Consider the following 114,893-nt stretch of genomic DNA (forward strand, 5'->3'; position numbering starts at 1 on the left):
GCAATGCCGCCGCAACGGCCATGGCCCATGACCACGATGTTTTCGACCTTTAGATGAATGATCGCAAATTCGATGGCCGAGGATGTACCGTGATAGGCGGCGTCCGGGCCGAAGGGCGGCACCAGATTGGCGACATTGCGCAGAACGAAGAGCTGGCCCGGTCCGCAATCGAAAATGGTTTCCGGCGCGGCGCGGGAGTCGCAGCAGGCGATCACCATGGTGGTGGGTTTCTGGCCCTCTTCGGCCAGCTTTCTGTAGCGCTCACTCTCGGTCGCATAGCGCCCCGACATGAAGTTGCGGTAACCCTCGATCAGAAAGGGGGGGAAGTGCTGCGCCATGCTCGCATCCTTTTTTCGCTGTATCCGCCTGTGCCGATTAGCCCCTGACGCGGCCAAGATCAATCGCTATGGTGGTGCGGCTATGTGCAAAAGGTCTTCGCGCGTAGTGCTGTAAGGAGTTTTGACCCCAATGATGATCTACCGCTTTTTGTCCGGTGACGACGATTCGGCCTTCTGCCACAAGGTCACCAAAGCCCTGTCGGAAGGCTGGCTGCTATTCGGCGCCCCGCACTACGTTTTCGATGCCGCCGCGGGCAAGATGCGCTGCGGGCAGGCGGTGACCAAGGAAGTCGAGGACCAGCCCTACGACCCGGACAAGAAACTCGTCGATTACGTCTGAGTCCCCCATTTCATGGCCATATAGACCCCGCCCCTGGCCAGTTCGTCCAGCATCTGGGCGATCCGCTTTTCGCGGGTCCGAGGGCGCCTGGCACGGGCGATCCAGCCCAGATAGTCGTTGCGCTGATAGGGAGGCCGCTCGTCATAGGCAGCGCGCAGTCCGGCCTCTTTGAGCCGATGTGCGATGTCGTCGGGCATCGGCTGGATCGGGCGACTGAGGCGCGAAGTGCCGGTGCTCATGGCGTCACACAGGGGCGGTGATGACCACCGATTCCGTATTGCGGTCATGTGGGCCGTGCCAGACGGCCTCGATGTTGTTGCCGTCGGGATCGAGAACGAAGCAGGCATAATAGCCCGGATGGTAGGACCGTTCGCCCGGCGCCCCATTGTCCTTGCCGCCCGCTTTGAGGCTGGCCGTGTAAAAGGCGTCGACCATCTCGGGGCCGGTGGTCTGGAACGCCAGATGCACCCGGCTCACATAATCGCTTGCGGCATCGACAAACAACTCGTCGGAAACGAAAAACGATTCCGTTTCGAGGGTCAGCTCGCGGCCCAGCGCGCCCAGTGCGGCACGATAGAAGTCCCGGCTCTTTTGAAGGTCGCTTACCCGCAGATGCACATGATCGATAAGCCGTCCCCGGTGCAGTTCCATGATGAATTTCCGATGCGATCGTTGGCAATATATGTTTAGCTATGCTAACAATTAGCTTTACTAATTTAAAGGGAAATCTGTGTCCCAGTCTCACAAGTCGCGCGCCCTGCAATTGCTCCATCGTCTGGTTCTGCCGCTCGACAGGGCGCTGCAGGCGGCAGACCGGCAGACCGGATGCAGCGCGGCGCAGCTTTCGGCGCTTTCGGTGATCCATTTTCTCAAGGCCAATACCATTGGCCGGTTGGCGGCTCAGGAAAAGATCTCGGCGCCCACGGCCTCCCGGCTCGTTGAGGGCCTGGTGCGTCAGGGGCTGGCGCGCCGCGCCGATGGAGATGATCGTCGCTCGGGCCGCATCGAGGTCACAGAAGCCGGATTGGCTGCGGTGGAGGCCGCCTGCGCCGCACGCGAAGCCATCCTCGCCGATCTTCTGGTTGGGTTGAGCGAGACCGAATGGCACCAGCTGCGGGCCGTTGCCGGGGTGCTGGCGCGCCAGTTGAAGGTGGGTCCGGACTCGGTCCATCGCGATTGAAAAAGTCGTTGGGGGCCTGCCTTGGGGAGAGACCCAGCAGGCACACCGACATTAAAAAGCCGTCCTCGGGCGGCGTAATGGGCCCTTGGTTCAGACGTTTGCCAGGAGGCCAGAATTCCGACCGACAGCTTTTCACTTATCGTCATCGGGGTCGTCGCACTGCTGGCTTTCTGGCTGGTCTTTTCACTGGTGCGCAAGATGTTCGGTCTGGTGTTGCTCGTTGCGCTGGCCATCGGCGCGTGGGTCCTCTGGAGCAACCCGCATCTGCTCTCTTCCGTCAGCGGCGGGTTCCTGGGTGCTCCCTAACCCAGAAACCCCTTGAGCGCTGCGTGCTGGATCAGCGCGACGGTCTTGGCGTCGATGATGTGCCCATTGTCAATCATGTCCAGCGCCGCATCAAAGCCGATCTCGACACATTCGATCTCTTCACCCTCCTCGGCCAATCCGCCCCCCGTGCCCATCCGGCAGGTCTCATCGTAAAGACCGATAAAGCAGTGGGCCTTTTCGCTCAGCGATCCGGGGCTGGCGTAAATCTCGAAGGCAAAGTGCAGGCTGGAGGGGACGATCCCGGTTTCCTCGAGCGCCTCCTTTGTTACGCAGGTTTCCGGGTCATCTCCGTCAAGCAGTCCGGCGCACACTTCGATCATATTGCCATCGTCGCCATTGAGGTGGGGCGGCAGGCGGAACTGGCGCACCAGCGTCATCACAGCTCGCTGGGGATCGAGCAGCAGAATCGCCGCCGCGCTGCCGTGGTCATAGACCTCCCGGACCAGATCGAGCCCACGTCCATCGGCGCGTTTGACACCCAAAACATACTCGGTCAGGCTCCCCCAGGCCGAGGCGAGGATTTTTTTGCTCTTGATGAGGATCGGAGTGGGCTCGGACATGGAACTTTACCTGGTAGGTAAACCTGGCTGACATTTCCCCTCACTTGCCTTGACTTAGCGCTCCTTGTCCAGCCCGCGGAGAAAATATGACTTTTAAAGTCAATATTTTAGCGGGTCACTTTCCGACCAAAGACGTAAGCGCGGCCCTTTGACGAATGGGGAAAGCGCGATTAGAAGTTGGCCGCAAGTTTTCTGCCGGGCAACCGGCTCAGTGTCCCCGACCGTTCGGCGCGGGGCCAGATCGAGGCAGGCAATGGCGCATTTTCGACCCACGTCCCCGCATCTCTCCATCTATCGCTTCACGCTCACCATGACACTCTCGATCCTGCATCGCGTGCTCGGCGTGGGACTTTACATCGGGACCGTCCTGTTCGTTCTGTGGCTGGGCGCCGCGGCGCTGGGGCAGGACCAGCTTTCGGCGGTCCAGGGGTTTTTCGGCCATCCGATCATCCAGATCGGGCTGTTTTTGTACACCTGGACGCTGTTCCAGCACATGGCGGGCGGGCTCAAGCATTTCTTCTGGGATACGGGCGCGGGGTTCGACCCGGCCAGCCGCGAGGCCATAAGCCTTGCAACGCTCATCTTTTCGGCCGTGGCGACCATCGTCGTCTGGGCCGTGTTCGTCTGGTTCTGAGGGGGCAATCATGAGCACGCATTCGGGCGAAAAAGGCACGGGCACTTTCATCCGCCAGCGCGTCACCGGGGCGATCAATATCGTTTTCGTGGGCTTTCTGATCTGGCTGGTGGTGTCCCTTTCCGGCGCCGACCGGGCGCAGATGGCGGCGACCTTTTCCAACCCTATCGTTTCCATTCTGGCTCTGGTGCTGATCGGCTCGGCGCTCATTCACATGCGCATCGGCATGTATGAGATCATCGAGGATTATGTCCACGAGCCGCGCAATCATTCGCTGGCCAAGGCGGCCAACACCATTTTCACCGTCATCATCGGCATAATCGCCGCCGTGTCGGTTCTCGTCCTCGCCTTCGGAGGTTAATTTCGCTCATGGCTTCGGCTTATCAGATCATCGACCACGCCTATGACGTCGTGGTGGTCGGCGCCGGCGGCGCGGGCTTGCGCGCCACGCTCGGCATGGCCGAGCAGGGCTTTTCCACCGCCTGCGTCACCAAGGTCTTCCCCACCCGCTCGCACACCGTAGCGGCGCAGGGCGGCATTGCGGCCTCGCTTTCCAATATGGGCCCCGACAGCTGGCAGTGGCACATGTACGACACCGTAAAGGGGTCGGACTGGCTGGGCGACAATGACGCCATGGAATATCTGGCCCGCGAGGCGCCCGCCGCGATCTACGAACTCGAGCATTACGGCGTGCCGTTTTCGCGCACCGAGCAGGGCAAGATCTATCAGCGCCCGTTCGGCGGCCACATGACCGAATATGGGGAAGGCCCCCCGGTGCAGCGCACCTGCGCGGCGGCCGATCGCACCGGCCACGCCATCCTGCACACGCTTTATGGCCAGTCGCTGCGCAACAACGCAGAATTCTTCGTCGAATATTTCGCGCTCGACCTGATCATGGGCGAGAATGGCGAATGCCAGGGCGTCATTGCCTGGAAGCTCGATGATGGCACCATCCACCGCTTCCGCGCCAAACTGGTGGTTCTGGCCACCGGCGGGTACGGACGCGCGTATTTCTCGGCCACCTCGGCCCACACCTGCACCGGCGACGGCAATGGCATGGTGGCCCGCGCCGGGCTGCCGCTTCAGGATATGGAATTCGTCCAGTTCCACCCTACCGGCATTTACGGCTCGGGGTGCCTGATCACCGAGGGCGCGCGCGGCGAGGGCGGGTATCTCGTCAATTCCGAAGGCGAGCGCTTCATGGAGCGCTATGCGCCCAACGCCAAGGACCTGGCGTCCCGCGACGTCGTGAGCCGCTGCATGACCATGGAAATCCGCGAGGGTAGGGGCGTGGGCGCCAAGGGCGATCATATCTTCCTTCACCTCGACCATCTCGATCCCGCCGTGCTCCACGAACGCCTGCCGGGCATTTCGGAATCGGCAAAGATCTTTGCCGGCGTCGATCTCACCCGCGAGCCGATCCCGGTCATTCCCACGGTCCACTACAATATGGGCGGCATCCCGGCCAATTATCACGGCGAGGTGCTCAACCCCACCGAGACCGATCCCGATCGCGTCGTGCCGGGGCTGATGGCGGTGGGCGAAGCGGCGTGTGCTTCGGTGCATGGGGCCAACCGTCTGGGCTCGAACTCGCTGACCGACCTTGTGGTTTTCGGCCGCGCGGCGGCGCTGCGGGCCGGTGAGGTGATGGACAGAACGGCACCGATCCCGGCGATCAACAGCGCCCAGGACGACAAGATCCTCGCCCGGTTCGACCGGCTGCGCAACGCCAATGGCAGTGCGCCCACGGCCACGCTGCGCGACAAGATGCAGCGCGCCATGCAGGAAGACGCCGCCGTGTTCCGCACCCAGGAAACGCTCGAAGCGGGCTGCAAGCGGATTTCCGACATCTGGGCCGAGATGCCCGACGTCAAGGTCACCGACCGCTCGATGATCTGGAATTCGGACCTTGTGGAAACCCTCGAGCTTGAAAACCTCATGGCCAACGCCATCACCACGGTCTATTCGGCCGAGGCGCGCAAGGAAAGCCGCGGCGCCCATGCCCGCGAGGACTTTGCCGACCGCGACGACGTCAACTGGCGCAAGCACACGCTGAGCTGGGTGGATGAGGCCGGTAAGGTGACCTTGGGCTACCGCCCGGTTCACGTCGATCCGCTGTCCGATGGCATCGATCTGAAAAAGATCGCGCCCAAGGCCCGCGTTTACTAAGGAGCGAACGACACATGGCTGAACTCGTCCTCGACAAGCGCTCCCGCCCCAAAAAGGGCAAGACCTGGCCAAAGCCGGACGGCGCAACGAAACTGCGTGAATATCACGTCTATCGCTACGATCCCGACACGGGCGACAATCCGCGCATCGATACTTATTTCGTCGATCTCGACGATTGCGGGCCGATGATCCTCGACGGATTGCTGTGGATCAAGAACAACATCGATCCCACCCTCACCCTGCGCCGCTCGTGCCGCGAGGGGATTTGTGGGTCGTGCGCCATGAATATCGACGGCGCCAATACGCTGGCCTGCACCAAGGGCATGGACGAGGTGTCCTCGGGCCCCATCAAGGTCTATCCGCTGCCCCACATGCCGGTGGTCAAGGATCTGGTGCCCGATCTTTCAACCTTTTACGAGCAGCACAAATCGGTGCAGCCCTGGCTGCAGACCAAATCGCCAACGCCGGACACCGAATGGCTGCAGACCAAGGAAGACCGCGCCAAGCTTGACGGGCTCTATGAGTGCATCTTGTGCGCGTGCTGCTCGACGTCGTGCCCGTCCTATTGGTGGAACGGCGAAAAATATCTCGGCCCGGCCGTGCTGCTTCAAGCCTATCGCTGGCTGATCGACAGCCGCGACGAAGCCACATCGGAACGTCTCGACATTCTCGAAGACCCCTTCAAGCTCTATCGCTGCCACACCATCATGAACTGCGCCAAGGTCTGCCCCAAGGGGCTCAACCCGGCCAAGGCAATCGCCGAAATCAAGAAGATGATGGTCGAACGCAAGGTGGCCTGAACCCGGCCGGTTCTGATATGTTGTGAAGGGTCCGGGGCTTATCCTGGGCCCTTTTTTGTTTTTCAGGATGATGGCCATGAGCGACTACGAAACGATCCTTTATGTCGAACGCGAATCGGTCGCCCGGCTCATGGTCACCGCCCTTCAGGCACACGGCTTTTCCCCGCGCGAGATCACAGATGGCGGCCTGCCGGGCATTGGTGCGGGTCTGACGGGCAAGGGGCTGGCGATCGCCGTCCCGGCTCGCGAGGCGCGCGACGCAAAGCCGCTGGCGGAAGCGCTGCTCAAAGACATGCTGGCGCGATAGCGCGGGCCCTCTTGGCCCCGCGCACAATCGGCCAAAGCCGGCCCACCTCCCCCATGGCGGCCCCGACCAACACGGGGGTCCAGCAGAACGGGTCCAGGCACCGGTGCTTCAGGCCGCGCTCATGGATCCCGGCTTTCGCCGGGAAAGCGCCGAAGGGAACCCCAGCAGCGCCTTTCCAGCCCGGGGTGACCATGAGGGTGGGGCTGGTCCTGCCCCCTCATTCAGCCGCTTTTTCCTTGAGCCAGTCGACCATGGTTTGCGGCAGTTGGTGATTGTCCACGTCGCCCGCCATCACCTTGCGCCATTTGGCGATTGCCTTGCGCTGGTGGTCCTGGCGGCTGACGCGGTCGAACAGGATCAAAAGCTCGATCAGCCGCTCGGTGGCCAGCGTATCGGTGCGCATGGCCGGCAACAGCGCGGGCACGATCAGATCGAGATAATGGCCGAGACCCAGATCGGGGCGCTTGAGCGCGGCGCGCCCGTCCTTGGTAAACAGCACCTGGGGCACGCCGTCCGAGCGGACCAGCGGCAACAGAGAGCCGCTCATATGATCGATGGCGGCAACGGCGGTGTTGGGATCGTTGATGCCGGGGGACAGGGCGCGCAGGGCGATGTCGATCAGCGCACGCGCTTCATAGGTCGCTTCCTGGAGCACGTCGCGGCGTGGCCCGATCGTAAAGCATTTGGCCAGGGATTTGATATCGGGGGCGGGGCCTTCCACATGCGCCATCGGCATGGCTTCGCCCACGTAATCGTCAACCCTGAGGTCAATCACAAGGCGCAGGCTGTTGTCCTTTAGAATATGGAGCAGCTGGTCATAGGCGATGTGGCGGATATAGCCGCTGCCGGGGGCGGGAACGGGCGCGCCGGCAAAGCCGTCGAAATCCGCAAGGTGGCGGTTGGCGCTGGCAATATCGGATGCGTCGGCCCTGGCGGCGACCTTTCCGATGGATTTGGCGAACCGCTTGCCCAGATCGGCGACAATCACATCGGCCTGTATGGACAGCGCCATATGGTGCACGAAATAGATCACCAGCCCGAAGGCGCCCGTGGCGATGATTATGGTGCCGGCCACCGCCAGCTCGGGCACGAAGCCGTCTTCGAGCTCGCTTACTTCGCCCAGCACAACCAGTGCAAACAGGAACACCCCGACAAAGGCGCCCAGAACCGATTGGGTGGTCCGGTCTTCCATGAACATGATCAGCACCCGTGGACCGAGCTGGCCCGAGAGCTGGGTCAGGCCCACAAAGGTCAGCGAAAAGACCAGCGAAGCCATGGTCATCATGCCCCCGGCAATCGTGGTCAGCACGGCCCTTGCGCCTTCGGGGCCGAAGCGGGGGTAAAAGGGCTGGTCGCGCAGGTTCGAGAGCGCCTCGACACTGTCGATGAAAACAAAAAGATTGCCCAGCGCCAGCCCGGCTATGGCCATCAGCAAAGGGACGAACCAGAAGCTGCTGGCGATCGAAGCCATGAACGCCTTGGCGTGGACATAAAATCCCATCCCCGATTTCCCTTTTTGGTGGCGGCAATGTCGGTCGAGGGGATGTTGTCCCATAACCGCCATATTGGCCACAATAGTTAACGCCGAACCCTCTTGGACGGGCCGGAGGGCTTGAGTCTTGAACGCTGCCGCCTTAAAGCGGAGGGGGTTGGAGCGTGGATCGCCTCGATCCTCACGACAAAGCAGGCCGCCGGCAGCGCCGTTGGGAACGGTACGGAACGCGTTGTGTTCCCGCATGTCCCGTCCGGGCCGAAACAATGGAGCTGTTATGGTTGGAACTCTCACAAGATCACTTGCGGTGATGATGGTCATCGGCGGCACAGGTGTGCTTTCCGCGTGCTCGCCGACCTCGTTCGGGCGCGCGACCCCCACGGTCACCGCCACACCGCCACCGCCCACCATTCAGCCGGTACAGACGAGCTCGGTTTCCAGCTCGGACCTGCCGCCCATCGATGGCTCGACCGTCCTGCCGTCCAATACGCCTTCGACCACGGGCACACCCACGGTGCCGGGCAATACCGCATCGGTGGATGGCAGCACGAGCACAAGTTCGCCGGGCTTCCTGCTCGACGATGTCGGCAGCCCCGGCAACACGACCAGCGGGCGCAATCTGACCGGCAGCGTGACCATCGAGCAGCTTCTGGGTGGCTGGACCGTGATGGTGGGGGCCGAACAGTGCCGCCTCAATCTCACCTACACCGCCAAGGGATCGACAGGCCGTTACCGTGCCTCGACGCCGGGGTGCCTTGTGGATGGGTTGGCCGACGTGACCTCGTGGAACCTTCTGGGCAACCAGATCCAGTTCTACAACGAGAGCGACGAACTGGTCGGCACCCTGTTCCAGAGCGGCAACCGGTTCGTGGGCACGCTTGCGGGCGGGCAATCCGTCTCGATGGTTGGCTAGGAGCGCTCCCAGAAAAAGTGGACACCACTTTTTCGGTTCGGGAACGCGACCTACAAAAAGGAAGCGCTCCCAGAAAAAGTGGACACCACTTTTTCGGTTCGGGAACGCGACCAATAAAAAGCTGGGGGCCTATGAGCCGGACTAGAGCGAAAGACTCGAGGGCTTGAGCGGGACCGAAGGGGCCTCGGGCTCCATTGTCGATGCGTATGCCGATATGATCGTGGCGGGGCAGGTCAAGCCCGACGCCGCGCAGAAGCGCGCTGTCGAAAAACTGCAAGCGGTCGCCGAAGGGCTCGGTCAGCTCGAGGCCCATTCGGGTTCGGTGCTGTCCGCCCTGTTCCGGCGCAAGCGCGAGGCACCCAAGGGGCTCTACATCTGGGGCGATGTGGGGCGGGGCAAGACCATGCTCATGGACCTGTTTTACAAGACGGTCCCGGTTGGTGCCAAAAGGCGCGTGCATTTCCACGAATTCATGAACGAGGTGCACGAGGCGATCGCCAAATTCCGCTCGGAAAATCCCGGGACCAAGGGCGCGCGCGATCCCATTCCGGCGGTAGCGCGGCCGATAACCCGGTCGGTACGGCTGTTGTGTTTCGACGAGTTCTTCGTTTCCGACATCACCGATGCCATGCTGCTCAGCCGGCTGTTCGAAATCCTGTTCGCCGACGGGGTCGTGGTGGTCGCCACCTCCAATATCCCGCCCGAAAAGCTCTATTGGAACGGGCTCAACCGCCAGCTCTTTTTGCCCTTCATCGATCTGCTGACCGATCACACCGAAGTTTTCAATCTCGACGCCGACACCGATTACCGCCGCGAAAAACTCGACGCCCAGGACGTGTACAAGATTGGCACCGGGCCCGAAGTCGATGCCCAGATGGACGGGCTTTTCGATCACCTGACCGGCGGGGCCGAGCCAAGGCCCGATGCCATCGAGAGCCTTGGCCGCGTGATCACCGTACCGGCCCAGGCCATGGGCGTGGCGCGGTTTAACTTCGCCGATCTGTGCGAACGCCCGCTCGGGGCGCGCGATTATCTCAAGCTCGCCAATCGCTTCCATACCGTGGTCATCGACCATGTGCCGGTGTTTTCGCGCCTGAAATCGGACGCTTCGAAGCGCTTCATCCTGCTTGTCGACACGCTTTACGATCGCGGGGTCAAACTCGCCGCCAGCTTTGCCGCCCCGCTCGATGATCTCGCCCAGGACGACAAGACACGATTCGAGTTCGCCCGCTGCCTGTCCCGGCTCGAAGAAATGCGCTCGGCCGATTACATCGCCCAGCCCCTGCGCGCCGGTTCGGGTCAGCCCTCCTGACGCAGTTTCCGTTGCAGGGAAAGTGTCAGCCTTGCAGACCTTTTTGCGGACCGCCAGGCTGAACGCCCAAATTTACCGGCCTTAGACGAAGGGTTCACTTGCGTCGCAATGTCACAAGGTCTATGGAGGGCGCGAGGAAAACGTTACTTTACCTATAGGGAAACTTGCTCATGGCGCGTAAGAAAATCGCTCTGATCGGTGCCGGTCAGATCGGGGGGACACTCGCACATCTGGTGGCGCTCAAGGAACTTGGCGACGTCATGCTGTTCGATATCGTTGACGGCGTGCCCCAGGGCAAGGCGCTCGATCTGGCCCAGTCCGGCCCGGTCGAAGGGTACAATTCCACCCTCAAGGGCACGTCCGAATACAAGGACATCGAAGGCGCGGACGTTGTCATCGTCACCGCAGGCGTGCCGCGCAAGCCGGGCATGAGCCGCGACGATCTTCTAGAAATCAATCTCAAGGTCATGGAGCAGGTCGGCGCGGGCATTTCCAAATACGCCCCCGATGCGTTCGTGATCTGCATCACCAACCCGCTCGACGCCATGGTCTGGGCGCTGCAGAAATTCTCCGGCCTGCCGCCCGAGAAGGTCGTCGGCATGGCCGGCGTGCTCGACAGCGCGCGCTTCCGTCACTTCATCGCCGATGAGCTCAACGTTTCCGTGCAGGACGTCACCGCGTTCGTGATGGGCGGCCATGGGGACACCATGGTGCCGCTGGCGCGCTATTCGACGGTTGCCGGCATCCCGCTGCCCGACATGGTCAAGATGGGCTGGATGAGCAAGGACAAGCTCGACGAAATCATCCAGCGCACCCGCGATGGCGGCGCCGAGATCGTCGGGCTGCTGAAAACCGGTTCGGCCTTTTATGCCCCCGCCGCTTCGGCCGTCGAGATGGCCGAATGTTATCTGAAAGACAAAAAGCGCATCCTGCCCTGCGCCGCGCACCTGACCGGCCAGTTCGGCCTGTCCGACACCTATGTCGGGGTTCCGGTGGTGATCGGTGCGGGTGGTGTCGAGCGCATTGTCGAGATCGAGCTCAACGCGTCTGAAAAGAAGATGTTTGACGCCTCTGTCCAATCGGTCGACGGGCTTGTCGAAGCCTGCAAGAAGATCGCGCCCAAGCTGGCGTAACCGTTCCGGCCCGGAGGTACCCCCTCCGGGCTTTCCCATTTCTGCCGAACACGAAAAAGGTTCGTACCTGCGATGAACATTCACGAATACCAGGCCAAGGAACTGCTCAAGGGCTACGGCGCCCCGGTCGCCAAGGGCGTGGCCATCATGAGTGCCGAGGAGGCCGAAGCCGCCGCGCGCTCGCTGCCCGGCCCTCTTTATGTGGTCAAGTCCCAGATCCACGCCGGCGGACGCGGCAAGGGCAAGTTCAAGGAACTCGGACCCGACGCCAAGGGCGGCGTGCGGCTGGCCAAGTCGATCGAAGAGGTCGTGGCCAACGTCAAGGACATGCTCGGCAACACCCTTGTCACCGCCCAGACCGGTGATGCGGGCAAGCAGGTCAACCGTCTCTATATCGAGGACGGCGCCGATATCGATCGTGAGCTCTATTGCTCGCTGCTGGTCGACCGCTCGGTCGGCAAGGTGGCGTTCGTTGTGTCCACCGAGGGCGGCATGGACATCGAGCAGGTCGCCCACGACACGCCCGAAAAGATCATCACCGTCGCCATCGACCCCGAAGCGGGCGTGACCGACGCGGACGTGACCGAGATTTCGAGTGCTCTCAAACTCGACGGCGCCGCCGCCGAGGATGCCAAGTCCCTGTTCCCGGCGCTCTACAAGGCGTTCGTCGAAAAGGACATGGCGCTTTTGGAAATCAACCCGCTGATCGTGATGACCGACGGCCATCTGCGCGTTCTCGACGCCAAGGTGAGCTTTGACGGCAACGCCCTGTTCCGCCACGCCGATATCGTTGCGCTGCGCGACGAGACCGAGGAAGACGCCAAGGAAATCGAGGCGTCCAAATGGGATCTGGCCTATGTGCCCATGGACGGCAATATCGGCTGCATGGTCAATGGCGCCGGGCTTGCCATGGCGACCATGGACATCATCCACCTTTACGGCAAGGAGCCGGCCAATTTCTGTGACGTTGGCGGTGGCGCTTCAAAGGAAAAGGTCGCCGCGGCGTTCAAGATCATTACCGCCGATCCCAAGGTCGAAGGCATTCTGGTCAACATCTTCGGCGGCATCATGAAGTGCGACGTGATCGCCGAAGGCGTTGTCGCGGCCGTCAAGGAAGTGGGCCTGACCATTCCGCTGGTCGTGCGCCTTGAAGGCACCAATGTCGAACTGGGCAAGAAGATCCTCAACGAATCGGGGCTGGCGATCACCGCCGCCGACGATCTCGATGATGCCGCCCAGAAGATCGTCGCCGCCGTGGCCTAACGCGCCGCACCCAGCCACACGGAATTTGAGATCAAGATTACATGTCCATTCTCGTCAATAAAGACACCAAGATCCTCGTGCAGGGCCTGACCGGCAAGACCGGCACGTTCCACACCGAACAGGCACTGGCCTATTACGGCACCAAGATGGTCGGCGGCATCCACCCCAAAAAGGGCGGAGAAACCTGGACCGGCGCGGGCGGGGAGAACCTCCCCATCTTCGCAACCGTCGCCGAGGGCAAGGAAAAGACCGGCGCGGACGCCTCGGTCATCTACGTGCCCCCCGCGGGCGCGGCCGATGCCATCATCGAGGCGATCGAAGCCGAAATTCCGTTCATCACCTGCATCACCGAAGGCATCCCGGTGTCCGACATGGTGCGCGTCAAGGCGCGGCTGGACCGCTCCAATTCGCGCCTGCTCGGCCCCAACTGCCCGGGCATTTTGACCCCGGAAGAATGCAAGATCGGCATCATGCCCGGTTCGATCTTCCGCAAGGGCTCGGTGGGCATTGTGTCGCGTTCGGGCACGCTTACATATGAAGCCGTGTTCCAGACCACAAATGAAGGCCTTGGCCAGACAACGGCCGTCGGCATCGGCGGCGACCCGGTCAAGGGCACCGAATTCATCGACGTGCTCGAGATGTTCCTGGCGGACGACGCCACACAATCGATCATCATGATCGGCGAAATCGGCGGCTCGGCCGAAGAAGACGCCGCCCAGTTCCTGATCGACGAAGCCAAAAAGGGGCGCTCCAAGCCCATGGCTGGCTTTATCGCGGGCCGCACCGCACCCAAGGGCAAGACCATGGGCCATGCGGGCGCCGTGGTCTCGGGTGGCAAGGGCGATGCGGAATCGAAAATCGCTGCCATGGAAGCGGCGGGCATCAGGGTTTCCCCCTCGCCCGCGCGTCTGGGCACCACGCTGGTCGAAGTTCTCAAAGGCTGAGACACGGCAATGTTATCGGTGACCGGGACTTAGGTCCCGGTTAACCAAAACGAGACGGCATCGCCGTCATAGTTCGACCGGAATTGGCGGCCCATAGGTGGGTTTCCAGAAAAAGTGGTTACCACTTTTTCGGTTCGGAAACGCGACAAGGCAAAAACCGGCAACGGGCAGGTTGAACACATCTTTACTGAGGGGGATCGGGACCCCCAATCGAGAGCGAAATGGCACGACAGGATCAGAACGAAGCGTTCCTCCTCACTTCTTTCCTTTATGGCGGCAACGCCGATTACATCGACGCCTTGTACGCGCGCTACAAGTCCGATCCCAAAAGTGTCGATCCGAGCTGGGCGGAGTTTTTCGACAATCTCGCCGACAGTGCCGAGAGCGTCACCAAAAACGCCGAGGGGCCGAGCTGGCAGCGCTCTGATTGGCCGCGCACCACCAATGGCGAGATGATCTCGGCGCTCGATGGCAATTGGGGCGAAGTCGCTCTCAAGGCCCAGAAGGCGGTCACCGAAAAGGCGAAGGCCGGCGGCGAGCCGGTCTCCACCGAAGCGGTGATGCAGGCGACACGGGATTCGATCCACGCCATCATGATGATCCGCGCCTATCGCATGCGCGGCCATCTGCACGCCAATCTCGATCCGCTCGGGCTGGAAAACCGCGAGGAAGCTCCCGAGCTCGATCCGGCGGCCTATGGCTTTTCAGAGGCCGATTACACCCGCGAAATTTTCATCGACAATTATCTCGGGCTCGAATTTGCCACCGTGCCCCAGATGCTCGAGATCCTGCGCCGCACCTATTGCGGCACGCTGGGCATCGAATTCATGCATATCTCCGATCCCGAGGCCAAGGCCTGGATCCAGGAACGCATCGAGGGCCCGGACAAGGAAATCACCTTCACTCCCCAGGGCAAGCGGGCAATCCTCAATAAGCTGGCCGAAGCCGAAGGGTTCGAAAAGTTCCTCGACGTCAAATATACCGGCACCAAGCGGTTCGGTCTCGATGGCGGGGAATCGCTGATCCCGGCGCTCGAACAGATCGTCAAGCGCGGCGGTGCCCTGGGCGTTAGGGATATCGTTCTGGGCATGCCCCATCGCGGGCGGCTGAACGTTCTGACCCAGTTGATGGCCAAACCGCATCGCGCGCTGTTTCACGAGTTCAAGGGTGGTGCGTTCTACCCTGACGATGTTGAAGGTTCGGGCGACGTCAAATATCACCTCGGCGCGTCATCGGACCGCGAGTTCGACGGCAATACGGTGCATCTGTCGCTGACCGCCAATCCCAGCCATCTCGAAATCGTCAACCCGGTTGTTCTGGGCAAGGCCCGCGCCAAGCAGGATCAGCTTTCGGCCAGGGATGGGCGCTTTGTCGCCGATACGCGCGACACCGACCGCACCGCGGTCCTGCCGCTGCTGCTGCATGGCGATGCGGCCTTTGCCGGGCAGGGCGTGGTGGCCGAATGTTTCGCGCTTTCGGGCCTCAAGGGGCACCGCACCGGCGGGTCGATCCATTTCGTGGTCAACAACCAGATCGGGTTCACCACCTCGCCGCACTTCTCGCGCTCGTCGCCCTATCCGACCGACGTGGCCAAGATGATCGAAGCCCCGGTCTTCCATTGCAATGGGGACGATCCTGAAGCGGTGGTCTATGCCGCCAAGATCGCCACCGAATTCCGCCAGAAATTCGGGCGGCCGGTGGTCATCGACATGTTCTGCTACCGCCGGTTCGGCCACAATGAAGGCGATGAACCGAGCTTTACCCAGCCGCTGATGTACAAGGCCATTCGCGGCCACAAGACGACGCTGGAAATTTACGGCAACAAGCTGGTCGACGAGGGCGTTCTGAGCGCCGAGGAATTCGCTCAACTCAAGGCCGACTGGCGCGCCAGGCTCGACAGCGAATTCGAGGCCGGGCAGGACTACCGTCCCAACAAGGCCGATTGGCTCGATGGCGCCTGGAAGAACATCAAGCTCGCCGAAGTCGATGGGCCGCGGCGCGGTGTCACCGGCATCGAGCTCGACAGGCTCAAATCGCTGGGCGAAAAGCTGACAAGCGTGCCGGGCGATTTCCATGCCCACCGCACCGTTCAGCGGTTCATGGACAACCGCAAGAAGATGATCACCGAAGGCGAGGGCATCGACTGGGCCACCGCCGAAGCGCTGGCTTTTGCCTCGCTGCTCGAAGACGGCCACCCGGTCCGCCTTTCGGGGCAGGATGTGGAACGCGGCACGTTCTCCCAGCGCCATTCGGTGCTCTACGATCAGGAAAACGAATCCACGTTCACCCCGCTCAACAATCTTGCGGAAAACCAGGCCCGTTACGAGGTCATCAACTCGCTGCTGTCGGAAGAAGCCGTGCTCGGGTTCGAATATGGCTATTCGCTGGCCGAGCCCAATGCGCTCACGGTCTGGGAAGCCCAGTTCGGCGATTTCGTCAACGGCGCGCAGGTGGTGATCGATCAGTTCATCTCCTCGGGCGAACGCAAATGGTTGCGCATGAGCGGGCTGGTGATGCTGTTGCCGCACGGCTATGAAGGTCAGGGCCCCGAGCATTCCTCGGCGCGTCCCGAGCGCTTCCTGCAGCTTTGCGCCGAAGACAACATGCAGGTGCTCAACTGCACCACCCCGGCCAATTATTTCCATGCGCTGCGCCGGCAACTCAAACGCGATTTCCGCAAGCCGCTGATCATCATGACGCCCAAATCGCTGCTGCGGCACAAGCGGGCGGTTTCGGGTCTGGCCGAAATGGGGTCGGATACGTTCTTCCATCGCCTGCTCTGGGACGATGCCGAAGCACCCGGCCTGCCCAAGACCGAGATCAACCTGGTCGGCGACGACAAGATCCGGCGCGTGGTGATCTGCACGGGCAAGGTCTATTACGATTTGCTCGAGGATCGCGAGAAACGCGGCATCAACGACGTCTATCTGATGCGTCTCGAACAGCTCTACCCGTTCCCCGCCAAGGCGCTGATCGACGAATTGAGCCGGTTTACCAACGCAGAAGTCGTCTGGTGTCAGGAAGAGCCCAAGAACATGGGCGCATGGTCGTTCGTTCAGCCCTATATCGAATGGGTGCTCGAGCAGATGGGCCGTCCGGGCGGACGCCCGCGCTATGTCGGCCGTCCGGCCTCGGCCTCCACGGCCACCGGCCTGATGCGCACCCATGTCGCCCAGCTGCAGGCCTTCCTCGACGAAGCCTTCGAGTAAGCCCGAACCGAGATTGACGAACCCGGCGCTGCCGGGACCCCAAAGCGAATTGGAAGGATACGAGAGATGTCCACTGAAGTCCGCGTCCCGACCCTGGGCGAAAGCGTTACCGAAGCCACGATCGGGCAATGGTTCAAAAAGGTCGGCGACGCCGTTTCGGCCGACGAGCCCATTGTCGAGCTTGAAACCGACAAGGTGACCATCGAGGTTCCGGCGCCGGTGTCTGGCACGCTCGAAGCGATTTCGGTCAATGAGGGCGATACCGTGGAAGTCGGCGCGCTGATCGCCGCGATTGCTGCCGGCGCCGCCCCGGCCAAATCGGCCGAGGCGCCCAAGGAAGAGCCCAAGGCCGAAGCCCCCAAGGCCGAGGCGGCCAAGCCTGCCGAAGCGCCCGCTCCCGCCGCCAAGACCGAAATGCCGCCCGCACCGTCCGCCGCCAAGCTGATGGCAGAGCGTGACGTCGATCCGTCCTCGGTTTCGGGTTCGGGCAAGCGCGGCCAGGTTCTGAAGGAAGATGTGCTCAAGGCGCTCGACAATACCGGCCCGGCCAAGGTCGAGGCGCCGGCTCCTGCCGCACCGCGCGCCGCACGGGCAGAGGATCAGGGCGGCGAAGAGCGGGTCAAGATGACCCGTCTGCGCCAGACCATCGCCAAGCGTCTGAAGGATGCCCAGAACTCGGCCGCCATGCTCACCACCTTCAACGAGGTGGACATGAAGCCGGTCATGGATCTGCGCAATTCCTACAAGGAACTGTTCGAGAAAAAGCACGGCGTCAAACTGGGCTTCATGGGCTTTTTCACCAAGGCCGTTGTCCATGCGCTCAAGGAAATCCCGGCGGTCAATGCAGAGATCGACGGCACCGACATCATCTACAAGAACTTCGCCCATATCGGCGTTGCCGTGGGCACCGAAAAGGGCCTCGTCGTCCCGGTGGTGCGTGACGCCGACCAGATGACCATTGCCGAGATCGAAAAGGAAATCTCCCGGCTCGGACGCGCGGCGCGCGACGGCCAGCTTTCGATGGCCGATATGCAGGGGGGCACCTTCACCATCTCCAATGGCGGCGTTTACGGCTCGCTGATGAGCACCCCGATCCTCAATGCCCCCCAGTCGGGCATTCTGGGCATGCACAAGATCCAGGAACGCCCCGTGGTTGTCGGCGGTCAGGTCGTTATCCGCCCGATGATGTATCTGGCGCTCTCCTACGATCACCGGATTGTCGATGGCAAGGAAGCGGTCACCTTCCTGGTTCGCGTCAAGGAAAGCCTCGAGGATCCGCAGCGGCTGGTGCTGGATCTTTAGAGCACGGGCAGAAAAAGTTGCAGACTTTTCCGGTTCGATCCGCGCGACAAGCAGGAACCTGGAGCGCAGCGCCAGGATTTTGGACAGTCCATTGGGCGTCGGGGCGCAGTGCACCGAGGGTCCAATGGGCGTCAGTCCGGCCCGAACAGGCTCTAAGGGGGGTCATCAATGACCTTTGAGTTATGGATGGTTGTCGCCTCGGTCGTGCTGCTTTTTGCGCAGATCACCATCCAGGCGCTTCTTTTGACCGAGCAGTTGGGCCGCGAATACAATGCCGGTCCGCGCGATGAGGGCACGCCTCTCACCGGCCGTGCCGGGCGGGCCAAGCGCATGGTCGAGAACTATCTCGAGACCTATCCCGCCTTTATCGCCCTGGCGCTGGCGGTGGTGGTCTCGAATGGTTCGGACTGGCTGACCCTGGGTGGTTCCGGGCTCTATATCGTGGGCCGCATCGTCTATATTCCCCTTTATCTTCAAGGGATTGCCTATTTCCGCTCCATGGTCTGGATCCTCGCCTCGCTGGGACTGGTCGCCATGACAATCGGGCTGATCGTCTGAGACAGCCACAAACAACTGACTGAGTTGAGGACATGAACTGATGGCCGACACATTTGATCTCACCATAATCGGCACCGGACCGGGCGGCTATGTCTGCGCCGTTCGCGCCGCACAGCTTGGCATGAAGGTCGCCGTTGTCGAGAAATGGCCGAGTTTCGGGGGCACCTGCCTCAATATCGGCTGCATCCCGTCCAAGGCGCTGCTGCACGCTTCGGAAATGTTTGAGGAAGCCGGCCACACCTTTCCCCAGCTCGGCATCGAGGTCGGCGCGCCCAAACTCAACCTGTCCGCCATGATGGCCCATAAGGACGATACCGTTGCCTCCAACACGGGCGGCATCGAATATCTGTTCAAAAAGAACAAGATAACTGCCTTTAGAGGCACCGGCAGGATTGCCGCGCAGGGCAAGGTGACCGTCACCGCCGAGGATGGTTCGGCAACCGACATCGAAACCAAGAACATCGTCATCGCCACCGGTTCGGTGTCGGCCAATTTGCCGGGCATAGAGATTGACGAAGAGAAAATCGTCACTTCGACCGGAGCCCTCAAACTCGATAAGGTGCCAGATAACCTGCTGGTTATAGGTGCCGGCGTCATCGGCCTCGAACTCGGTTCGGTCTGGGCCCGCCTCGGCGCCAAGGTCACGGTCGTCGAATTCCTCGATCGCATCCTGCCCGGCATGGATCTCGACGTGGCCAAACAGTTCCAGAGAATGCTGTCAAAACAAGGGTTTGACTTCAAACTCGGCACCAAGGTCACCGGCATCGAAAAGACCGAATCGGGTCTGGTTGCCACCCTCGAACCCGCCGCGGGCGGCGAGGCATCGACGCTGCAAACCGACATCGCCCTGGTCTCGATCGGCCGCGTTCCCTTCACCGACGGGCTCGGGCTCGACGATCTGGGCATCGAGCGCGACAATCGCGGCCGGGTCGTAACCGACGGACATTACAAGACAAATCTCGACGGGATCTATGCGATCGGGGATGTGATCGCCGGTCCGATGCTGGCCCACAAGGCCGAGGATGAGGGCATCGCCATCGCCGAAATCCTCGCTGGACAGGCGGGACATGTGAATTATTCCGTTATCCCCGGCGTGGTTTACACCAACCCCGAAGTCGCCTCGGTCGGCAAGACCGAAGAAGACCTCAAGGCCGAGGGCATTGCTTACAAGGCGGCGAAATTTCCCTTTACCGCCAATGGCCGTGCCAAGGCGATGCTGGCCCCGCAGGGGTTCGTCAAGATCCTTGCGGACAAGGAAACCGACCGGGTTCTGGGCTGTCACATCGTGGGTAAGGGCGCTGGCGAAATGATCCACGAAGCCGCTGTGCTGATGGAATTTGGTGGCTCGGCCGAGGATCTTGCCCGCACCTGCCATGCCCATCCCACCATGAGCGAAGCAGTGCGCGAGGCCGCGCTGGGGCTTGGCGACGGGTCGATCCACATCTAGCGCTCAATCTGCGTCACGCATAAAAAAGGCCGCATCCCCAGGGATGCGGCCTTTTCATTTGCAGCGATGACGCTCAGGGATTGTAGGTCACGGTCCCGGCATCATAGGCGGCCCGGCAGTCGCTGGCGTCAGCGAGCATGTTGGATTCGAGCAGCTCAAGCGCGCCGCCACGGCCCTGGAAGCGCGGGTCGTCGCAGACGCCGTCATAGGCCGAGGCGCTTGAATCATCGCCGAAATTGATCCGGAAGTCGCCGTCCGAGCTCTCATCGGCCAGCGTTACGGTGCCCTCAGTGTAGGCGGTCGAGCAGTCAGTGGCATCGGCCATCAGATGATCGTCAAGTGCTACGCCGACCCCCGGGCCGGTAAAGCGCGGATCGTCGCATTCGGCATCGTTGGAATAGGTGCCCGAATCATCGCCGAAATCGATGCCGTCGATCACCGTGGTGCCGGTACCATCGCCCAAATAGGTCACGTCACCGGCCTCGAATGCCTCACGGCAATCGGTGGCGTCGGCCAGAAGATGGCTATCGAGGCTGCCGCCGAAGCGGGGGTCGTCGCATTCGCCGTCATTGGCCCAATTGCCTGAATCGTCACCGAAATCGATATCGTCGATCGCGACGTCGGCGCCGGCTTCATCGGATGGGGTGTAGGTCACTTCGCCCGCTTCATAAGCCGTACGGCAGTCGGTGGCATCGGCCAGAAGATGGCTGTCGAGGCCGCCGCCGAAGCGTGGATCGTCGCATTCGTCATCATTGGCCCAGGTGCCCGAATCATCGCCGAAGTCGATGTCGTCCGCAGAAACGTCGTTTCCGCTGTCATCGGGCGCGTCATAGGTCACTTCACCAGCTTCATAAGCGGTGCGGCAGTCAGTGGCATCGGCGAACTCATGGCTGGTGAGCGAACCGCCAAAGCGCGGGTCATCACATTCGCCGTCATTGGCCCAAGTGCCTGTGTCGTCGCCGAAATCTATGTCGCCCGCGACGATTTCACTGCCAGCATCTTCCGGCGCGTCATAGGTCACTTCGCCGGCTTCATAAGCGGTGCGGCAGTCAGTGGCATCGGCGAATTCATGGCTGGTGAGCGAACCGCCAAAGCGCGGGTCATCGCATTCGCCATCATTGGCCCATGTGCCCGAATCGTCACCGAAATCGATGGCATCGCCCGGCTGCACCGCTCCGCTGACCTCATTGGATGGGGCAAAAGTGACCTCGCCGGCCTCATAGGCCGTGCGGCAGTCTGTGGCGTCGGCCATAAGATGGCTGTCGAGCGTGCCGCCGAAACGGGGGTCGTCGCATTCGTCGTCGTTTGCCCAGGCTCCTGAATCATCGCCGAAATCGATCTCGCTATCGCTTTGGGCGGCCGGGGTGGCGGGATCGTCGGCTGTAACCAGCGTGACTTCGCCCGCTTCGAACGCAGCCTGACAGTCGGCGGCATCGCGCATCTCGTCGACCGGGCTGCGGATCAGCGCCGCTCCAGGACCCTCAAAGCGCGGATCGTCGCACTGGTCGTCATTGGCCCAGGTGCTCGAATTGTCGCCGAAATCGATATCCTGGGCCAGCGCTGGCGCGCCCAGTGCAAGACCGAGGGCGAGCGCGGCGCTGCTCATCATCAACCTTGTTGTCTTCATGAAAGTCTCGTCCCTCTTACTCGCCGGTTTGCACCGCGCTGCTCGGTTGAGTTGTGAGCCGAGTGAACAGCAAAATCCCGCAAATTACCAGTGCCGTTCCAATGCCATGGATCAGAGTAAAGGGTTCGCCGAGGATGAAGATGGCGAGAATAATGGTCAGAATCGGGGAAATGTTGCCAAACACGGCCGTCCGCTCGGCGCCGACCATGCCGATGGCTGCCGCAATGATGGAAACCGGAGCAACGGTGGCGGCGAGCGCTAAAGCCAGCAGGATGGAAAAAGCTTCGGGCGGGATTGCCAGGCCGGCCAGGGGATGGGTGGCCAGAAAATGGATGAATACCGCGAATGCCGCCGCGATCATCGCAATGGCGGTAAACAGTCTTGGACCCAGCGCATCGATCAGCGGTTTTGCAAACAGCTGGTAGAGTGCATAGGCCAAAGCACTGCCCAGCGCGAACAGTGTGCCTGCCAGCACACTCTCACCTTCGATCACCATGTCGTGGCCAAAGATCACCCCGATCCCCAGATAGGCCAATAACGCCGCACCCACGACTGAAGGTTTGAGTGGGCGGCGGAACAGCAGCGCACCCAGAATCAGGACCATGAATGGATATGTCAGAAGCACCAGCCGATTGAGCTGCGCTGTGATGAGATCAAGGCTGAGAAAATCAAGAAAGCTGGCGCCATAATAGCCCAGGATGCCAATTCCCGCCGCGCCGGCGACCGCTGGGAGCGGCACGGGGCGATTTGCCTGACGACCGCGCCCCGCACGGCGGTCGCGATAGGCCATAAGACCCATCAGAGCGAAAAACGGCGTCGCCAACAGCATACGCCAGGTCAGGGTTGTTATGGCATCCAGCCCCTGCGCGTAAGCGAGTTTTACGAAAATGCCCTTGGTGGCGAACAGGGCCGCGCCGAGCGCAGCGAGCGCGAGACCGATAAATTGGTCCCGATCGGATGAAGGGAGTGCGGACATGAAAAATACTGGCCAGGAAGATGGAAGCTGACCCTATACCCCGATTGCGCCGGGCGCTAGCGCCGCGGATGGGCGGCGCGGTATGCCTCGAGCAGCCGTTCGCCATCGATATGGGTGTAGATCTGGGTGGTCGAGAGCGAGGCGTGGCCAAGCAGTTCCTGTATGGCGCGTAAATCACCACCCCTGGCCAGAAGATGAGTGGCAAAGGAATGGCGAAGCGCATGCGGGGTTGCCGAGGCCGGCAGACCCATGGCGCCGCGCAATCGCTCGAGCCGCAGCTGTACAAGGCGCGGGCTGAGCGGGCCGCCGCGCACGCCGCGGAACATGGGTTCGTTGAGGGACGGCGAGAAGGGGCAGAGCCGCAGATAGTCGTCGATGGCTGCCCTGACCGGGGCGATCAGCGGCACGAGCCGGACCTTGTTGCCCTTGCCAACAATGCGCAAGGTCGCGCCGTCGAGATCGGCGCGGGTGAGGGCCAGCGCTTCGGATATACGCAGGCCCGCCCCGTAGCACAGGGCAATGGCGGCAGCATCGCGGGCCGCGACCCATGGACGATCTTCCATTTCATGGATCGCGGGGCCGGCGCCTTTCGCCTCGGATGCGGAAAGGGGCTTGGGCAGGGAGCGCGGCAACTTGGGCGTGCGAACGACCGAAAGCGCTTCGAGCGCCATGATGTCTTGGCGCTCAAGATAGGTGAAAAAGGATTTTATCCCGGAAAGCGATCGGGCAAGGCTGCGCGAGCCCAGATCATTGCGGCGGCGGGCGGCAAGAAAAGCGCGCAGATCGGCTGGCCGGAGCGTCTTGAGATCGGCGACATCGACGGTTCCGCCGAGGTGACTGGACAGAAACGCCATGAACTGATCGACGTCCCGACCGTAGGCTTCCAACGTCTTGGGCGAGAGGCGCCTGATGGTTGCAAGCTCACGCCGCCAGCCGGAAATGTGGTTGCGCAGGGCATCGGAAATGGCAAAGCCGGTATCGGTCATGATGTGATGGTACCGGCCATAGGTTACCAGAGCGCCAATTGGGGCTGGTCGAATCGCATTTGACAATTATGGTGCCCAATGGTTGGTCTCGTTTCGTTCTCCCAGTGCAAAGGCTCTCGATGACACTCGGTCCGGTCGTGGCAGTGATGGTGGCGGTTGCCGTGGACGGCCCTTATTCCTATCGGGTGCCCGAGGGAAAAGAGGTCGAACGCGGATCGATCGTTGTCGTCCCGCTGGGGCCACGACCCACCCTTGGCGTGGTCTGGGGCGAGCCCAAGGACAATTTCGCGCATAATCGCCTCAAGGATATTGAGCACGTCTTTGATGTGCCGGCGTTGTCCGAAGAGCTTTTGAAAACCATCGACTGGGTGGCGCGCTATACGCTGGCTCAGCCGGGCATGGTGTTGCGGGGGGCGTTGCGCAGCCGCGAGGCCCTCGATCCGCCGCGCCCGCTGATTGCCTATAAACGCGCCGGTCCCGAGCCTGAGCGGATGACGGATGCACGGGCGCGGGTGCTTTCGGTGATGGAGGACGGGTTCCCCTGGGCAAAGCCGGCCCTGATCGGTGCCGCGGGGGTTTCGACGGCGGTGGTGGAGGGGCTGGTGAAATCGGGCTGCCTGCAGCAGGTGGAAATTCCGGCTCCGCCGCCTGTCCTGCCGCCCGAACCCGACTTCGCACCGGCGAAACTGTCGGAGGCGCAGCAGGCGGCGCTCGATCAGATTCGGGCCCATGACAAAGGCGGGTTTTCGGTGGCCCTGCTCGACGGAATTACCGGGTCGGGCAAGACCGAAGTGTTTTTCGAGAGCGTGGCCGACATGTTGCGCACCGGAAAGCAGGTGGCCATCATCCTGCCCGAAATCGCACTGACTCATACGTTTCTCGACCGGTTCGAAAAGCGGTTCGGCCAGCGGGCGGCCGAATGGCATTCGGAAATGACGCCGGTTCAAAGGGCGCGGGTCTGGCGCGGCGTTTTGACGGGCGAGGTACGGGCAGTGATCGGCGCACGCTCGGCGCTGTTCTTGCCGTTTCGCGAGCTGGGGCTTCTGGTGCTCGACGAAGAACATGACGGCGCCTTCAAACAGGCCGACCGGGTCAATTACCATGGCCGCGATATGGCGGTGGTGCGCGCTTCGATGGCCGGGGCGCGGGTTATCCTGTCTTCGGCAACACCGGCCGTCGAATCACGCAACAATGGGGAAACCGGCCGTTACGCGCATGTGCGGCTCGAAAGCCGGTTCGCCGATGCGGCGCTGCCCGACATCACGGCGCTCGATATGCGGGCCGAAGGACCTGAAAAGGGCCAGTGGATCGCTCCGAGGCTGGCGCGGGCGGTGTTCGACGCGCTCGATCGTGGCGAGCAGGCGCTGTTGTTTCTCAACCGGCGCGGCTATGCGCCGCTGACCCTTTGCCGGTCATGCGGGCACCAGTATCAGTGCCCCGATTGTTCGACCTGGCTGGTCGAGCATCGGTTTCGCGGCGTTCTGATGTGCCACCATTGCGGCCATGAGGAACGGGCGCCCGAAGTGTGCGGCTCGTGCGGGGCCAGCGATTCGCTGGTGGCGGTGGGGCCGGGGATCGAGCGGCTGGCCGAAGAGGTGGCCGAGAGGTTTCCCGGTGCACGTCCGGTGGTTCTGTCCTCGGACATGGGGTCGATGCGCCAGATCCGCGACCGGTTCGCTGAAATCGCGCGCGGAGAATATGACATCATCATTGGCACGCAATTGGTGGCCAAGGGGCATCATTTCGAAAAGCTCAGCCTTGTGGGTGTGATCGACGCCGATCTGGGGCTGGCGCATGGTGATCCGCGAGCGGCGGAAAAGACGTTCCAGATCCTGACCCAGGTCACGGGCCGGGCCGGACGCGAATCGCGTTCGGGTAAAGCGTTTCTGCAGACCTATCATCCCGATCATCCTGTGATGAAGGCGATGGTGAGCGGTGACCGGGAAGGGTTTTACGCCCATGAACTCGCTGTGCGGCGCCAGGGGGGGCTTCCGCCGTTCGGCCGGTTGGCGGCCTTGATCGTTTCAGGCAATGAACATGCCGAAACGATGGCGCTTGCCAAGGCGCTGATGGCCGCGGCGCCATTGGCCGAAGGGGTCAAGCGCTTCGGGCCGGCCGATGCGCCGGTCGCCATGGTCCGCGGCCGGCACAGGGTGCGTATTCTGGTCCAGAGCCCCAAGGAATTTGATCTGTCGGGCTATGTGCGCTTCTGGCTGGAAACGGGGCCTCCGGCCAAGGGAAATCTGCGCGTTCAGGTCGATATCGATCCCATGAGCTTTTATTGAATGAAGAACTTGTCACGATGCGACATTTGCGACGCCCCAATTTGGCCGTGATGCGCTTGCGTGGCCGGTTTTGGCATGGTAAGGCCACCCCGGAATTCATGGGCATGCCCTTGTTGGCGCTCGCCCTGTCGATCCGAATACATATAGAAAACTATGCCGCCGCCGCCGATTATTGGCGATGACGACGATAAAGGGCGGGGCAAGCAGCGGGGTTACAAGGCTTGAGCGCACCACAATCCGTTCTGTCCAAGATTGCTCGGCCCTATGCGGCAGCGCTCTTTGATCTGGCCAATGAAGGCAAGGTCATCGAGGCGGTCGAAAAGGATCTCGATGCCGTTGCAGGACTAATCGATTCTTCCGATGATTTTTCGCGTTTTCTGGTGAGCCCGACGATCACGACCGACGTCAAGAGCGCAGCACTCAATGCGATCCTTGATAAGGTCAAGCCGGTCGAGCTGGTTGCCAACACGCTGCGGCTGGTGGCCAAAAATGGCCGGCTTTTCGCGCTTGCCGCGATCATCGCCGAATTCAAGATGCTTGCCGCCGAAGCGCGCAACGAAGTGAGCGCGGAAGTTACTTCCGCCGCTCCTTTGACCAAAGAACAGGAAACCGAACTTGCAGGCGTCCTCAAGGACAAGGTCGGCAAGGACGTTTCCCTTATTACACGTGTCGATGAAAGCCTGATCGGCGGCCTTGTGGTCAAGGTCGGGAGCCAGATGATCGATACCTCCCTCAAGACAAAACTTTCGGCCATGAAGATCGCCATGAAAGGGGTCAGCTAATGGACATCAAAGCTGCGGAAATTTCCGCGATCCTCAAAGACCAGATCAAGGATTTCGGCAAGGAAGCCCAGGTTTCCGAAGTCGGTCAGGTGCTTTCGGTCGGTGACGGTATTGCGCGCGTCTTTGGCCTCGACAAGGTGCAGGCCGGCGAGCTCGTCGAATTCCCTGGCGGCATCAAGGGCATGGCCCTTAACCTCGAAACCGACAATGTCGGCGTGGTGATCTTCGGGTCCGACCGCGACATCAAGGAAGGCGACACCGTCAAGCGTACCGGCTCGATCGTCGATACTCCGGTGGGCAAGGGTCTTCTGGGCCGCGTTGTCGACGGTCTGGGCAATCCGATCGACGGCAAGGGCCCGATCGAGTATACCGAGCGCCGCCGCGTGGACGTCAAGGCTCCCGGCATTCTGCCGCGCAAGTCGGTGCATGAGCCGATGTCGACGGGCCTTAAAGCCATCGACGCGCTGATCCCGATCGGCCGTGGCCAGCGCGAGCTGGTGATCGGCGATCGCCAGACCGGCAAGACCGCGATCATTCTCGACACCTTCCTCAATCAGAAGCCCGCCCACCAGGCCGAAGCTTCTGAAGGCGAAAAACTCTATTGCGTTTACGTCGCCGTCGGCCAGAAGCGTTCGACCGTCGCCCAGTTCGTCAAGATGCTTGAAGACAACGGCGCGCTCGAATATTCGATCGTCGTTGCCGCTACCGCATCCGATCCGGCTCCGATGCAGTTCCTGGCGCCGTTTACCGGTTGTGCGATCGGCGAGTTTTTCCGCGACAACGGCATGCATGCCGTTATCGCCTATGACGATCTTTCCAAACAGGCTGTCGCCTATCGTCAGATGTCGCTTCTACTGCGCCGTCCTCCCGGACGTGAGGCTTATCCGGGCGACGTGTTCTACCTTCACAGCCGCCTTCTCGAGCGCGCTGCCAAGCTTAACGAAAACCATGGTTCGGGTTCGCTCACCGCTTTGCCGGTCATCGAAACCCAGGCCAACGACGTGTCGGCCTATATCCCGACCAACGTGATCTCGATCACCGACGGGCAGATCTTCCTTGAGACCAACCTGTTCTTCCAGGGTATCCGTCCGGCCGTGAACGTTGGTCTGTCGGTGTCCCGCGTGGGCGGTTCGGCCCAGATCAAGGCGATGAAGCAGGTTGCCGGTTCATTGAAGGGTGAGTTGTCCCAGTACCGCGAAATGGCGGCTTTCGCCCAGTTCGGCTCGGATCTCGACGCCGCAACCCAGCGTCTGCTCAACCGTGGTGCGCGCCTGACTGAACTTTTGAAGCAGCCCCAGTTTTCGCCGCTCAAGACCGAAGAACAGGTTGCGGTGATCTTTGCCGGTGCCAATGGTTATCTTGACGATCTGCCGGTTCGCGGCGTGCAGCCCTTCGAAAAGGCTCTTCTCTCGCACCTGCGGAGCAAGCACGCCGATGTTCTTGGCGATATCGCCAAGGAAAAGGCCCTGACCGATGGGATCAAAGAGCGCCTGGTTTCGGCTCTCGATGCATTCAAGAAGACTTACACCGCCTAATTCCGGCGACCCGGCTGGCAAGGAGCTTTCGGCGCAATGCCCTCTTTGAAAGACCTAAAAAACCGGATCAACTCGGTCAAATCGACCCAGAAGATCACCAAGGCCATGCAGATGGTCGCGGCGGCCAAACTCCGCCGCGCCCAGGATGCTGCCGAATCCGCACGTCCATACGCCGAGCGTATGGAAAAGGTTCTGGCCGGTCTTGGCGCTGCCTATGAAGGGCGTCCCGACGCGCCTGTCCTGCTTTCGGGTACGGGCAGGGAAGACGTGCATCTTCTGGTGGTCGCAACTGGCGAGCGCGGATTGGCCGGTGGCTTCAACTCCTCGATTGCCCGTATGGCTCGCGAGCATGCCACCAAGCTGATTGCCGAAGGCAAGACGGTCAAGATCCTGACCGTGGGCAAGAAGGGCGCGGATATCTTGAAGCGCGGTCTTGCCAAGCATATGGGCGAGCAGATTTCCCTGCGCGACGTCAAGCAGCTTGGATATGCCACGGCGCAGGAGATCGGCTCGAAGATCCTGGCGATGTATTCTGCCGGCGAATTCGATGTCGCGACGCTGTTCTATTCGCGATTCCAGTCGGTCATCTCGCAGGTGCCGACCGCGCAGCAGATCATCCCGGCCAAGTTCGAAAAGGCCGAGGGCGAAGCGCTCAAATCCGGTTCGGCAATCTACGAGTACGAGCCTGATGAAGAGGCTTTGCTCGAAGACCTTTTGCCGCGCAATGTGAGCGTGCAGATTTTCAGGGCCCTGCTTGAAAACAACGCTTCGTTCTTTGGCGCGCAGATGACCGCGATGGACAATGCAACCCGCAATGCCGGTGAGATGATCACCAAGCTTCAGCTGAGCTATAACCGCCAGCGCCAGGCTCAGATCACCAAGGAACTGATCGAAATCATTTCGGGCGCCGAGGCGCTCTAGGGCAGAGTTAAAGTTATCGCGTTCCGCAGGGAAACAAGTGCAGCCCACTTCCCCGGAGCGCTCTGGAAAGGACCAAGACCCATGGCAGAGAACAAAACCGGCCGCGTCTCCCAGGTTATGGGCGCCGTTGTGGACGTGACCTTCGACGGTCATCTCCCCGCCATTCTGAACGCGCTTGAAACCGACAACAACGGCAACCGCCTCGTGCTTGAAGTTGCACAGCACCTTGGTGAAAACGCGGTCCGTACCATCGCCATGGACACGACCGAAGGTCTGGCCCGCGGCGTTGAAGTGCGCGATACCGGTAATGCCATCGAAGTGCCGGTGGGCGATGAAACGCTCGGCCGCATCATGAACGTCATCGGTGAGCCGATCGACGAAGCCGGGCCGGTCAATACGCCCTCCAAGCGCGCCATTCACCAGCCCGCTCCTGAATTTGTGGATCAGGCGACCCAGGCCGAAATTCTGGTTACCGGCATCAAGGTGATCGACCTGCTGGCGCCTTATGCGCGTGGCGGCAAGATCGGCCTGTTCGGCGGTGCCGGCGTGGGCAAGACGGTTCTGATCCAGGAGCTGATCAACAACGTCGCCAAGGCCCACGGTGGTTACTCGGTGTTCGCAGGGGTCGGCGAGCGGACCCGCGAAGGCAACGATCTCTATTACGAAATGATCGAATCGGGCGTGAACAAGGATCCCAAGGAGAACAATGGTTCGACCGAGGGTTCGAAATGCGCGCTGGTCTTCGGTCAGATGAACGAGCCTCCGGGAGCCCGCGCCCGCGTTGCTCTGACCGGCCTTTCGATCGCTGAAGATTTCCGTGACAAGGGCCAGGACGTGCTGTTCTTTGTCGACAACATCTTCCGCTTCACTCAGGCAGGTTCGGAAGTGTCGGCGCTGTTGGGACGTATTCCTTCTGCTGTGGGCTATCAGCCCACGCTCGGCACCGACATGGGGGCGCTCCAGGAACGCATCACCACGACCAACAAGGGCTCGATCACCTCGGTCCAGGCCGTTTACGTGCCGGCCGACGACTTTACCGATCCGGCCCCGGCTTCGACCTTTGCCCACCTTGACGCGACGACTTCGCTCAACCGCGCCATTTCGGAAAAGGGCATCTACCCGGCCGTTGATCCGCTCGATTCCAACTCGCGTATGCTCGACCCCAATATCGTTGGTGAAGAGCACTACCGCACGGCGCGGGACGTCCAGGAAATCCTGCAGCGTTACAAATCGCTTCAGGACATTATCGCCATTCTGGGCATGGACGAGCTTTCCGAAGAAGACAAGCTCACCGTGGCCCGGGCCCGCAAGGTCGAGCGCTTCATGAGCCAGCCCTTCCATGTGGCCGAGCAGTTCACCGGTTCGCCCGGTATCTATGTGGAACTCGAAGACACCATCAAGGCCTTCAAGGGTCTGGTGGCTGGCGAGTACGACCATCTGCCCGAACAGGCCTTCTACATGGTTGGCACCATCGACGATGCCGTCAAAAAGGCCCAGAAGCTGGCTGCCGAAGCGGCCTGATTGTGAATGTGCTCGTGCGGGCCGACAGCCGGCCCGCGCAATTTCCGAACGCTTGAAGAACGGACGAAGTCATGGCCGAAGGCGTCAAAGTCGAAATCGTATCGCCTGAAGTTCTCGTTTTGAGCGCCGAAGCGCGCTCGGTGATTGTGCCGGGTGCCGAGGGCTATCTGACGGTCATGGGAAGCCATGCGCCGCTGATGGCGGTGCTCAAGCCCGGCTTTGTGACCGTTACCGATACCAGCGGCACCATTTCGAGCTTCTTTGTGGGCGGTGGGTTTGCCGATATCTCAGATGCCGGTGTTACCATTCTCGCCGAAGAAGCCAAGCCGGCCGGCGACTTCGGTCGCACTGAGATCGAAGCCCGTATCGCTACGGCGCAACAGGCACTGGCCGATGCTTCCGAGCTCGAGGACAAGGGCGCGGCCCAGAACACACTCGATACCTGGAAGAATCTGCTGCTTGAAAGTTCTTCGTTGGGTGGCACAGTCCACTAGGATCGGTTCGGTCCGATCTCATGTCTAAAGGCGCCGCTGGGGCGCCTTTTTTCTTTGTTGCGTCATTCAAAGCCGATGATCTCGTGGCCAAGCGTGACAATTTGTTCCGCACCCAAAAAGTTGTTGCAGGCTTAAAGCCGCCCGAGCTCAGCACTATCCTTGAAATATAGTTGTCCTAAGCGCGGCCAACCCTGTCACCGGGTTGTCTCTTGGCACGCGCCGGTGCCTTTTGGGTTGGGAAGTGTTTTCGTTCGTGCAAACTGAAACGATCATTTAATCATATGTCCGTAGCTTTGCGTGGATTTCCCAGGAGGGGGAAGGTATTCGTCCACAAGGAGCAGACGGACATGCGGGGCTTAACCAGCAGAATTCTGGGTCGTATCCCTATGACCACCACGATCGCCGCGATGGTGGTTACCGCAGTGGTGCTTTCGGTCGGGGCCGTCGTTATGGCGGTTTACATCAACCTTTCAGCAAACAGCGATGCGGTCGCTCGATCCAGCCAGCAGGCCAATATACGGACTGCGTCAACCATTCTGGGCGGGATGGGCGGCATCCAAGTCGATTGGACCGAAGAGGGCGATGTGGCCAGCATCGGCACCTGGGTCATGCCGCGCTTCTACAATAACGACATCGCCGATTCGATCGCTCGTGTTACCGGTGAAACTACGGCCATTTTCGCTTGGAACGCCGATACCCAAGCCTTCGAGCAGGTGACGACCTCGATGGTCGACGCCGATGGCAACCGCGTGGTGCAGGATCCCATCCCCGCCAATGGCGAAATTCATACCCAGATTCTTGAGCAGGGTGCGCTGTTTACCGAGACGGATGTCAATGGCGAGCACTACTACTCGGTCTACCAGCCGATTACCTATTTGTCGGGAACCGACGTTCTGGGACTGCTCTATGTGGGCGTGAGCCAGGATGCCATTACTGCGGTCGTAACCGACACTATGAACCTGCTTCTGATCGTGGCTGGTATTGCGCTGGCTGTGATGTGTGTTGTTTCGATTTTCGCGTCCCGTCTGATCGCGCGCCCAATTCCGGTTCTCTCGGGCGTGATGGGCAGCATTGCGCAGAACGAGTTCGATGTTGAGGTGCCTTACACCGACCGCAAGAACGAAGTGGGCGACATGGCGCGCGCTGTGGAAGTGTTCCGCGAGAACGGGCAGAAGGTCGCTGCGATGACCGAAGCCGAGGCGGCGCGGATCATTGCGGACGAGCAAGCGCGCCGCGCGATGATGGGTGACCTGCAAACCGCTTTCGGCAATGTTGTCGATGCAGCAATTGCAGGCGATTTCTCCCAGCGGGTAGAAGCCAATTTTGCCGACGCCGAACTGAACGGGCTGGCCGGCAGCGTCAACGATCTCGTATCGACCGTCGATCGCGGCCTGCGCGAAACGGCGGGCGTGCTCGGAGCCTTGGCCAATACCGATCTTACCTCGCGGGTGATGGGCGAGTACCAGGGTGCCTTCGCCCAGCTCAAGAACGATACCAACGCCGTTGCCGAAAAGCTCTCCGACATCGTCCTGGAGCTGCGTGGCACGTCACGCACGCTCAAGACAGCGACAGGGGAAATCCTTTCGGGCGCCAACGATCTGTCCGAACGCACGACGCGGCAGGCCGCGACCATCGAGGAAACCTCGGCGGCCATGGAGCAGCTGGCGGCAACCGTCATGGACAATGCCCGCCGGGCGCAGGACGCCTCCCAGACCGCAGCTTCGGTCACCAAATCGGCCGAAGAGGGTGGCGAGGTGATGGAAGCGGCGACCAGCGCCATGGAGCGCATCACCACCTCCTCGGCAAAAGTGTCCGACATCATCAAGATGATCGACGACATCGCCTTCCAGACCAACCTTCTGGCACTCAACGCTTCGGTCGAAGCGGCGCGGGCCGGGGATGCGGGCAAGGGCTTTGCCGTGGTGGCGGTCGAAGTGCGGCGCCTTGCCCAGTCCGCGGCATCGGCTTCGTCCGAGGTCAAGGCGCTGATCGAACAATCGGCCAATGAGGTCGATGGCGGGTCCAAGCTCGTGGCGCAGGCTGCCGAAAAGCTCGTGGCCATGCTCGAGGCGGCGCGTACCAACACAAGCCAGATGCAGCAGATCGCCAATGACAGCCGCGAACAGGCATCCTCGATCGAGGAGGTCAATGCCGCGGTGCGCCAGATGGACGAGATGACCCAGCACAATGCCGCGCTGGTGGAAGAAACCAATGCCGCCATCGCCCAGACCGAAGAACAGGCAACGGCCCTCGACCGGATCGTCGATATCTTCAAGATCGACCGTGCCACGGCAATCGCGCAGTCGCCGACCAGCCATGGGTCTGGTAGTGGATCGGGTGATGCCCGTGCGCTTCAAAACAAGGTCAAGCAGGCTGCCGGCGCCTATCTCAGCCATGGCAACGCAGCTGTGGATCAGGAGTGGAGCGAATTCTGATCAAGTGCTTGAACGTCAAATGATCAGGGGCGCCGCGGCGCCCCTTTTTCGTTGCGGTGAGAAAGATTACCGCAGGGCCTGCTCCACGGCGGCTTTGGCATGGAGTGCAGTGGTATCGTACAGCGGGAGGGGACTGTCATCGTCAGAGATGAGCAGCCCCAGTTCCGTGCAACCGAGAACGACTGCCAGCGCTCCGCGCGCGCCGAGCCGTTCGATGGCTGTGCGGTAAATGCTGCGAGAGGTATCGTTGACGATGCCGCGGCACAGCTCATTGTAAATAATGCCGTCGAGATTGGTCCGGTCGACCTCGGGCACTATGGGGTCCAGTCCGCGCAGACGTAGCCGGTCCTTGTAGAAATCCATTTCCATGGTGAATCGCGTTCCCAGCAGTCCAACCCTTTCGGCGCCATCCTCGATCAGCGCATCGGCCGTGGGGTCGGCGATGTGAAGGAAGGGGACGGAAATTGCCGCTTCGATGCTTTGCGCGACAACATGCATGGTGTTGGTGGCCAGAACCAGCATCTGGGCGCCCGCAGCCTCAAGGCGCTCCGCAGAGGCGGCGAGGTGCTCGCCGGCCCGGCCCCAATCGCCTTGGGTCTGAAGCGCTTCGATTTCGGCAAAGTCGAGGGAGTCCAAAAGGATGGGCGCCGAATGCAGCCCGCCGCGCCGCTTTGCGGTTTCCCGATTTATGAGTGCATAATACTGAGCCGTGGATTCCCAGCTCATACCGCCGATCAACCCGATCGTTTTCATGCCATACGCGCCCGGAGTTGGCCCGGAATATGGGCAAATGCCTTGTGCACATCGAGATAAGCGGGGCGCTTGAAGGGCACGATGATATCGGCAACCTTGTCGAAATCTTCCCAGCGCCAAGCGTCAAATTCAGGATCGATACCCGGATTGTCGAGCAAAAGTGTGATCTCGCTTTCATCGCCCTCGAACAGGAAGGCAAACCATTGCTGGCGCTGACCGCGATACTTTCCCTTGAGCGCGACGCCCAGCACCTCGTCCGGGAGGTCGTAATGGATCCAGTCCGGCGCCTGGGCAAGCAGGCGTATGGTGCGAACGCCCGTTTCCTCATAAAGCTCGCGATAGGCAGCGGGCAGCGCGTCCTCGCCCTCATCGATTCCGCCCTGCGGCATCTGCCAGGGTGCATCGACTTCGGACGTGTCAGGGCCCGGCGTCAAAATCCGCCGCGCCAGAAAAACCTGCCCGCGGTCGTTGAAGAGCGCAATGCCCACGCAGTCGCGATAGGGCATGTCGGCGCGGTTGGGAATTGGCTTCACTGTGTGGCCTCCGTGCGCGATAGGGCGCTCACCGGGACGAGAAGATATTGTTCCTGATCGAGCGCGTCGGCCCATTCGGACAAAGTGCGGATCGAGACCGGCAAGGCTGACAAAATACCAATGGCATTCCCCCGCTCATCGGCCGTTCTCTTGAGGGCGTCGAGCGCCGCAAGGATAGAGGTCTGAGAGGGGTTGGTATCGATAGCACTGTCCACACGGGCATAGGGGACGCCATTCTGGCGGGCCAATTGGGGAGCGACCGAGCGATTTGAACTGCCATCGTCGAGATAGGCCAGACCGCGCATGCCGAGCTCTTCCATTATGGGAGAGAAATCAACGGCGGAGGCCGTAAACCGCGCGCCCATATGATTGATGACGCCGGTATAGCCGGTCATTCGCGTCAAAAGCCAATAGAGCTTTTCGAGATTGTCGCGAGTCGGTTGTTCAACCAGCAGCGTATGGGGCCCTGGGTCGTTCTGGGGATAGTCGAAGGGTTCGAGCGGAACCTCGAGCATGATCTCATGGCCGTCGGCGCGTGCCATATCGGTCAGGGCGTCCAGGTTGCTCCCATAGGGTGCAAAGGCCAGCGTCACTGTGCCAGGCAGGGCGCTGATGGCCTCGCGGGTGGTCGGATCGCTCAATCCGAGCCCTGAAATTACCACCGCGATCAGTTTGCGACCTCCAGCGGCCTGGGGCGAGATCGAGGGGCGGGCATAAGCCTCATAGGGCTTGAGACCGGAATTGCTGATGCGCGGGAGAGGGCCGTTCTCGGTCATCTCGAACAGGTCCTGTTCTAGATCGGTTGCCGGTGTTCCGGCGGTATCTTGAGAACTCGTCGTTTCGCCAATCGTGATGATCGAGGGGCCGTCGGCGGCCAAAGGTGTGACGGCTGCTGGCGCCGATGCCACCTCCTCGGCCACAGGGTTTGGATCGGGTTCGAGGCTGACGGGGGCATCAGCCACCGGTCGGCCTCCTTGAGGATCATCGACAAGTACGATCCATGCGCCGATCCCAAGACCGGCGAGCACCACCAGCGCAGCGCAGATGCGGCCCCATGGGAGGGCCATCCATCGACCGGAACGAAGGCCCGTCCGCTTCTTGCGGCGTTTCCGGCCGAGTGGTGTGCTCAACTCGTCGGTCATGGTGCGGCTGGTCCCGAAGCTCGCAGTACGCATTCATCGTTTCAGATTGCCGTCTGCGACGATGGTGTCATTGGGGCTGGCCCGCGAATCGGGCCAGCCATGATTCAGACCGAGCTATAGCATAGGCTATTGGGATTCGGTCACTGCGGCATCGTTGGGCTCCTGCTGGGCGATGACGGCGTCGGGATTGGGCGGGAAGGCCGGATCCTCGGCCTCGCCCAAAATGAGGTCGATCGCATATTGGAGCTGATTGTCCTCGGAGCGCTCCGCGGGAACGTAAACCGAGGATCCAACGGTTGCTTCCTCTTCGGCCTCGCCAGAAATATGTCCGGCCAGACCGGCCTCGCCGATCAAGAGGTCGCGGCCCTGGAATTCTTCGGGCACGTCCTGGAGAACCTCGATGTCGGGTGTGATCCCGAGGGCCTGGATCGAGCGATTGTTGGGCGTGTAGTAGCGGGCTGTCGTCAGCCGCATGGCGCCATCAAAGCCCAGCGGAATAATCGACTGCACCGAGCCCTTGCCGAACGAGCGTGTACCGACCAGCGTTGCGCGTCCCTGATCCTGCAGTGCGCCGGCGACGATCTCGGCGGCCGATGCCGATCCGCCATTGATGAGCACGATGATCGGAACACCGGTCAGCATGGCATCGATCTCGTCGGGGCTGGCATCATAACGTGAATTCTGGTTCGGAATGCGACCGCGGGTCAGCACCACCGATCCCTGGGTGAGAAAGGCATCGGCCACAAACTGTGCCTGGTCGACAAGGCCACCGGGGTTGTTGCGCAGGTCGAGGATGATGCCCTCTGGGGCTTCCCCGTCATTTTCCTCGAAGATCTCCTGGATTGCATCGGTCAGCCCGCTATAGGCTTGGCCCGAGAATCGCGACAGGCGGATCAGCGGTACATCGCGCTCCATGCTCCAGCGGACTGCCGAGACGGAGATGATGTCGCGGGTCAAGGTCAGTTCGATGAGCTGCTCCGCACCATCGCGGGAGATCACCACATCGACGTCGGTGCCTACTTCGCCGCGCATCAGCTCGACGGCATCGTCCAGGGTCATGCCCATGACCTGCTGGCCGTCGATCTCGACAACGTAGTCATTGGCAAGGATGCCGGCGCGCGAGGCGGGGCTGTCGTCATAGGGGGTAACGACCTTGACCAGACCCTCTTCCATGGTGACTTCGATGCCCAGGCCACCGAAGGTGCCCGAAGTGTCTTCGCGCACATCGGCAAAGCTTTCGGGGGATAGGTAGGCCGAGTGGGGGTCGAGCGATGTCAGCATGCCCTGGATGGCGGCGCGGATCAGTTCGGTCTCGTCGGGTGCCTCGATATATTCGTCCCGAATGCGGTCGAGGACCAGACCGAACAATTCGAGCTGGCGATAGAGTTCTTCCTGTTCGAGTTCTGTCTGCTCGGACTGAGCCGCAACCGGCCCCACGCTCGCGGCGATCGCCAACATAACGATCAGAATCCGCTTGAATACCAACGCCATCAGCTCGTTCCACTTTCCTGTTGTTGGGACTCGGCTGTCCACCATCCCTCGGGATCTATGGGAATGCCACCTTCCCTGAGTTCAATATACAGCGCGGGCCCCGAGGCTCCAGCACCCGCTTCAAGGTTTGGCGCGTCGCCCATGGTTCCTATCGGATTGCCCATCTGAACGAATGCGCCGGGCTCTACCGTAACTGAATCGAGCCCTGCCAGAACGATCAGATAATTCTGGCCAGCATTGAGAATGACGATTTGGCCGTAATTGAGGAATGGTCCCGAATGAACCACCCAGCCATCTGCTGGTGCCGAAACGGTTGCGCCCTCGGACGTCGATATCGTTATGCCCTTGGATTGCCCGCCAAATCCGTCCGCTGCGCCATATGTGGTGAGCGTCGCACCTACAACCGGGGCGCGCAGGTAACCCCTTGCAGCCTCTAACGGAACCGCCGGCTCGGTGCGGGCGGTATCGGCAAAGGCAAGACGGAGCGTTTCGGGATCGAGCGTGGGTACGTTCTGGCCGGCGTTTGCGGCACGGGTGGCTTCATCGGCGGCCGTCATGGCGGCAATGCGGCCTTCTAGCCCTGCGATCAATTGTTCGAGAGATGTCGCTCTGTCGGCCAACGCCTGAGCCTCGGCTTCCTCGCGCAGCAGATCGTCGCTCAGCCATTCACGCCCCTGATTGCGGGCTTCGATGATCGTGGCGATGCGCAACCGCTCCTCATTGAGCGTTGTGAGGTTTGCGTTGAGCCGTTCGGCTTCTGCCAGCGCTGTCTGCTTGAGCGCGATCAACTCGTTGAGGCTCTCGGTGACCGTTTCAGCGCGCTCCTGCAACTGGGGCAGTACGGCGCCGAGCAGCATCGCGGCGCGGGCCGACCCCAGGGCATCGGACGGATCGACGATGATGGCCGGTGGTGGCTGGGCCGAAATGCGTTGCAGGGAGGCCAAAAGGTTCGAGATCGAGCGGTCGTGGCCGTCAAGGCGGGCGCGAACTGACCGTTCTGAGGCAAACAGCGCTTCGAGCCGTTCTTCGATCAGCCTGATGTCCTTGTCGGCCAGATCGACCCGTTGTCCTGCTGCGACCAGCTCGGCGCCCAATTGGGTGGCGTCGCCATCGAGCGCCTCGATTTCAGCGCGGATTGCTTCGATACGCTCCTCGCTGAGGTCGATTTCGCCGCGGACGCTTTCCAGATCGCCCTGGACGGATTGGGTGGTTTGCTCAAGCTCCTGGGCGGGAATTTCCTCGACAGAGGGAACATCGCCGTCCTGAGCCAATGATGATGCCGCACCAAATCCGATGCCCGCAATGGCGGCCAGCAAAACGGGCAAAGAGGGTCTAAGGAAAGGTCCCACAGGCAGGCTCAAACCGGCAAACTCCGAATCAGCCCGGACCATAGCAGAGACGACGTCATCAATCGCCCCGATGGTAGGGATGGCCGGACAAAATTGTCGTTACCCGATAGAGCTGTTCGGCCGCCATTATGCGTACCAGTTGATGTGGCCAGGTCATGGCCGAAAAGGACAACACAAGGTCGGCCCTGTCACGTAACTCGGCCGCCAGCCCGTCCGCACCACCAATCAGGACGACGAGTGCCTGTTTGCCAACGTCGCGCCAATCGGACATCCGTCGGGCAAAATCATCGCTTGGTATGGACTTTCCGCGCTCATCAAGAGCGACAACCACGCTTTTTTCAGGAATGGCGGAGCGAATGGCTCGCGCTTCCTCGCCTTTGCGCGCATCGGCGCTCGAAGCGCGGGATTCGACGAGCTCGACGACGGAAAAATCGGCAAGCCCGAGTGGCCTGCCGCTGGCTATGGCGCGGTCGATATAGCGCGTCACAAGGTCCCGTTCGGGTCCGGCTTTCATTCGCCCGACCGCGACGATCAAAACACGCATGCGAACCGTTAGGCTCTGCTAGTGCGTATCAGTCCCGAAATCCGCGGCCCACATCTTTTCGATGTTGTAGAACTCACGAACCTCAGGGCGGAAAATGTGTACGATCACATCGGATGCATCGACCAGAACCCAGTCGGCCGAGGGAAGTCCTTCGATCCGGGGCTTGTCGTAGCCATGCTCCTTGAGCGACTGGACCAATTGATCGGCCACGGCTGCAACATGACGATTGGAGCGTCCCGACGTAACGACCATATGGTCGGCGAGCGAGGATTTTCCGGTGATGTCGATGGAGATCGTTTCTTCGGCCTTTGCATCGTCAAGCGATGCGAGGATCAGGTCGAGAACGGGGACCTGAGGAACGGCCTTGGTTGCGGTATCGCCCGATACCGACTTATTGGGCGTTGGAGCCATCAAGCGTGGTCCTCCGCCCTTTGGGGCATTTGTTGGGTCATCAAGCCTTTTCGGTTTCCTTGTATCAGCTTGTCGATAAACGCATGCAGCGCCTCATGCGATGCATGGGACCAATATGCGTGCGCCACGGCACTTTGCCAAGGGCCAGCATGGGCCAATATCGATCATGGATTAATGTCGTTAATGAGACGGTAACCAAATGTCAGGGCCGCGGATCTTTCGGAGAGCCGTTGCGCAGTTGGGTCGATGACAATGTGCTCATCAGGCCATGGAGGAACACCCAGGACGGCGGCTGCGCTGTCGCGAGAAGCGGTGCGTCGCCCTCGTCGAGGCGCGACTGGGCAAAGCGCAGCGCCGCTTTTGAAAAGGGCGCGCGGCGCGTCGAGCCCGGCCTGACATAGACTGCTATGGGGACGAGAGCAAAAATATCTTCCCAGCGCTCCCAACGATGAAAGCTCGACAGGGAGTCCGCCCCCATTATCCAGACAAAGCGCCGATCGGGCAGGGTACGCGTGAGATAATCGAGGGTCTGATAGGTATAAGTGAACCCGTGCGCCGCCTCGAAACCTGTGACGCGGATAGCCGGATGGTCAACGAGCGCCCGCGCCGCTTTCACGCGGGTCTCAAGAGGGGCGAGCTCGGAGCGGTTCTTTAACGGATTGCCCGGAGTCACCAGCCACCAGACGGCATCGAGGCCCAGCCGCTTGAGGCTTTCGCGCGACACGAGACCATGGCCCTCATGGGGTGGGTTGAAGCTGCCGCCGAACAACCCGATGCGCATGCCGGGCGCCGAGGGCGGCAGATCGGTGATACCGGGGACAATGAGACGATTGGTCAAGGGCGGGTCTGCCCGGTGCCGCGCACGAGGTATTTAAAACTCGTCAGTTGTTCGACGCCGACCGGACCGCGGGCGTGCATCTTGCCGGTGGCGATGCCGATCTCGCCCCCGAAGCCAAATTCTCCGCCATCGGCAAACTGGGTCGAGGCATTGTGCATGAGGATCGCGGAATCGATTTCGTTGAAGAATTTTTCGACCGCCTGTGCATCCTCGGCGATGATCGCCTCAGTATGGTGCGACGAATAATGCTCGATATGGGCGATGGCTTCGTCCACATCGGCGACGATTTTCACCGAGATGATCGCGTCCTCATATTCGGTGCGCCAATCCTCTTCGGTGGCAGGGCGGGCGGTGGCGACCAGGTTGCGAACGGTCTCGTCGCCGCGGATTTCGCAGCCCTTTTCAACCAGCGCATCAATGATGGGTTTGAGATGGGTAGCGAGGACATCCTTGTGGATCAGCAAAGTTTCGGCTGCTCCGCATATGCCGGTGCGGCGCATCTTGGCGTTGGCGATAACGCTGACGGCAATGTCGAGGGCGGCGCTTTTATCGACATAGACATGCACCAGGCCCTCGAGGTGAGCAAAGACCGGCACGCGGGCTTCGGACTGAACACGGCTGACGAGGCCCTTGCCGCCCCTGGGCACAATCACGTCGATGGCGCCGCCAAGCCCCTTGAGCATTTCGCCCACGGCTGCCCGGTCCGTCGTCGGGACGATCTGGATGGCGTCCTGGGGCAGACCGGCAGCGTTCAGACCCTCGACAAGGCAGGCATGGATGGCGCGGGATGAATGAAAGCTGTCGGACCCGCCGCGCAGGATGACGGCGTTGCCAGCCTTGAGGCATAGCGCACCGGCGTCTGCGGTCACATTGGGCCGGGACTCAAAAATCACGCCGATGACGCCGAGCGGGGTGCGCACGCGGGAAATATCGAGGCCATTGGGGCGCTGCCAATTGGCGATAACAGTTCCGACAGGGTCGGGCAGGTCGGCAACCGTTTCCAGCGCCGAGATGATACCATCAAGACGGGTATCATCGAGCAGCAGGCGATCGAGAAAGGCCGCGCTCATGCCGCCGGACTTGGCCGCTTCAAGGTCGGTCTGGTTGGCGGCCAGGATCCTTGCGCGATTGATGTCTGCCGTTTTTGCGGCGGCGCGCAATGCTGCGGTTTTTTTATCGCTCGATGTGTGGGCGAGAATGGATGCGGCCTTGCGTGCCCGGCGCCCGAGGTCATCCATTGTTGCCACAAGGGCGTCGGTTTGCTGTGCGGCTGCGCTCATGACGGCCTCCCGGTTTTTTACTTATTGGCCCAAAAGCACCAGATTGTCGCGATGCACAAGTTCGGTGCGCGTCGAAGGGCCGAGCATGTCCTTGATCGTCTCGCTTTTCTTGCCGATCACCAGATCGGCCGAGTCGCGGTCGAGGCCGACAAGGCCACGGGCAATTTCGCGATTCTCAAGATCGCGGATCGCCACGACGTCGCCGCGCACGAAGTCGCCGCGCAGTTTCACCACACCGATGGGCAAGAGCGAGCGCCCGCCCTTGAGCGCGCGTACGGCGCCATCGTCGATGGTGATCTGACCGGTAACCTCGAGCGTTCCCATGATCCAGCGTTTGCGCGCCGCGGTGGTGTTTGTCGCGGGAGCAAAAAGCGTGTGGCGGCCGCCTTCGATCAGATTGCGCAGCGGGTGCAATCCGGTCCCCAGCGCAATGATCATTGCCGTTCCCGCGCTTGCTGCGATCTTGCCGGCGCCCAGCTTGGTGGTCATGCCGCCGCGGGACAGATGGCTCGCGGCCCCGCCGGCCATGGCTTCGATCTCGGGGGTAATCTCGGCGACGTGGGGAATGTGGCGCGCATCGGGGTTTTGCGCCGGGGGGGCGGTGTAGAGCCCGTCGATATCGGAAAGCAGAACGAGCATATCCGCTTCGATCATCGTGGCGACGCGGGCCGAAAGGCGGTCATTGTCGCCATAGCGAATCTCGAAGGTCGCGACCGAGTCGTTCTCGTTGATGATCGGAACGGCCCCCAGGCCGAGCAACGTGTTGACCGTGGTGCGGGCATTGAGAAAATAGCGCCGCTCTTCGGTGATATTGGGGGTCAACAGGATCTGACCGGTGGTGATGCCGTGCTCGCTCAAATGGCTGGCCCAGGCCTGAGAGAGGGCAATCTGTCCGGCGCTGGCTGCCGCCTGGCTCTGATCGAGCGGGAGGGTCTTGCCGGGCAGGCCCAGAATGCGGCGGCCCAAGGCGATGGCTCCTGAAGATACGATGACCACATCGCGCCCTTCGGCCTTGAGCGCGGCAATGTCACTGGCAAGAGCCGCGAGCCATTCGGTGCGCAACCTGCCCGATTTGTCATCGACAAGCAGGGCGGAGCCGATCTTGATGACCAGCCGCCTGTGTCCCGCCAAAGGATTTTGCGTTTCGACCCCCTGGGACTGCATCAGGGCACCCATTTGTCCTTGATATCGGTTCGTGAGGAGCGCGCCTCGTTCTCCTTGTTGTGGTCGAGCACGGCAAGCACTGCGTAGAGCACGGCTTCCACGTTCTTTCCAGTTGCACCCGAGATGGCCAGAACATCACCGCCCGACGCCTCTTTGAGGGCGCTCAGACGCTCAGCGAGCGTATCCTCATCCAAAGCGTCGATCTTGTTGAGGCAGAGGATTTCTTCCTTGCCGACCAGTCCACCGCCATAGGCTTCAAGCTCGTTGCGGATCGTTTTATAGGCGCCAACCACGTCTTCCTGGGTGCCGTCCACGAGATGGACCAGCACGCCACAGCGCTCGACATGGCCCAAAAACCGATCGCCCAGCCCAGCGCCTTCCGAAGCGCCTTCGATCAGGCCGGGGATGTCGGCAAGCACAAACTCACGCGCTCCGGCGCGAACGACGCCGAGACCGGGGTGCAGTGTGGTGAATGGGTAATCTGCGATCTTTGGTTTGGCGGCGGTGACAGCAGAGAGAAATGTGGACTTGCCCGCATTGGGAAGCCCCACCAGGCCGGCGTCGGCGATCAGCTTGAGCCGCAGCCATATCCATTTCTCCTCGCCGGGCAGCCCAGGGTTGGCGCGGCGAGGGGCCTGATTGGTCGATGTCTTGAAGTGCGCGTTGCCAAAGCCGCCATTGCCGCCTTCGAGCAGGGTCTGGCGCTGTCCCACCTCGGTAAAATCGGCAATCAGCGTTTCCCCGTCCTCTTCAAAAATCTGGGTGCCGACCGGTACTTTGAGGACAACGTCGGCGCCATCGGCTCCGGTGCGATCCTGCCCCATGCCATGGTTGCCGGCGCCGGCCTTGAAATGCTGCTGATAGCGATAGTCGATGAGCGTGTTGAGCCCATCGACGCATTCGACGAGCACGTCGCCGCCACGTCCGCCATTGCCGCCATTGGGACCGCCGAACTCGACGAACTTCTCGCGCCTGAAGGCGATCGAGCCAGCCCCGCCATTGCCCGAGCGGATATAGACCTTGGCCTGATCGAGAAATTTCATAGTGTTTCAAGCGCCTTGTAAAAGGCGTCCCGTGTCAACTCGGTTTCGATATGGTCGATGTCGGTGTTCTGGGCAAGGCAGATTCGCTTGCCGATGCCGGTTTGGACAAAGCCCAGCTTGTTCTGGATGGCCAGAGATGCCGCATTGAAGTGAAAAACCCCCGAGACCAGGCGGTTGGCGCCGGTGGTCGAAAAATACCACTCGATGACCGCCGCGGTTGCCTCGGTCATATAGCCCTTGCCCCAGTAGGGCTGGCCAAGCCAGTAGCCGATTTCGGCGTCATGGCCTTCCTTGTGCATGCCGCAAAAACCCATGACACCCTGGCGCGGATCGCACACCGCAAAGGTAATCGAGTCCGGAGTCCATTCCCTTTTCTGGCGCATGAGCCAGTCCACAGCCATGTTGATGGTATAGGGATAGGGCACGCGGGCGAGGTTCTTGGTTACCTCGAAATTATTGAGCAGGGACGCGATGCGGGGCGCATCCCGCAGCCGGGGGCGGCGCAGGATCAACCTTCGGGTGCGGATCTCGGGTTGTTCGGCCATGATCAGATCGGTTCCGCCGGGATGGTCAGTTCATATGTTGTGACCGGAACATCCTTGTGAGGGCCGCACGCTGATACGGTTTCATCGAGACGAACAAAATCGAGCTTTTCGAGGATCGCGCGTGACGCGCCATTTTCGCTGCGGGCCTTGGCGCGCAGGGTTGCGCAATGACCGGTGGTCCGGACCGATCCAATAAGCGCGCCGGTCGCTTCGGTTGCATAGCCCTGACCCCAATAGGGTTCTCCGAGCCAGTATCCGATTTCGGGAGTAGATTCGAGGCCCAGGTGTAGGCCGATCATCCCGATCAGAACACCGTTCTGCAGCGTGATGGCATAGGCATGTTCGGTCTCGCTTCGGGCGATGGTCTCGACAAACTGTGCCGCGTCGCTTTCGGCATAGGGGAAGGGCAGGGTGGTCATCGCGTGGATCTTGCGGTTGTTGGCGAGAACGGCAATGGCGGAAATGTCGGCGCTACAAGGCGCGCGCAGGACGAGGCGTTCGGTCTCGATCCGATCCGGCATTGCACGTCTTAGCGCTTCGCTGTCCATCTAATTGCCCTTGCAAACGAAAAAGGGAGCCGATGACGGCTCCCCTGATCCATATGCGATTGCGCTGCCGGGGAGAAGGTCTCCGGCAACTCCGTTTCGGAGCGATCCGAACGGCCTGCCGAATTATTCAGCAGCCTTGAGCGGCGCAACCGATACATAGCTTTTGCCGCCCGACTTGGTGGCGAATGTCACCTTGCCGTCGACGAGAGCGAAAATGGTGTGGTCCTTGCCCAGGCCAACATTAGTGCCCGGATGCCATTTGGTGCCGCGCTGGCGCACGATGATGTTGCCGGCGACAACGGCTTCGCCGCCGAACTTCTTGACGCCGAGGCGGCGGCCGGCTGTATCGCGACCGTTGCGGGATGAGCCGCCTGCTTTCTTATGTGCCATGGTTCAATATCCTCGAATTTGTCTGTGTCGCGATTACTGATCGGCCTTGGCGCGCGGGGGCTTGCCGGCAATCAGCTCATTGGCCTGGTCGACCCATTCGTCGCGCTCGATGCGGCCCTTGAAATCAAGCTCTTCGTCGAACTTGGCGACGTCGGCCTTGGTCCACTTGGCGATCTGGGTCAGGCTGGTGATGCCGGCTGCAGCGAGCTTTTTTTCCAGCGCGGGACCAACGCCGCCGATCAGCTTGACGTCGTCCTTGAAGTCGGCTGCGGGAGTGGCTTCAGTCTTTTCAGCCTTGGCGGGCTTGGCTTCGGCAGCAGGTTTGGCTTCTGCCTTTGCAGCCTTTTTGGGCGCAGCGGCCTTCTTGCCCGAAGGCTTGGCGCCGCCGGTCAGAATTTCGGTGATGCGGACCAGCGTCAGTTCCTGACGGTGGCCATTCTTGCGGCGATAGCCCTGGCGGCGCTTCTTTTTGAAAACAATGACCTTCTTGTCGCGGAACTGCTCAACGACTTCGCCGGCAACCAGCGCGCCATCGACGAGCGGGGCACCGAGCGTGACGTCGGCACCGGCGCCAACCATCAGGACGTTTTCAAAGGTGATGGCATCGCCGGCTTCGCCAGCGAGCTTTTCGACGCGGACCAGATCATTGGCAGCAACTTTGTACTGCTTGCCACCGGTCTTGATGACTGCAAACATATGTTTTGGCCGGATTTTCACCCGGTTCCCTTGGTTTTCGCACCTTACGGCGCCGCGGACGATGCCTGTTTTCCGCGGTCTTCCGGCTGGCCGGAGATATAGTTCCGGCGGGCGGCCTGTGGCAGCGTATTTGAACAAAACAAATGGCGCACAGGCGGGGCCCATGCGCATTCGGAGCTGCTTATCGGTGCAAATGGCTCAAGAGTCAAGGCCAGCACGCGTCTGAGCGATCCCTAATACCAGTCCCGTTCGACGATCTCGGTGTTCGAGCCTTTGGGCATCAATGCCGTCAGGTCAGAGGGCTCTTTACCCGGCTTGTCGAAAGGAAAGCGATAGTGAAAGGGATAAACATAGCGCGGCGCGGTTTTTTCGATGCAGGTCAGCACCTGATCGGGGGTCATCGTATAGGGCAGGTTCATGGGAAAGAACGCGATGTCGATCTTGCCCAATTGATCCATTTCCTGGGTCGGCTCGGTGTCCGAAGCCAGATAGACCACGGTGCCGGAAAAGTCGAAGAGATAGCCGTTTCCGACACCCTTTTCATGATATTTCTGACGATCAGGGGTGGTGTTGTACATCGCGACGGCGCGGATGGTGATGCCATGCCATTCGGTTGTCTCGCCGTTCGCCATCAACGTTGTGCGGACGACCATGTCCTCGGGCAACTGATCATAGACAATCCTGGGGGCGATGATCTGCGTGTCCTCGCCTATGACGGCGCCCAATGTCTCGAGTTCGAGATGGTCGCCGTGATGGTGGGTGAGAATGATCAGGGTTGGTGCAGCGAAATCGGCAAAGCGGGCCGGATCGCCGACGGGATCGCAATAGATGGTCTCCCCGCTCCATTCCATGACGAAGGTGGCGTGATGGATTGGAGCGATGACCAGGGGGCCGGCTGGCGTATCGTAGGTGTCGCGCTCTTTCATCGGTCTCTCCCTTTGTTGGTCAGCTCGCAAAGTCGTCCGACCTGTACTGCGCAATGGCTTGAGGCCGGTGGAGCGCTGTCCAGGTTTCAAACGACCATCGTGGGGCGTCGGTATTGATCGTCTTTGTGGGAAAATAGGTCTGAGCGGTCCCGGTTCCACCCTGCGTCTCGATTTCGATCCTGCCGCGCCGATATTCGTCGCCTTCGAAGGCATCGAGCCGCGCCATATCGCGCTGACCCAGTCCTGCGATCTTAAGCCCGAGGGTCCATTGATTGGCCGGGACCAGTGCGGGATAAAGCCGGTCGGGATAGTAAACGGTGCGCCATCCATATGCCCGGGCATCGACACGGTCGGCCGGGGGCACGGCACGGCCAAGGACGCCCTCGAGAATTTCCCGGTCGCGCAATGTGCCATAGACGAAAAGGGCAAGATCGATCTCAGTCATGAAAAGGTGACTATCAGGCTTGGCGACAATTCAAAACAAGGTGTTGCGGGGCAACCAACCCTATGCCATATAGCGCCCACCCAACGACCCAAGCGGCGATCGTCTCGCCGCGACACCAAGACGGAGAGGTGCCGGAGTGGTCGAACGGGGCGGTCTCGAAAACCGTTGAGCGCGCGAGCGTTCCGAGGGTTCGAATCCCTCCCTCTCCGCCATTTTTTTCCTTTAAATCGCTAATAATATGCGAGAAATTGGTTTTTCGCTGGGACGCGCCCTAAGATAAACCCTAAAGCCAGCGCTTGGCACGGCTCATTGATTGACTATCGGGCTATTGAGCACAAACACCCTTTGCGGAGGCAACTTTGTGCCTCGCGTTACAAGGGCGTTCAGATACCTTCTGCGTTGGTGGCCTTCGACGAGTTTCTCCTGCCTGTTGATTTCCGCTGAGAAGTGACCCGGTTCAGGGAGATTTTTCCACTGAGAAGTGACCCATGTTTGAACGCTATCCTGCTCGTTTTGGGCGGGAGATTTAGGAGTGTTGGACATGGCGTTTTTGAGCGTTATCCGGCGCTGGCATTTCCGGGACGGTTTATCGATCCGGGAGATTGCGCGGCGCACGGGCCTGTCCCGGAATACCATTCGCAAATACCTTCGGACCGATACGGTTGAGCCGAAGTTCCAGGTTCCAGATCGGCCAAGCAAGATCGATGCTTTTGCCGAGAAGCTGTCAGGCTGGCTGAAGGCCGAGAGCCGCAAGCCGCGCAAGCAGCGGCGCACCATCAAGCAGATCCATGCTGATCTGGTGAGCCTCGGTTTCGAAGGCTCTTATGGTCGTGTGGCGGCCTTTGCCCGTCGATGGAAAGAGGAACGCCAGCGCGAGCAGAATGTGAGCGGCAGGGGCGTTTTCGTTCCTCTTGTTTTTGAGCCTGGCGAAGCTTTCCAGTTTGACTGGAGCGAGGATTGGGCACTGATCGGGGGCGAGCGGATCAAGCTCCAGGTCGCCCATACCAAGCTCTGCTACAGCCGGGCCTTTATTGTGCGGGCCTATCTGCTCCAGACCCACGAGATGCTGTTTGATGCCCACAACCATGCCTTCCGAGTTCTGGGCGGCGTCCCGCGCCGGGGCATTTATGACAACATGAGGACGGCCGTGGACAAGGTTGGCCGTGGCAAGGCACGTCAGGTCAATGCCCGGTTCTCGGCCATGGCCAGCCACTTCCTGTTCGAGCCCGAGTTCTGCAATCCCGCTGCCGGTTGGGAAAAGGGTATGGTGGAAAAGAACGTGCTCGATATGCGGCACCGGCTTTTCCAGCCCTTGCCACGTGCAAACTCGCTCGATGAGTTGAACGTCTGGCTCGAGCAGCGCTGTGTGGCTCTATGGGAAGAGATTGCTCATGGCGCGGAACCGGGTTCGGTTGCCAATTCCTGGTGCATCGAGACGCCGTATCTGATGACCGTGCCGCGGGCCTTTGACGGGTTCATCGAACATACCAAACGGGTCTCGCCCACCTGCCTGGTTCACCTCGAGCGCGTTCGCTATAGCGTTCCGGCCTCGTTCGCCAACAGACCGGTCAGCGTCAGGGTCTATCCGGACCGCATTGTCGTTGTCGCTGAAGGCCAGGCGATCTGCGAGCACAAGAGGATTATCGAGCGGCATCATGGGCAGGGTCACACCGTTTATGACTGGCGCCATTATCTGGCGGTGATCCAGCGCAAGCCCGGTGCCCTGCGCAATGGTGCACCCTTTGCCGACATGCCCGATGGATTCCGGCAACTTCAGCGCCACCTTCTGGGCAAACCCGGTGGCGATCGTGAGATGGTCGAGATCCTGGCTCTGGTTCTCCATCACGACGAACAGGCGGTGCTGGCCGCGGTCGAGATGGCGCTGGAGGCCGGGGTGCCCACCAAGACCCATATCCTCAACCTGTTGCACAGGCTGATCGATGGCAAGCCGGGAACGGTGCCGCCAGTCAGGGCACCGCAGGCCCTTGTGCTGGGCAAGGAACCGCAGGCCAATGTCGAGCGCTACGATACCCTGCGCGCGGACAAGGAGGTGCGCCATGCGTCATGATCCGGCAAGCGCGGCCCTGATCATCATGCTCAAGAGCCTCAAGATGGCAGGCATGGCCCAGGCAATCAGCGAACTCACCGAACAGGGATCTCCGGCCTTTGAATCGGCCGTTCCGATCCTCTCACAATTGCTCAAGGCCGAGATGGCTGAAAGAGAGACGCGATCCATTGCCTATCAGCTCAAGGTGGCGCGCTTTCCAACCTACAAGGACTTGGCTGGCTTTGATTTTGCCAGTAGCGAGATCAATGAGGCCCTGGTGCGCCAGCTTCATGCCGGCGCCTTTATCGACAAGGCCGACAACGTGGTGTTGGTGGGCGGGCCGGGAACCGGCAAGACCCACATCGCCACGGCACTGGGCATTCAGGCCATCGAGCATCACCGCAAGCGGGTTCGCTTCTTTTCGACCGTCGAACTGGTCAATGCGCTGGAGCAGGAAAAGGCCCAGGGCAAGGCCGGGCAGATCGCCAACCGGCTCATCCATTCCGATCTGGTGATCCTTGATGAGCTCGGATATTTGCCCTTCAGCGCTTCAGGAGGAGCATTGCTCTTCCATCTGCTGAGCAAGCTCTATGAGCGCACCAGCGTCATCATCACCACCAATCTCAGCTTTGCCGAATGGGCCAGCGTATTCGGCGACGCCAAGATGACGACCGCGCTGCTCGACCGGCTGACCCATCACTGCCATATCCTCGAGACCGGAAACGACAGCTTCCGGTTCAAAAACAGCTCGGCCCAAACCGTCAAAACCAAAAAGGAGAAAACACCCGGCTTGACCACCTGACCAATCCCAAATCATATCCATGAGGCGGGTCAATTCTCGGTGAAAATACCGGGTCACTTCTCAGCAGAAATCAACATACACGGATCACAGACATATTCTCCTCCTATATTCTGTATATTATGGAAACAAACATCCAAATTATACAAAGTCAATGTCTGATTGTGTGGTAAGGGGTTTGCGGTTAGACTCCGCCAAGCTTATAGAGGGAGTGCGTTGGTGAATGAGGTTTTGGCATCGAGCGAGCCCAAAGCGGCTCGACCCCGGCGTCGTATGGGTTTGGCCGAATTGATGCGTGAAGACATAGTTTCAGGCGCGTTGCCGGCTGGCAGTCCGCTGAAAACCATTGAGCTGTCAAAGCGTTATGGGGTCAGTACCAATCCCGTTCGCGAAGCGCTACACCAGCTGAGCGGTGAGGGATTCGTGGTTTTGTCGCGCAACCGCAGCGCACAGGTTCGCAGTCTCGATGAATCGTTCGTGCGCAATATTTTCGATATTCGCACCCTCATCGAGCCTTATCTGATCCGGGTGTTTGTGGAGCAGGCTCGCGAGGAAGACGTTGAACGTGCGCGTATGGTCCAGCATCAGCTCGAGCAATCGCAGGGCGACCAGGTTGAGTGGGACAGCCTGGACGAAGAATTTCACGGCATCATGTATCGGCGGCATTTTAACGGCGAGGCACGCGCCATTCGTCAGCGCCACGGAGAGGTGGTGAGGGCTCTGGCGCGGCGCTATCCGATCAGTCGTGCCCGCCGCGCTGCCGTGCTCAAGGATCATTGGGATATCATCGAGGCGGTCGAGGCCCATGATGCCGATCGTGCAGCTCAAGTCGTCGAACGCCACGCTCGCGGCGCTGAACGCCATCTCTTGCTCAGAATGCAGGAAGATAATTGAATTGCAGACGAAACGCCGATTGGGCTTGGGCTCGAGCGACCTCATCCCTCGAGCCCTTTTACTCAGTCCAAAACGATCTTGGTGCCCAGGACATTGAGGCACTCACGGATAAAGGCAGCAAGCGCTGTCCAGCCTTTCGCCGATACCATCTTGCCATCGACAAGCGCCTCGGTTGGTGACAGGTCAACATATGTCCCACCTGCCAGAATAACTTCCGGCTCGCAGGCCCCCAAAGCACCCACTCTTTTCCCGCGTACGACGCCGTCCACGGCGATCAGGATCTGGACCCCGTGGCAGATTGTAAAGATCGGCTTGTCGTTCTCATGAAAGTGCCGAACCATGTCCTGAACCCGCTTGTCGGTCCGGATATACTCAGGACCCCTTCCACCGGCCGCATAGACCGCGTCGTACTCATCAAGATTGACTTCATCGAAAGTCTTGTTGAGCTGGAAATAGTGCCCGAGCTTTTCGGTATAGGTCTGGTGTCCCTCGAAGTCGTGGAGCGAGGTGGCGATCAATTGGCCGGCCTTTTTGTCTGGGCAGACCACGTGGACGATATGGCCAACGGCCTCCATCGCTTGCTGGTAAACGTAGATTTCGTACTCTTCGGTGAATTCGCCGACGAGCATGAGGATTTTCTTGGCGGGCATTGTCCGTCTCCAGAATAAAACGCGTGCAGGGAAGGGCCATTTTGTGGCCCTCCCGAAATCGATCAGAACGGCGAGTCGGGAAAATAGAACTCTTCGGCATTATCGATGGTGATCAAGGGGGCATCGAGGATGACTTCCCCACGCACCGGCGCCTGGCCGTTGAGATTAGCGGCGGTCAGATACATGGCCGTCTTGATCATCGAGGGCGGATACGGGGTCGAGATGGGCGTGCGCGGGTCGCCGGCCCGGACCATCTCGACAATATCGACCATGCCATTGGCACCGAGCGCGAATTTGATGTCGTCGCGGCCGGCCTGGTCGATAGCTTCAAGCACGCCCAGCAACATGTCGTCATCATTGGCCCAGACCGCATCGATATGGGAGTATTTGGCAAGATAGTCTTGCATAAGATTGAACGCTTCGTCCCGATTCCAGTTGGCATATTGGATGTCGAGGATGTTGATGTTGGTGCCCTCGAGAGCGTCCTGAAATCCCTGAATGCGTTCATCATCGATGACGGTGGGAATACCGCGAAGTACGACCACGTCACCTTCCCCACCTAGCTGTTCGGACAGCCAGTTGGCGGTGTTGGCGCCAACGGCGATATTGTCACCGGCAACGTAGAGGTCCTGTATTCTGGGATCGGTCAGTCCACGATCGACGACAGTTATGAAAGTGCCAGCGTCCTTGACTGTCTCGACCGGGCCGGTGAGCTCCTCGGAGGTGAAGGGTAGAATGACCAGCGCATCTGGATCGCGTGAAGCCTGCAAGTCTTCGAGCGCACCGACCTGAGCAATGGCCGAGGGTGAGGTGTTTACGACCACGTCGATATTGGGAAAGGCCTCGCGGATTTCCGCGGCGGCCGCTTCGGCATGATAGACAACGCCTCCGGTCCATCCGTGTGTCGCGGCCGGAATGGAAACGGCCATAACCTTTTGCTCCTCTTGGCCCAGGGCCGGTGCAGCCGCGGCAATTGCGGCGACACTGAGCAGTGTAGACATACTCAAATACTTCATGGATTGTCCTCCCTAAATGATGAGCCAAGTGTATTGGTAGAAGTCATGTGGCTCGCTCATGACCGCCTGGAAAACCTCTGGATCAGCATGGCGACGATGATGATGACGCCCTGAACTGCTGCCACGAGGTATTCGGAAATGAAGTCGGAAAGCACCATGAGGTTGGCGATCATCTCAAGGATGACGGCACCGGCGATCGTGCCCCAGATGTGGCCCTTTCCCCCGCGGAGCGCAGTGCCACCAATGACCACGGCGGTGATCACCTGAAGCTCCCAGAGCAGTCCGGTCGTTGGGGTCGCGGCGCCCAAGCGCGGCACATAGCAGACAGCGGCAATCGCAACGCAGATGCCCTGTATCACGAAAGCCGTGGTGCGAATTCTTGCGACGGAGATGCCGGAAAACCGCGCAACCTCCTCGTTGGCGCCGACGGCGGCGCACCGGCGGCCATATTTGGTCTTGTAGAGGATGAACGCCCCGATCCCGGCCACGATCGCGCAGATGACGATGGGTATGGGAATGCCCAAGACCTCGCCGAAATAGATGGGCCGGAAGGGATCGCGCAAAGAGCGGTCGATCGGGATTGTTCCGCCATTGGACATAAAGGTGATGAAGGCCCGGAAAATGCCCATCGTGCCAAGGGTGACGATGAACGGCTCGATCCTGCCGATCGTGACAATCAGTCCGTTAAAGAGCCCGCACAGCGCTCCGACGCAGATCACAAGGCCTATACCGGCAATGATGGCATTGGCTTCGAGGCTGGGGACCAGAGCATTCATGAACATGATCATGATGCCGGCGACAAATGCCGTCATGGCGCCGACTGAAAGGTCCAGGCCGCCCGAAGAGATGACGAACGTTGCGCCTACGGCGATGATTGCCACGAAGGTGGACCGCGTTAGGACGTTGGACACGTTGGTGGCCGAAAGGAAATCGGGATTGATCAGCACGCCCATCACAGCCAGAGCCACAAGGGCGATGAACGGGCCCAGATCGAACCAGTTGATGCGCTTGAGAATTGGTTCCTGTCCGGGAACCGCTATGATATCAGTCACGTATTGTTTCCTCCCCCGTCTTCGCCGATCCGTTGTTGCTGGTTGCGGCGAGAACGACTGCGTCTTCGGTGATCTGGTCACCCGTGAGTTCTTTCGTGATCCGGCCGCTGCGCATGACCAGCACCCGGTCACACAGGCCGACGAGTTCTTGAAGCTCCGAAGAGATCACCACGCAGGCCTTGCCGGCACTGACGAGCTTGTCGATGAAGGCATAGATCTGGCCCTTGTTGCCGATGTCGATGCCGCGCGTGGGTTCATCGATGATGACGACGTCGGGATCGAGCATCATGATCTTGGCAAGCAGAAGCTTTTGCTGGTTGCCGCCCGAGAGTTGACCCGCCTTAAGCTTCTTGCTGCGGACCCGGATATCGTATTTTTCGATGGCGCCGTCGAGTTCGCGGCTTTCCAGCCGCTCGTCGGTGTAAATGGTGCGAAAGAGCCATGAGAGCGCCGAAAGGACAAGGTTAGGCGCAAGCCGTTCGCCGAGCAGCAGACCCTTGCCCTTGCGGTCCTCGGTCAGATAGCCGACCCCCAATTCCATCGCATCGGCGACCGAGCCGATCCTGACACGCTTGCCGCGTACCATGACGGATTTCACATGAGCCGGACGAAGCCCCAAAAGACCTTCGAACACCTCGGTTCGTCCCGCGCCCATCATGCCGCCAAAGCCCAGGATTTCGCCTGGCCTGGCGCTAAAGGAGATGTCGTGGGCAGTTCCAGGAACCTGTAACCCCTCAACCTCGAGCAGGGGAGGATGGCTGGAGGCGCCGCGCTTGGGCGGATAGAGCATCGAGAGCTCGCGCCCCACCATCATGCGGGCCATGTCTTCCTGGGACAGTTCGGCCGCGGCGTGTGTGCCGATTTTCTCGCCATCGCGTAGAACGGTGATCCTATCGGCCAGTGCCTGGACCTCGTCGAGGCGGTGAGAGATATAGAGAACCGCGACGCCCTGCCGGCGCAAGCGGCGCGCGATGCCGAGCAAGGTTTCCACTTCATTTGCCGTGAGCACGGCCGTTGGCTCATCGAAAATCACCAGCCGGTGATCTTCAAGCAACGCCCGGGCGATCTGGACCAGTTGCCGCTGGGCAATGGGAAGGGTGTTGACCGGATCGCGCGGTGACGCCGTCGCACCGAGCTCTGCAAGCTTTTCGCGTGCAATTGCCTCCATGCGCGCGTTGTCGATGATCCCGTTCCTGGTCAGTTCGCGGCCCATGAACAGGTTCTCGGCGACCGTGAGGTCGCCAGCGAGCAGGATTTCCTGGTGAACGAGCACGATGCCCGCATCTTCGGCATCGGCGGGCTTGGAAAATTTTGCCGTTTCGCCCAGGTAGCGAATCGAACCATCGGTGGGCTGGATATAGCCCGAGATCAGGCGCATCAGGGTCGATTTTCCAGCGCCGTTCTCGCCGATGATTGCATGAACCTCTCCGGTGCGGATCTCAAGGTCGACGTCGCGCAACACCTTGATCGGGCCATAGCTTTTGCCCAGCCCCGAAAGCGCGATCAGCGGTGCCGACTGCACCTTGTGGTCCGCCGATTGCTCGATGCTGGCTGTGGCAGTCATTCGAACACCGGAAGGATTCTGTCGCGCGAGCGTTCGATGTGCACGCGCATAGCGCGCTCGGCGGCGTCGGCGTCGCGATGCTCGAAGGCGGTAATGATCGCTTCGTGTTCGGCCAGAGCCTCTTCGGTAACACGCGAATGGAACAACAACCGGAAGATGTGAAAGTGCACATGCTGATGGGCAAGAATGCCGCGCACGAGCTGGTTTCCCGCTTCCTTGAGAATGAGGTCGTGGAAGATGGCATCCTGACGCGCGAACTCAGAATAGCGGGCGCGCTCGTCCTTCTTGTTGCTCCGCCGGGCCATTACGCCTGCCGCTTCGGTAAGCGCGGAAAGATTTGATGCGTCGAGATTGGCAACCACGCGGCGGGCGGCGTCAGGCTCAAGAAGCAAGCGAAGCTCGTATAGCTCGGAAAACTGCGCCCGAGTCAGTTGCGGCGCGGCGCTGTAGCCCATCAGGTGGGTCTTGATCACCAGTCCCTCACCCTCGAGGCGGCCCAGGGCCTCGCGGATCGGGGTCTGGGAAACGCCGAACTCGCGGGCGAGTGTGTCCACTGTGATGCGTGATCCCGGCGGAATCTTGAGCGCCATCAGCTGCGAGAAAATGGTGTCGTAGATTTCACTGGCCAGCCCAGCCGGGCGGCGGATCGGCGAGGTCGCCGGCTCGGTTGTTGATGCGGGGAATGGATGTTCTTGCGCCATGTTTGCCTCTTGACATTGCGCGACTGCTAACACGATAGTCGGCGATATGCAATCATATATCCTATAGGATTTGAACATGAAGGTAGAAGCGGGACAGGCGCTGTCGCTCGCGACGGAGTTGCTCGAAGCCAGGGGAGCAGAGCATTCTAATGCTCGGCTGCAGGCCGAGCTGCTTGTCGAAGCGGAACTGCGTGGCCACCCTTCGCACGGGCTGCAAAGACTCCCACGCCTTCTTGCACGCATCGAACGCGGGTTGGTCGCTCCCAATGCTACGGGCATTCAAACCTGGTCCGGCTCTGCATTTCTAGCTGTCGACGGCGAGGCCGGACTGGGTCCGGTTGTTGCCCATGCCGCAATCGAGAAACTTGTCGTTCGAGTCGAGCAAACCGGCATCGCCATCGCAGGCATTCGGGATGCAAATCATCTGGGAATGCTGGCTCTCTACGCTCAATCGATCGCTCAGAGGGGCCTGATCGGTATCGTGCTCACCAGCAGTGAAGCCCTCGTTCATCCCTATGGGGGCGACAAGGCGATGATGGGGACCAATCCCGTTGCCATCGGCATGCCGACCTCGGGCGAGCCCTATGTTCTCGATATGGCGACCAGTGTCGTGTCCATGGGCAAGATCCATGATTATGCACTCAAGGGAGAACCAATTCCCCCAGGCTGGGCACTAGGGCCTGATGGCGCGCCCACACTTGATGCGCAACAGGCCAAGTCGGGGTCGATCGCGCCTTTCGGGGGCGCAAAGGGGTACGGGCTGGGGCTGGGATTCGAGCTCCTGGTGGCCAGCATTGCGGGCACGCCTCCCGCTCCCGACGTGCGCGGCACGCTCGATGCAGATCATCGCGCGAACAAGGGCGACGTCATCATTATCGTCAAGCCCGGCAGCGCGGGTGTTGGAGCGATTGTGTCGGGGTATCTCGACATGGTGCGCGACAGCAAATCGGACGGTGACGCCGTCACAATTCCCGGCGACCGTTCACGGCAGCGCCGGCAACACGCAATAAGCGAGGGTTTTGAGGTCGACCCCCGCGTCTGGGATGAACTCGTCGCGGCGGGTTCAAATGTCCCGGCCTCAGTCAGGAAATCGTATCATGAACATGTTTAGCGCTCTTAGGGCGCCAAGGGAAATCGTCTTTGGCGCCGGGCAAAGAGCTTGCCTTGCCAGGATTGCCCGGCAACTGGGGGAGCGGGTGCTTGTCTGTACGGACGCGCGTTTTGCCGCTGAGCCGATCTTTGCCGAACTTGTGGAGTCACTCAACGAAGCCGGAATGGCGGTAGAGATCGAGGCCGGCGTCCTGCCCGATGTCCCGGTCAAGTCCTGTTTGGCCTCGGCCGAACGCATGCGGGGCTTTGCGCCGGACGTGGTGGTCGGCATTGGAGGTGGCAGTTGTATTGATCATGCCAAGTGCGTTGCGATCTTGCTCGCTCATGGGGGCGCGCCCCAGGATTACTATGGCGAGTTTAAGGTGCCAGGGCCCGTCCTGCCGATAATCGCCGTTCCCACGACAGCGGGCACTGGATCGGAGGTGACGCCTGTGGCCGTACTTTCCGACGCTGACCGCATAATGAAGGTCGGAATATCCAGCCCCCACATCATTCCTACCGCTGCCATATGCGACCCTGACCTTACGGCGAGCTGTCCCAAAGCGCTGACCGCTGTCGCCGGTGCCGATGCGCTCACCCATGCCATTGAGGCCTTTACGGCAACCCGGCGTGTTGCGAGCCCCGGCATGGCGCAAGAACGGGTGTTTATTGGCAAGTCGGCGATAACCGATCATTTCGCGCGCCTGGCCATACAGACGATTTTTCCAAGTCTCGAGCGCGCCTGTACGAATGACAACGATAGCGAAGCGCGTGAGCAGGTCATGTTGGGCGCGCTTATGGCCGGTCTGGCTTTCGGCACGGCCGGCACGGCCGCGGCGCATGCGATCCAATATCCGATAGGTGCGGTTACCAATACCGCCCATGGTCAGGGCGTGGCGTGCGTCCTGCCCTATGTCATGCGCTTCAATCTCGAGGCGGATGCGGAGCCGTTGGCCGATATCGGGCGGATGCTTGGGCTGTCGGGATCGGACGAAATCGCGCTTGGCAACGCGGCAGCTGACGCCGTCGAACGCCTTTTTTCGGCCATTGGAATTCCATCCACGCTCGAAGCCCTGGGCCTGCCCCAAGACAAGCTCGAATGGGTCTGCACCCAGGCGCTCGGAGTTTCGCGCCTGATCGACAACAACCCCCGCCGGATCGACGCCCCCGCGATGGCCGCACTTTTGCAGGCAGCCTATCGCGGTGACCGTATCCGGCTCCAACACGCCATCACCTAGGAGTCCCTTTATGTCATCTGTAGTCGTTGAGTCTTCGCCCGTGGGCATGGATTGTTCTGCCTACGCGCAAGGTCTTTACATAGGCGGCAAATGGGAGCCCGGCGGCGGCATTCTCGTCATCGATCCTTCGAGCGGAAGCCGGATCGCGGAGGTGGCCGACGCTACTGTCGAAAATGCTCGCGCAGCCGTTGACGCCGCCGCCCGCGCTGCCGCCAAATGGCGTGCCACGCCGCCGCGCGAACGCGCCGGGATACTGGTTAAATGCTTTGATCTAATGATGCAGCGGCAGGAAAAGCTGGCCCATCTCATTGCCCTCGAGAACGGTAAATCGCTCGCCGATGCCCGCGGGGAAGTCGCCTATGCAGCGGAGTTTTTCCGCTGGTACGCCGAAGAGGGCGTCCGCATCTCAGGCGAGTTCATGACGGCACCTGCCGGCAGCAATCGCATTATTGTAGACTACGAGCCGATCGGAATAGCGGTTCTGATTACGCCGTGGAACTTTCCTGCCGCCATGGCAACACGCAAGATCGCGCCAGCACTTGCCGCCGGATGCACAGTGGTCCTCAAACCCGCCAGCGAAACACCGCTTACCGCTTACGCCCTTGCGGCTCTCTATGCCGAGGCGGGCGTTCCCGATGGGGTGGTCAACGTTATTACCACCACAAATCCTGGTCCCGTCACCGCAGCAATGCTCAATGACCCCCGTGTTCGCAAGCTGTCTTTCACCGGCTCTACGCCGGTTGGGCGCCTGCTGCTGGCGGAAGCATCAAAAACCGTCGTGAGCTGTTCAATGGAGCTTGGAGGCAATGCCCCCTTTATAGTGTTCGATGATGCCGATCTCGATGCCGCGCTCGACGGGGCGATGTTGGCCAAGATGCGCAACGGGGGTGAAGCGTGCACGGCGGCAAACCGCTTCCTCGTTCAGGAGGGCATCCATGACCGGTTTGTAGAGGGGCTCACAGCGCGCATGAAGGCGCTCAAAGTCGGCCCGGGCACGGACGCCGATACCGGCTGCGGGCCGATGATCACGCGCAAGGCGGTGAACAAGATCGAGGCGCTGGTTGCCGATGCCGTCGAGCGCGGTGCCAGGCTGGTGCTGGGCGGTAAAGGGCTCGATCGGCCGGGCTATTATTTTCCGCCGACGGTTCTGGTCGACGTCTCGCCCCAAGCCGAAATGGCCAAGGACGAAATTTTCGGACCGGTGGCACCGGTCTATCGGTTCAAGACCGAAGACGAGGCCGTGGCCATGGCCAACGATACCGAGTACGGGCTGGCCGCTTACATCTTTACAAGGGATATCCGGCGAGGCATGGCCGTTGCCTCACGGATCGAATCGGGCATGATCGGGCTCAATCGCGGGCTGGTTTCAGATCCAGCGGGGCCGTTCGGCGGGGTCAAGCAAAGCGGGCTCGGGCGCGAAGGTTCTCACCATGGGGTAATCGAGTTCATGGAAGCAAAATACATCGCCACGAGTTTTTGATGTCGGAAGTCGACGATTTCCGCACGCGCGATCACGTGCCCGACTTCGACCGAAATGTTGAGTGGTTTCGGGAATACAGTAGCCAGACGAAAGCCGCACTGCGCAATCGCTGCGACCTCAGGTACGGGGCAGGGGAGAAGGCTACCCTTGATTTGTTTTTCCCAAAGGAGAGGCAGGCTCCTGCCCCGATCCATCTTTTCATTCACGGCGGATACTGGCGCATGTTCGACAAGTCGGACTTTTCGTTTGTTGCCAACACGATCTGCACAGCCGGTGGCATTGCGGCGATCATGAACTACGACCTGATGCCTGGCGTTCGAATGGCAACGATCGTTGAACAGGTGCACCAGTGCGCATCATGGCTGGTTGAAAACGCAGAGTCGTTCGGGGGTGATCCGGCGCGTTTCAGCGTCTCGGGCCATTCGGCTGGGGGACATTTGTGTTGTTTTCTTTTTAGCAAAGACAGCCCGGTGCGCCCGAAGGGCATTCTCGCACTGAGCGGAATATACGACCTTTCACCTTTGCGGCAGTCATTTCTCCAACAAGAGCTGAGACTCACAGATGACGAGGTCGCGTGTTTCTCGCCGATCAGTATGGACAGCGTTAGATCGGGCGCAATGGTACTGATGGTAGGAGAAGCGGAGACCTTGCCGTTCCATCGTCAGGCAGCGGCGCTGCGGCAAAAACTGTTGGATGAAGGCTGGGACGTTTCTTATCAGTCCATCAAAGGAGCCAATCACATGAGCATCATGGCTCAACTAGGAAGTCCAGATACGATTCCGGGACGGTGCTTGGCAGCGATGATTGTACCGGGAGTAGGGCCGGGTTTGGGTAAGAAATAGGTCAAGCCGATCCAACTATGCAATCGGCAACGAGCTAACGCTAAGCGGGCGCGAAATAAAGAAGCGATCTGGGGTGCGGCCCGAGCCGGAATCACTGTCAGACCGGCCATTGCGTCGCGAGTGTGAAGACGTCAAGGAGGCGCCTCCGCCAGACGCAGGGTGGCCGAAAGCAACGCCATCCTATTGTCTTCGCGCCAGGGTCCTGGTGCTGGCGTCAAAATTGGGACCTTGGAGACGCAGCCTTCGGCACTTGGCCAACCTGTCAATCTTTCGCCGGACTGGCACAAGTCTGGTCGATGGTTTCGCGGATGGCTCCGGCATGCAGGATCTTAACCTTCACCAGACGCGCCGCCAAAACCCGGATGGCCGTCTCATTTTCGGTCACCATTTCTCGAGACCGATCCATGAGCTGCCTGAGCTTGGTTTCAATCCAGTCCTCAAGCGAGGGGTCACTCGCGCCTTGGGAGGAACTAAAGAGCTGCTCGCGTGCGGCAAGTCTTCCGTACAGTCCCCAGTTGTTCCGGGCATCGCCGAGCAGCCGGGTCGCAAATGCCAGATCGGCCGACGCTCCCGAATCCGCACCCCCGCCGAACAGTTCATCGGTTGCGCGGCCAGCGAGCTGTATGACGATCATGTCTTCGACCTCATCGGCTGTCGGCGCCCGGCTCGCCAAGTGCATTTTCGTGCTGCCCGCCGACTCGCCATAAGGGATGATCGTAACAGAATGGACAGCAGTGCCGAGCCGAAGTGCAACGACAGCATGTCCAGCCTCATGCAGCGCCAACCGCTGGATCTGCTCATCGTCCAGCCCATCGTCAGAGAAGAAGATCCGAGTGACATCTTCGAGGGTGATAGGGCGATCCTCTTGTCTCGCCCGGGCTTCGGCGGACCGCACTGCTGCCTCGATCTTTGCTGGCGTCGCTCCAATAGCAAGGTTCACGATGACTTGGATGTCCGGCTCCAGGAGCCGATCGCCGATATAAAAGCGCACGAATTTTTCAGCCTCGGAGTGTGAGGATGGTGGCATGACAGTAATCCTCATCTCAAGGCGCCCCGGCCGGATCAATGCGGGATCGAGCAGGCTGTAGTGATTGCAGGCACCCAAAAGGAGGACTTTTTTTCCTGAATGGCGAACGCGGTCGATCTGGATGAGGATTCCATCCACAACTGGCATCCACCAGTCTCTGCCTTTGGCCTCCAGTCGCCCACGATCGGGAATCGACTGAAGCTCCTCGATAAAACCAATACTGCGATCCTCAGAAAGCAAAATTTCCACAAAGTTTGCGCATGCCTTGGTCACTGCACCAAGATGGCCGTCGCCAGCATTGAACCATTCCTGGACGCTCGTGCTATGCAATTTCCATCCCGAAGATTTGGCGATCGATGCCGCCAGTAAGGACTTGCCAGTGCCTGGCGGGCCATCGAGCGTGGCAAACCGGATAGCCGAGGGAGCAATTTCACCGGCATCGAGACGGGCAAGATCGGCCATCAGCATGTCGGTCCATTCGCGGACCGGAATGGTGAGCGGCAGTCGGGAAAGCGTTGGAACATGAGACAATTCGACGGGGGCCAATTTCCGTGCCCGGACGCGACGCAGCCGCTCCACGCAGTCTTGCGCCGAGTTACCCGCACCAATTGCTGCCATGGCCTCGTGAACGCCGACGCTCAGCAGATCGATCTGCTTTAGTCCTTTGGGCCGCTGTCCCGTTACCTGGCGAATGACCTTCCGGATCACTCCGACATCAAGGCTTTCGATCTCGAAGACTTGATCCGTCATGGAGTGGTACTCCTCAGAAATTGCAGTTGCGGGTGTCGCGCTGATGGCGATCGTAGACACGCCGCTGCCGAGCGTATTGAGGAGTTCGGTTGCCGCGCTGTTTCTGGAGCTGCTGCGGTTGCTGTGCTTGAATGACCGAATTTCGACTCTATCGAGCTGGCGTGTCAGGCAGGACTCGAGCACATCGCACCAGCTTTCGGAGGGTACTTTGATAAGCACGGCCGTGGTGGGTGGCTCGGCGGTTTTGAGCCGTTTGAAAAGCGCGCGTCCAAGCACGTGTTCAATAAGTGCAACAGGCAATGCCACGATTGCGTTTGGTCGACTGCTATTCGGAGTGGATTTCGACGATTTGGGCATGGGGATTCCAATGCGGCTGTGTCCGCGCGATGTTTGATTAAGTGAAGGGAGGAGGGCGTTTGACGCCCTCCAGACCGGCAAGCTAGGCGCGTGCACGCCGTTCGGCAGCTTCAAGGTCGGCGAGAAGCAGATCGTCCAGCCATTCGAGCACGAGCGCACAGGCCAGTTCGCCACTGGTCGCATTGATCCGCAAACCGTTGCGGACAGTAGCCGGCACCCCCTGGCGGTTCACCCGGCCGATGATCCCAAAGCGTATGGCATTGGCAATCAAATCCGAAGTATCGTCTCGCTCAGAGTTTTCGCTGGCGGGCACGCGAGCAGCCCTCACAGGTGCGTTCTTGTTTGTGCGCATGTCTTTTGCCACCTAACCGCTGGTCCGCGCCAGCTGGCGCTTACGAGCAAAGTTTATGGTGACCGGACCATGGGCTTCGACGTCGAGCTCGCTTTCGAGATTCTCGGACGGGAACTCTTGGCTATCGGTGTCGGTCAAGAAGGAGCGGCCCGCATCGCCATGATCGGGGGCGACCAGGGCAGTAAGCGCTGACTGGACGCTGGCGGCAAAGCTGGCGCGCAGGTAGCGCAGGCTGTCGCCAACTCCGGGACACCCGAGGAGCTGATCGAACCCGTTCAGACCAATGACATGGTCTCGGGTGTCCTTGTCCGAGCAATCGACTATAGCAACCTCAACACGAGACACAATCAGTGGTCGCCGCCCTGAGAGCAGGGCGTCCCGCGTGACGAGAGCGGTGGCCATCATCTTTTCTTCCAGCACATCGAGAATAGGTCGGGGATAGCTTGCGGTTGTGCGCTTGAGCTCGAGCAAAAAGGCGGTGCCCGTTTCGCGGTGTACCGCTACGATATCTGGCGTGTAGTGCTCGACAGCATAGACTTTGGGATCGAGCCTGAATGCGGAAAGAGCGGCGTTGTCATTGTTGCGGACGGCTGCCTGTGCGGCTTCGATTACGGGCAACCGGAACTCGGGCGGCAGGAGTGCGAATGCGCCGGAATGGACAAGAATGGCCCGCAGGCCCGTTTCAAGGACAGTGCCCTCGATACAGACCGCTGATCGCACGAATCCCGCCACTTGGGCGAATGCGCCGAACATCGGATCGGCACGCTCGGGGGAAACAGTGATGCCGTCGACGGCTTGGCGCGCAAGCCCATCGAGCGTTGGTGCCAATTCGGCAAACCGGGCCGGAAGAGCCGGGAATTTCTTTTGGTCATGAAGCATGGATTTTTCGCCTTTCAAGGGAAAGGCGGTGCCAAGGATCAAGGATCGCTTCCTACCGCACAGAATATTCGTCTGCACCAATTCGGTGGGCAAACATTGGGTAGAGACTGGCGAACAGTCATCGCGATAACAGCAATAACTCGCTGTCATCGCGATACGCCCCTTTGTTCCGGATTGTGTGGAACGGGCTTGACGAACAGGGATTAGTCCCGAGGTCGTGCCGTCGCAAATCCGAATTGACCTCTTTGGCAACCGCCACGGAGTGTCAGGTCAGGAAGCCGTCATGGCGGGGGCGCAGGCGGCCGGATGCGCGGCGCTGAGATCTGGGACCTCATGATCACGCGGACCCGAACCAGGCAAAATGGGGGATTTGCGCAAGGCGCAGCAATTGATAAGGCTGTTCATAGCCGTTGATCTCCACAATAGATCTGCGGTCAGGTCCTCGAAGCGTGTTGGCGCACCTTCGGGGACCGCCCTTAGCGATGGCTGGGCGGTTCTGACCGGCGGCTCGGACCATTCCGCGCCGCTCCAAGCCAAATGGGTTCAGCCAGACCACTCGACAAGGGTCAATATCAACTTTTTCTGTAACGTTTTCAGTATGGTTAACGGCGGGTAGATCCCGTTCGAAGGGAACGTTGGCAATGCGCCATCCGGCTTTGGAACGTCTATGGCCCAGTCGCAATGCTCTGTAATGCGGGCAGCCATATCGGCAGCGACCTCACCCCGTCCTCCCAGGGCGCCGTCGACAGGAGGCTCAACCTCAACGTCGATGCGGCGATCACTGATTGGGCGTGACCGATCCGGAGCGGTCTGGCGCGAGCACACTTTTTCGTCTGCGCGACGTGCTCAAACCGGAGCGTCGTTGACAAGGGGCCCGAGTTCGTGTGAAAAATTTAAATCGTTTGCAAAATCATAACAGCAAAATTGCAAACGTTTCAAATGGGAGGAAGGTTTGCAGGTGACGCGGGCGCGCACGCTCAAGGAACTGGCCGAACGGCTGGGAGTTTCGGTGACCACGGTAAGCCGGGCGCTGGCCGGGCATGAGCAGATCGCGCGCAAGACACGTGAGCGTGTTTCCGAAGCGGCGCGTGAGATGGGATATGTCCCCAATATCGCCGGACGCCAGCTCGTATCGGGACGATCGAACTTCGTTGGCTTCATTATTCCGCTGCGCGGCCCCAACTTCATGGACAGCTATCTGGGCGAATTTGTCACCGGGCTGGGGGAAGGGCTGGTGAGCCACGGGATCGATCTTATCTTGGCAACAGTGCAGCAGGGCCAGTCTGAACTTGAAGTGCTGCGGCATCTTGTGGAATCGGGCCGCGCGGACGGAGTGGTAATCCCGCGTATCGCGGCCCATGACGAGCGCGTGCGCTATCTCGCCCAACACAATTTTCCCTTCGTCGCCCACGGCCGGATCGAAGACGACGACATCGTCTACAGCTGGCTCGACGCCGATGGCGAGAAAGCCTTCGAGAATGCGTTCGAGCTGCTTTATGGCTTGGGGCATCGCCATTTCGGGATGGTGTCGATCTCCGAGGAAATGACGTTCCGCAATCTGCGCGAGCGCGGGTTCAAAAGGGCCATGGAGCGCATCGGCGATCCCGGTCTTCGTCTCGATATCGTTCGCGCCCCACGGTTCGATCGCGGCGAGACAGTCTCGGCAATCGGGCGGCTGCTCGACGCCCCGGATCGGCCGACTGCCATCGTGGGGCTGTTCGACGAGATCGCGTTGACTATTATCCGTGAAGCGGCGCGGCGAGAGCTTTCGATTCCGCGAGATCTCTCAGTCGTGGGATTCGACAACATTACCGCTGCCGCCTATGCGCCGCCGGGGCTGACCACATTCGAGGTCGAGACCCGCTCCATGGCGCGCGAGATCGCCCACATGCTGGTGCGCCGCATTGAGGGCGAACCGGCGGGACTGTCCAACACCCTTATTCGGCCCAGGCTCGTCGAGCGGGCCTCTCACGGACCGGCTCCTCAATGACGGGGCCGTCCAGTTGCAATCCATCAGTGCCGGGAGGAAATACACGATGGCAATTAAGGCAAAAATACTGGTTTCGGGCGCGCTGAGTGTTTCGGTCGCGCTTGGCGGCGTAGGCGGAGCGCAGGCGCAGGTGCTGTTCTGGTCCAATCAGGCAGCGCCAGTCGAAGAAACCCAGGCGATGCGTGACCAGGTGCTCGCTGGGTTCGAAGGCGAGGTCGATTTCCAGGCGCAGGACCCCGGTCCGTTTCTGACGCGTCTCGATGCCGAGCTGGAAGCGGGTTCGGGCTCGATCGGGCTTGTGGGCGCGCTGCATGGGGAGCTCTCGAGCTATGCCGATGCGTGGGCCGATCTCTCCGAGATCGATCTGGGCGACATTACGGTTAGCGAAGCGTTTCTGGAGTTGGCGCGTCTGGGGACCGACGAGCTCAAATACCTGCCCTGGATGCAGGCCAACTACGTAATGGCGGCCAGCAACGAGGCGGTGGAATATCTGCCCGAAGGCTATGATATCAATGCTCTGAGTTATGACGAGTTCATTGACTGGATGCGGGTGCTGGCCGAAGAAACCGGGCAGCCGCGCTTCGGGTTCCCCGCCGGACCGGACGGGCTCAAACACCGATTCTTCCAAGGATTTTTGCTACCGTCCTATGCTGGCAGCACGGTGACCAAGTTCAATTCACCCGAGGCGATCGAGGGCTGGGAAAAGTTCCGCGAACTCTGGCAGTACACCAATCCCGCCTCGACCAACTACGGGTTTTTGCAGGAACCGTTGCTTTCGGGTGATGTTTGGGTCGGGTTTGACCACGTGGCGCGGCTGGCCGATGCGTTCAACCAGCGGCCCGGAGATTTCGTGGCATTTCCGGCACCGGCCGGCCCGGTGGGGCGCGGATTCATGCCGGTCCTGGCCGGGATCGCCATTCCCGCCAACGCTCCAGACATGGAACAGTCCATGGCGCTTGCCACCTACATGATGCAGCCCGAAACGCAGGTTGCGACCTTGCTGGCCACCAGCTTTTTCCCCACGACCGATGCCGAATTGCCCGATGACCTGCCGGCTTCGGCCCAAGCGCTGGGTGCAGCCATCACGGCGATGACGAGCGGTGAGGATGCGCTGCCGGCCCTATTGCCGGTTGGTCTGGGCGATCTGGGTGGCCAGTTCAACCAGGTCTATATCGATGCCTTCGAACGCATCATCCTGGGTAACCAGGACATTCCCATGGTCCTCGAAGAGCAGGCCAGTCAGCTGCGCGCGATCATTGAACAGGCTGGCGCCCCGTGCTGGGAACCCGATGAGCCTTCCGAAGGGCCGTGCCCGGTCGATTGATCTTCCAAGTGCGTCCGGGATCTAAGACCCCGGGCGCCCCTCCCTCCCTCCATCCGGCGCGGCGACCGGGTGGTAGGTGCGCCGTTTTCGGAGCATGCCATGCCCAACAAGAGCTTGCCCTATCTGCTGATGGCCCCTGCCATCCTGTTCCTGCTGGTGTTCTTTTTCTATCCCTTCGTCCAGATCGCGGTTCTCGCGTTCACGGCGGAGGAAGGGTTCACGCTCGCTCATGTGCAGCGCATGATCGGGCACTGGAAATTCGGAACGGCGTTGACAAACACGTTGATCCTGGCGGCCATCATCGTGCCGGTGCAATTGGCGCTGGCACTCGGAATGGCCTCGATCGTCACTCGGGTCAAAACCGGGCGCTCGACGATTCTTTACATCTTTGCGATCCCGCTCGGGCTTTCCGATCTTGCGGCGGGGATCATTTGGCTTGCGATCTTTGAGCAGTCGGGTTTCCTCAATTCGCTGTTGGTGGGCGTGGGGGTCGTCGACCGGCCGATCCTGTTGCTGGGGTATCAGAACGTCTGGGTGATCTTTCTCGCGGTGATCCTGGCCGAGATCTGGCGGGCAACCGCGATTATGATGGTGATCCTGGTCTCCGGCATGGGGATTATTCCCAAGGAATATTACGAGGCGGCGGAAGTGTTCGGGGCCTCGCCCTGGAAGCGGTTCCTCAAGATAACGCTGCCGCTACTTCGGCCAAGCCTGCAGACGGCGTTGATCCTTCGCACCATCGCTGCCTTTGAGGTATTCGCGGTGGTCGTCGCGCTGGGCGGCACGACGCTGCCGGTGCTAATGGGCGAAACCTATGAGTGGCAATTCACGCTGCGCGACCGCAATGTGGCGGCAGCCTACGCCCTGGTGATCCTGGGCATATCCATTGTTGCAACGATTGCATTTCTGCGCCTCTTGCGCGTGCCCAAGGAGGCGACGATATGAGCGCGACCCAAGCTCGGCCCGACAAGCCAAACGCGGTCGCCGATGCAGGCGCGGCAGGACGGCTGGTTTTCACTACTGCGCTGGTGCTGTTGCTCGCCTGGATTCTGGTGCCGCTATATCTGTTGTTCGTCAATACGCTCTCCTCTCCCGAGGCGGTCAACGGATTTCCAAAGACCGGAATGCCCGAATTCGATCTGGGTTCGATCCAGTTCTTCGCCTCGTTTGCGGGCGTTGGGCGGGCGCTGTGGAATTCGATCCTCGTTGCGCTGCTGACCATGGTCTTATCCATCGCGATAGGGGCGCCGGCGGGCTATGCGCTTTCCCGGTTCGAGTTCCGGGGAAAGGAAATCTTCCGGGTGATGGTGGTGATGACGCGGGCCTTTCCGCTGCCGCTCCTCGCCCTGCCGCTCGCGGTAATGTTCATCCGCACCGGGCTCGACGATACCGCAATCGGGCTGGCCTTCGTTCACACCGTGCTGGCGCTCCCCTTTGCGGTGCTGATCACCTTCTCGCTGTTTTCAGGCATCCCTATCGAACTCGAAGAAGCGGCCTGGACGCTGGGGTGCAACCGGTTACAGGCGTTCATAAAAGTCGTTCTGCCGCTGGTCTTGCCCGGGATCGTGGCCTCGGCAGTCTTTGCCTTCACCATTTCATGGAATGAGGTGTTCGCCGCCGCGGTGCTCACCATCGAGAACCGGACGCTGACCGCATTCCTTGTCCAGAATCTGAACGTATCGCCCCTGCATCTCAAATTTGCAGGCGGGGCGGCGCTGGTGTTGCCGGCGCTGATCTTCATTTTTGCCGTTCGCAAATATCTGTTTGCGATGTGGGGCATAGCCAACAGGTAGGGTTGACCATGGCTGAAATCGTCATCAAGAACGTCGCCAAGAGTTTTGGCTCGTTCAAGGCGCTGCACTCGGTCGATATGACCATTTCCAACCAGGAATTCATGGTGCTGCTCGGCGCATCAGGGTGCGGCAAGACCACCTTGCTGCGCATTATAGCAGGGCTCGAGACGCCCACGCAGGGTGAAGTATGGATCGGAGGGCGGCGCGTCGACCATTTGCCGCCACGCCAGCGCGGCATCGCCATGGTGTTCCAGAACTATGCGGTTTTTCCCCATCTGACGGTATTCGAAAACATTGCATTCGGGCTGCGCATGCAGAAGATGGACAAGGCTGAGGTGGAGCGCCGCGTGACACGCACGGCCGAACTGATGCATATCGAACAGCTCTTGAAGCGCTATTCGGGACAGCTTTCGGGCGGTCAGCGCCAGCGTGTTGCCGTGGCCCGGGCTCTTGCCATGGAGCCCGACGTCATATTGATGGATGAACCGCTCTCCAACCTGGATGCGCTGTTGCGGCTCGAGATGCGCGCCGAACTCAAGGGCGTTTTGGCGGATTCAAAAACCACGACGATCTATGTGACCCACGACCAAGTCGAGGCGATGAGCCTGGCCGACAGGATTTCAGTGATGAATGGGGGGCGGATCGTTCAAAGCGACAGCCCCGTCGAAGTCTACCGCAATCCCGCTGCTCGGTTCGTGGGCAGCTTTATCGGCAACCCGCCCATGAATTTCATGGAAGCGAAGCGTACCGGAACGGGCCGATGGCGGGTGGGTGGTATCGAAATCGATGGACCACAAGCCGATCGCGGCACGCTCGAGTTCGCCATTCGGCCCGAAGACGTTACGCGTGCAGAAGCCGGCTTTGCCGCCACCGCGCGCGTCGTCGAGCCGCTGGGCGCGCATACGCTTGTAACGTGCGAGGTGGGCGGCAAACCCTTCCGCGCCATTATCGATTCCGACGACCCTATAGCTCCAGGGGATACCATGACGCTTGCGCCCCAGCCGGCGCGGGTGCGCTGGTTCGACCCCGAAACCCAGACCGCCATCTCCGCCTGACCCCGTTAGCGTCCAACAGACTGTATTCGACATGACCGTAATAGAGATGACCGACCCACGGGATCACGCGATTTCCGTGCTCAAAGAAAACGATCGCGGCACCTATACCGTGCCCACCAAGGGGCTGTACCCCTTCCAATGGAACTGGGATTCGTGCTTTACCGCCATCGGGCAGGCCCATTTCGACGAGGACCGCGCCTGGACCGAGATGGAAACCCTGTTCGCCCATCAATGGGACGACGGAATGGTGCCTCACATCATCTTCCACGTTCACGACGACGGGTACTTCCCGGGTCCGGACGTGTGGCAGACCGGCCGGGCCGTGAGGACATCGGGGATCACTCAGCCGGCGGTTGCCGGGTTCGCGCTCAAGCGCCTTTTCGCCATGAGCAAGGACAAGGCAATGGCGGCACGCCGTGCCAGGGCCCTGCTCGAGCCGATCCATCGCTGGCACCAATGGTTCTACACCTGCCGCGACCCCGGGGCTGAAGGACTGGTGGCGATCATCCACCCCTGGGAAGCGGGCCGGGACAACTCGATCGATTGGGACGAGCCGTTCGCACGCGTGCCCACTGATGGGATCGATCCATATGTACGCCGTGATACTCAGCACGCCGATCCGGCACATCGGCCCACAAAGGAGCAATACGACCGCTACCTTTGGCTGGTCCAGCATTTCCGCGCTCTGGGATGGGACAACAACAAGCTTCACGACGCTTCACCGTTCCAAGTCGTCGATCCGGGGTTCAATGCCATCCTGATCCGAGGCTGCGCGGATCTGTCCGAACTTGCCGGGGAGTTGGGAGCACACCAGATCGCGGCAGCCAACCGAGATTGGGCGCAAAAAGGCGTGGGGGCACTCGAAGCGCTCTGGAGCGAGAAACACGGACAGTACCTATGCCTGGACCGCACCACGGGCACGCTGATCGACAGTGCCTCGATCGGTGGGATCATGGCGGTAATCGCCAATATTCCTGCTTACCGGGCTGCTGCCATCACCAGGACCATCGCCAGCGAGGCCGAACGGACCCGCTATGTCGTGCCCAGCCATTCACTCGACGACCCCAGGTTTGACGCCAAGCGCTACTGGCGCGGGCCGGTTTGGCTGGTGGTCAACTATTTGATCGCGGTAGGGCTAAAGGCGGCCGGCGAGGACGCGATGGCGGAAAAAATCGTAAGATCCTCGCTCGAGCTAATCGAAAAGTCCGGATTCGCTGAGTATTACGATCCGCTGGATGGTGAGCCGCTCGGGGGACGGACCTTTACCTGGACCGCAGCGGTGGTGCTCGAATTTCTCGCCGGGGAGCCAGCCTGAGCCATGCGCGTTCTGGCGCTGGGCGCGCATCCGGACGATATCGAGATATTTATGTTCGGAACGCTGGCAGCGTTTGCGACTTTGGGGGCCGAACTGGTGTTCGCCATTGCCACAGACGGCGCGATGGGGGGACAGGGAGACAGGGTGGCGCTGGCGGAAATGCGGGCACAGGAAGCCCGGCGGGCAGCGGGCCTGCTCGGGGTCGAGCCGCGTTTTCTGGCACTCGTCGATGGCGGTCTGGTGCCCGACCCGCAATTGGTGGAAACAATGCGTCGACTGATCTCGGACACCGAGCCCGACTTGATCCTGACACACGACCCCAATGACTATCACGCCGACCACCGGGCGCTTTCGCAGGCGATCGACCTTGCCGCCTCGTTCAGAGTGCCGGTTGCATTCGTTGATACTCTAAACGGGACCGGGTTCGCGCCGTCCCACTATGTCGACATCTCCGCCCACTTCGCGCTCAAGCGCAAGGCGATCTTGTGTCACGCGAGCCAGAACCCGCAGCGGTTCGTTGCGATGGTGGAATTGCAGAACCGGTTTCGTTCGGCCCAGTGCTACCAGGAAACCGGCTATGCCGAGGCGGTCCGGTTTGCGAGCCGGGCGCCGTTTGCCGATATCCGCGATCTCTTGCCGCCCGCCCCACCGGTGCGGTCGGTGTTCGACCGTGGCGGCATCGGCGGGGGGCAATGATCAACCGGCGCGACAAACGACCAAGGTTGAGGCAGTTGCTTTGGCCGAAAAGATCGACCGGATGGCCTGGGTATTGATGACCAGGGGCGAACGCTGCAGGGAGCCGGTCATCGCAAAGAGATAGTACGAGCCAAGGCGAGCAGTCGGCTAAGAAGTTGGAAGGAAAGCACGGGGCTTTATCTCGCTGTGGGCGTCGAGTACGCGATGCTTCTGGTTGCACAAACCGAATTTTGATCATGAAGCGGTCGTTTGCTCACAACCGATGACCACTTCGTGCGGCGCCCACAGCGAAGCTGACGCTCATAGTGCCGATGCCTTGATCGAGTCCCAGTTTCTGATGGCTAAGCCAGGGCTGCGCTTGAGCCCTGGGCGCCTTCCATGGACAAGCACTTCGTATGTTGAGTGGCGTGAAATGCTACGCTCCAAGTAGATTCGCTTCAGTAATTCCGCACAGATTGACCGCGATCCCCAATTCCCGGGCAAGCGCCGCCTTGGTAAGCGCACACCGATCCGCCTCGGCGGACGAGTTTGCATAGGCGACCTGAATGTGATTGGCCTTATGTTTGGCCATCATCTGATCGCGGTTAACGCCGGAGAGAATGGCGTGCATCATCGGCCATTCGCGGTTGGTCACAGACCAGCGGCGCTCGGTTTCCTGTTGCGGCAAGGTTCCGGAAACAGCTCCTAAGCTTTAATTCTACAATGGCGCATGAAGCGTTCTCAAACCAATCTCACCTGGTTATCGAGCTGTTCCTTTTCACATCCAGAGGTCGGTGTGTACGCCACCTGACCAACCAGGCGATGCCCGCGTATCTGCAGAAAACGCCGTTATAGGTGCCCCGCATAGCCGGGGGCCGGTGGGATAAGGCAAGCGGCATTGGAGGAGGTGCGGTACCATTTTTTCGTCGGCCGCCGATTAGATCACGGTGGGGCGCTCAATGTCGGTGGTGGCTGGCTGGCGCGCAAGCGGCAAGCGCGACCAAGCCACAAGGAACGCCTTTTTTGTCTGCAGCCGTGCATAGCATTGGCCCTGTGCCTTAGTAGATTCGTACGAGCCGCCCTCCAGCACGCTCAATAAGTTTGCTGCCTTCTGGTCTCTCCCATGCGGCCTGGACAATCGTGCGATCTGCGGGCTGCAGCGTGCCTTGACCAGCGTCTTCGGTCGAAAGCACCGAGGCTTTGAGTAGCTTCGAATATGGGTGTTCGGGCTGCTCCAGTATGGGCCTGGCCGGACCCATTTCCACAACATGTCCTTTCTGCATGATCATGATGCGGTCGGAGATATAGTAAGCGGTGGCAAGGTCGTGGGTGATGTAGATCACCGAAACGCCGAACTTGTCGCGCAGATCACGCAGCAGATTGACAATCGACATGCGCAGGGAAGCATCGACCATCGAGACCGGCTCGTCGGCAATCAGCAGCGCAGGCTCGGGGATCAGCGCGCGCGCGATGGCGACCCGCTGGAGCTGGCCGCCGGACAGTTCATGGGCGTACCGGCCAGCAATTTCCTTCAAGCTCAACCCAACCTTTCGGAGGGCTGCATCCATGGCGGCCTCTATCTGCTCGGGTTCGGTCACACCCAGGAGCGTCTTGGCCGTCGACAGGAGGTAGCGATCTACCTGTTTGAGCGGATTGAAGGCCTCGAACGGGTTTTGAAAGACCGGCTGCAGTCGCCTCATGAACGACAGTCTTTCCCTGCGTGAAAGACTGTCGGAAACCGGTAAGCCATCGAACGAGATGGCGCCTGAGCTCGGCTTTTCAAGTCCCAGGATCATGCGCGCCAGTGTGGTTTTTCCCGACCCCGATTCACCGATGATCGTAAAGATCTCGGCTGTCTCGGCTGAAAGCGCAAAGCTTACATCGGAAACCGCATTGATGACGTCTCGTGAGAACAATCCGCCCATGACAAATTGTTTCGAAACGCTCGCGACGTTCAGAAGCTTCTTCATGCGACACCTTCCGATTTCCGATTTGCCAGCGTATCGGGCGGCCCGACCTCGTCACTGCGCCAGCAGGCAGATCTGTGATCTGCTCCCACCGTCTCGAGCGGCGGGATTTCCACTCTGCATTTATCGACGGCCATCGGGCAACGCGGATGAAAGCGGCAGCCAGGGGGAGGGTCGGCCAGATTGGGAGGGCGTCCTTCGAGCGAAGCCTTGGGTGTGGAATCGCCGATCCTGGGAAGACTGCCCACCAGGTGCGCCGTATAGGGGTGTTTGGGCGCCGTGAACAAAGTGCGAGCTGGACCTTCCTCGACCAGTCGCCCAGCATAGATTATGCCGATACGGTCGGCGATATTGGCATGTACACCCATGTCGTGGGTCACAAAAACCACCGACGAACCCATCTCGCGCTGCACATTACGGATCATCGCCAGCACATCTTTCTGGACCACCACGTCCAGTGCGGTCGTCGGTTCGTCGGCGATGATGAAATTGGGTCGACAGACCGTTGCCAGCGCAATGACAACGCGCTGGCGCATGCCGCCAGAAAGCTGGTGGGGATAGGCGTTGAGAACGCTGGCCGGCAAGCCGAGCCGATCGAGATGGGACTCGACTGCTGCCCAGAACTCAGGTCTGGGTAAGCCCATAGGGCGAAAAGCGAAGTCGTAGAACGAGTGCCTGATGCGTCGAACCGGATTGAGCAGGCTCATCGAGCCCTGCATGACGTAGGAGAGGTTTTTCCAGCGAATTGCGTCGACTTCGGCCTTGCTCGCCTTGTAGGGGTCGATCACCGTGTCTCCGAAGGTAAATGTCATCGATCCGTCCACTATCCGCAGGGGAGGGCGGATCGCGGCAGCGAAGGACTTGATCAGCGAGGTCTTGCCCGACGAGCTCTCTCCTGCAATCCCATACACCTCGTTTTCGCGGATCGTAAGCGTGATGTCGTCAACCGCGCGGACCTCCCGATCGATGCCGAAATAGGCCATCTGGTAGTAGGCCTTGAGGTTTCTGACGGTGAGAACGGGTTTTGCCGCGTCCATCATTGACCTCCCATGCGCCGCAGGCGTGATCTGGGATCGATATATTCGTTCATTGAAACCGCCAGCAAGAACAGCCCCAGGAACGTCAGAACGATGAGGATCACGGGAATGATGATCCACCACCATGTGCCCACCACCATGGCCGAATGGTTGTTGGCCCAGTAAAGCGTGGTGCCGATCGTGGGGTGATTGATGTTTGTGAATCCCAGAACGCCGAGGGTGACCTCAAAGCCGATCGACCAGATCATATTGGCCATCGCCGTGGAAAACACGATTGGCATGACATAGGGCAGGTGCTCCTGGAACATGATGCGCGCGGGTGCCATGCCGGCAAAGACGGCGTGCCGTGTGAATTCGCGATGACGCAGGCCCAACGCTATCGAGCGGATGAGGCGGGCGTCGAATGGCCAACCGAGGGCTGCCATCACCAGTGCCAGGGAATAAGTCGTCAGATCGCCTCTGAACACGAAATAGAAGAGGATCAGGATGGGGAATATGGGGATGGCGACGAAGATATCGGCGAAGAACATAAGCACTCTGTCGACCCATCCACCCATGTACCCGGCGAGCAGTCCCACGGTGATGGAAACGATGCGGCTGAGCACCGCAACGATCAGCCCAAAGGTGAGGGTGTTGCGAAAGGCAAAACTGAGGTTCCAGAACAAATCCTGGCCCCGGGAGTTTGTGCCGAACCAGAACTCGAGGCTCGGGGGCTGGTCGGGAAAGACCACGTAGATCTCGTTGGGCGGGTAGGGCGAGAAAAAGCTCAGCAGCGCAAAAACGGTAATCAGGCCCACCAGGAATACGCCGATTGCGAACTCGATGTTGTAGCGGATGAGGTCTTTGAAGACGGAGAACATGGCTCAGCTCACCCTCACGCGCGGATCGAGAAAAGGATGGATGAGGTCGATGACGAATATGGCGGTTGCCACCGCTATTACCGATATGCAGGACACGGCAAGCACCAGGGTTGTGTCACCGCCATTGACCGCCCGGATAAGCAAGGTGCCGAGCCCGGGGTAGGAGAACACTTGTTCGGTGATGATTGTGCCGGAAAAAATCTGGCCAAGAGCCATGGCGAGCGCGGTCAATTGCGGCACGACCGCATTGCGCATGACATAAGAGGAAACGATCCGGCTTTTTTTGACGCCACCCAGCTCCGCGTATGTCACATAGTCTTCCGTGATGATGTTGGAGACCAGCGAGCGCATGCCCAAAAACCAAAGCCCCAACCCGGTCACCACAAGCGACAGGGCCGGCAGGATGGCGTGATGGAGAACGGACAGGACATAGGGTACCGACCATCCGGGCCGTATGCTCATGGAAAATCCGCCGCTGATCGGTAACACCGGCCACAGGTATCCGAAGATGATGACCATAAGAAAGGCTACGATGTAGTAGGGGATCGGCTGAATGCCGATGGCGACGATACCGATGCCCTTGAGCACGCGCGAATTCTGATAGTACCCGGCCAACCCACCCAATATGTTGCCCAGGATGAAGGTGAAAACGATCGAGACCATCAAAAGGCCGGTCGTCCAGGGCAATGCGAGCATGATCAGGTCCATCGCCGGCGTGGGGTAGGCGATTAGCGAGGGGCCGAAATCCCCGGTGGCCAACCGACCCCAGAAATTGAAATACTGCTCGAGCAGCGGGACGTTGACGCCGAACAGTTCCTCATAGGTTGCGCGGAGCGAAGCGATGGCCGTGGGACTTAGGCTTGATTGATTGGTGACACGCGCGATGATGTTTTCGACAGCGCTGATCGGGCTTAGCTTGGCGATGAAGAAGGCCAGCGAGGTTCCTGCGAAAACCACGGCTGCAAGCTGAAGCAGCCGCTTGAATACGAAGATCAGATATCCCTTCATCGGCCCGTTCGTTTTGTTGGAAGGGTCGGGGATGACGCCCGGCAATGCCGGGCGTCATGGCGCAATTATTGGGCATTTGTTGGTGTCAGCTGGGTCAGGATGTACCTGGAATTGGCCCAGTTGTTGACGATATTGGCATAGGGACGTTCCTCTGCCGTGGGGAAGCCTGACCAATACCGTGTGTCGTAAGCGGCAAACACGTTGTAGGCCATTACCGGAATGATCGGCATCTCCTCGACCATCAATTCCACAAAGTCGCGTCCGAGCTCGAGATTTTCCTCCGATGTGAACTCGGTCACACGGATCTGCTCGATGATCGTGTCCAGTTCCTCGTTGCTCCAGCGCTGCCAGTTGCGCGGAGGCTGGCGTTCGCCTGGCTCAACAACGTATTCAGAATGCCAGGAGTCGATGAAGAAGCTCAGGTCCGGATCGCCTCCCCAGGTTTCGATGGACCATGCAGTGGCCACCTGGAAATCTCCGAGCGGCAGTGTCTGCTGGAACATCTGGGGATCGGCTTCTGCCGTCACATTCACGCCCGCCTGGCTCCATTGCTGGGCGATCATGGTGCCCATGCGGTTGATCACGCCTTCGGGGAAGGTTTTGATCGTGAAGGCAAAGGGTTGCCCGTCAGGCATCATCCATTGATTGCCCTGCCGCGTGAAACCGGCGCTTTCGAGGAGCGTGCCGGCCGCCTCGACGTCCTGCTTCCACCAGCCATAGCCGAAGGCCGTGCGGATCGCTTCGGGGTCGGTCGGTACATCCTCGAACTGGCCCGAGACCATTTGGGCGATCTGACTACCGATTTCCGGATCATAGGGCTGAATGGTTTCGCCGTTGCCCAGATCCAGTTCATAGTTGGTCAGCCATTCCTGCATCGGCCCGTGATAGTCGGCGGGATGAGTGCCGGTGGGTGGAACGGCGATGGCTGACAGCGTCGCAGCGCCCCGATAGGACGCCATGGCAATCTGACGGGCGTCGAGCATCAGCGCCAGGGCCCAGCGGACGCGCTTGTCCTGGAACATCTCGTTCTGGTTGTTGAAAATTATCATGGGCAATGTTGGATCGGGGTGAGCATAAGGGAACCCCGGGAACCAGCCACGCGCGGTGTCGGACTGTTCGACCAGCGAGAACATCGCCTCAGGCGTGAGGTCATGGATCATGTCGAGATTGCCATTGACCATCTCGATGAGCCGGTTGTCGGTCGAGGGAATGCTGCGATAGATCACATATTGCGGACCAGGCTCGCCATACTGGGCCATCGTGGTGCGGTCCCAGTCTTCGCGCTTTTCCCAGATATACCAGAACCCGTTGGGGTCGAACGAATGCAAAGTGTAGGGTCCGAGGCCGACCGGCGGGTTGAAATCGTAGGACATCACGTCATCGATGTCGGCAAAGACGTGTTCGGGCATGATCCATGCCCCGTTCCAGCGCACCGAGAACGTGGTGTGGAAACGTGAGTTGGGCTGGTTGAGTTCGAAGCGAACGGTGTAATCGTCGACGGCTTCGACGCTCGCAACGTTTTCCTGGAAGGTGGCCGTCCAACCCATTCCGGGCGTGGCCATCTGGGTTTCGACGGTGAAAACGACATCTTCGGCGGTAAATTCTTCGCCGTCGCTCCAGTAGATGCCCTCTCTCAGATTCACGGTCATTTCCGTGAAGTCTTCATTGTACTGCCATGGCTCGCTGGCCAGGCTGTTATAGAGCGCGCCGTCCAATCCTTCGTCAGGGTCGATGTACCAGAGCGTGTCCATCATGAGCTGTTGAAGGCCGGTCGACAGACCTCCGCCGCTTCCGGGAATCCAGATGTTGAACATCGATGGATTGGCTGCGGCCTGTTCAGGGTTCTGGATGATCAAAGTCTGTTCGCGCGGCAAATCCTGCATGGGCGGCGCGGCCTCCTCCTGCGCCACGATCTGCCCGGGTATCATGCTGGCCATGAGGCCAGCAGATGCCAAAAGCATCTTCCAGCTATCCATAGTCTCCTCCCTTTATGAAGAAGCGCTCCTCCGCGCTTCAAAAATCATGCTACCTTAGTCGCAATATCTGTCAACATGTTATATGATATGAACCCGATAATCAGATAGACAAATGGCTGTGGAACGAGGCATTTAGCGGCCCATTCGGATCATCTGATACGAGTAAGGCGGTAGCGCGACCGACAATCTGCCGTCCGAGAGCGTGGCGCCGTTTCCCGGTTTGGGGGCGACCGCGTCTTGCCGATCGCGCGTATTGACGGCCTGAAGGTCGGGAGAGGCCATGATCTGATGATCGACAACGCGGAGATCGTCAAAGCCGATCATATCGACCTCCAGCTCGATCGCCTCGTCGGGGTGCCGGCTGACCACGAAGATGGTAACGCCGCCATCTTCGGTATGGACGGCCGCAACATCGGCATAGGCAATGCCGGAATACTGGTCGCTGTCATAGGTCGGGCAGGTCACAGCAAGGTCAAGTGCCTTTCCGCGTCCGAAGCGTGAGGCGAAATAATAGGGATAGTAAATCGTCTGACGCCAGGCGGGGCCACCGCGCTCTGTCATGATCGGCGCGATGACGTTCACGAGTTGAGCGATGCAGGCGATCTTGACCACGTTCGAGCGGCGAATGAAGGTGTTGATGATCAGCCCGACCTGCAACACGTCTTCGAAATTATAGATGTCTTCCAAAAGCGCAGGTGCGTGCGGCCAGCCATTGCCACCGTCGAGAATTTCCCTGTCCTGTTGGTTTGAATGATACCAGACGTTCCATTCATCGAACGAAATATACACGTCCTTCTGGGACCGGCGCTTGGCCTTTACGAACTGAATCACGCCCGCCACCGTGTCGATGTAGGTGTCGAGTTTGTGCGCCAGAGCGAGGTAGCTGCCAGTGTTTTTTTCGTGGTTGGCAAAGTACATATGCAGCGAGATGTAGTCGACCACGTCATAGGTGTGCTCGAGCACTGTCGCTTCCCAGTCGGGATAGGTAGGCATTCCCGAGTGGCTCGATCCGCACACCACCAGTTCCAGGCTTGAGTCAAAGGCCCGGATCGCCTTGGCTGTTTCGGCGGCCAGCTTGCCGTATTCGGCAGCGTCCTTGTGGCCGATCTGCCAGGGGCCGTCCATTTCGTTGCCCAGGCACCAGAGCTTGACGTTCCATGGCTCTTCCTGGCCGTTTTCACGGCGCAGGTCGCTCCAGTAACTGCCGCCGGGATGATTGACGTATTCAACGAAATTGCGGGCTGCATCGAGCCCGCGGGAGCCCAGGTTCACCGCCAGCATCATCTCTGTGCCCACGCTCTTGCACCAATTGGCGAATTCGTGGATGCCTACCTCGTTGCTCTCGGACGTGTGCCAGGCGAGATCGAGGCGAACGGGTCTTTCCTGCTTGGGGCCGATGCCGTCTTCCCAATTGTAGGCGGAAACGAAATTGCCGCCGGGGTAGCGCACGATCGGAATGTCGAGGTCCTTGACGAGATCGATCACGTCGCCGCGCATTCCGTCGCTGTCGGCTGTGGGATGATCGGGCTCGTATATGCCCGAATAGATGGCGCGACCAAGATGCTCAAGGAATGCCCCATAAATGCGCTCGTCGATCTTGCTGATTGTAAAGTCGCGATGCGCCGTTGCCGTCGCCTTCATGGCAGTCCCTCCCCAAGATTTCCGATATTCGGGTTTATATCGAAAATCATGATAGTAAGGACTGCGCTTGTCAACGCCTTCGATGTGCTTTTGAAACTGAACTTCAGGTAGTCTTACTTCGCCTTGTGGATGCGCATGACGATATCCTGGTCGTAATTTCCAAATCCGCGGCCGAAGATGTTGATGCCGCCGGGGTGTTTGGCGTCGTCGCGAATGCCAATCCGCATGCGGATCGAATGGTGGGCCGGCACATCGAGATCGGCCAGCTTGACGCCTGAAATCTTGACGCCGTCCACGAAGCTGCCGGTACCGTTGACCCGGAAGGTCTTGAGCTTGCCGTATTGCGACCCCTTGAGCTTCCACCAGTCCGGTGTATAGACGCCCCGCTTGTCACCGTAATCGCCCGGAGAGGTCCATGTACCCACTTCGACCCCGTTGACCCAGACGGTGATGTCGGATGGCCAGTCCGCGCTGGTTCCGGGAACCTCAGAGGAAAGTTCCATCGAGAACTCTATGGCTTCGATCTCGCTTTTGGAGAGCTTGGCATTGTTGGGGAACTGATACTCCACGTGTCCGCGCGTGAACCACAGGAGTCCGGCGCGCATGCGCTCGGGGTCAAGAAAAGTGTCGGGCACGTCGAGCAGACCCGCCACTCCATCGGGCGTACACAGTCCGCAAGGAGCAACGACGTCGCAACTGGTGTAGAGCCCGAGAGGCATTGCCACCTCGATATGCCCACTGGGGGCGGGGATGACGTCTTCCTTGAAAGCGACCAGGATCTCGTCAAAGTTCGAGTGACAGATTTTCTGATTGCCCTTGCGGGCCTTGAGGATGTCCGATCGGATAAGGTCGGCTTCTTCGAGGATCGAGACGTTCGCCGACACAGTCGATTGCGGCAACTGCAGAATGCGTGCGATGTCGTTGATGTTCTGAGATCCCTGCTCATGGAGGAGTTTGAGGATCTTGATCCTGACGGGTGAGGCCAGTCCCTTGAGGACGTTCATATCCTGCTCGGGGTCCACCACCAAGAAATTGCGAGCCATATATTGTTGAATCCTCGTGCCTGGAGGGAACACGGATATCAGGTATTCGGATAGAGTCCAGCCTTTTGGACCCAGGGCCCGGATCGCTTCCAGTTCTTGTGGTCTTCACGTCGCTGGAATCAGGATTTCGACATCACTGACGCTGGCAGCCTCGGCGGCAGGCTTGTCCCAGCGGATGCGGTTTATGCGGGGGAAGCGCAGGGCGACGCCGGATTTGTGGCGGGTGGAGGCCTGGGCGCTGTCGAAGGCGACTTCGAAGACTAGGGATTTCTCCACTTCGCGCACCGGGCCGAAACTCGCGATGGTGTGGGCGCGCACCCATTTGTCGAGTTCCTTGAGCTCGGCGTCGGTAAAGCCGAAATAGGCCTTGCCAATGGGCACCAGCTCGTTGCCCCGCCAGGCGCCGAAGGTGAAGTCGGAATAAAAGGACGAGCGTTTGCCGTGCCCGCGCTGGGCGTACATGAGGACGGCATCGACAAGGTTCGGATCGCGCTTCCATTTAAACCAGTTGCCCTTGGGACGACCGGGGACATAAGGGGCGGATTTGAGTTTGATCATCACGCCTTCGTGGCCGTTTTCATCGGCGCCCTGGCGGCGGATGACGCCCAATTGCTCCCAATCGGAAAAGGCGAGCAGTTCGGAGAGATCGAGCCGGGACTGGGTCTGGTCGGAAAAGAAGCTCTGGAGGCGGGCGCGACGGTCGATCCAGGGGAGGGCGCGGATATCTTCGTCGCCATCAAACAGCATGTCATAGACCCGGATGAAGGCAGGGTATTCGCGGACCAGCTTTTCGGTGGCCGATTTGCGGTTGAGACGTTGCTGGAGGGCGTTGAAGGGGGCGGGCACGAATTCGGACCCGACCAGCAGTTCGCCATCGAGGACGCCGTGCCCGAAGACGTTTCCGACAAGGTCGGGAAAGGCCGGGGCGATATCCTCGCCGGTGCGGGAGAACAGCGATGCGGGGCCTTGGCCGAGGATCAGTTGCACCCTTATGCCATCCCATTTCCATTCGGCGACGAAATCGGTGGGGTCAAGGCTTGAGAAATCCTTCTCCTCATCGATAGGGTTGGAAAGCATCAGGGGATGAAAACGGGCCGTATGGTCGATCTCGGGTTTGGGCTTTCGGCCCTCAAGCCACGCAAACAGATCGCCATAGGGCAGTTTGATGCCGTGCCAGATTTCCTCGATATCCTGTAGATCGGTGCCGCTCATTTCGGCCAGAGCGGTCTTGGCAAGGCGCTCGGACACCCCGATGCGCAGGCCCCCCGTGGCCAGTTTGACCAGGGCCCAGCGCTCATTGATCTGCGCGCTGGTCAGAAGTTCAGCGATCAGCAGCGCAAGTTCGGATTTCGGGGTGGTGTTTAAAAGTTCGACGAGATCGGAGAGCGAAGGCAGCTCGCGCGTACCGCCCTTGTGGGGCCAGATCAGCGCGATGGTTTCGCCCAGATCGCCGACATAGTCGTAGCTGAGCGCAAAAAGATGCGGGTCGACTTCGGCCAATACGGCTTCCTTGAGGCGGGCGGGTTTGACATGGGCGAAGCTGAGCGCGCCGGTGAGGACCGCCAGCGCATAGCCGCGGTCGGGATCGGGCGTATCGCGGAAATAGGCGGCAAGCGCTTCGATCTTGCGGTTGCGCGAGGGGGTGAGCGCAAGGGTTTCGAGCAGGGTCGCAAAGCGCTTCATTGGTCTTCCCCCTCGTCTTCATAGCCCTGAATGTTGAGCGGTTCGGCGACAAGCCCTTGCTGGCGGCACCAATAGACCAGCGCATCCTCGCGGCCGTGGGTGACCCAGATGGTCCGGGCCCCAGTCTCAGTGACCGTCTGGGTCAATTCGGGCCAGTCGACGTGATCGGAAATGACCAGGGGCAACTCGATGCCGCGCTGGCGGGCGCGCTGCTTGACGCTCATCCATCCCGAGGCCATGGCGAGGACGGGATCGGGCAGTCGACGGCTCCAGCGATCCTTGAGCGCGGAGGGCGGGGCGATGACGATGGCGCCGGCCAGCTCGTCTTTTGTTGCATCGGTGGCGTAGCGGAGTTCGCCGAGCGCGATGCCCCGTTCGCTATAGAGATCGCACAGGCGCTGCATGGCGCCGTGCAGATAGATCGGGGCATCATAGCCGCCATCGCGCAACAGGGCGATGACCCGTTGCGCCTTACCCAGAGCGTAGGCACCGATCACGTGGGCGCGCTCGGGATAAGCGGCGAGCGATTTGAAAAGCCTAGCGATTTCCTCGGATGGGTGCGGGTGCTGGAAGACCGGCAGCCCGAAGGTGGCTTCGGTAATCAGGAGGTCGCAAGGGACCAGTTCGAAGGGCTGGGCGGTCTTGTCGGGGAGGCGCTTGTAGTCGCCGGTGACCACGACCCGCTGGCCGTCCTGTTCGATCAGCACCTGGGCCGACCCCAGAATGTGGCCGGCAGGATAGAGCGTGATGGTGACGTCATCGATTTCGAGGGGCTGGCCGAATTGGAGGGGCTGGAAGCTCCCGGCGCAATCCTTGCCGTAGCGGGTCTGCATGATGGCGATGGTATCGGGGGTGGCGAGAACCTTGTGGTGCCCCGAACGGGCATGATCGGCATGGCCGTGGGTGATGATGGCGCGCTCGCGGGGGAGGGTTGGATCGACATAGGTGTTGATACGCCGGATATGGAGATTGCGATCGATCGCTTGGATCATGGTCCTGGCCTGTGTGATCTGGCGTTGGGCGATGAGTGAGTTCAACGGCCGAGCGGCGGTTCACACGGCATGGCTTTAAACGTAGATCGACCGGGTTCGGTTCAGGCGCTAGGGTCAGGGCGTTTGGAGAAAGGGAGCGGACATGAGTCTTATCGGGTTTGAAGGGCAGGCGCCCGAGATTGCGCGGGATGCAGGCTATGTGGCGCCCTCGGCGATGCTGATCGGCAAGGTGCGGCTCGAGGAAGGGGCGAGCATCTGGTTCGGCGCTGTGCTTCGGGGCGACAATGAATGGATTGGTGTGGGCCGCAATTCCAATGTGCAGGACAACGCCGTGCTGCACACCGATATGGGCTATCCGCTCACAATCGGGGAGGGCTGCACGATCGGTCATCTGGCGTGCCTTCATGGCTGCACCGTTGGGGACGGGAGCCTGATCGGGATGGGGGCGACGGTGCTCAACGGGGCGAGAATCGGGCGCAATTGTCTGATCGGGGCCAAGGCGCTGATCCGAGAAGGCATGGATATCCCCGATGGATCGATGGTTCTGGGTATGCCAGGGCGCGTGGTGCGGGCGCTTTCAGGCGAAGAGGTCGGGCGGCTTTTCCAAGGGGCCAAAGCCTATATCGAGAAATCGGCCCGCTATCGCGACAGCGCCGTTTTCCTCAAGTGAAACTCACACACAGACACGATTGACTCTTGGTTCGATCTGAGTCCAAATAGAACAAAATAGGAACATTGAGCCATGAACAAAGCCCGCCAGATCGGTGTGCTGCGGGAGGCTCTGGCCAGTCTCGATCCTTTTGGCGAGACCGGGCGGCACGGCGTCTTCACTCTGGGCGCCGGCCCGGTCGATGATGCCTTGGGGGGCGGTCTGGCGCGGGGCGCCGTGCACGAAATCTACCCTGCCCAGGCGTTCGACATCGCGGCTGCTGCAGGATTTGTAACCGGGCTCAGCCTGCGGGCGGCGCCCCGTGCGCCGCTGATCTGGATACGGCACAGGCGCAGCGAAATCGAGACCGGGGCGCTCTATGCCCAGGGATTTGCCGAAATGGGCGTGGCGGGCGATCAACTCGTCGTGGTGCATGTGAGCGATGTCGCCGATGGTTTGCGGGCGAGCCTTGAGGCCTTGCGGTGTCCGGGGCTGGGGGCAGTGATTTTCGAAAGCTGGGGCACTTCGAAACATCTCGACCTCACCGCCAGCCGCAGGCTGTCGCTGGCCGCGCAGGACAGCGGGGCCACGGGTCTGGTTTTGCGCGTGATGGCCCAGCCCGAGCCGAGCGCGGCTGCAACGCGCTGGCAGATACAGGCGGCTCCGTCCTCCGATCCGCTTGGCATGCCCGGGCGGGCGGTGTTTTCTGCCCGCCTGCTTCGCCAGCGGAGCGGGCCGTCAGGCTGGTGCTGGAATTTGGAATGGAACCATGAAACCCTTGGATTTGCACAAGCCCAGGCGCTATCTGGCGTTGTGGCTGCCCCTCATCGTGACCGACCGATTGGTTCGTCAGGCTGGGCAAAAACGGGGTGATCATCCTTTGGTGGTCGTTGCCCGCAAGGGCAATATTCTGGCCCTGGTGGGGGCTGATGCCAATGCCCGCCGACAGGGTTTGAAACCCGGTCTTGCTTTTGCCGATGCAAAGGCAAGGGTGCCGCACCTCGACGTCGTCGAGCACGACGAGATGGCCGATGCCGAACTTTTCGAGAAACTGGCCGACTGGTGTGATCGCTACACCCCCTTGGTCGCCGCTGAGCCGCCAGACGGGATCGTGTGCGACATTACGGGCGTGCCCCATCTGTTCGGTGGAGAGGCGGAACTGGTTGCCGATATGGAAACCCGGTTAAGGGCACAGGGCTTTGCAACCCGCATCGCCATTGCAGGAACGGCGCGCGCGGCACGGGCGCTGGCACGGTTCGGCGGAGGCGGGATCGTTGCACCCGGAGCCGAGGCGCACGCTCTGGCCGGCCTGCCGGTCGAGGCGCTCGAAGCGGGGCACAAAACCACTACGGGCCTGCGCCGGGCCGGTCTCACCGCGATCGCCGACCTCGCCGCCCGTCCCAGAAAGCCGCTCGCGGCGCGGTTTGGAGATGAAACGACGGCGGTTCTCGCTCAACTCCTTGGGGAGATCGACCGGCCGATCACCCCGCGCCGACCCTTGCCGGACTTTGTGGCCGAGCAGCGCTTTGCCGATCCCATCGGGCTCATGGACGATATCGTCGCCACGCTCGCAACGCTTTCCGCAGATCTTTGCAAAAGTCTAAATCGTCATGGACAGGGTGGGCGGTGTTTTGAGGCTGCATTCTTTCGCGCCGATGGCAAAGTTACCCGTATCGAATTGCTCTCGGGACAACCTCTCAAGGAAGCGGGCGTGCTTGCGCGGCTGTTGGAAATGCGGCTCGATGCCCTGGCCGATCCGCTCGATCCGGGCTTCGGGTTCGACATGATCAGGCTTTCGGTGCTGGCGGGTGACGATATGGCCGCGGTGCAGAGCGGGCTTGATGGCAAGGCGATTGCCGCGGTGGAAGTGCGCGATCTGATCGATCGGCTGAGTGCGCGGTTCGGCGCGGACGCGGTGCAGCGATTTGTTGCCAATGACAGCCACCTGCCCGAGCGGGCCGCGCGCGCCATTCCGGCGATCTCGGATGAAAACCCAGGCGGGGCATGGCGGCAGACAGGTCCGTTCGGTGTTCCGGCCCGCCCCCTGTTTCTCTTTTATCCGCCGCCCACCATTGAGGTGATCGCCGAAGTTCCTCATGGACCACCGCGCAGATTTCAGTGGCGGCGGGCCTGGTTCGATATCGTTATGGCCGAAGGCCCCGAGCGCATATCTCCTGAATGGTGGCGCAAAACCAGCGATACGCGCACACGCGATTATTTTCGCATCGAGGATGCGTCCGGGCGCCGGTTCTGGGTGTTCCGGTACGGGTTTTACGGCATCGGCACCGAGCCGGTGCGCTGGTATCTGCATGGGGTCTTTCCATGAGCTTTTATGCGGAGCTGGCAACGACGACCAATTTCTCCTTTCTGCGCGGTGCGTCGCACGCTCAGGACATGGTTCTGACCGCGCTGTTGCTGGGTCACAAGGGGATCGGTATCGCCGACCGCAATTCGGTGGCCGGGGTGGTGCGCGCCTTTGGGGCGCTGGAAGATCTGCGCAAGGGCGTAAAACTTGTCGACAAGGTGCGCGAAGGGTCAGGCCCGGGAGAATATGTGCTTGTCGAAAGACATCCCGACCTCGATTTTCCCTTCACTCTCGCCGACCTGCAGGCGCGCGCGAAAGCCTTCAAGCTCGCGGTGGGAGCCCGTCTGGTCTTTGTGGATGGAACGCCCGATATCATCGCCTATCCGCAGGATCTGGAAGGATGGGGGAAGCTGTGCCGGCTTTTGACGCGCGGCAATCGCAAGGCGAAAAAGGGTGAATGTATCCTGACCCTTCCCGATCTGGTTTTCGCCGCATCGGGGCTGAGCCTGATCGTAATGCCCGATAACGAAAAACCGGGTCTGGACAAGGCTCTCAAGGACCTCTCGCGAGTTTCGGCAACCCTGTGGCTGGGGGCGAGCATGGGGCACAAAAGCAATGATCTGCGCCGTCTGCACCATTTGGGGCTTTTGGCCCAGGCCCATGGGGTGCCGCTGATCGCCACCAATGATGTGCTCTATCACGCCGCCGGACAACGCGATCTGCAGGATATTCTCACCTGCATCCGGGAGGGTGTGACGATTGAAACGGCCGGCACGAGGCTGGAGGTCAATGCGGAACGCCATCTCAAGACGCCCGAGGAAATGGAGCGGCTGTTTCACCCATGCCCGCAAGCCATCGCCCAGACCGAGGCGTTCTTGCAGACCATCGATTTTTCGCTTGATCAATTGCGCTACCAGTATCCCGAAGAACCTGTTCCCAAAGGCTGGACCCCGCAGGCCTGGCTTGAGGAACTCACCTGGCGGCGGGCGGACCTGCGCTACCCCGAGGGAGTGCCTGCAAAGGTCAGAGCCCAGATCGAGAGCGAACTCGCGCTGATCGGGAAGCTTAACTACGCCACCTATTTCCTCACCATCTTCGATATCGTGGAGGTGGCAAGGAGCAAGAACATCCTCTGCCAGGGGCGGGGATCGGCGGCCAATTCGGCGGTCTGTTTCGTTCTCGGCATCACAGCAGTGGACCCGGCCGAGCATCAATTGCTGTTTGCGCGGTTTCTCTCGGAAAACCGGGGCGAACCGCCCGATATCGACGTGGATTTCGAGCATGAGCGGCGCGAAGAAGTGATCCAGCATATCTACACGACCTATGGCCGGCACCGGGCGGGGATCGCCGCGACGGTGATCAGCTATCGCCCGCGCTCGGCCATCCGCGAAGTGGGCAAGGCGCTGGGGCTGACCGAGGACATCACTTCGCGCATCGCCTCGACCGTCTGGGGAAGCTGGAGCGGGGAGGGGTTGCCGGAAAAACATATCGAACAGGCCGGGCTCGATCCGTCCAATCCCAATATCGTGCGCGCCGTGAAACTGGCGACACGGCTTCTGGGCTTTCCGCGCCATCTTTCCCAGCATGTGGGCGGGTTTGTTCTGACCCAAAACCGACTGGATGAATATGTGCCCGTGGCCAACGCGGCGATGGACGATCGAACCTTCATCGAATGGGACAAGGACGATATCGACAGAGTGGGCATGCTCAAGGTCGACGTGCTCGGCCTGGGCATGCTGACCTGCATCCGCAAGGCGCTCGAACTGATCGAGATACATTACGACCGAAAGCTGGGGCTGGCCGATATCAAGGCCACCGATGAAGATGCCGAGGGCGTCTTTGACATGCTGTGCGAGGGCGATTCCATCGGGGTCTTTCAGGTGGAAAGCCGGGCGCAGATCAACATGTTGCCCAGGCTGCGACCAAGAGAGTTCTACGATCTCGTCATTCAGGTGGCGATCGTCAGGCCAGGCCCGATCCAGGGCGACATGGTTCATCCCTACCTGCGGCGGCGGAGTGACCAGGAAGATGTCGAATATCCTGCGCCCAAACCGCCCCATGACCCGAACGAATTGCGCACCGTTCTGGAACGGACAAAAGGGGTTCCCCTGTTTCAGGAACAGGCCATGCAACTGGCCATGGTCGCGGCTGAATTCACCGACGACGAGGCCAACGGTCTGCGCAAAGCCATGGCCACGTTCCGCCATAACGGCACCATCGGCCAGTTCAAGCAGATGATGATCGGCCGCATGGTGGCGCGCGGATATGACGAGGATTTTGCCAGGCGATGCTTTAGCCAGATCGAGGGGTTCGGCGATTACGGCTTTCCCGAAAGCCACGCGGCGAGCTTTGCCAAGCTGGTTTACGTTTCGGCCTGGATCAAGAAATACTACCCCGACGTCTTTGCCTGCGCGCTGCTCAATTCCCAGCCCATGGGATTTTACGCCCCGGCCCAGATCGTGCGCGATGCGCGCGAACATGGGGTTGAGGTGCGACCGATAGATGTCAATTCCAGCACCCATGACAATGGACTCGAAGAGGCGCCGGCCCCCTATTGCGCCCTGCGGATCGGGTTTCGTCAGATCGACGGGTTCAAAAAGGCCTGGAGCGAAAAGCTTGTGGCGCGGCGGGGCGCAAATTATGGGTCGATCGACGATTTCTGGCAGCGCTCGGGCGTGCCGGTGCGGGCGCTGACGCTTCTTGCCGATGCCGATGCGATGGGCTCAATGGGGCTCGGGCGGCGCGAAGCGGCCTGGCGTGTCAGGCGCTTGCCGCAGGACGATCCGCTCCCCCTTTTCGCCGCTGCCCAGGGACGCGAATTGGGGGAGGAAGACGATATGAACCTGCCCGATATGGCGCTATCGGAACATGTGATCGCCGATTATCAAACGGCCCGGCTGTCGCTCAAGGCCCATCCGATGGTGTTCCTGCGCGAACAGTTTGCTGACGAGGGCGTGCTCAGTTGCAAAGGGCTCGACCAGGTGCGCGATGGCAAAATGGTCAAGGTGGCGGGGATCGTTCTGGTGCGGCAAAGACCGGGCAAGGGCAATGCGATTTTCATGACCATCGAGGATGAAACCGGTATTGCCAACGGGCTGATGTGGGCCACACGGTTTGAAAAATACCGGCGCCAGATCATGGCGTCGCGCCTTGCGGTGATCGAGGGGCAGTTGCAAAAGAGCAAGGAGGGCGTGATCCATGTGATCGCCAGCGCGGTCCATGACCGGTCCGATCTGCTTGATTCCCTGGCTATGTCTCACCGCGCCAATCCGCAATTGACGCGGGCCGATGAGGCGACCCATCCCGTACCGCAACGGCTGCACGGTCATCCACGCAACAGACGCGTCGTGCCCAAATCGCGCGATTTCCATTGATCGGGCGCCAGGGTGTCACAAGAAATGCCGACCGCCGGCACGATCGTGGCTCAAGACCTTTATTGGCCGGTTGTGCGAACGACACCAAGAGCGCTTATCCGGTTGGGGAGCGCGGCAAAACAAAGGCTTAGAGCAATCGAGACGCTTCAAAGAAGTGCTGAAATGCACTAAGAGCGGTGCGAAAACAAACGGAGAGCGCACATGGCCAGGGTTGTTGGAACGTTTAACGGACAAGATGTTCATGAGGTGGTTTTGACCTCTCAAACCGGCGTTTCGGTGGCGGTTCTGACCTATGGCGCGCTGGTCCGGGACTGGCGAGTGCCAGTGGGTGGCAAGATGCGCCCGGTGGTCTTGGGGTTTGACAAATTCGATTCCTATCCCGCCCACAGCCCTTATTTCGGGGCCATTGCCGGTCGGGTGGCCAACCGGATCGGCGGCGCGCAATTTACGCTCGACGGCGCGGTTTACCATTTGCCGGCCAATGAAGGACCCAACCAGCTCCATGGCGGCCCTGAAGGCATAGCGCAACAGATCTGGCAAATTGCCAAGGAGAACGCGGACAGCGTCACGCTGACGCTTTCCAGCCCGGACGGTGACATGGGCTATCCGGGCAATCTCGAGATATCGGTCACCTACAAGCTCAAGGGAAACCGGCTGGAGATCGATTTCGGTGCTAAAACCGACAGGCCGACTCCGGTCAATATCGTCCAGCACAATTACTTCAACCTGATGGGACATGGCGATGTGCTCGATCACCGCCTGTCCTTTGCCGCGGGCGCTTACACCGAACTTGGCGAGGGCCAGATCCCGACCGGCGCCATTTTGCCCACCAAAGGCACCGAGCTTGATTTCCGGGAAGCGCGGACCATGCGCCGGGCCGATGGGACCGGCCAGAAGATCGACTGCAATTTCGTCCTCGATACACGACGCGACCAGACCGAACCGGTGGCGGTGGTCGAGGCACCCGACCGCTCGCTGACGCTCAGGATCTATACCGATCAGCCCGGCCTGCAGGTCTATAATGGCTGGAAGCTCGATGTGCCGGTTTCCGGGCTGGATGGAGCGCGCTACGCTGCCTTTAGCGGGCTCTGCCTCGAAGACCAGAATTTCCCCGATGCGATCAACAATCCGCACTTTCCGACGCCGGTGGTGACGCCGGAAGCACCTTATCGGCATTGGTGCGCGATCGAGATTGCCTAGAATTGATCGCTGTTGGACCTAGTGTTGATGCGCGCTGACGGTTCGGCATGACACAGGTTTGAACAAGAATGCAGGGCGGATGCGACCGATCCTGTCAACCTGCTTTGCGTTTTGGCTTGCTGAGCAAACGCCCTCGCGAACAAAGGCGGCGATCAGCACGATTAAACCCGCGCCGAAAATGATGCGCATCACACCAACATTGAGCTTTAACGGCAAAGCGCGAAATAGCGGATGCAGCTTTGGGGGGTAGTCCCGATTGCTGCATTTGTCTGCCAGCATTCCTGGATTGAAAGCAACGCGATCGGCCATCGCGATTGTCGCTCTGGGATCCGCCGCATTTAGGGCACAGTTGGTCACACATTTGGACGACACGGCATCCCGGCGTTGCACCGGATGGGGCTGTGAAGTAAGTGCAGCTTTCAGTCACGATGAGAGAAACCTATGCGTCTTGCGATCTTTGGAACCGGTTATGTCGGTCTTGTGACCGGCGCCTGCCTTGCCGATGTCGGCCATCAGGTGCTCTGCGTTGATGTGGATGCAGACAAAATTGCGCGTCTTAATGCTGGTGAAATCCCGATTCATGAGCCGGGACTTGACGAGGTGGTGGCCCGAAATGTCGAGATCGGCACACTCAAATTCACCACAGACATTGCAGGGGCCGTGTCTCACGGCCAGGTGCAGATGGTTGCCGTGGGCACACCGCCCGACGAAAGCGGCGCTGCCGATCTGCAATATGTCCTGGCTGTGGCCGAATCCATCGGCAAGGCGATGGACAGGCGCAAGATCGTGGTGGTCAAGTCCACTGTGCCCGTCGGAACCAGCGACAAGGTGCGGGTCAGATTGGCCGAGGTTCTGGCGGCTCGGGGGTCTTCGCTCGAATTTGACGTGGTCTCGAATCCCGAGTTCCTAAAGGAAGGTGCCGCGGTCAACGATTTCCTCAAGCCCGACCGCATTATTGTGGGAACGGCCACCGAGCATGCGCGCGAGGTGATGAAGGAGCTTTACGAACCTTTCAACCGCAATCACGACCGCACGATCTATATGGATGTCCGCTCGGCGGAACTCACCAAATATGCCGCAAATGCCATGCTTGCGACCAAGATCAGCTTCATCAACGAGATCGCCAATCTTGCCGAACGGCTGGGGGCCGATATCGAAGAGGTGCGCCGGGGCATCGGGGCCGATCCGCGTATCGGGTATCATTTCATCTACCCTGGGTTGGGCTACGGCGGCTCGTGCTTTCCCAAGGATGTGCAGGCGCTGGTGCGCACGGCAATCGATATCGGTTATGATGCACCCCTGATCGCTGCCGTCGAAGCTGTGAATAACCGTCAGAAGACCACGTCGTTTGACAAAATGGCCAGCCATTTCGGTGGCGCCCCAGGTCTTAAGGGTAAGCGGATCGCAATCTGGGGATTGGCATTCAAGCCCAACACCGATGACATGCGTGAAGCGCCATCCCGCGTGCTGATTGAAGCGCTGTGGTCGGCCGGTGCAACCGTTGTCGCTTACGATCCCGTTGCCATGAACGAGACCGCGCGGATCTATGGCGAGCGCGACGATCTCATTTTGGCCAAGGACAAATACGCGGCGCTCGACGGTGCCGATGCCCTGGCCATCTGCACCGAATGGCAACAGTTCCGGGCGCCAGATTTCGATGAAATGGCGGAACGGTTGGCAACGAAACTGATTTTCGATGGCCGCAACATCTATGCCCCTGACAGGCTCAGCCGCGACGGCTGGACCTATATCAGTGTGGGGCGCGCGCCGGTTTATCCGCAGCTCGAAGCTGTCGAGAAGGTTTCGTGAAGGTCCTTGTCACCGGCGCTGCCGGCTTTATCGGCTATCATGTTGCCCGGCGTCTGATCGAGCGCGGCGACAGTGTCGTTGGGTTCGACATTGTCAATGATTACTACGATCCGGCGCTCAAAAAAGCCCGCCTTGCCCAGCTCGATGAACTCGGTCGCACCCAGGGCGCCCAATACCGCTTCATCCGTGCCGACCTGGCTGATCGCGTCGCAGTCGAGGCCGCGTTTGCGGGCGAAAAATTCGATCGGGTGATCCATCTCGCCGCCCAGGCTGGCGTGCGCTATAGCCTCGAAGATCCGCACTCTTACGTGCAATCAAACCTCGTCGGCTTTACCAACATTCTCGAAGCCTGCCGGCACAATGGTGTTGGCCAGCTTACCTACGCCTCGACCTCGTCGGTTTATGGTGCAAACACCAAAATGCCGTTTTCCGAGCATGATGGCGCCAATCATCCCCTGCAGTTCTATGCCGCAACCAAGCGCGCAAACGAGTTGATGGCCCATTCCTACTCGCATCTGTTTGCCCTGCCGACCACGGGCCTGCGCTTTTTTACCGTCTATGGCCCCTGGGGGCGGCCCGATATGGCGCTGTTCAAGTTCACACGCGCCATCCTCGCGGGCGAGCCGATCGATGTGTTCAATCACGGCAACCACACGCGCGATTTCACCTATATCGATGACATCGTCGAAGGTGTGATCCGCGCGTCCGACACCCCTGCCTCCCCCGATCCCGATTGGGATGCCGCCGCGCCCGATCCGGCCCGGTCAAACGCTCCTTTCCGCATCTTCAACATCGGCAATTCCGATCCGGTCAAGCTCGCCGATTATATCGATGCGCTCGAAGAGGCGCTGGGCAAAAAGGCCGTTCGCAATCTCCTGCCGCTGCAGCCCGGCGACGTGCCCGATACGTTTTCGGACACCACAGAGCTGACGGCCGCCACCGGTTATCGTCCTTCCACTTCGGTGCGCGAGGGTGTGGCGCGGTTTGTTGCGTGGTATCGCGCACATTACGGCGAGTAGGCGAAAGCACGACGCACAGCGGTTCTCGCAGGAAAGGCATCGCTCATTTCTGGTTTGCCCCTCAATCTGCAGCGCCTCGACTTAGCTCACCGAGACAGTTGAACAGACCGAGCGGGGGCGAAGACTCTTCGCCCAAAAATTGCGCCTGCTGTCTCGGAGAGAAACCAGAGAGTCTGAGCGGTCATAGAATCTGCACCGTGGAACATCCCAATTGGCTGAGCTGATGCAGGCACGAGCTCTCCCGATGCGACTAACCTCTCAGACAGATCGCTCAATGGTCTTGGGTCAGAGCGAGTGACCACCCTGACGGAGGTGATCGCGAGGAAGCCTGCAAGCACCAACTCAGCGCCAACTGAGAGACGGCGTGCGCAAGCTTCACGCCCAGCCGGTCGTCGGCATCGACGTTGAAATGATCGCGATCAGCACCGCGATCATGGCAAAGACCAGCGTCAGCATCTTGCCAGAAACGTTGCCGCCAATGACCTTGCCCGGGCGCTGGCTGGCGATGTTGCTTGAGCTTGGCCAGTGTGCTCGAGGTGCCTGAGCCGCCAGACAGCCTCAACGCGCGGTGCAATTCTCCCACTTGGCCCCTTGTCGGAATGCCCCTTGAACCCATTGGGGCACATTTGGCGCATGTGAGAGATCATTCCGGGGGCAACTCCTCCTCACGTCTCAAACCCATTCCGTGCCAAAGGGCGTAGCGCCCGTCGGGCTGCCGCCACCAGCGCCTGCCGCCGCGGATGATGGGCTTGCCCATTCGCTTGTATCTCTGCCAGACGCCGAGCGAGAGCGCCGCGACGGAAAGCGCCTTGAGCCAGAGCATCGGGTTAGTCCGCCACCAGGAAGCAGTCGATTTTCAGGGCACCGCTCTCGTCGGTCATACGAATGATGTTTTCATCGTGCGCATGCCCCGCGCCGGCAGGCGAAAATTCGTAACGCGCCGGCCAGCCGGCATAGGCACCCCCATTCCAGGAGATATAGCCACTGACTGGATCGAACGAGTAGCCGCCTTCCACCTCACCAACCAAATAGGTGGCATTGGTGAGGTCGATCCAGCCAATGGTGGTCATGTATTGACGGCAGACATAACGGCCAAGAGGAGGCTGCCCATCGGCCTCTGTCTGTGTCTGGACCTGTTCCGGAAGCACGGCGGAACGCGGGATCTGTTCACTGAGCACGCGGCAACTGGTCAGCTGGAACGTTCCCCAGCCCCAAGAACTGTCGTCGCCCTGCACGATCAACTGAGCACCGGGCGTAAGGTGCGCCAGCTGCGCCCGGTGACCTTCATCGAAGGTGCACATCGCAATTCCGAACGGCCCATCTGTGAGTCGAACGTAGTCCGAGCCAACGCTCTGCAGAGTGCCGGCGAGGGTCACCGTGCGTTCTTCGAAGCGCTGCCGAGCCGCAGCGAGATTGTCTTTATATGCCTCACCGATCTCAGCCAGGGTGGCTTTCAGCGCTGGTAGTGTTGGAGACTGCTGCCCACCACTCACCGGCGCGGCAGCGGTCGGGGGTTGAACCGCACGCATCCGGTCTGGCGCCATCGCGAAAAGCAACTCGCTCCCGCTGTAACTGGTGTTGAGAACATTACAGGACACCTCTCCGAATTGATCGGGCCCAATCACGATCCCCTTGTACCACGCCCCACCGACAAGAATTTCGATCTCATTACCTGGCCCGCACAGCGCCCGCCAAGCCGCCTGCGAGGGCTCACCGGGAATCGGGGCGGGTCCGGTTGGCGGGCCCGGCACCCCCGGCGCCTGGACTGCACGCATCCGCTCGGGTGCCATGGCGAACTGCATTTCATGTCCGGCGTAGCTGGTGTTGAGAACGTCGCAATAGGGTTCGCCGTTAACGTCTGGACCGGCAACAGCCCCACGATACCAGGAGTTCCCCACAAGGATCTCGACTTCATTGCCCGGCACGCACAGCGCCCGCCAGCCTTGTGCGCCCTGCTGCGCCAGGCTCGGTCCTGCAACCAGTGGCGCCATCACAACAAGCATCGCGATAACTGCCAGCCGCCTCCAATAGGCCATCGGCTTCATGATTCTCCCCAATCTTGTGACAAACGTGCTGTCACACCCCCAACTTTGTAGCCCTTGGTCACGGGCAAAGGCGAGCCAATTCCGCGTGGTTGTGCACAATGATGGAAAAAAGTGTGATCCGCCAGATTACTGCTCGCATTGGCAAACTGGATGGCGGGTGGCGGTTATGTGGGCGTTCGGCCAATTGTTGCCAAACCCCGCCAGTGTGTTCTGGCTCCGGACACTCCGGTGTGAAGAACGGGCCAATCGTTATCGCTCATTCACCCTGTTTCCGGGGCTGCCAAGGGCGCAAATCCGACATGTGAAAGGCGTCTTCCCAATTGACCCCTGCATGCGGGCAGGGCCGTCTGCGGTCGTCCAGAGCTCGGGCGGCCTTTTGTTGCGCCCAAGATCTCTTGTCGTTTGCGCTGGAAAAGCAAAGAAACATTGCTGGCCGGGACAACCAGCAGCCTGAGTGACTGTCAGGCCGGGCGCAACTGACGTGTTTCCCGGTGGTGTTACTGGGCTTACAATGGGATGGCATCTATCGCAGAGCGAACTGCCGCCCAGCTGATTTGACGTTAGAGGACGTGTCCCCGTCTTCAGCGAACGCCCTCACCTGATCTCGACCACCTTTTTTGGCCTGATACAAGGCGGCGTCCGCTTCCCATTGCAACTCGTCAGGAGTACAGTCCTGATAGTGTATGCGACCGGAAATACCAATACTTATGGTGACGAAGCCAAACGGTGACCCCGGGTTTGGCAAGCGGGCCCGAGCGAGTGCGCCGCGAATACGTTGCGCGACTGACGCAGCGTCCTTTGATGATGTTCCGGGCAGGATGATGAGGAACTCTTCACCACCATAGCGGGCAACATGGTGTGAATCGCTCCGAACGTTGCTGTCGATGATGGCAGCGACTTCTACCAGGCAACGGTCCCCCTCAGCGTGGCCGTAATGATCATTGAGCGCTTTGAAATAATCAATGTCGCACATGAGGATCGCGATATCTGCCCTTGATACGTTGGAACTGCGGGCCAGTTCAGCAAAGAGTTCTGACATCCATCTCCGATTGGCTGCACCTGTCAGGGGGTCAATTTTCGATAGTCGATTGGAGTGAACCCCTAGGACTGGACCAGCGGGGAAGAAAAGCTGATACGCTCTGTGGGCCTTGAATGGAGAATGTCCATGTCACCAAGAGGTCCCTACCGCCGTCACTCGATGCAGTTCAAGCTGCAGTTATGCCAGGACATTCGAAATGGCGCCATCGGGCGCCGCGATGCGCAGCGCACTTATAGCGTTTCCGCCAATCTCATCCAGCTCTGGCTGTCCCAGTTCGATCGTGGCGAACTCAATCAGGAAGAAGCCGAAGCAAGCGTCGTTGCGGAATACGAGGGCCGCATTGCAGCTCTTGAGCGCAAGGTCGGGCAACTGACCATGGAACTGGACATGGCCAAAAAAACGCCGCGCCCCTCTCCAGGACCCGTCAACGAGAACTCATCGATTGTCACCGGCCCGCGCATTGCTCCATCAGGCGGGGATGTCAAATGATCGGTCTTGCGCGCAGCACGTTCCATTATCGCCCCAACACGTCCAGCGGGATCGCAGATACGGAAGTGGTCGAGCTGATCGAAGCCATTCAGGATGATCTGCCTGGCTATGGCTATCGTCGCATCACCCACGAATTGCACCGCCGCGGTCATAGGATCAATCACAAAAGGATCGCCAGGATCATAAGGGAGAACGGGTTAGGGATTAAGCCGCGAAAGCGGTTTGTAAAAACGACCGACAGCGCTCATACCTCGCCGATCTACCCGAACCTATACCGCAACATCATCCCGAAAGGGCCCGACATGGCGTGGGTAGCTGATCTGACCTATATCCGCCTTGCACGCGGCTTCTGCTATCTCGCGGTCATTCTCGATGCGTGCAGCCGTAAGGTGATCGGCTATGCCTTGTCCAGGCAGATCGATACGTCATTGACCTTGGCAGCGCTGCAATCTGCATTGGAAAACAGGAAGCCGCTCCCCGGGTGCATTCACCATTCGGACCGCGGCTGCCAATACGCAAGCGAGCGGTATCGCAATGAGCTTGAAGCCGCCGGACTGCGAGGCTCGATGAGCGCCATCGGCAATCCTTACCATAACGCGCAGGCCGAGAGCTTCATGAAAACGCTCAAGGTCGAGGCGGTCTATCTCTGCGAATACGAAACCTCTGCGGATGTCGTCGACAGCTTGCCAAGGTTCATCGAGGAAATCTACAATACCCGAAGGCTCCACTCTGCCCTTGGCTATCGCTCACCAGAGGAATTTGAAACCCAACTCGCCCAACAGGCGGCTTAGTTTGGAACGCTGCGTTGGTCCAGTCCTAGGGGTTCACTCCACCTGATGCTGCGCCCCTTGAGCTGAATAACTGCGGGATCGCCCAATGAGCATTGGATCGAGCGGCACCCCAGCTTCTCGATGCGCTTCAACATACCCATGCAGCCGCTGCCAACTGGGGTAGAGGGAGTCCGAAGCATAAGAAGGTGCGCTGGCAAGAGCAAAGAACTCCTCGATGCTCCAGTCACCGTACCCAAGTTCGCCGATCATTCCAATTCGGCGATGGCCCTGCGCCAGGAGCCTTGCTACCGCATCGTGAGCGCCCTGCTTGTTGTCCACTCCCACGAAATCGGCGCCAAGGCTGTGCACCTGACGGTCGATCTGGACGATTGGGATGCCCGCCGCGACGACGGAAACCAGGTGCTCTCCACCTTCCGGATCGCATGGAGACACGATCATCCCATCGACCTGCTTTTCCAGAAGCAGGCGGACTGAGCGGATTTCGTGTTCGATATTTTCGTCACTATTTGTGATGATCAACCCGAAATCATTGCGTTCCGCTACATTGGAGATCCCTCGCAGAATGCTGGCGTAAAAAGGGCTTTGGATGTCGCCGGCAACGACCCCGATGGTTTTGGTTCGCCCCGTGATCAGGCTGCGGGCGAGAAGGTTCGGGCGATAGCCGAGCGCCTGGGCGGCCGAGAGTACCTTCTCGCGCTTTTCTCGGCTTGAGTATCCATAGTCACCGAGCACTCGCCCAGCTGTAGCTGTGCTGACTCCAGCGAGACGTGCAACATCGGTGATGGTTACGCCTGTCTTCTTTTTGCTCAACAGTCTCTCCCAATCGGACCCGTGAGCCAACCGTTGCTATCGCACCTTCTACCTCGTGCGAGGGAGTTGGTTGTCCCGACTCGGTGTGGTGAGGTCACGTGCCTAAACAACCCCGCTCTGCCACTTCAGGTCAAGCGCGCAGCTGAAGACATGGTCGTCAAAGACTCGGCCTGGCGCATGGAGGAAGGTGAATTTGGACATCGCAGCATTGGCTGTCCTTGGCAAAAAAGAACGACGTCAAATCGGTGCCCCTCAAATCTGCAAATTCGGGCTGATCGGGAGACTGGAGTCATGTTGCGGATGGCATTTATCCTTATTGGTTGGCTGAAACCGGACAGATCGAAAACGGCCCAAATTGCTGATAAAGAAACGCGTGCTTTTGCTTGTTTAAATGGCAATGAAATTTGTTCACAGTGATACGGTATGGGGGTGGGGAACTGACCGGCAGGTTTTCTGAGGCTACGCCGCCAAAGCTGCCTTTCACCCCGGCAACGAGCCTCTGTCAGGAGGCGTCTGAAGTCGGTCGTCAATGCCGCGTGACCGGAATTCCAAATGCGGAACCGAGGGCAGAACGACCAACAAGTATTGCCAATATCAGGGCTTGTAGCCATTTCTGTTACCGTAGATGCTCCATACGATCTGACGGAACACTTTTGGGTTGGAGCGGACTGTTGTGATGGGGGGAACGGAGAACGCATTGCGAGTCAGCGATTTTCTGCTGGAACTTTACCATGACGCCTCGAAGTGCACGCCCGACGAACTCCGTCTCCGCGTGCTGAAAAACCTGCAGCGCTTCATTCCCTTCGATTTCGGGGTGTGGGGCGGTGGCTTGGCCGATGGCCGACTGGTCACGGACCTGACCGTTCTCAACCAAAGCGAGGCGATATTGGGCGAGTGGGATTCTGTCGCACAGGAGGACGCCTTCTGCGAGCTGACGCTCAACCGTCTTGGAACGACCGCCCGCTTCGATGACGTTCCAGACTATCGCGCAAGTCTGGCCTACAACGAGCATTGGCGGGGCTTCGATGCCTCGCACATGATGGCGACAATCGTCGGAGAGCCAACCGACGGCTATGTTAGCTTCGTGGGGCTTTGCGCGGATGACAGACCGGTGGCCTTCTCCGATACCGAGCGTAGACTCAAGCAGATGCTTATGCCGCATCTGTCGCAAGCCTTGCGCATGAACCGGGAACTCTGGACCGGCCGCGCGGCAATGGAGCATGAAGCGATCGCGCTCGTGGACGGGCATGGCTGTGTGCTGTGCGCGCAGGGACCGTTTGACGATTTTGCCAGGCAAGAGTGGTCTGGGCGTTTCGCCCAGCTCCCGGCTGACATGATGAGTGTGCTCAAGCAGGGCAAACCATGGCGTGGGGAACTGCTCGACGTGCGCATGTCCCCGTTTGGCAGCAATTACTTCGTTCACCTATCGATCCATCCGACCCTTTCGGGCTTGTCTCGTCGCGAACGCGAGGTTGCTGGATTGTTCGCATCCGGCATGACCAACAAGCAGGTGGCACGTGCCCTGGGCACGTCACCTTCCACTGTGCGCAATCAGCTCGTGCGCATCTACGAAAAGCTCGGCATCTCCAGCAAGGCAGAACTCGCGGGGCTTGCTGGCGGGAAGTGACTGCCGTTCAGCGCTGTCAATAGAGCAAATGCGCTATTCTCAAGCGTGGCTCGACACGGGATACCTTCGGAAGCTCGCCAGACGAGAGCGGGCGTAACCGGAGGATGCATGTGGGATTTTAGTGTTGGCAGGGCGATGGGTCTGATGGTGCAGACCCTGCCTTTCGTCGTGCTTCGGATGGCGGTCTATTTCGGGATCACGCTGGCCTATATCCTCGTGACAGGCGATGCCCGACAGCGCGGGAACCTATGAGGTGCGGTTCCTCGATATCGATGCACACTCTGTTCTAGGCCGCGTCATTGTGGAGGTTGAATGATGTTGCACAAGCTCAAGCGATGCCGGATGAGCATTGTCGCTTTCAGTTTTCTCTGGCTGCCCCTTGCCGCAAATGCCCAGATCGATGGCCATGGTCCCGATGCATGGAGGGTGACCGCCGTTTCGGCCAATGACGTGCTCAATGTCCGAATGGGACCGGGCACCAACTATCCCGTGATCGAAACCTTTGCCCATGACGAGCGAGGCCTGCAGCAGATCACCTGCGTTCCGTTTTACACGATGGCTCATTTTTCGGCGATGACTGACTCGGAGATCGATGCCCTTCCGCCGAGTTGGTGCCTGATGCGCTCAGCCGATATGAGCAGGGCGGGGTGGGTGGCACAACGCTATCTGATTGCCGATTTCGACGATGAAGTCCTTTTCGGTGATGCCAGCCACTATGACGAACCAGAGGAAGTGGTGGACGTCGAAAAACTTCTTCCGGCCCCCACGACCGGCTCGCAGGCTTGGTCAGGCGACGACCTGATCGAACACGCACGTGGACTCGTTGCGGCGCTCTATGCCTATGATGATCCTGCCCGGGGCGTGAGCCATCGCGATCCGGCCGCGCCCGACGTGTTTTTCTCCACCGACTTCAGGGACGCGCTTCGATCCCGTCCGCCCGGCTCGGACCTGCTCATTGGCGCGCAGGACTTCCAGGGCACGATTTCAGCGCCGGTGCCCGATCCCGATCGGCCCATGTTCCGGGGTATGATTACGATCAATGTCGAGGTCGAGAATTTTGGCCGGACGCATACGGTCGTTTTCCGCCTGCGCGGCGATACCACCCGGCCCGGCGCGCCGCTGCGCATTTTCCGCATCGAACACGACGGCTGGTCGTACCCATAAGCGCATAAAAGGACTTACTCGATGAACCTAAACCAAGCGCCTCTCATGGCAGCATTCGGCCTCGCCCTGTGCCTAGCGCAACCTGCACTGGCCCAAATCGCAAAAACGCCCGTGGGTACAGTCGATGCGACCATCGACGGCACGCCCTATTTGGGTGAAACGCTCGATGTGCCATCGGAGGGAACATCGACGGCCGAGGCGCGGTCCTTTGGCCCGGTGACCTCCATTTCCATCCAGGCGCACGACCTTGAGGCCGAGAGCATCATGCGCAACGTCCTGACGATCGAGGTTTCGCTGATGGGAAGCGATGCTTCAGCATCCATCATGGAAGCATCCGTTTCCTGGTGGCCGGAAGGAATGAGCCCACCCTACTATCTCAGCGAAGACAGCGAGACAGATTCCGTGATCATCCTCGATTTGCTTTCTCTGGAAGACGGGGCTGCCGCCGCTCGAGGCAGCTTCTCGGCTGTCGTCTGCCGAAGGGATAGCATGTTTGCGGAGGCTGACACGAGCGACTGCCGGCAGGTTGAGGGCACGTTCGATACCGCCTTGCGCAAAGCCGATTGAGCCAGAACAAACCGGTCGCCTGCTACTGTTGGCTGATGGGGGGACCGCGGCTGCCCTGATGGCTGGCAACCACGTTGTGTAACGTGTGTGATAAGAGTGCGGAGGAAGAGATAGCAAAACATCGGGTGGACATGACGCGGTCGCCAAAGACTACCGCACATGCATGGTCCGGTTTCGAGCGAGGACTATCAATGCGAAAGACCGGGATGGGGCGGACGCCGAACATCGGCTCTCCAAATTCCTCGCCGGAACCAGATGAGGTGGATGGCTCCCGCTCCCGGCATCTGAGTGCCAAAATGGGTTCGCTATCAGGCAACCCGAGCAAAGGAGCCATCCGCCATGCAGATTATCACTTTGGGCCTCGATTTGGCCAAACGCATTTTCCAGGTTCATGCTGTCGACGCCTCTGGCGAGGTTGTCATTCGCAAGGCCCTGCGCCGATCGCAGGTTCTGGCATTTTCACTAGGCTGTGTTGACAAAAGGGATTCCCAAATCGCTGCCTGACTGATTCAAGGCTTCCTTTCAGAGGAGGCAGTTTTGGCTCGGGGCGATCTGACTGATGACGAGTGGGCGCTGGTAGGGGCATTGTTGCCGGCCGAGCGTGGTCGGTGGTCTCGGCCAGCCCTGGACAACCGGCGCTTTCTGAACGGAATGCTCTATGTTTTGGGGGTCGGTTGCCCCTGGCGCGACATGCATGAGCGCTATGGCAAGTGGAACTCGGTCTATGTCCGATTCCGCCGCTGGGCCGAGCAAGGGGTCTGGGACGCTTTGCTGGAAACGCTGGTCGAGCTTGGGCTCACCGACGACTGGCAACACATGATCGACAGCACCACGGTGCGCGGCCACTCTCAGACAGCGGGCGCAAAAGGGGGACTCATAAGGAGGGTTTTGGTCGAAGCCGCGGCGGCTTTACGAGCAAAATCCACGCCCGCGCAGACGGTCAGCCAACGGCGTCAAAGGATGTCCGACGACTTGTAGATGCGCCATTTCTCGATGGCTACCTAGAGCCTTTCAGTTTTTAACAGAAGCGTATCCTGCATTTTCGAGATAATTTGCGCATTCGTCTTGGCTGATGTTTGAGATGAGGTGGCCGACGTGACGCCATGTATCCTCAAGGGTGCGCATTTGGGCTTGGCGCATCCAATGCTTGATCTTGGCGAAGGCCTGCTCGATCGGGTTGAGGTCGGGCGAATAGGGCGGCAGGAACCAGAGCCTGGCACCGGCGGCCTTGATGGCTTGGCGAATGGCTGCGGCCTTGTGGCTGCCGAGATTGTCCATGACGACGATATCGCCAGGTTCCAGCACCGGCACGAGTTGCTGCTCGACATAGGCGCGGAAGCACTGACCATTGATCGGCCCGTCGAACACGCAAGGCGCCGTCAGCCGGTCGCAGCGCAATGCGGCCAAGAAGGTGAGCGTGCGCCAGTGACCATGCGGGGCAAAACCACGCAGGCGTTTGCCCTTCTGCCCCCAGCCACGCAGCGGCGCCATGTTGGTCTTGATCCATGTCTCATCAATGAACACCAGCCGCCGGGGATCGAGATCCGCCTGAAAAGACCGCCAGCGCCGTCGCCGCCGGGCTATGTCGGCACGAGCATGCTCAAGGGCGAACAGTGTTTTTTTTGAAACGAAGCCCCTCACGGCGCAGGAATTTCCACACCGTATCGTGCGACACCTTCACCCCGCGCGCCGCCAGCTCCTCCTTCAGTCCGTGCAGCGTCAGATGCGGTCTCTGGTCAATGCGCTCAACGATGAATGATCGGTGAGGGTCGAGAATGCGCTTGCGGTGCCCACCCATCTTGCCGGGCTCCACCGAGCCCGTAGCCCGGTAGCGCTGATGCCACTTCACCGCCGAGGAAACGGCAACACCAAAGCGGGCCGCGACAGACCGGCAGCTCTCACCGGTCTCGATCGCACCAACGACACGCTCGCGAAGATCATTGGATAGAGGTGCTGTCATCAGATGCTGGCCTCCTTCCCAGCCGACATCTTGAATCACAAAATCCCGAACTCGGGAATCCCCAACCGATTCAATCAATGACTGAACCGCTCTAGGGCACCTACATTAGCGATGTCGGGCGCCTCGCGCATGCAATTGCGGCGGCCACCCGATACGGCGACTGAGGAGGACGTGCATGACCTCCAGATCGCCCAGAGCAAAGCCGGGTCGAGGTTCCGAGCGAAGTGCAGAGGATTACCCCTGCAGCGGTTCGATAACGCGCGAACATATCCAAAGCACTTCGGCATCCTCTTCTGAGGCCTTGATAAGTGCATGGCCCATGGTGCTGTCGAAATAGCAGCTGTCGCCCACTGCAAGCCTGGTCGGAGCATAGAACTGGGTATGGAGTTCAATCTCACCCGAAAGCACGAAAACGAACTCTTCCCCTGGATGGGACAGCATGCTTTCAAATCGGGCAGCCGAGTTTGCCTTGATCTTGGCCCTGAGCGGCACAAACTGCTTGTGTGCCAGATCGGTGCACAGCATTTGATAGTCGTACTGTGCCGTATCGAGCGGAACGCCTTCTCCGGCGCGTGTTACCGTGCGTCGGCCACTGACAGTGGTGGTCTGGCGTTCGGAAAAAAGATCGGCCACGTCCACGCTCAGCCCTTCCGCCAGACTGAGAATTGTATCATAGGTCGGCGACATCTGCCCGTTTTCGATCTTGGACAGCGTCGAGGGAGCCAAGGCACACCGCCGGGCCAGCTCATTGAGGGTAAATCCATGGCCCTGTCGCAGATGGCGCAATGTTTCGGCGATGGAATGCTGCGACCGGCGCTGCGAGCTTTTCTCAGATGGCTTGGGAAGAGTGCTGTTCATGAGCCCGACCGCGGTCCTGTAAGTTTGTTCAAGTTTTAGGCTATTGCCAATGTCCTCAGACTAGCAAGGTCTTCTGCAGTAATGGGTATGCCGTTTTGTAGCGTTTGCGCACGAATTTCCGCGCGACGCTGGCCTGGTAATCGGGAAACGCCAGCAGCCTGCATCGCCGCGATCAGTGTATGAGCCCGAAGATCGAACGATTCGCCTGCCGCTCGTGAAGGGTCGATAAGGATGATTAATTGACCCGTATGCGGTGTCTGTGCACCCTCATGCCCCGACCAGTCGAACTCGAAGGAAAAATGCCCGCCCGTGAGAGCCGCGCCCAGCAGCTCCACCATCATGGAAATCGATGACCCCTTGTATCCGCCAAAGGTCAGCAGGGCGCCGCCATCCAGCACGGCCTGGGGGTCGTTGGTCGGCTTGCCGTTTTTGTCGACCCCGGAATCGGGTGGCAGGGCATGTCCTTTGCGGGCTGCGATTTGCACATCGCCATTGGCCATTGCTGAGGTCGCGAGATCGAAAACAATTGGATCGCCGCCCTCGAGCGGTGCCGCAAAGGCAAAGGGGTTCGTCCCGAAAACCGGGCTCTTGCCATCGAACGGCACAGTGCAGGCAAAACTGTTGACAGTACTGATTGCGATCAAGCCTTCACGGGCGAGCGGTTCGACATCGGGCCAGAGCGCGCTCAAGTGATGCGAATTGCGGATCGCCAGAACAGAAACGCCGGTTTGCCGGCACTTGCTGACGGCCAGATCGCGGGCTTGCGCCAACGCGACCTGGGCAAAGCCATTGCTCGCATCAACCCGGCAAAACGACGGAGCGATGTCTTCGACTTCTGGAATGGCCCTGCCGTCAACCCAGCCTGTACTCAAGGAATCCACGTAGCCTCGAATGCGAAAGATGCCGTGACTGTGTGCCCCGTCGCGCTCACACATGGCGCAGTTCTCGGCCAGAATCGACGCGGCGACCTTGTCCGTCCCGTGGCGCAGGAAGATTTCTTCGAGAAGTCCCACAAGTTCTGCGTAGGAGATGGTTGTCGACACGAGGCGCTCCGGTAGAGAATATTTCCGATAAGAAATATAGATTGATTTTCAGCGACCTTGCAAGAGGGTGGCTGGTCGGCGCTGTGCTCCACCGAAGCGCACATAAACATCCCAACCATGCGGCTATCTGCTCCCGATTCCAGTTGAAAGAAGGCGACCAAAAAATCCCTGTCGATCAATTGACAGTGCATTCGATGCATGTACTATCGGAAATATAGTTTCCTTTATGTGCACTCTAGAGGGGCGTTGAGGGTGCGCAGCGTAGCGATACGCATATGTCATCAATGACGCCCGCATATCGAAAGGACATTCGAATGCGCATCGGAAACATCGGAAGACTGTCACTGGTCGCGGGGCTGCTTTCGTCTCTCGCGGTAGTGGCGGGACCGGCGCTGGGTCAGGACTCGGACCTGATGGTCAACAGCGCTGTCGCGCCAAGTACGCTTGATCCTGCCTGGGCTTGCGGATTGCAGGAAATCAGCTTCATCCAGAATTTCTATGTTCGTCTGACCCAGTACGGAACGGCTGAGGGTCCAGAGGGGACACGAGTCGTTGATTTCTCGACAGTGGAGCCATACCTGGCCGATTCCTGGGACGTCAGCGATGACGGGCTGGTCTATACCTTCCATCTCAAGGAAGGCTATACCTTTGAGAGTGGCGCTCCGGTCGATGCCGAAGCGGTGCGCTATTCGCTGCAGCGTGTCCTCGACATGGCTGGGTGTGGGCGCTTCTTTTTGACCGATGGGCACATCGACCCCGTCATCATCGACGCGATCGAGGTGGTCGATCCGCTCACATTGACCATTACGCTCAACAAGCCAAACGGCAACATGTTGGGTGATCTGGCAACCCACGCGGCGTCGATCGTTGATCCGTCTGTCGTGGAAGCCAATGGTGGCGTGGTTGCAGGTCAGCCGAACGAATTCATGGCTGCCAATGTGACCGAGTCCGGTCCGTTCCTGCTTGAATCCTATTCCGCCAACCAGAGTGCACGGATGGTTGCCAATCCCGGGTTTGCAGGAGAGGCTCCAGCCTCGGACGCCATCAGCGTCAACTGGATCACAGCGGCGCCAACCTTGCTGCTGCAGGCGCGTACCGGACAGGCTGATATTACCTTTGGTCTGGCCAAGCAGGCCGTTACCACGCTTGCCGATAACCCGGGCACGCGCGCCATCGCCTATACCAGCCCCTTCGTGCAGCAGATGATGCTGCCCAATACCAAGGCGCCCTGGGACAACCCGCTGTTCCGCGAGGCTGTCGCCCACGCTGTGCCCTATGCGGATATCGTGGAGCGCGTGGCCTACGGCTACGGTACGCTCTATTACGGCCCGATCCCCCCGAGCTTGCCGGGATACAATGCCGAACTGAGCCAGCCCGTCCCCTTTGACCTCGATCGCGCCAGGGACCTGATCGCCGAAAGCGGCGTGGCCACGCCGGTCGATATCGAGGTGATGATCCAGGAGGGTGATGCGACCCAGCAGCAGCTGGCCACAGTGCTCCAGAGCACATGGGCTGACCTCGGTATCAACCTCAACATTCGCGTGGCACCGGCCGCCGAGTTCCAGGACTTGTCGCAGGGCCACCAGGTCCAGTCCCTGATGCGGCTCGATGGGCCAGGCGTATTCGAGGTCGGCTATTATTGGGGCTACGATGTCATCTGCGAAAACTCCAACAATCTCACAGAATACTGCAACCCCGAAGTCGATGAACTGGTCGATCAATTGCGCGCCTCATCCGATGAGGCAGAGCGTCAGGCAATCATGGACCAGGTGACCGAAATCTGGCGGTCGGAGTATCCCAAGATCCTGTTTTTCGAGGACCAGCCGGTCGTCGTGCTGAGCGATGCAGTGACCGAGTTCACCTTCTCGCCGCTGCCCGACTACCGCTATTGGGCGAAATAGACCTTCCAGGAGAAAGAACGAATGGCAACGCGTATTGGTGTCGACATTGGCGGCACGTTCACTGACCTCGTCTATTTCGACGAGCGGACGGGCAAGACAGCGGAAGGTAAGGTCCCCACAGTGCCTTCCGCGCCTGAGGAGGGGGTCGTGCATGCGATCACCAGCCACGTACCTCAGAACATCATCGAGGAAGCCGAGTTCTTTCTCCACGGAACCACAGTCGGCCTCAACGCTCTTCTGGAGCGTCGGGGTTCGAGGGTCGGCCTGATCACCACCACCGGGTTCCGCGACGTGCTCGAAATTCGTCGCGGCGACCGGGCTGAAATGTACAATTTGTTCTGGAAACAGACCGAGCCTCTGGTGCCCCGGCGCCTGCGTCTTGAAGTGGACGGGCGCATGCTGGGCAACGGCTCCGAGTATCGGCCTCTCGATGAAGATACGGTCAAGGTTGCTGCACGGAAACTGATCGCCGAAGGCGTCGATGCGATCGCCGTCAGCCTCATTAACGCCTATGCAAACCCCGATCATGAACTCGCTGTCGAGCGTATCTTGCGCGACGAGGGGTTCGAGGGCGGAATTTCGCTTTCGCACAAGATTTCCGGCGAATATCGCGAGTATGAGCGGACCTCGACGACCTGTATTGACGCGTTTGTGCGTGGCCGCATGTCGAACTATCTGCGCCGTCTCGATGGCCGGTTGCGTGAACTCGGTTTCAAGGGCACATCGCTGATCACCCGGTCCGGCTCCGGTTCGATGACCTTTGCCGAAGCCGAGGATCGCCCGTTCGAGACCATCATGTCCGGTCCGGTGGGCGGCGCACAGGGTGCCAGCGAGCTGGCCAGAATGCTCGGCATCAAGGCGCTGGTAACCGCTGACGTCGGCGGAACCAGCTTCGATACGGCACTGGTGATCGACGGTAAGCCTCAGGTGCTGTTTGAGGGCATGATCGATAACATGCCGATCCAGAGCCCTTGGGTCGACGTTCGCTCGATCGGGTCCGGCGGAGGCTCGATAGCCCATATCGATCCGGGCGGCCTTATGCGGGTCGGGCCGCGCTCGGCCGGCGCCGTACCTGGCCCTGCCTGCTACGGCAAGGGTGGCACCGAACCGGCCATGACAGACGCTGCAGCGTGGCTGGGAATGCTCGGGCCGGGCGATCTGGCCGCCGGAATTCATCTCGATATCGAAAAGGCCAAATCCGCACTCGAATCGGTCGGAACCCATATCGGTCAGGATGTCGAGGCGACGGCCGCAGGTGTGATGCGTATATCCTCGGCCGCAATGGCAAATGCCATGCGCGAGATTTCGCTCGATCAGGGACTCGACCCGCGCACCATCACCCTTGTGCCTTTCGGTGGCGCCGGGCCGTTGATGGGCACGCTTCTGGCCGATGAGCTCGAAATGAACCACGTCGTGATCCCGCCCTTGGCAGGAAATTTCTCGGCCTGGGGGCTTCTGGGAGCAGACATGGTGCAGTCGGCCGCCCGCACCCGCGTCATCGACTTTGCTTCTGGCGCGCTCCAGGAGGTCAACGGCGTTCTGGACGAACTCTTTGCAACATTGACAGAGCGCAGCACGGCCCATGCCAACCACGCGGTGCAATCGGCTCGGCTGGACCTGCGCTACAAGGGGCAGGAGCACACACTTTCCATCGAGGTGGCGGTTCACGACGGCACGGTTTCCGAAGACGAAACAATCATCCTTGATCGGTTTATCACCGAATATGCGCGCACATTCGGCGCCACTATGAACCAGGACGTCGAACTGGTTTCGGTGCGGGCCAGCACCACGGTTCTGCTTCCGCGCCGCGATCTGAGCTACGCGCCCAAACATTCCGACGGCGATAACGATCGCGTAATGGACGTCTATTCCTTCGAAACCAAAGAGCGCGTGCCGTTCAGGATCATCCCCAGGAGCACGATTTCGGGCAGGGTCAAGGGCCCGGCGATCATAACCGAAGAGACAACGACGACCTATGTCGACGTTCAATGGACCATCTCGAACGGCAAGGCGGGCGAGATCATTTTGGAGCGGACCCACTGATATGGCAAAGAGACACGAACCAGTCGTCCACAATGCGGGCATGTTCGGCCGGATGACCGAGACGAAGGCGGATCCCATCACTACCGAAGTGATCCGCCACGCGCTCAACTCCGCAGCCAACCAGATGAAGCGGGCTCTGATCCGGACGTCATTTTCGCCCATCATTTACGAAGTGCTCGACTTCGCAGTCGCTATCTACGACAAGGAAGTTCGGCTGCTTTCCCAGGCACCTTCGCTCCCCATGTTCATGGGCACGCTGTCCTTCTGCATCAATGAGGCGGTCAAGGCCAATGGGGGACCCGAAACCCTCAATCCCGGTGACGCGCTGATCTACAACTGGCCCTTCGGGACCGGATCGCATCCCCAGGACATGGTCATCATCATGCCAGTGTTCCTCAACGATGAAGAATTGATCGGCTATACCGCGATCAAGGGCCATTGGCTCGACATCGGGGCCAAGGATCCCTATTGCACCGATACGACCGACGTGTTCCAGGAAGGTGTGATCTTTCCCGGGGTCAAGATTTATAAGGAAGGTGTCCTCAACGAGGATATCTTCCGCATGATCATGGCCAATACTCGCGTGCCTCAAATGGTGCGGGGTGACCTTGACGCCCAGATCACCGGGTGTCGTGTCGGCGTAAAGTCGTTGCTTGAGGTCGTAGAGCGCTTCGGGCTCGAAACCTATCGCGCGGCGGTCGACGACATGTTCGATCACGGCGAACGTATCGTGCGATCCTATTTCGAGAAAATCCCCGATGGCCGTTATGTCGGCAAGGGCGAGATGGACAATAACGGGGTCACCAAGGACCGTATCCCCTTCGAGATCGCACTCGAGGTCAAGGGATCGGATGTGGTTCTCGATTTCTCGGGCGTTCCTGACGAACAGGTCGGCCCGACGAACTCGCCGCTGCCCACGACAATTTCGGCCAGCCGCGTTGCCATCACCATGCTGGCGGGCTATGGCGAGGCTCCCCATGAGGGTCATTTCCGAGCCCTCAAGGTCATCACCCGCCCCGGGTCGATGTTCGATCCCCTGCCGCCAGCGCCCTCCTTTATTTATGGCTGGCCGGGCTTGCAGGCCATCGAAGTGATCTACAATGCGGTCGCCAATGCATTGCCCAAGGCCGTTCCGGCTCAATCGGGTGGCTGCATCTGTTCCGTTGTTGCATGGGGACAGCGTGAAGAAACCAGGGAACCCTGGGCGGACGGCACTCCATTGCCCACCGGACAAGGTGCGTGGGACGGCGGCGATGGCGGCACCATGCTACACATAGCCGAATCCGCGACCCGTTTCACTCCGGCAGAGGTTTGGGAGCAGCGCAATCCCTGGATCGTCGAGCAACTGGCACTGGCCAGCGATTCGGTTGGACCGGGAAAATGGCGGGGCGGTCCGGGGCTCAATCTCGACATCCGCATGACTGAGGATACGCTGATTACAACCGTGTTCGAACGGTCTCTCAACGCACCCTGGGGATTGTTGGGCGGCAAGGAAGCACGGCCGAACAATTGCTATGCGCAGATGCCGGATGGTGAAGTTCATTCGATCGCCAAATCGACCCACTTCCACATGCCAAAGGACTCGGTTCTTCAAATGAAGACCGGCGGTGGCGGGGGTTATGGCGATCCGTCCGAACGCCCCATCGCAAGCGTCCAGCGCGATGTCGAGGATGGCTACATGACCGAGGCCTACGCCCGGAAACACTATCCTCACGCATTCGCCTGAGCCCAATGCCGGGAGTGCGGCTAAGTCATCGCACTCCCGAAACGAAAAATGTTGAGAGGACGGATTTGGTGCGACGACTTTTTGCGCAACTGGCCCATGACCGCGAATTGCTCTTTGGCGTGATCATTCTCGGCGTCATCGTGTTTCTCGCGCTGTTCGGCCGCCTGCTATGGCCCCACGATCCGCTTCGCGTCGATATTTTGAACTCTCTGCTCCCCCCCAGCTTTGAGCACCCGATGGGCACCGACGATGTGGGGCGTGACGTCTTCGCGCGCTTCATCCAGGGCGCGCAGGTCTCGATCGGTGTTGCCATCGGGGTCACGATCGCCGGAACGCTTATCGGCGGCACCCTCGGTCTGCTTGCCGGTCTTGTCGGCGGGTGGTTCGATGCTGTCATTTCGCGGGTCATGGATGCCATCCTGGCCTTCCCGCCGCTCATTCTCGCAATGGCGGTTGCCATTGGGCTCGGAGCGGGGATCGTCTCGGCTGCCATCGGGGTGATCCTTGCCGCCATCCCCTGGTACTTCCGGCTGCTGCGCAGCGAAGTCCTGCGGTTGCGCACCCTGATGTATGTGGAATCCGCCCAGGCCCTGGGTGCCTCCAATTTCCGTCTGATCCGGCTCCATATCCTGCCCCAGACCACCTCGACGATCTTTATTCAGGCCTCCTCGGTCTTCAGCTTTTCGATCCTGACCCTTGCCGCCCTCGGCTTTGTCGGCCTTGGCATCCAGCCCCCCACTCCCGAATGGGGAACCATGATCACAGAGGGGCTTGCCTTTGCGCTGACCGGTCAATGGTGGCTCGGCTTTTTCCCGGGGTTGGGCATTTTCATGCTCGCGGTATCGGCCAACCTGATTGCCGACCGGCTGCGCGACATCTACGACCCGAAATCGGGCGCGCGACTGTCAATCTAGGAGCGGTCAGATGATAAATTTTCTGCTTGGACGGATCGGTTCAGCTTTCATTACGGTTTTCGGAGCCTCGGTGCTGGCCTTTGTGGTTTTGCGTGCTGTGCCGACCAATCCGGCCCGTCTGATCGCCGGCCCATTCGCCAATGACGAAGTGATCGCCAGCATCACCGCCCGACTGGGCCTCGATAAGCCACTCTTTGTTCAGTATTTCGACTATGTCGTTTCATTCTTCTCCGGCGACTGGGGATTTTCTTACAGTGCCGGCCAGCCGGTTCTTTCCCAGATCCTTGAGCGGTTGCCCGCAAGCGCCGAGTTGGCGCTTTATGCATTCGTGTTCGCTTTTGTCGGGGCGGTTCTTCTTACGGTTCTGGTCAGTTTCCTTCAGTCGAGATGGCTCGACCGGCTGTTGCGGCTCTTTTCCTTCATCAGCGTGGGGATTCCCCCATTCTGGTTGGCACTGCTGTTCCTGATGGTCTTTTTCGAGCAGCTTGGCTGGTTTCCCGGTCCTGTGGGGCGTGGACCGGCGCCCGCCGACATCCGCACCGGGTTCTATACGTTCGACTACCTTCTGGAGGGCAA

109 protein-coding genes, 1 tRNA gene and 2 pseudogenes (2 of these 112 only partly in view) are annotated in these 114,893 nt (G+C 60.2%); 61 read left to right on the plus strand and 51 right to left on the minus strand.

Annotation, left to right across the window (positions count from 1 at the left end; genetic code table 11):
• Positions 1-338, minus strand: partial view of a carbonic anhydrase gene (locus tag OF122_RS01155; protein ID WP_264226061.1) — the 5' portion only. It extends 307 nt beyond the left edge of the window; only the first 338 of its 645 coding nucleotides appear in the window; its start codon is at positions 336-338; its stop codon lies off the left edge, out of view.
• A gap of 130 nt (positions 339-468) precedes the next feature.
• Here OF122_RS01155 and OF122_RS01160 point away from each other — a divergent pair, with 130 nt between their 5' ends.
• Entirely contained in the window at positions 469-678 is a 210-nt protein-coding gene (locus tag OF122_RS01160; RefSeq protein ID WP_264226062.1) for a DUF1737 domain-containing protein, read from the plus strand.
• On the opposite strand, the gene OF122_RS01165 is transcribed toward OF122_RS01160, so the two are convergent.
• Together OF122_RS01165 and OF122_RS01170 are read right to left on the minus strand one after the other, a co-directional pair.
• Entirely contained in the window at positions 669-917 is a 249-nt protein-coding gene (locus OF122_RS01165; RefSeq protein WP_264226063.1) for a YdeI/OmpD-associated family protein, read from the minus strand. The genes OF122_RS01160 and OF122_RS01165 overlap by 10 nt on opposite strands.
• Before the next feature lie 4 nt (positions 918-921).
• A complete protein-coding gene (locus OF122_RS01170; RefSeq protein ID WP_264226064.1) occupies positions 922-1,329 on the minus strand; it encodes a VOC family protein in 408 nt (135 codons plus the stop codon).
• Between the two features lie 79 nt (positions 1,330-1,408).
• Between OF122_RS01170 and OF122_RS01175 the strand changes: the two genes are divergently transcribed.
• On the plus strand, positions 1,409-1,858 hold the full coding sequence (locus tag OF122_RS01175) for a MarR family winged helix-turn-helix transcriptional regulator (RefSeq protein WP_264226065.1): 450 nt from the start codon (positions 1,409-1,411) through the stop codon (positions 1,856-1,858).
• Positions 1,859-2,160: 302 nt separating this feature from the next.
• On the opposite strand, the gene OF122_RS01180 is transcribed toward OF122_RS01175, so the two are convergent.
• Positions 2,161-2,745, minus strand: a complete 585-nt coding sequence (locus tag OF122_RS01180; RefSeq protein WP_264226066.1) for an NUDIX domain-containing protein — start codon at positions 2,743-2,745, stop codon at positions 2,161-2,163.
• Between the two features lie 253 nt (positions 2,746-2,998).
• On the opposite strand from OF122_RS01180, the gene sdhC reads away from it, so the two are divergent.
• The 5 genes from sdhC (at position 2,999) to OF122_RS01205 (ending at position 6,655) form a co-directional block, all read left to right on the plus strand.
• Positions 2,999-3,379 (plus strand): succinate dehydrogenase, cytochrome b556 subunit, encoded by a 381-nt coding sequence (gene sdhC, locus OF122_RS01185; RefSeq protein ID WP_264226067.1) that lies wholly within the window; start codon positions 2,999-3,001, stop codon positions 3,377-3,379.
• A gap of 10 nt (positions 3,380-3,389) precedes the next feature.
• Entirely contained in the window at positions 3,390-3,740 is a 351-nt protein-coding gene (sdhD, locus tag OF122_RS01190; RefSeq protein ID WP_264226068.1) for a succinate dehydrogenase, hydrophobic membrane anchor protein, read from the plus strand.
• An 8-nt stretch (positions 3,741-3,748) separates the two neighbouring features.
• On the plus strand, positions 3,749-5,548 hold the full coding sequence (gene sdhA, locus OF122_RS01195; RefSeq protein WP_264226069.1) for a succinate dehydrogenase flavoprotein subunit: 1,800 nt from the start codon (positions 3,749-3,751) through the stop codon (positions 5,546-5,548).
• A gap of 14 nt (positions 5,549-5,562) precedes the next feature.
• Complete coding sequence (locus tag OF122_RS01200; RefSeq protein ID WP_264226070.1) at positions 5,563-6,348, plus strand: succinate dehydrogenase iron-sulfur subunit; 786 nt, start codon at positions 5,563-5,565, stop codon at positions 6,346-6,348.
• Between the two features lie 76 nt (positions 6,349-6,424).
• Positions 6,425-6,655 (plus strand): hypothetical protein, encoded by a 231-nt coding sequence (locus tag OF122_RS01205; protein ID WP_264226071.1) that lies wholly within the window; start codon positions 6,425-6,427, stop codon positions 6,653-6,655.
• Between the two features lie 217 nt (positions 6,656-6,872).
• On the opposite strand, the gene OF122_RS01210 is transcribed toward OF122_RS01205, so the two are convergent.
• On the minus strand, positions 6,873-8,156 hold the full coding sequence (locus OF122_RS01210) for a DUF2254 domain-containing protein (protein WP_264226072.1): 1,284 nt from the start codon (positions 8,154-8,156) through the stop codon (positions 6,873-6,875).
• A gap of 268 nt (positions 8,157-8,424) precedes the next feature.
• Here OF122_RS01210 and OF122_RS01215 point away from each other — a divergent pair, with 268 nt between their 5' ends.
• From OF122_RS01215 to lpdA, 9 genes are all read left to right on the plus strand, one after another.
• Entirely contained in the window at positions 8,425-9,060 is a 636-nt protein-coding gene (locus OF122_RS01215; protein ID WP_264226073.1) for a protease inhibitor Inh/omp19 family protein, read from the plus strand.
• 163 nt (positions 9,061-9,223) lie between these two features.
• The gene (gene zapE / locus OF122_RS01220; protein WP_264226074.1) at positions 9,224-10,372 is read left to right on the plus strand and encodes a cell division protein ZapE; all 1,149 of its coding nucleotides are present in this window, start codon (positions 9,224-9,226) and stop codon (positions 10,370-10,372) included.
• Positions 10,373-10,542: 170 nt separating this feature from the next.
• Positions 10,543-11,505 (plus strand): malate dehydrogenase, encoded by a 963-nt coding sequence (mdh, locus tag OF122_RS01225; protein WP_264226075.1) that lies wholly within the window; start codon positions 10,543-10,545, stop codon positions 11,503-11,505.
• A gap of 72 nt (positions 11,506-11,577) precedes the next feature.
• On the plus strand, positions 11,578-12,768 hold the full coding sequence (gene sucC, locus OF122_RS01230; protein ID WP_264226076.1) for an ADP-forming succinate--CoA ligase subunit beta: 1,191 nt from the start codon (positions 11,578-11,580) through the stop codon (positions 12,766-12,768).
• A 41-nt stretch (positions 12,769-12,809) separates the two neighbouring features.
• Positions 12,810-13,712 carry a succinate--CoA ligase subunit alpha gene (gene sucD / locus OF122_RS01235; protein WP_264226077.1) on the plus strand — a complete coding sequence of 301 codons (903 nt, stop codon included), beginning with the start codon at positions 12,810-12,812 and terminating at the stop codon, positions 13,710-13,712.
• Positions 13,713-13,933: 221 nt separating this feature from the next.
• Positions 13,934-16,921 (plus strand): 2-oxoglutarate dehydrogenase E1 component, encoded by a 2,988-nt coding sequence (locus tag OF122_RS01240; protein WP_264226078.1) that lies wholly within the window; start codon positions 13,934-13,936, stop codon positions 16,919-16,921.
• Positions 16,922-16,987: 66 nt separating this feature from the next.
• Entirely contained in the window at positions 16,988-18,223 is a 1,236-nt protein-coding gene (gene odhB / locus OF122_RS01245) for a 2-oxoglutarate dehydrogenase complex dihydrolipoyllysine-residue succinyltransferase (protein ID WP_264226079.1), read from the plus strand.
• A gap of 168 nt (positions 18,224-18,391) precedes the next feature.
• On the plus strand, positions 18,392-18,781 hold the full coding sequence (locus OF122_RS01250) for an MAPEG family protein (RefSeq protein ID WP_264226080.1): 390 nt from the start codon (positions 18,392-18,394) through the stop codon (positions 18,779-18,781).
• 40 nt (positions 18,782-18,821) lie between these two features.
• A complete protein-coding gene (gene lpdA, locus OF122_RS01255; RefSeq protein WP_264226081.1) occupies positions 18,822-20,228 on the plus strand; it encodes a dihydrolipoyl dehydrogenase in 1,407 nt (468 codons plus the stop codon).
• A 73-nt stretch (positions 20,229-20,301) separates the two neighbouring features.
• Here the strand turns inward: lpdA and OF122_RS01260 are convergent, their stop codons facing one another.
• The 3 genes from OF122_RS01260 to OF122_RS01270 are packed head-to-tail and all read right to left on the minus strand — an operon-like array spanning position 20,302 to position 23,817.
• Complete coding sequence (locus OF122_RS01260; protein ID WP_264226082.1) at positions 20,302-21,855, minus strand: CDK5RAP3 family protein; 1,554 nt, start codon at positions 21,853-21,855, stop codon at positions 20,302-20,304.
• 16 nt (positions 21,856-21,871) lie between these two features.
• Positions 21,872-22,831, minus strand: coding sequence for a DMT family transporter (locus OF122_RS01265; protein WP_264226083.1), 960 nt, complete (start codon positions 22,829-22,831; stop codon positions 21,872-21,874).
• A 56-nt stretch (positions 22,832-22,887) separates the two neighbouring features.
• Positions 22,888-23,817 (minus strand): tyrosine recombinase XerC, encoded by a 930-nt coding sequence (locus tag OF122_RS01270; protein ID WP_264226084.1) that lies wholly within the window; start codon positions 23,815-23,817, stop codon positions 22,888-22,890.
• 119 nt (positions 23,818-23,936) lie between these two features.
• Here OF122_RS01270 and OF122_RS01275 point away from each other — a divergent pair, with 119 nt between their 5' ends.
• From OF122_RS01275 to OF122_RS01310, 8 genes are all read left to right on the plus strand, one after another.
• Positions 23,937-26,102: a primosomal protein N' gene (locus OF122_RS01275; RefSeq protein WP_264226085.1), complete on the plus strand. Its 2,166-nt coding sequence runs from the start codon at positions 23,937-23,939 to the stop codon at positions 26,100-26,102.
• Positions 26,099-26,284: a hypothetical protein gene (locus OF122_RS01280; RefSeq protein WP_264226086.1), complete on the plus strand. Its 186-nt coding sequence runs from the start codon at positions 26,099-26,101 to the stop codon at positions 26,282-26,284. The genes OF122_RS01275 and OF122_RS01280 overlap by 4 nt, the downstream gene beginning before the upstream one ends.
• A gap of 39 nt (positions 26,285-26,323) precedes the next feature.
• Positions 26,324-26,884, plus strand: a complete 561-nt coding sequence (locus OF122_RS01285) for a F0F1 ATP synthase subunit delta (RefSeq protein ID WP_264226087.1) — start codon at positions 26,324-26,326, stop codon at positions 26,882-26,884.
• Positions 26,884-28,419 (plus strand): F0F1 ATP synthase subunit alpha, encoded by a 1,536-nt coding sequence (gene atpA, locus OF122_RS01290; protein WP_264226088.1) that lies wholly within the window; start codon positions 26,884-26,886, stop codon positions 28,417-28,419. Before OF122_RS01285 ends, atpA begins: the two co-directional genes overlap by 1 nt.
• A gap of 36 nt (positions 28,420-28,455) precedes the next feature.
• A complete protein-coding gene (locus OF122_RS01295) occupies positions 28,456-29,340 on the plus strand; it encodes a F0F1 ATP synthase subunit gamma (RefSeq protein ID WP_264226089.1) in 885 nt (294 codons plus the stop codon).
• A gap of 81 nt (positions 29,341-29,421) precedes the next feature.
• Positions 29,422-30,861 (plus strand): F0F1 ATP synthase subunit beta, encoded by a 1,440-nt coding sequence (atpD, locus tag OF122_RS01300; protein WP_264226090.1) that lies wholly within the window; start codon positions 29,422-29,424, stop codon positions 30,859-30,861.
• A gap of 71 nt (positions 30,862-30,932) precedes the next feature.
• Complete coding sequence (locus tag OF122_RS01305) at positions 30,933-31,355, plus strand: F0F1 ATP synthase subunit epsilon (RefSeq protein WP_264226091.1); 423 nt, start codon at positions 30,933-30,935, stop codon at positions 31,353-31,355.
• Between the two features lie 386 nt (positions 31,356-31,741).
• Positions 31,742-33,790, plus strand: a complete 2,049-nt coding sequence (locus OF122_RS01310; RefSeq protein ID WP_264226092.1) for a methyl-accepting chemotaxis protein — start codon at positions 31,742-31,744, stop codon at positions 33,788-33,790.
• Between the two features lie 66 nt (positions 33,791-33,856).
• On the opposite strand, the gene OF122_RS01315 is transcribed toward OF122_RS01310, so the two are convergent.
• The 17 genes from OF122_RS01315 to OF122_RS01395 all read right to left on the minus strand — a co-directional run bounded on the left by OF122_RS01315 (position 33,857) and on the right by OF122_RS01395 (position 47,888).
• Complete coding sequence (locus OF122_RS01315; RefSeq protein ID WP_264226093.1) at positions 33,857-34,543, minus strand: aspartate/glutamate racemase family protein; 687 nt, start codon at positions 34,541-34,543, stop codon at positions 33,857-33,859.
• A complete protein-coding gene (locus tag OF122_RS01320; protein WP_264227727.1) occupies positions 34,540-35,049 on the minus strand; it encodes an RNA pyrophosphohydrolase in 510 nt (169 codons plus the stop codon). Before OF122_RS01320 ends, OF122_RS01315 begins: the two co-directional genes overlap by 4 nt.
• 23 nt (positions 35,050-35,072) lie before the next feature.
• The gene (locus OF122_RS01325) at positions 35,073-36,251 is read right to left on the minus strand and encodes a divergent polysaccharide deacetylase family protein (RefSeq protein WP_264226094.1); all 1,179 of its coding nucleotides are present in this window, start codon (positions 36,249-36,251) and stop codon (positions 35,073-35,075) included.
• Between the two features lie 93 nt (positions 36,252-36,344).
• On the minus strand, positions 36,345-37,709 hold the full coding sequence (locus tag OF122_RS01330) for a S41 family peptidase (protein ID WP_264226095.1): 1,365 nt from the start codon (positions 37,707-37,709) through the stop codon (positions 36,345-36,347).
• Positions 37,709-39,034: a murein hydrolase activator EnvC family protein gene (locus OF122_RS01335; RefSeq protein ID WP_264226096.1), complete on the minus strand. Its 1,326-nt coding sequence runs from the start codon at positions 39,032-39,034 to the stop codon at positions 37,709-37,711. The genes OF122_RS01330 and OF122_RS01335 overlap by 1 nt, the downstream gene beginning before the upstream one ends.
• 82 nt (positions 39,035-39,116) lie before the next feature.
• A complete protein-coding gene (gene rlmH, locus OF122_RS01340; protein ID WP_264226097.1) occupies positions 39,117-39,602 on the minus strand; it encodes a 23S rRNA (pseudouridine(1915)-N(3))-methyltransferase RlmH in 486 nt (161 codons plus the stop codon).
• A gap of 18 nt (positions 39,603-39,620) precedes the next feature.
• Complete coding sequence (gene rsfS, locus OF122_RS01345) at positions 39,621-40,013, minus strand: ribosome silencing factor (protein ID WP_264226098.1); 393 nt, start codon at positions 40,011-40,013, stop codon at positions 39,621-39,623.
• A gap of 202 nt (positions 40,014-40,215) precedes the next feature.
• Positions 40,216-40,851, minus strand: a complete 636-nt coding sequence (locus tag OF122_RS01350; RefSeq protein WP_264226099.1) for a nicotinate-nucleotide adenylyltransferase — start codon at positions 40,849-40,851, stop codon at positions 40,216-40,218.
• Positions 40,848-42,131: a glutamate-5-semialdehyde dehydrogenase gene (locus OF122_RS01355; protein ID WP_264226100.1), complete on the minus strand. Its 1,284-nt coding sequence runs from the start codon at positions 42,129-42,131 to the stop codon at positions 40,848-40,850. Before OF122_RS01355 ends, OF122_RS01350 begins: the two co-directional genes overlap by 4 nt.
• A gap of 21 nt (positions 42,132-42,152) precedes the next feature.
• Positions 42,153-43,295, minus strand: a complete 1,143-nt coding sequence (gene proB / locus OF122_RS01360) for a glutamate 5-kinase (protein ID WP_264226101.1) — start codon at positions 43,293-43,295, stop codon at positions 42,153-42,155.
• Positions 43,295-44,338, minus strand: a complete 1,044-nt coding sequence (gene obgE / locus OF122_RS01365; protein WP_264226102.1) for a GTPase ObgE — start codon at positions 44,336-44,338, stop codon at positions 43,295-43,297. The genes proB and obgE overlap by 1 nt, the downstream gene beginning before the upstream one ends.
• Complete coding sequence (locus OF122_RS01370) at positions 44,335-44,883, minus strand: GNAT family N-acetyltransferase (protein ID WP_264226103.1); 549 nt, start codon at positions 44,881-44,883, stop codon at positions 44,335-44,337. Before OF122_RS01370 ends, obgE begins: the two co-directional genes overlap by 4 nt.
• 2 nt (positions 44,884-44,885) lie before the next feature.
• On the minus strand, positions 44,886-45,431 hold the full coding sequence (locus tag OF122_RS01375; protein ID WP_264226104.1) for a GNAT family N-acetyltransferase: 546 nt from the start codon (positions 45,429-45,431) through the stop codon (positions 44,886-44,888).
• 123 nt (positions 45,432-45,554) lie between these two features.
• On the minus strand, positions 45,555-45,821 hold the full coding sequence (gene rpmA, locus OF122_RS01380) for a 50S ribosomal protein L27 (protein ID WP_264226105.1): 267 nt from the start codon (positions 45,819-45,821) through the stop codon (positions 45,555-45,557).
• 33 nt (positions 45,822-45,854) lie between these two features.
• Positions 45,855-46,517, minus strand: coding sequence for a 50S ribosomal protein L21 (locus OF122_RS01385; protein WP_264226106.1), 663 nt, complete (start codon positions 46,515-46,517; stop codon positions 45,855-45,857).
• Positions 46,518-46,750: 233 nt separating this feature from the next.
• Positions 46,751-47,443 (minus strand): MBL fold metallo-hydrolase, encoded by a 693-nt coding sequence (locus OF122_RS01390; protein WP_264226107.1) that lies wholly within the window; start codon positions 47,441-47,443, stop codon positions 46,751-46,753.
• A gap of 19 nt (positions 47,444-47,462) precedes the next feature.
• A complete protein-coding gene (locus OF122_RS01395) occupies positions 47,463-47,888 on the minus strand; it encodes a gamma-glutamylcyclotransferase family protein (protein WP_264226108.1) in 426 nt (141 codons plus the stop codon).
• Positions 47,889-48,010: 122 nt separating this feature from the next.
• Between OF122_RS01395 and OF122_RS01400 the strand changes: the two genes are divergently transcribed.
• From OF122_RS01400 to OF122_RS01415, 4 genes are all read left to right on the plus strand, one after another.
• Positions 48,011-48,100 (plus strand) — tRNA-Ser (locus OF122_RS01400).
• Between the two features lie 329 nt (positions 48,101-48,429).
• The gene (gene istA / locus OF122_RS01405) at positions 48,430-49,956 is read left to right on the plus strand and encodes an IS21 family transposase (protein ID WP_264224548.1); all 1,527 of its coding nucleotides are present in this window, start codon (positions 48,430-48,432) and stop codon (positions 49,954-49,956) included.
• Positions 49,946-50,737, plus strand: a complete 792-nt coding sequence (istB, locus tag OF122_RS01410; RefSeq protein ID WP_264224549.1) for an IS21-like element helper ATPase IstB — start codon at positions 49,946-49,948, stop codon at positions 50,735-50,737. Before istA ends, istB begins: the two co-directional genes overlap by 11 nt.
• A gap of 270 nt (positions 50,738-51,007) precedes the next feature.
• Positions 51,008-51,628, plus strand: a complete 621-nt coding sequence (locus tag OF122_RS01415; protein WP_264226109.1) for a GntR family transcriptional regulator — start codon at positions 51,008-51,010, stop codon at positions 51,626-51,628.
• A 62-nt stretch (positions 51,629-51,690) separates the two neighbouring features.
• Here OF122_RS01415 and OF122_RS01420 read toward each other — a convergent pair whose 3' ends face one another.
• The 5 genes from OF122_RS01420 to OF122_RS01440 form a co-directional block, all read right to left on the minus strand.
• Positions 51,691-52,278, minus strand: a complete 588-nt coding sequence (locus OF122_RS01420) for a DJ-1/PfpI family protein (RefSeq protein ID WP_264226110.1) — start codon at positions 52,276-52,278, stop codon at positions 51,691-51,693.
• Between the two features lie 62 nt (positions 52,279-52,340).
• Entirely contained in the window at positions 52,341-53,294 is a 954-nt protein-coding gene (locus tag OF122_RS01425) for a substrate-binding domain-containing protein (RefSeq protein ID WP_264226111.1), read from the minus strand.
• Between the two features lie 56 nt (positions 53,295-53,350).
• Positions 53,351-54,247, minus strand: coding sequence for an ABC transporter permease (locus tag OF122_RS01430; RefSeq protein ID WP_264227728.1), 897 nt, complete (start codon positions 54,245-54,247; stop codon positions 53,351-53,353).
• Between the two features lie 91 nt (positions 54,248-54,338).
• Positions 54,339-55,910, minus strand: coding sequence for a sugar ABC transporter ATP-binding protein (locus OF122_RS01435; protein ID WP_264226112.1), 1,572 nt, complete (start codon positions 55,908-55,910; stop codon positions 54,339-54,341).
• Positions 55,907-56,611, minus strand: coding sequence for a GntR family transcriptional regulator (locus OF122_RS01440; protein ID WP_264226113.1), 705 nt, complete (start codon positions 56,609-56,611; stop codon positions 55,907-55,909). The genes OF122_RS01435 and OF122_RS01440 overlap by 4 nt, the downstream gene beginning before the upstream one ends.
• A gap of 76 nt (positions 56,612-56,687) precedes the next feature.
• On the opposite strand from OF122_RS01440, the gene OF122_RS01445 reads away from it, so the two are divergent.
• From OF122_RS01445 to OF122_RS01460, 4 genes are read left to right on the plus strand one after another with little or no spacing between them, the layout of a single operon-like run.
• A complete protein-coding gene (locus OF122_RS01445) occupies positions 56,688-57,722 on the plus strand; it encodes an Ldh family oxidoreductase (RefSeq protein ID WP_264226114.1) in 1,035 nt (344 codons plus the stop codon).
• On the plus strand, positions 57,709-58,938 hold the full coding sequence (locus tag OF122_RS01450; RefSeq protein ID WP_264226115.1) for an iron-containing alcohol dehydrogenase: 1,230 nt from the start codon (positions 57,709-57,711) through the stop codon (positions 58,936-58,938). Before OF122_RS01445 ends, OF122_RS01450 begins: the two co-directional genes overlap by 14 nt.
• Positions 58,939-58,948: 10 nt before the next feature.
• A complete protein-coding gene (locus OF122_RS01455) occupies positions 58,949-60,418 on the plus strand; it encodes an NAD-dependent succinate-semialdehyde dehydrogenase (protein ID WP_408636285.1) in 1,470 nt (489 codons plus the stop codon).
• Positions 60,418-61,260, plus strand: a complete 843-nt coding sequence (locus OF122_RS01460) for an alpha/beta hydrolase (RefSeq protein ID WP_264226116.1) — start codon at positions 60,418-60,420, stop codon at positions 61,258-61,260. Before OF122_RS01455 ends, OF122_RS01460 begins: the two co-directional genes overlap by 1 nt.
• A gap of 262 nt (positions 61,261-61,522) precedes the next feature.
• Here OF122_RS01460 and OF122_RS01465 read toward each other — a convergent pair whose 3' ends face one another.
• From OF122_RS01465 to OF122_RS01475, 3 genes are all read right to left on the minus strand, one after another.
• Positions 61,523-63,394 (minus strand): AAA family ATPase, encoded by a 1,872-nt coding sequence (locus OF122_RS01465; RefSeq protein WP_264226117.1) that lies wholly within the window; start codon positions 63,392-63,394, stop codon positions 61,523-61,525.
• An 82-nt stretch (positions 63,395-63,476) separates the two neighbouring features.
• On the minus strand, positions 63,477-63,746 hold the full coding sequence (locus OF122_RS01470) for a hypothetical protein (RefSeq protein ID WP_264226118.1): 270 nt from the start codon (positions 63,744-63,746) through the stop codon (positions 63,477-63,479).
• Positions 63,747-63,758: 12 nt separating this feature from the next.
• Positions 63,759-64,625 carry a hypothetical protein gene (locus tag OF122_RS01475; RefSeq protein WP_264226119.1) on the minus strand — a complete coding sequence of 289 codons (867 nt, stop codon included), beginning with the start codon at positions 64,623-64,625 and terminating at the stop codon, positions 63,759-63,761.
• A 958-nt stretch (positions 64,626-65,583) separates the two neighbouring features.
• Here OF122_RS01475 and OF122_RS01480 point away from each other — a divergent pair.
• From OF122_RS01480 to OF122_RS01510, 7 genes are all read left to right on the plus strand, one after another.
• Positions 65,584-66,615, plus strand: a complete 1,032-nt coding sequence (locus OF122_RS01480) for a LacI family DNA-binding transcriptional regulator (protein ID WP_264226120.1) — start codon at positions 65,584-65,586, stop codon at positions 66,613-66,615.
• A gap of 46 nt (positions 66,616-66,661) precedes the next feature.
• Entirely contained in the window at positions 66,662-67,939 is a 1,278-nt protein-coding gene (locus OF122_RS01485; RefSeq protein ID WP_264226121.1) for an ABC transporter substrate-binding protein, read from the plus strand.
• 99 nt (positions 67,940-68,038) lie between these two features.
• Entirely contained in the window at positions 68,039-68,884 is an 846-nt protein-coding gene (locus OF122_RS01490; protein WP_264226122.1) for a carbohydrate ABC transporter permease, read from the plus strand.
• Positions 68,881-69,732: a carbohydrate ABC transporter permease gene (locus OF122_RS01495; protein ID WP_264226123.1), complete on the plus strand. Its 852-nt coding sequence runs from the start codon at positions 68,881-68,883 to the stop codon at positions 69,730-69,732. The genes OF122_RS01490 and OF122_RS01495 overlap by 4 nt, the downstream gene beginning before the upstream one ends.
• A gap of 8 nt (positions 69,733-69,740) precedes the next feature.
• Positions 69,741-70,787 carry an ABC transporter ATP-binding protein gene (locus tag OF122_RS01500; RefSeq protein ID WP_264226124.1) on the plus strand — a complete coding sequence of 349 codons (1,047 nt, stop codon included), beginning with the start codon at positions 69,741-69,743 and terminating at the stop codon, positions 70,785-70,787.
• 46 nt (positions 70,788-70,833) lie between these two features.
• A complete protein-coding gene (locus OF122_RS01505) occupies positions 70,834-72,102 on the plus strand; it encodes an MGH1-like glycoside hydrolase domain-containing protein (RefSeq protein WP_264226125.1) in 1,269 nt (422 codons plus the stop codon).
• A 3-nt stretch (positions 72,103-72,105) separates the two neighbouring features.
• Entirely contained in the window at positions 72,106-72,798 is a 693-nt protein-coding gene (locus OF122_RS01510) for a PIG-L deacetylase family protein (protein WP_264226126.1), read from the plus strand.
• A gap of 415 nt (positions 72,799-73,213) precedes the next feature.
• Here OF122_RS01510 and OF122_RS01515 read toward each other — a convergent pair whose 3' ends face one another.
• The 10 genes from OF122_RS01515 to OF122_RS01560 all read right to left on the minus strand — a co-directional run bounded on the left by OF122_RS01515 (position 73,214) and on the right by OF122_RS01560 (position 84,984).
• The gene (locus tag OF122_RS01515) at positions 73,214-73,465 is read right to left on the minus strand and encodes a hypothetical protein (protein ID WP_264226127.1); all 252 of its coding nucleotides are present in this window, start codon (positions 73,463-73,465) and stop codon (positions 73,214-73,216) included.
• A 370-nt stretch (positions 73,466-73,835) separates the two neighbouring features.
• Entirely contained in the window at positions 73,836-74,747 is a 912-nt protein-coding gene (locus OF122_RS01520; RefSeq protein ID WP_264226128.1) for an ABC transporter ATP-binding protein, read from the minus strand.
• Positions 74,744-75,781, minus strand: a complete 1,038-nt coding sequence (locus OF122_RS01525; RefSeq protein ID WP_264226129.1) for an ABC transporter ATP-binding protein — start codon at positions 75,779-75,781, stop codon at positions 74,744-74,746. The genes OF122_RS01520 and OF122_RS01525 overlap by 4 nt, the downstream gene beginning before the upstream one ends.
• Entirely contained in the window at positions 75,781-76,641 is an 861-nt protein-coding gene (locus OF122_RS01530; protein ID WP_264226130.1) for an ABC transporter permease, read from the minus strand. Before OF122_RS01530 ends, OF122_RS01525 begins: the two co-directional genes overlap by 1 nt.
• A 3-nt stretch (positions 76,642-76,644) precedes the next feature.
• Positions 76,645-77,649, minus strand: a complete 1,005-nt coding sequence (locus OF122_RS01535) for an ABC transporter permease (RefSeq protein ID WP_264226131.1) — start codon at positions 77,647-77,649, stop codon at positions 76,645-76,647.
• 65 nt (positions 77,650-77,714) lie between these two features.
• Positions 77,715-79,625, minus strand: a complete 1,911-nt coding sequence (locus OF122_RS01540; protein WP_264226132.1) for an ABC transporter substrate-binding protein — start codon at positions 79,623-79,625, stop codon at positions 77,715-77,717.
• Between the two features lie 132 nt (positions 79,626-79,757).
• Positions 79,758-81,266, minus strand: coding sequence for an arabinosylfuranosidase ArfA (gene arfA, locus OF122_RS01545; RefSeq protein WP_264226133.1), 1,509 nt, complete (start codon positions 81,264-81,266; stop codon positions 79,758-79,760).
• Between the two features lie 113 nt (positions 81,267-81,379).
• Positions 81,380-82,309 carry an ArsR/SmtB family transcription factor gene (locus OF122_RS01550; protein ID WP_264226134.1) on the minus strand — a complete coding sequence of 310 codons (930 nt, stop codon included), beginning with the start codon at positions 82,307-82,309 and terminating at the stop codon, positions 81,380-81,382.
• A 105-nt stretch (positions 82,310-82,414) separates the two neighbouring features.
• Positions 82,415-83,992 (minus strand): cisplatin damage response ATP-dependent DNA ligase, encoded by a 1,578-nt coding sequence (locus OF122_RS01555; protein WP_264226135.1) that lies wholly within the window; start codon positions 83,990-83,992, stop codon positions 82,415-82,417.
• Positions 83,989-84,984, minus strand: coding sequence for a ligase-associated DNA damage response exonuclease (locus OF122_RS01560; protein WP_264226136.1), 996 nt, complete (start codon positions 84,982-84,984; stop codon positions 83,989-83,991). Before OF122_RS01560 ends, OF122_RS01555 begins: the two co-directional genes overlap by 4 nt.
• Positions 84,985-85,126: 142 nt before the next feature.
• Between OF122_RS01560 and OF122_RS01565 the strand changes: the two genes are divergently transcribed.
• The 5 genes from OF122_RS01565 to OF122_RS01585 all read left to right on the plus strand — a co-directional run bounded on the left by OF122_RS01565 (position 85,127) and on the right by OF122_RS01585 (position 92,512).
• A complete protein-coding gene (locus OF122_RS01565; protein WP_264226137.1) occupies positions 85,127-85,654 on the plus strand; it encodes a gamma carbonic anhydrase family protein in 528 nt (175 codons plus the stop codon).
• A 72-nt stretch (positions 85,655-85,726) separates the two neighbouring features.
• Complete coding sequence (locus tag OF122_RS01570) at positions 85,727-86,506, plus strand: ImuA family protein (RefSeq protein ID WP_264226138.1); 780 nt, start codon at positions 85,727-85,729, stop codon at positions 86,504-86,506.
• Positions 86,403-87,959, plus strand: a complete 1,557-nt coding sequence (locus OF122_RS01575) for a Y-family DNA polymerase (protein WP_264226139.1) — start codon at positions 86,403-86,405, stop codon at positions 87,957-87,959. The genes OF122_RS01570 and OF122_RS01575 overlap by 104 nt, the downstream gene beginning before the upstream one ends.
• Positions 87,956-91,312: an error-prone DNA polymerase gene (locus OF122_RS01580; RefSeq protein ID WP_264226140.1), complete on the plus strand. Its 3,357-nt coding sequence runs from the start codon at positions 87,956-87,958 to the stop codon at positions 91,310-91,312. The genes OF122_RS01575 and OF122_RS01580 overlap by 4 nt, the downstream gene beginning before the upstream one ends.
• Positions 91,313-91,513: 201 nt before the next feature.
• On the plus strand, positions 91,514-92,512 hold the full coding sequence (locus tag OF122_RS01585; RefSeq protein WP_264226141.1) for an aldose epimerase family protein: 999 nt from the start codon (positions 91,514-91,516) through the stop codon (positions 92,510-92,512).
• A gap of 18 nt (positions 92,513-92,530) precedes the next feature.
• Here the strand turns inward: OF122_RS01585 and OF122_RS01590 are convergent, their stop codons facing one another.
• The gene (locus OF122_RS01590) at positions 92,531-92,821 is read right to left on the minus strand and encodes a hypothetical protein (protein WP_264226142.1); all 291 of its coding nucleotides are present in this window, start codon (positions 92,819-92,821) and stop codon (positions 92,531-92,533) included.
• A 132-nt stretch (positions 92,822-92,953) separates the two neighbouring features.
• Here OF122_RS01590 and OF122_RS01595 point away from each other — a divergent pair, with 132 nt between their 5' ends.
• The 3 genes from OF122_RS01595 to OF122_RS01605 all read left to right on the plus strand — a co-directional run bounded on the left by OF122_RS01595 (position 92,954) and on the right by OF122_RS01605 (position 95,884).
• Positions 92,954-94,321 carry a UDP-glucose dehydrogenase family protein gene (locus tag OF122_RS01595; RefSeq protein ID WP_264226143.1) on the plus strand — a complete coding sequence of 456 codons (1,368 nt, stop codon included), beginning with the start codon at positions 92,954-92,956 and terminating at the stop codon, positions 94,319-94,321.
• Complete coding sequence (locus OF122_RS01600; RefSeq protein WP_264226144.1) at positions 94,318-95,340, plus strand: NAD-dependent epimerase; 1,023 nt, start codon at positions 94,318-94,320, stop codon at positions 95,338-95,340. Before OF122_RS01595 ends, OF122_RS01600 begins: the two co-directional genes overlap by 4 nt.
• Before the next feature lie 364 nt (positions 95,341-95,704).
• Positions 95,705-95,884, plus strand: coding sequence for a hypothetical protein (locus OF122_RS01605; RefSeq protein ID WP_264226145.1), 180 nt, complete (start codon positions 95,705-95,707; stop codon positions 95,882-95,884).
• Positions 95,885-95,983: 99 nt separating this feature from the next.
• On the opposite strand, the gene OF122_RS01610 is transcribed toward OF122_RS01605, so the two are convergent.
• The 3 genes from OF122_RS01610 to OF122_RS01620 form a co-directional block, all read right to left on the minus strand.
• Positions 95,984-96,163, minus strand: a complete 180-nt coding sequence (locus OF122_RS01610) for a hypothetical protein (protein ID WP_264226146.1) — start codon at positions 96,161-96,163, stop codon at positions 95,984-95,986.
• A gap of 4 nt (positions 96,164-96,167) precedes the next feature.
• Positions 96,168-97,385 (minus strand): hypothetical protein, encoded by a 1,218-nt coding sequence (locus tag OF122_RS01615; protein WP_264226147.1) that lies wholly within the window; start codon positions 97,383-97,385, stop codon positions 96,168-96,170.
• A 523-nt stretch (positions 97,386-97,908) separates the two neighbouring features.
• The gene (locus OF122_RS01620; protein ID WP_264227730.1) at positions 97,909-98,460 is read right to left on the minus strand and encodes a GGDEF domain-containing protein; all 552 of its coding nucleotides are present in this window, start codon (positions 98,458-98,460) and stop codon (positions 97,909-97,911) included.
• A 90-nt stretch (positions 98,461-98,550) separates the two neighbouring features.
• On the opposite strand from OF122_RS01620, the gene OF122_RS01625 reads away from it, so the two are divergent.
• Both OF122_RS01625 and OF122_RS01630 read left to right on the plus strand, forming a co-directional pair.
• Positions 98,551-98,913 (plus strand): transposase, encoded by a 363-nt coding sequence (locus OF122_RS01625; RefSeq protein ID WP_264226148.1) that lies wholly within the window; start codon positions 98,551-98,553, stop codon positions 98,911-98,913.
• The gene (locus OF122_RS01630) at positions 98,892-99,704 is read left to right on the plus strand and encodes an IS3 family transposase (RefSeq protein ID WP_264227731.1); all 813 of its coding nucleotides are present in this window, start codon (positions 98,892-98,894) and stop codon (positions 99,702-99,704) included. The genes OF122_RS01625 and OF122_RS01630 overlap by 22 nt, the downstream gene beginning before the upstream one ends.
• Before the next feature lie 33 nt (positions 99,705-99,737).
• Here the strand turns inward: OF122_RS01630 and OF122_RS01635 are convergent, their stop codons facing one another.
• A complete protein-coding gene (locus OF122_RS01635; protein WP_264226149.1) occupies positions 99,738-100,514 on the minus strand; it encodes a LacI family DNA-binding transcriptional regulator in 777 nt (258 codons plus the stop codon).
• A gap of 150 nt (positions 100,515-100,664) precedes the next feature.
• Here OF122_RS01635 and OF122_RS01640 point away from each other — a divergent pair, with 150 nt between their 5' ends.
• The 7 genes and pseudogenes from OF122_RS01640 to OF122_RS01670 all read left to right on the plus strand — a co-directional run.
• Positions 100,665-100,931 carry a hypothetical protein gene (locus OF122_RS01640; RefSeq protein WP_264226150.1) on the plus strand — a complete coding sequence of 89 codons (267 nt, stop codon included), beginning with the start codon at positions 100,665-100,667 and terminating at the stop codon, positions 100,929-100,931.
• Between the two features lie 280 nt (positions 100,932-101,211).
• Positions 101,212-102,141 carry a helix-turn-helix transcriptional regulator gene (locus tag OF122_RS01645; protein ID WP_264226151.1) on the plus strand — a complete coding sequence of 310 codons (930 nt, stop codon included), beginning with the start codon at positions 101,212-101,214 and terminating at the stop codon, positions 102,139-102,141.
• Between the two features lie 108 nt (positions 102,142-102,249).
• Entirely contained in the window at positions 102,250-102,393 is a 144-nt protein-coding gene (locus OF122_RS01650; RefSeq protein WP_264227746.1) for a hypothetical protein, read from the plus strand.
• 60 nt (positions 102,394-102,453) lie between these two features.
• Positions 102,454-103,305, plus strand: coding sequence for an SH3 domain-containing protein (locus OF122_RS01655; protein WP_264226152.1), 852 nt, complete (start codon positions 102,454-102,456; stop codon positions 103,303-103,305).
• A gap of 21 nt (positions 103,306-103,326) precedes the next feature.
• Positions 103,327-103,872: a hypothetical protein gene (locus OF122_RS01660; RefSeq protein WP_264226153.1), complete on the plus strand. Its 546-nt coding sequence runs from the start codon at positions 103,327-103,329 to the stop codon at positions 103,870-103,872.
• Positions 103,873-104,211: 339 nt separating this feature from the next.
• Positions 104,212-104,331: pseudogene (locus OF122_RS01665) on the plus strand (IS110 family transposase); the annotation flags it as partial.
• A 78-nt stretch (positions 104,332-104,409) separates the two neighbouring features.
• A pseudogene (locus tag OF122_RS01670) lies at positions 104,410-104,819 on the plus strand (IS5 family transposase); the annotation flags it as partial.
• Between the two features lie 64 nt (positions 104,820-104,883).
• Here OF122_RS01670 and OF122_RS01675 read toward each other — a convergent pair.
• From OF122_RS01675 to OF122_RS01685, 3 genes are all read right to left on the minus strand, one after another.
• Positions 104,884-105,832, minus strand: a protein-coding gene (locus OF122_RS01675) for an IS630 family transposase (protein ID WP_264224182.1) whose coding sequence is annotated in 2 segments (ribosomal slippage) — positions 104,884-105,495 and positions 105,497-105,832 — 948 coding nt in all. Because the reading frame shifts where the segments join, the coding sequence is not laid out codon by codon here.
• A gap of 234 nt (positions 105,833-106,066) precedes the next feature.
• The gene (locus OF122_RS01680) at positions 106,067-106,690 is read right to left on the minus strand and encodes a helix-turn-helix domain-containing protein (RefSeq protein ID WP_264226155.1); all 624 of its coding nucleotides are present in this window, start codon (positions 106,688-106,690) and stop codon (positions 106,067-106,069) included.
• 35 nt (positions 106,691-106,725) lie between these two features.
• Positions 106,726-107,733 (minus strand): Ldh family oxidoreductase, encoded by a 1,008-nt coding sequence (locus tag OF122_RS01685; RefSeq protein ID WP_264226156.1) that lies wholly within the window; start codon positions 107,731-107,733, stop codon positions 106,726-106,728.
• A gap of 314 nt (positions 107,734-108,047) precedes the next feature.
• Between OF122_RS01685 and OF122_RS01690 the strand changes: the two genes are divergently transcribed.
• The 5 genes from OF122_RS01690 to OF122_RS01710 form a co-directional block, all read left to right on the plus strand.
• Complete coding sequence (locus OF122_RS01690) at positions 108,048-109,634, plus strand: ABC transporter substrate-binding protein (protein ID WP_264226157.1); 1,587 nt, start codon at positions 108,048-108,050, stop codon at positions 109,632-109,634.
• Between the two features lie 21 nt (positions 109,635-109,655).
• Entirely contained in the window at positions 109,656-111,677 is a 2,022-nt protein-coding gene (locus OF122_RS01695) for a hydantoinase/oxoprolinase family protein (RefSeq protein WP_264226158.1), read from the plus strand.
• Position 111,678: 1 nt separating this feature from the next.
• Entirely contained in the window at positions 111,679-113,403 is a 1,725-nt protein-coding gene (locus tag OF122_RS01700) for a hydantoinase B/oxoprolinase family protein (RefSeq protein WP_264226159.1), read from the plus strand.
• Positions 113,404-113,471: 68 nt separating this feature from the next.
• Positions 113,472-114,317: an ABC transporter permease gene (locus tag OF122_RS01705; RefSeq protein WP_264226160.1), complete on the plus strand. Its 846-nt coding sequence runs from the start codon at positions 113,472-113,474 to the stop codon at positions 114,315-114,317.
• Between the two features lie 10 nt (positions 114,318-114,327).
• Positions 114,328-114,893, plus strand: the 5' portion of a protein-coding gene (locus OF122_RS01710) for an ABC transporter permease (protein WP_264226161.1). The gene runs 436 nt beyond the window's last position; 566 of the gene's 1,002 nt are visible here — the first part of the coding sequence; the start codon lies at positions 114,328-114,330; the stop codon falls past the right edge of the window.

It is taken from the genome of Pelagibacterium flavum (assembly GCF_025854335.1).
In the GTDB taxonomy this organism is placed as follows: Bacteria; Pseudomonadota; Alphaproteobacteria; order Rhizobiales; family Devosiaceae; genus Pelagibacterium; species Pelagibacterium flavum.

Bases quoted from the DNA above. Each gene is read 5' to 3' on its own strand.
- OF122_RS01205 (WP_264226071.1), top strand. From the start codon at position 6,425: ATGAGCGACTACGAAACGATCCTTTATGTCGAACGCGAATCGGTCGCC.
- sdhC (WP_264226067.1), top strand. From the start codon at position 2,999: ATGGCGCATTTTCGACCCACGTCCCCGCATCTCTCCATCTATCGCTTC.
- OF122_RS01575 (WP_264226139.1), top strand. From the start codon at position 86,403: ATGAAACCCTTGGATTTGCACAAGCCCAGGCGCTATCTGGCGTTGTGG.
- OF122_RS01370 (WP_264226103.1), bottom strand. From the start codon at position 44,883: ATGGCCGAACAACCCGAGATCCGCACCCGAAGGTTGATCCTGCGCCGC.
- OF122_RS01650 (WP_264227746.1), top strand. From the start codon at position 102,250: ATGTGGGATTTTAGTGTTGGCAGGGCGATGGGTCTGATGGTGCAGACC.
- OF122_RS01425 (WP_264226111.1), bottom strand. From the start codon at position 53,294: ATGAAGTATTTGAGTATGTCTACACTGCTCAGTGTCGCCGCAATTGCC.
- arfA (WP_264226133.1), bottom strand. From the start codon at position 81,266: ATGAAGGCGACGGCAACGGCGCATCGCGACTTTACAATCAGCAAGATC.
- OF122_RS01610 (WP_264226146.1), bottom strand. From the start codon at position 96,163: ATGCTCTGGCTCAAGGCGCTTTCCGTCGCGGCGCTCTCGCTCGGCGTC.
- rpmA (WP_264226105.1), bottom strand. From the start codon at position 45,821: ATGGCACATAAGAAAGCAGGCGGCTCATCCCGCAACGGTCGCGATACA.
- sucD (WP_264226077.1), top strand. From the start codon at position 12,810: ATGTCCATTCTCGTCAATAAAGACACCAAGATCCTCGTGCAGGGCCTG.
- OF122_RS01555 (WP_264226135.1), bottom strand. From the start codon at position 83,992: ATGAAGCGCTTTGCGACCCTGCTCGAAACCCTTGCGCTCACCCCCTCG.
- OF122_RS01265 (WP_264226083.1), bottom strand. From the start codon at position 22,831: ATGTCCGCACTCCCTTCATCCGATCGGGACCAATTTATCGGTCTCGCG.
- OF122_RS01695 (WP_264226158.1), top strand. From the start codon at position 109,656: ATGGCAACGCGTATTGGTGTCGACATTGGCGGCACGTTCACTGACCTC.
- OF122_RS01455 (WP_408636285.1), top strand. From the start codon at position 58,949: ATGTCATCTGTAGTCGTTGAGTCTTCGCCCGTGGGCATGGATTGTTCT.
- OF122_RS01460 (WP_264226116.1), top strand. From the start codon at position 60,418: ATGTCGGAAGTCGACGATTTCCGCACGCGCGATCACGTGCCCGACTTC.
- OF122_RS01310 (WP_264226092.1), top strand. From the start codon at position 31,742: ATGACCACCACGATCGCCGCGATGGTGGTTACCGCAGTGGTGCTTTCG.
- odhB (WP_264226079.1), top strand. From the start codon at position 16,988: ATGTCCACTGAAGTCCGCGTCCCGACCCTGGGCGAAAGCGTTACCGAA.
- OF122_RS01580 (WP_264226140.1), top strand. From the start codon at position 87,956: ATGAGCTTTTATGCGGAGCTGGCAACGACGACCAATTTCTCCTTTCTG.
- mdh (WP_264226075.1), top strand. From the start codon at position 10,543: ATGGCGCGTAAGAAAATCGCTCTGATCGGTGCCGGTCAGATCGGGGGG.
- sdhA (WP_264226069.1), top strand. From the start codon at position 3,749: ATGGCTTCGGCTTATCAGATCATCGACCACGCCTATGACGTCGTGGTG.
- OF122_RS01525 (WP_264226129.1), bottom strand. From the start codon at position 75,781: ATGGACGCGGCAAAACCCGTTCTCACCGTCAGAAACCTCAAGGCCTAC.
- OF122_RS01465 (WP_264226117.1), bottom strand. From the start codon at position 63,394: ATGCCCAAATCGTCGAAATCCACTCCGAATAGCAGTCGACCAAACGCA.
- OF122_RS01160 (WP_264226062.1), top strand. From the start codon at position 469: ATGATGATCTACCGCTTTTTGTCCGGTGACGACGATTCGGCCTTCTGC.
- OF122_RS01355 (WP_264226100.1), bottom strand. From the start codon at position 42,131: ATGAGCGCAGCCGCACAGCAAACCGACGCCCTTGTGGCAACAATGGAT.
- OF122_RS01330 (WP_264226095.1), bottom strand. From the start codon at position 37,709: ATGGCGTTGGTATTCAAGCGGATTCTGATCGTTATGTTGGCGATCGCC.
- OF122_RS01320 (WP_264227727.1), bottom strand. From the start codon at position 35,049: ATGCCCTATCGCGACTGCGTGGGCATTGCGCTCTTCAACGACCGCGGG.
- rlmH (WP_264226097.1), bottom strand. From the start codon at position 39,602: ATGCGTGTTTTGATCGTCGCGGTCGGGCGAATGAAAGCCGGACCCGAA.
- sucC (WP_264226076.1), top strand. From the start codon at position 11,578: ATGAACATTCACGAATACCAGGCCAAGGAACTGCTCAAGGGCTACGGC.
- OF122_RS01315 (WP_264226093.1), bottom strand. From the start codon at position 34,543: ATGAAAACGATCGGGTTGATCGGCGGTATGAGCTGGGAATCCACGGCT.
- OF122_RS01510 (WP_264226126.1), top strand. From the start codon at position 72,106: ATGCGCGTTCTGGCGCTGGGCGCGCATCCGGACGATATCGAGATATTT.
- OF122_RS01495 (WP_264226123.1), top strand. From the start codon at position 68,881: ATGAGCGCGACCCAAGCTCGGCCCGACAAGCCAAACGCGGTCGCCGAT.
- istB (WP_264224549.1), top strand. From the start codon at position 49,946: ATGCGTCATGATCCGGCAAGCGCGGCCCTGATCATCATGCTCAAGAGC.
- OF122_RS01505 (WP_264226125.1), top strand. From the start codon at position 70,834: ATGACCGACCCACGGGATCACGCGATTTCCGTGCTCAAAGAAAACGAT.
- OF122_RS01585 (WP_264226141.1), top strand. From the start codon at position 91,514: ATGGCCAGGGTTGTTGGAACGTTTAACGGACAAGATGTTCATGAGGTG.
- OF122_RS01570 (WP_264226138.1), top strand. From the start codon at position 85,727: ATGAACAAAGCCCGCCAGATCGGTGTGCTGCGGGAGGCTCTGGCCAGT.
- istA (WP_264224548.1), top strand. From the start codon at position 48,430: ATGGCGTTTTTGAGCGTTATCCGGCGCTGGCATTTCCGGGACGGTTTA.
- obgE (WP_264226102.1), bottom strand. From the start codon at position 44,338: ATGAAATTTCTCGATCAGGCCAAGGTCTATATCCGCTCGGGCAATGGC.
- OF122_RS01260 (WP_264226082.1), bottom strand. From the start codon at position 21,855: ATGAAGACAACAAGGTTGATGATGAGCAGCGCCGCGCTCGCCCTCGGT.
- lpdA (WP_264226081.1), top strand. From the start codon at position 18,822: ATGGCCGACACATTTGATCTCACCATAATCGGCACCGGACCGGGCGGC.
- rsfS (WP_264226098.1), bottom strand. From the start codon at position 40,013: ATGGCTCCAACGCCCAATAAGTCGGTATCGGGCGATACCGCAACCAAG.
- OF122_RS01420 (WP_264226110.1), bottom strand. From the start codon at position 52,278: ATGCCCGCCAAGAAAATCCTCATGCTCGTCGGCGAATTCACCGAAGAG.
- OF122_RS01690 (WP_264226157.1), top strand. From the start codon at position 108,048: ATGCGCATCGGAAACATCGGAAGACTGTCACTGGTCGCGGGGCTGCTT.
- OF122_RS01165 (WP_264226063.1), bottom strand. From the start codon at position 917: ATGAGCACCGGCACTTCGCGCCTCAGTCGCCCGATCCAGCCGATGCCC.
- OF122_RS01275 (WP_264226085.1), top strand. From the start codon at position 23,937: ATGACACTCGGTCCGGTCGTGGCAGTGATGGTGGCGGTTGCCGTGGAC.
- OF122_RS01240 (WP_264226078.1), top strand. From the start codon at position 13,934: ATGGCACGACAGGATCAGAACGAAGCGTTCCTCCTCACTTCTTTCCTT.
- OF122_RS01210 (WP_264226072.1), bottom strand. From the start codon at position 8,156: ATGGGATTTTATGTCCACGCCAAGGCGTTCATGGCTTCGATCGCCAGC.
- OF122_RS01640 (WP_264226150.1), top strand. From the start codon at position 100,665: ATGGTCGTCAAAGACTCGGCCTGGCGCATGGAGGAAGGTGAATTTGGA.
- OF122_RS01430 (WP_264227728.1), bottom strand. From the start codon at position 54,247: ATGGGCGTGCTGATCAATCCCGATTTCCTTTCGGCCACCAACGTGTCC.
- OF122_RS01500 (WP_264226124.1), top strand. From the start codon at position 69,741: ATGGCTGAAATCGTCATCAAGAACGTCGCCAAGAGTTTTGGCTCGTTC.
- OF122_RS01535 (WP_264226131.1), bottom strand. From the start codon at position 77,649: ATGAAGGGATATCTGATCTTCGTATTCAAGCGGCTGCTTCAGCTTGCA.
- OF122_RS01295 (WP_264226089.1), top strand. From the start codon at position 28,456: ATGCCCTCTTTGAAAGACCTAAAAAACCGGATCAACTCGGTCAAATCG.
- OF122_RS01530 (WP_264226130.1), bottom strand. From the start codon at position 76,641: ATGTTCTCCGTCTTCAAAGACCTCATCCGCTACAACATCGAGTTCGCA.
- OF122_RS01440 (WP_264226113.1), bottom strand. From the start codon at position 56,611: ATGGCGCAAGAACATCCATTCCCCGCATCAACAACCGAGCCGGCGACC.
- OF122_RS01215 (WP_264226073.1), top strand. From the start codon at position 8,425: ATGGTTGGAACTCTCACAAGATCACTTGCGGTGATGATGGTCATCGGC.
- OF122_RS01490 (WP_264226122.1), top strand. From the start codon at position 68,039: ATGCCCAACAAGAGCTTGCCCTATCTGCTGATGGCCCCTGCCATCCTG.
- OF122_RS01180 (WP_264226066.1), bottom strand. From the start codon at position 2,745: ATGTCCGAGCCCACTCCGATCCTCATCAAGAGCAAAAAAATCCTCGCC.
- atpA (WP_264226088.1), top strand. From the start codon at position 26,884: ATGGACATCAAAGCTGCGGAAATTTCCGCGATCCTCAAAGACCAGATC.
- OF122_RS01590 (WP_264226142.1), bottom strand. From the start codon at position 92,821: ATGGCCGATCGCGTTGCTTTCAATCCAGGAATGCTGGCAGACAAATGC.
- OF122_RS01470 (WP_264226118.1), bottom strand. From the start codon at position 63,746: ATGCGCACAAACAAGAACGCACCTGTGAGGGCTGCTCGCGTGCCCGCC.
- OF122_RS01250 (WP_264226080.1), top strand. From the start codon at position 18,392: ATGACCTTTGAGTTATGGATGGTTGTCGCCTCGGTCGTGCTGCTTTTT.
- OF122_RS01550 (WP_264226134.1), bottom strand. From the start codon at position 82,309: ATGGCTCGCAATTTCTTGGTGGTGGACCCCGAGCAGGATATGAACGTC.
- OF122_RS01200 (WP_264226070.1), top strand. From the start codon at position 5,563: ATGGCTGAACTCGTCCTCGACAAGCGCTCCCGCCCCAAAAAGGGCAAG.
- OF122_RS01395 (WP_264226108.1), bottom strand. From the start codon at position 47,888: ATGACTGAGATCGATCTTGCCCTTTTCGTCTATGGCACATTGCGCGAC.
- OF122_RS01390 (WP_264226107.1), bottom strand. From the start codon at position 47,443: ATGAAAGAGCGCGACACCTACGATACGCCAGCCGGCCCCCTGGTCATC.
- OF122_RS01560 (WP_264226136.1), bottom strand. From the start codon at position 84,984: ATGATCCAAGCGATCGATCGCAATCTCCATATCCGGCGTATCAACACC.
- OF122_RS01485 (WP_264226121.1), top strand. From the start codon at position 66,662: ATGGCAATTAAGGCAAAAATACTGGTTTCGGGCGCGCTGAGTGTTTCG.
- OF122_RS01270 (WP_264226084.1), bottom strand. From the start codon at position 23,817: ATGACCGATACCGGCTTTGCCATTTCCGATGCCCTGCGCAACCACATT.
- sdhD (WP_264226068.1), top strand. From the start codon at position 3,390: ATGAGCACGCATTCGGGCGAAAAAGGCACGGGCACTTTCATCCGCCAG.
- OF122_RS01435 (WP_264226112.1), bottom strand. From the start codon at position 55,910: ATGACTGCCACAGCCAGCATCGAGCAATCGGCGGACCACAAGGTGCAG.
- OF122_RS01325 (WP_264226094.1), bottom strand. From the start codon at position 36,251: ATGCGTACTGCGAGCTTCGGGACCAGCCGCACCATGACCGACGAGTTG.
- OF122_RS01445 (WP_264226114.1), top strand. From the start codon at position 56,688: ATGAAGGTAGAAGCGGGACAGGCGCTGTCGCTCGCGACGGAGTTGCTC.
- OF122_RS01660 (WP_264226153.1), top strand. From the start codon at position 103,327: ATGAACCTAAACCAAGCGCCTCTCATGGCAGCATTCGGCCTCGCCCTG.
- OF122_RS01700 (WP_264226159.1), top strand. From the start codon at position 111,679: ATGGCAAAGAGACACGAACCAGTCGTCCACAATGCGGGCATGTTCGGC.
- OF122_RS01540 (WP_264226132.1), bottom strand. From the start codon at position 79,625: ATGGATAGCTGGAAGATGCTTTTGGCATCTGCTGGCCTCATGGCCAGC.
- OF122_RS01595 (WP_264226143.1), top strand. From the start codon at position 92,954: ATGCGTCTTGCGATCTTTGGAACCGGTTATGTCGGTCTTGTGACCGGC.
- OF122_RS01680 (WP_264226155.1), bottom strand. From the start codon at position 106,690: ATGAACAGCACTCTTCCCAAGCCATCTGAGAAAAGCTCGCAGCGCCGG.
- OF122_RS01375 (WP_264226104.1), bottom strand. From the start codon at position 45,431: ATGGACAGCGAAGCGCTAAGACGTGCAATGCCGGATCGGATCGAGACC.
- atpD (WP_264226090.1), top strand. From the start codon at position 29,422: ATGGCAGAGAACAAAACCGGCCGCGTCTCCCAGGTTATGGGCGCCGTT.
- OF122_RS01565 (WP_264226137.1), top strand. From the start codon at position 85,127: ATGAGTCTTATCGGGTTTGAAGGGCAGGCGCCCGAGATTGCGCGGGAT.
- OF122_RS01305 (WP_264226091.1), top strand. From the start codon at position 30,933: ATGGCCGAAGGCGTCAAAGTCGAAATCGTATCGCCTGAAGTTCTCGTT.
- OF122_RS01170 (WP_264226064.1), bottom strand. From the start codon at position 1,329: ATGGAACTGCACCGGGGACGGCTTATCGATCATGTGCATCTGCGGGTA.
- OF122_RS01625 (WP_264226148.1), top strand. From the start codon at position 98,551: ATGTCACCAAGAGGTCCCTACCGCCGTCACTCGATGCAGTTCAAGCTG.
- proB (WP_264226101.1), bottom strand. From the start codon at position 43,295: ATGCAGTCCCAGGGGGTCGAAACGCAAAATCCTTTGGCGGGACACAGG.
- OF122_RS01415 (WP_264226109.1), top strand. From the start codon at position 51,008: ATGGGTTTGGCCGAATTGATGCGTGAAGACATAGTTTCAGGCGCGTTG.
- OF122_RS01615 (WP_264226147.1), bottom strand. From the start codon at position 97,385: ATGAAGCCGATGGCCTATTGGAGGCGGCTGGCAGTTATCGCGATGCTT.
- OF122_RS01385 (WP_264226106.1), bottom strand. From the start codon at position 46,517: ATGTTTGCAGTCATCAAGACCGGTGGCAAGCAGTACAAAGTTGCTGCC.
- OF122_RS01655 (WP_264226152.1), top strand. From the start codon at position 102,454: ATGATGTTGCACAAGCTCAAGCGATGCCGGATGAGCATTGTCGCTTTC.
- OF122_RS01450 (WP_264226115.1), top strand. From the start codon at position 57,709: ATGAACATGTTTAGCGCTCTTAGGGCGCCAAGGGAAATCGTCTTTGGC.
- OF122_RS01475 (WP_264226119.1), bottom strand. From the start codon at position 64,625: ATGCTTCATGACCAAAAGAAATTCCCGGCTCTTCCGGCCCGGTTTGCC.
- OF122_RS01520 (WP_264226128.1), bottom strand. From the start codon at position 74,747: ATGAAGAAGCTTCTGAACGTCGCGAGCGTTTCGAAACAATTTGTCATG.